The sequence below is a fragment of the Pseudotabrizicola alkalilacus genome, from assembly GCF_003443995.1.
Lineage (GTDB): Bacteria > Pseudomonadota > Alphaproteobacteria > Rhodobacterales > Rhodobacteraceae > Pseudotabrizicola > Pseudotabrizicola alkalilacus.
In genome coordinates, this window is the sequence record NZ_QWEY01000010.1 from 114,363 (window position 1) to 213,638 (window position 99,276).

Consider the following 99,276-nt stretch of genomic DNA (forward strand, 5'->3'; position numbering starts at 1 on the left):
TGCGCGACAATGCCGATCTGATCTACCGCGACCCGAACTCCTGGGCCGGTGGCAATCTGGAGGCCGATCTGACGATCGTGGAATTCGTCGATTACCGCTGCGGCTATTGCCGCAAGGCGCATGACGAGGTGGCAGAACTGGTGGAATCGGATGGCAATATCCGGTTGGTGCTCAAGGAATTCCCGATTCTGGGGGAACAATCGCTGCTGTCGTCGCAATTCGCCATCGCGGTACGCCAGCTGCACGGCGATGACGCCTACAAAGCTGCCCATGACGCGCTGATCACCCTGCGCGGCGATGCCAATGCCGAGACCTTTGTCCGTCTGGCCACCGATCTGGGCCACGACCCCGCCGCAATCACCGAACGGATGAAATCGCCCGAGGTGCAGGCGATCATCGACACCAATCACGCGCTTGGCACGATGATGGAAATCAACGGCACCCCGACCTTTGTGATCGACGAGACCATGGTGCGCGGCTACGTCCCGCTCGAAGGCATGCGCCAGATCGTCGCCGGTCAACGCGAAGGCTGACCGGCACGCGGCCCCCCCACCCCAGCCCTCCCCCACGAGGGGGGAGGGAGGATCTCTATTCTGACCCATCCGCACCTGTGACAGGCGCAGGATATGTGCCTCCCTCCCCCCTCGTGGGGGAGGGCTGGGGTGGGGGGGATCGCGCCTTAAATTACGGCTTTACGGTCCAGAAATCCCAGCACCGACTGCGCCGCCCGCAGGCCCGGCGGCAGGCCGCCCCGCCCCAGCCGCTCCATCGTCAGCCGCATTGCATCGCGCTGCGACGCGCCGCGCTCGTCCAGCAGCCGCAGCACCGCAGGCGCGATCCGCTCGGCCCGGCAGTCCGGCCCGATGAACTCCGGCACCACCCGCGTCTCTGACACAAGGTTCACCAGCGTCACCGTGTCGATCAGCGCCGCGCGCCGCATCAGCCACAGCGTCAGCGGGTTCATGTCATAGGCGATCACCATCGGGCAATCATTGGCCGCCAGCTCCAGACTGACCGTGCCCGAGGCCGCGATGGCCACATCCGCCGCCGCAAAGGCCGCGCGTTTGGTGGCCGCATCCTGAATGATCTGTGGCGGAATGGCCCAGTCAGCGGTCAGATCCTGCACCAGCCCGGCCACCCCTCGCACCGTGGGCAAGGCCACCCGCGCATCGGGATGCACCGACTTGATCCGCGCCACCACCTGCCCCAGCACCGGGGTCAGCCGCATCACCTCGCCCTTGCGCGACCCCGGCAGGGCGAGGATCAGCGGGCCATGCCCGCGCAGTGTCTCGGCCTCCAGCCCGGTGGCCAAAGGCTCTGCCACCACCGGATGCCCGACAAAATCACAGCTCATCCCGGCGGCGGTCATAAGGGGCGGCTCGAACGGCAACAGTGCCAGCACATGATCGACCACGCGGGCCATCTTTGCCGCCCGCCCCGGACGCCAGGCCCAGACCGAGGGCGCCACATAGTGGATCACCGGAACTTCAGGCCGCGCCGCTTTGACAATCGCCGCCACCCGCAGGCAAAAATCGGGGCTGTCTATCGTGACCAGCGCCTGCGCACCCGAGTCCAGCACCGCCTGCGCCGCCTGCGCAATCCGGCGTTTCAGCGCGAAATACTTTGGCAGCACCTCGACCAGCCCCATGACCGACAGCTCTTCCATCGGGAACAGGCTGTCCAGCCCTTCGGCCTGCATCAGCGGCCCGCCGATACCGCTGAACTGCACATTCGGCGACAGCGTTTTCAGCCCCGCCATCAGGGCCGCCCCTAGCCGGTCGCCCGAAGGCTCGCCCGCGATCAGGAACAGCGTCAGCGCGCCCACAGGAACAGGCCCGCATCATTGGCGGTAGCGATCATCTGATCAAGGTCCAGGCAGATCACCCCGCCCGCCTGCCAGACAATGCCGCCCAAACCCGCCTCGGCCACGCGCGCCACCGTCTCCGGGCCGAGCGTGGGCAGATCGACGCGCAGATCCTGCCCCGGTTTCGGCGCTTTGTAGAACAGCCCGCGCGTGCCCGTGGGCCGCAGAGACGTTGGCACCGCAGACAGCCCGCGCAGCATCGCATCGGTGCCCGGCAACGCCTCGACCGCGAGGCAAAGCCCCTGCGCCACCACGCAGCCCTGCCCGACATCCACCGCCCCCAGCGCCGCTACGATGGCCGCTGCACGCTGCGCATCCGCCTCATCCTGCGGGCCCACCGTGCCGCACAGCACCCCGGCCCCCGGCACCAGATCCGGCGCAATCTCGGCCGTGCCCGCGACCGTGAAGCCGAACTCCTCAAAAAGCCCGATCACCGCGCGCAAGGTGGCATCATCGCCTTGCGCCATCGCCGCCATCAGGCGCGGCACCAGCTGCGCTGTACCTGCATCAAACAGTGCCGGGTCCAGCCGGGGCCGGTGCACCGCACCGGCAAAGCTGACCCGGGTCACCCCCGCATCTTCCAGCGCGTGAAAGAACGGCACCAGCCGCTCCACCCGGAACACCAGATCCACCGCCAGCCCCTCGGGCACAAACCCGTCGAGCGCGCAGATCAAAGGTGCCTCCAGCGCCCCGGCCACAGCGGCGGGCAAGCGGCCTGCCCCGGCGATCACAGCGGTCCGGCTCATTTCGGAGTCAGGAAACTGCGGTCGCTGGCCGAGAGGATGAAATCCGTCATCTCGCGCACATGCCCGGACTCGGTCTCATCTGCCAGCCGCCGCGCGCGGTCGAGGAACGACCCCTCGCCCTGCGCCAGCATCTGATAGGCAGCGCGCAAGGCGGTGATCTCGGACCGCTCCACCCCGCGCCGTTTCAGGCCGACAAGGTTCAGCCCGTCCAGCACGCCGCGCGGACCCTGCACCAGACCATGCGGCAACACGTCATTGGTCACCATGGTCACCGCGCCGATGATCGCCCCGCGCCCGACCCGCACCCATTGGTGCACGCCCGACAGCCCGCCCACGATCACATCATCGCCGATCTGGCAATGCCCGGCAATCGCCGCCTGATTGGCCAGCACCACCCGGTTGCCCACGGTGGCATCATGGCCCACATGCGCGCCGGTCATCAACAGACAGTCATCGCCGATCCGCGTCACGCCACCACCGCCCTCGGTGCCGGTGTTCAGCGTAGCACCTTCGCGGATCTTGCAGCGCGCGCCGACGATCAGCCGGGTCCGTTCGCCCTTGAATTTCAGATCCTGCGGCACCTCGCCGACACAGGCAAAGGGGTAGATCACCGTATCCGCGCCCACCTCGGTCCAGCCCGTCACCACGGCATGGGATTTCACCACAACGCCCGCTGCCAGGCTCACCTCGGCCCCGATCACCGCAAACGGGCCCACCTCGGCCCCCGCGCCGATGGTGGCCCCGTCTTCGACCACGGCCATCGGGTGAATGCGGGCAGAGGGGTCAATGCGCATCCGTTACGCCTTTTTTGGCACGTCAAACATCGCGGTGAATTCCGCCTCGCAGGCCAGTTCGTCGCCGACCATGCCGCGCCCTTCGAACTTCCAGACCCGGCCGCCGCCGCGCAGCGCCTTCACATGCAGTTCCAGCACATCCCCCGGCACCACCTTGCGGCGGAATTTGACGCCATCGACGCCCATGAAAAACACATTCGCATTCTTGTCGACCAGATCCATCGACAGCCCGACCAGAATCCCACTGGTCTGCGCCATCGCCTCGATGATCATCACACCGGGGAAAATTGGCACGCCCGGAAAATGCCCGGTAAACTGCGGCTCGTTCATGGTCACGCATTTGATACCGACACAGCTTTTGTTGACGTGAATATCAACGACCTTATCGACCAGCAAAAACGGGTAGCGATGCGGCAGGATCCGCTGAATCAGCGCGATGTCGGCAGTCTGGCCCATATCTGTTGGTTGTTCGGTCATTCATGATCCCCGTCTGATCGTTGCGTGCTGGCTGCACGGCTGTTCTGGCTTTGCTAACAACTGAAACGCGCAGGAGCAAGGCACCCGCGCCATTCTCAGGGCTGAACGGGCACGGGCAGCGGCACATCTGCCTGCCCCGGCTCCGGTTCTGACTCTGGCGCGGGTGCCAGATCTGTGCCGTCGCCCAGTTCGGTATCCAGCCGGGCAATCGCCTGTGCGGTGATGTCGAACCGGTCAAAACTCAGCACCACGACCGAGCGGTCGATGATCGCCACCGCGCCCAGATCCTGCATCAGATCGGCCAGCACGGGGGCCGAAGCCTCCAGAAAGCGCTGCTGTTCGGTGTCGCGTTGCCGCGTCAGCGCCCGGCTTTTCGCTTCTTGCGTGACGCGCAATTCCTCGACCCGAGAGTCAAATTCCTGCGCAAGCTCACGGAACTGCGCTGTCGGCAAGGTGGCCCTGCGTTCGGTCAGCAGACGCTCTTCGGCTTCCAGCGCGGCCTCAAGCCGACGGTTCTCGGCAATCAGGTCATTCGACGCACTGTCAATCCGCGCCAGAATAGCCTGCCCCAAACGGGTTTCCTCAAACAGCCGGTTTCGGTCCAGCGTGACCACTGCCGATTGCAGACTGACCACCGGCGGCGCAGGCTCCGCCTCCTGCGCCGGAAGCGGCCCGGCCAGCACAGCTGCCAGCCCGGCCACCAGAGCGCCGCGCAAGCCTGCCCGCCGCATCAGAACTGGGTCGAGATCGTCAGGTCGAACGACCGTTCCTTGTCGTAGTCCTCTTTCTTCAGCGCCTTGGAGAAGTTGAACCGCAGCGGCCCGATCGGCGCATCCCAAAGCACCGAGACCCCGACAGCCGCCCGTGGGTTGAACCCGGTGTCAATCGGCGCGCCAAGCGCATCAACGATATTGCCCTTCAGACCCCAGACCGAACCCACATCCATGAACAGCCCGCCGCTCAGCCCGTATTCTTCGGGCAGGCCAATCGGGAAATCGGCCTCGAACCGGGCGACGGCGTAAAAGTTGCCGCCAAGCGCATCGCCGGTGACCTGATCGCGCGGGCCGATGCCGTTGCCTTCAAAACCACGGATCTTGCCATTGCCAAAGAACCGCTCGGTAACCCGCGTGCCGTAGCCGCCCAGCGGTGAAATCGTCCCGGCCTCGAAAATCGCGCGCAGAGTGACCTCTTCGCTCAGGATCTTGCGTTCGCCAAGCGCCTGAACCTCGCTGGAGATATACTTGGCATCCCCCCCCAGACCGGCGAAATCCTGACTGAAGCGGAACACCATGCCACGATCCGGGCTCAGCCCGCCGATCCGGGTGTCATAGCTGTAGGTATAGCCGATGGCCGACGTAAACTCGCCGTCGCGGGCAGATTCTGCCACCAGAGTCGGGTTGCGCTCGGTCGCGGGGTCGATCACGCCGTCCCCGTTCACATCCTTGCCCTGATAGTTCTTGATCGTGTTTTTCGACAGACCGTAGCGCAGCTCCAACCGGCTCACCTCCCCCACGGGGAAGGACAGCGCGGCGCGCGCACCGACATTGGCGGTGTCATAGATCGCGTTTTTCTGGTCGGTGATGTTGTAGAACGCGCCCAGAGACAGCGACAGGTCGCGCCCCAGAAACGCCGGCTCGGTGATCGAGAGCGAAGAACTGGTGCTGTCCGACCCGGTTGCGATGGCGACAGACAAAGCCTGCCCGCGCCCCAGAAAGTTGGATTCTGCAAAGCCGATGTTCACCCCGACACCGGCATCTGCCCCATAGCTCGCGCCAAAGGAGAGTGACCCGGTGGGTTGCTCTTCGACGTTCACATCAACGATCACCTGATCCGCCGCCGACCCCGGCCGCGCATCAACCTGTGCATCCGAGAAAAAGCCAAGGGCGCGGATGCGTTCCGCCGACTGGCGCACTTCGCGCGGGTTAAAGGGGTCGCCTTCGGCGCTGCGGAACTGACGGCGGATCACCTGATCCAGCGTCGTGGTGTTGCCTTCGATGTCGATGCGCTCAACGAACACCCGGTCGCCACGCACCAGCGCAAATTCCAGATCCAGCGTGCCGTCGCGGTCATTGCGGGTGATCCGCGGATCGACGCGGACAAAGTTCAGCCCCTTGCGCAGCGCCAGATTTTCCATTCGCGCGATGGTGTTTTCCACCACCAGCGGCGAATAGGGCACGCCCGAGCGCACCCGTGACAGCGCGCCATACTCGGCGGCATCCACGCCATTCACTTCGGATGTCGTGGTGATATTGCCGAACCGGTACTGCCGGCCTTCTCGGATGGAAAAGCTGACAAAGACCGCATCCCGCTCCCGCGCGACTTCGGCCGAGGCATCGGTCACCTGAATGTCGATATAGCCGCGCGCCAGATAGAAATCGCGCAGCATCTGCTTGTCCACCTCCAGCCGCTCGGCGACAAAGGTATCGCGCTGGATCAGGGTGCGCAGCAAACCGGCCTGCTTGGTCTGCAGCACCTGCCGCAACCGGCGGTCACTGAACGCCCGGTTGCCGACAAACGACAGCCGTTCAATCTCGGTCACGCGGCCTTCGGTGATCTCGAACGCCAGATCGACCCGGCCACCGCTGCGGCGGATCAGCTTTGGCGTCACCGTGGCGGCAATCCGGCCGCGGGCCTGATACGCCTCGGCAATGGCCGCCGCATCGGCTTCGGCCACGCTGGGCGAATAAACCCGGCGCTGCTTGGACTGGATGATTTTAGCCAGATCCTCATCTTTCAGGCGCTTGTTGCCCTCAAAATTGATGACGTTGACGATCGGGTATTCCTTGACCCGGATCACCAGCTGATTGCCCTGCGGCACAATCTCGACCGTCTCAAACAGGCCAGAGCGGACCAGCCCCTGATAGGCGTCGTTCAGCCCGCCCTGAGTCAATGTCTCTCCGCGCCTGATTCCGGCAAAGCCCAGAATGGTGGCATTGTCCACCAGCTGATTGCCCTCGATCACGACCTGATTGAACGCATATTGCTGGGCAAACGCGGGCATGAAGACCGTAGCCGAAGCCGTTGCCGTGGAAAGGAAAAGCACCGTCAGCAGACGCTTGCGAACGCTTGCCCCGTCGCGCGAGGCTTTCGCCGCGGCACCCGCTGTATCGTGCATGACAACGCCCCATTATCAACAAACTGTTGTGTCTTCACTAGCCCGAAGTGCCGGGCTTGTCAAAGCGTTGCGGGGGGATTTGTGGCCGAAATGCCGAGGCGTTGCGCTTGTGCAGCAGCGATCTTGTCAGCACTCAGAGTCCGACAATCGCCGTGCCCAGATAGGCCCCGGCCAGCAGACCCGCCACAACGGTGCCCAGCGTGAAGATCCGGTCAGCATTCAGCCAGACCAGAAACGACAATCCACGATACCCTTGCATGACCAGCTGCATGACAAAACCCTCTCAAGCACCCGTCCTGCATAGCCGTCGAATATGGCCCCTTTATGGCGTGAGGCCCAGCGGTTACGGGCAGAACAGGTCATTGGTCAGGGCAAAGACCATCAGCGACAGCAGCAGCGCCAGCCCGCCCATCATCATGACCTGCAACGCCCGGTCCGACGGCGGCTTACCGGTCACCGCCTCATAGGCGTGAAACACCAGATGGCCGCCATCCAGCACCGGAATCGGGAACAGGTTCATCAGCCCCACCGCCACCGACAGCATGGCGATGAACCAGACAAAGCTTTCCACGCCCTGACTCGCCGCCGCGCCAGAGCTTTCGGCAATGCCGATCGGCCCGCGCAGGTTGCAGCTGGAAATCGCGCCGGTGATCATGTGATACAGCCCCGACAGCGAGGTGGTCGCGATCATCCAGGTTTGCCGCGCGCCGATACCAATTGCCTCGACCGGGCCGGGGGTGCGCAGCACCGGTTCGAACCCGATGCCGCCGCTCAGCCCGATCAGCCAGCGGGTCTCGAACCCGCCCTCGGGCAGCGGCAGATCCATCCGGCGCGGCGTCAGCGTCGCGTCAAACACCTCGCCCGCGCGCCAGACCGTCAGCCGCAGATCGCGCCCACCCGACTCGCCCACCAGCGTGCGCAGTTCGGAAAACGCGGATATCGCCGCCCCGTCGACTGCCATAATCACATCACCAGCCTTCAGCCCGGCGGCAAAGGCCGCCGTCTGCGGCTGCACCCCGCCCGCCAGCGGCGGGAACGGATACGGCCCATCAAACGCCACCCGCACCCCTGCCCGCTCCACCACATAGGGCACCGAGGGGCTGGGTGGCAGCGCGTCGGCCACCGTGACCAGCGTGGCCAGATCCGGGGTCGGCTGGCCCGCCAGTTCCACAATCGTATCGCCGGGTTGCAGCGTCTGGCCCTCAAACGGCAGCGCGGGCACCTTGCCGACGGATGCCTCCTCGGTCGCAACCCCGGTCCACAGCACCATCACGGTAAAGATCAGCAGCGCGCTGACAAAGTTGAACGCAGGCCCCGCCGCCACCGTCAGCACCCGCGCCCACAGGGGGGCGCCGTGCATGGTGCGCCGCCGCTCGCGCTCAGACAGGCCAGACATGGCCGCGCCATCCTTGCCCGAGGCTGCATCGCTGTCGCCCAGAAACTTGACATAGCCGCCAAACGGCAGCGCTGCGATCTGCCAGCGGGTGCCCCGGCTGTCGATCCGCGAATAGATCACCGGCCCGAACCCAAGGCTGAACACCTCGGCATGAATCCCGGTCCAGCGGCCCACGATGTAATGGCCGTATTCGTGGATGGCGACGATGATCGACAGCGCCAGAACAAAGGCGATCACGGTCCAGACAAGACCGCCAAAGCTGGGAACAAGACCAATCAGATCCACCGGATTTCCTTTAATTCAGATGCCGCCATCGGGCTGCAATGTCAGATTCAGCGCGTTGCTGCCAGAGCCGATACCGCCTCTGCCGCCCGCACCCGCGCAAGATGGTCCGCGCCGAGGATGTCCTCAAGGGTCATCACGTCGGATTCAAGGCACATCTCCGGCATAACGCGGGCAAGCGTGCATTCAACCACCCCCGCCATATCCATGAATCCGATCTGCCCCGCCAGAAACTGGTCCAGCGCGATTTCCTTGGCGGCGTTGAACACCGCCCCCGCCAGCCCGCGCGTGGCCATCACATCGCGGCACAAGCGCAGCGCGGGGTATCGGTTCAGGTCAGGCGCGCGAAAGCTCAGCGTGGCGATCTGGGCCAGATCCAGCCGCGCGACGGGCAAGGGCGCGCGTCTGGGCCAGTTCAGCGCGTAGCCGATCGCATGGCGCATATCGGGCGCGCCCATATGCGCCATGATCGCGCCGTCCTGAAACCCGACCAGCGAATGGATCAGCGATTCCGGGTGGATGATCACCTCGATCTGATCGGGATTGATCCCGAAATATTCCCGCGTTTCAATGACTTCCAGAGCTTTGTTAAACATGGACGCCGAATCGATGGTGATCCGTTGCCCCATCGCCCAGTTCGGATGCGCCAAAGCCTCGGCCACCGTGGCCCGCGCGAGCGCCTCCATCGGCCAGTCGCGCAACGCACCCCCCGAGGCGGTCAGGATGATCCGCTCGACGCAAGCGATGTCTTCGCCGACCAGCCCCTGAAAGATCGCCGAATGCTCCGAATCTACCGGCAGAATCTGCGCCCCATGTGCCGCTGCGGTCGCCATCAGCAAGGGCCCGGCCGTCACCAGACTTTCCTTGTTGGCCAGCGCCAGAGTGCGGCCATGGCGCAGGGCGCGCAGGCCCGGCACCAGACCCGCCGCACCCACAATCGCGCTCATCACCCAATCGGCAGGCCGGTCTGCGGCCTCGGCAATCGCCGCATCCCCCGCTGCCGTCTCGATCCCGGTCCCGGCCAAAGCCGCGCGCAATGCGGGCAGGCAGGACACGTCGGAACAGACCGCCACCTCGGCCCGCAGCACGCGCGCCATCTCGGCCAGCCGCGCCACATTGCGCCCGCCGGTCAGGGCCACGGTGCGGAACGCCCCTGCCCCGCCCGCCCGGCAGATCAGGTCATAGGTGCTTTCCCCAACCGAGCCGGTTGCGCCAAAAATCGAAATGCTGCGCACCGCCCTCAGCCCCCCAACGGCGCGGGCATCGGCAAGGACGTGAACAGCCCCAGCAGCATGATCAGCACCACCGCGCCGATCAGCGCGTCAAAGCGGTCAAGAAACCCGCCATGACCGGGGATCAGCCCCGAGGAATCCTTGACCCCCGACCGCCGCTTGATCCAGCTTTCGGCAATATCGCCCAACTGCCCGGCAAAGGCGACGAACGGGGCCAACGCCACCGCCTGCCACGGCGCATAGCCGGTGGCGACAAAGATCAGCGACACCGCAAGCGCGCCAACCCAGCCCGCCACCGTACCCGACCAGGTCTTTTTCGGGCTGATCGCCGGCCAGAACTTTGGCCCGCCCATGATCCGCCCGACAAAATAGCCCATCACATCCGACACGATCACAATCGTTACCAGCCACAGAATTGCCGGCACGCCGGGGCTACGAAGCTCGATCAGGCCATAGCCTGCGACCATGATCGCGATGCCGTAAACCGTGGCAATCCGCCGGTCCCGGCGCGGTGTCAGTGCCAGTGCTAGCCCCGGCAGGATCAGCAAGGTCGATGCCAGATCATCGCGGAACAGCTCGGCCCCGGCCAGACAGGCAGCGGCCACCAGACCCATCGCGACTGGCGTATTCCGACGCCCCGGCGCGGTCATGTTGGCCAGTTCCCAGAACATCACCCCGGTCAACGCGATCACCAGCAGCGAAAACGGCGTGCCCCCCAGCCACAGCTCTCCTGCCCCGATCACCAGCATGAACAGCGCCGAAATCGCGCGCTTTCTCAGATCTCCCCAGCGGGCAATCGCCTCGGTCATCCGGCTGCGACCCCGCCAAATCTGCGCTCGCGGTTGCCAAAGCGCGACAGGATCTGCGCCAGCTCGGCCGGAGAAAAATCCGGCCACAGCGTCGGCGTGAACTCGTATTCGGCATAGGCCGTCTGCCAGATCAGATAGTTCGAGGTCCGGGTCTCGCCGCTGGTGCGGATCACCAGATCAGGGTCCGGCAGATCCGCCGTATCCAGTCGCGACCCGATCAGCGCATCGGTAACCGTATCCGGCGCCAGCCGCCCCTCGGCCACATCCGCCGCGATGCCGCGCATCGCCCGGGTCAGCTCGTCCCGCCCGCCGTAATTGATCGCCACGGTCAGGTTCAGCCGGGTAAACCCCGCCGTGCGCGCCTCTATCCCGTCCATCAGCTTGCGCAGCTTGGGGTTCAGCGGCGAGCGGTCGCCGATGAACCGCATCCGAACCCCTTCGGCGGCCAGCCGGTCGGCCTCGCGCTCGATGTAGCGGGCGAAAATCGACATCAGGCCCACCACCTCTTCGGTGGAGCGTTTCCAGTTCTCGGTGGAAAACGCATAAATCGTCAGCCAGCGGATGCCCAGATCCGGGGCGCAGCGCACGATTTCCTTGACCCGCTCTGCCCCTTTGCGATGCCCGACCAGACGTGGCCAGCCCCGGTTGGTGGCCCAGCGACCGTTGCCATCCATGATGATAGCCACGTGTTCCGCCGGGCGGACCTGCCTGTGATCTGCCGTGTCAGTGGAAGCCAAGCCCTGTCCCTTTTTCTCAAATACTCTCCGGGCAGAGCCGCCCGGAGCAGAAAAACAAATCATTCGTCACGCCGACAAAAAAACCGGTGTCCGTTACACAAGATCAGACCTGCATGATCTCGGCTTGCTTGCCCTCAAGCGTCTGGTCCACCAGCTTGATATACTTGTCCGTCATGTCCTGCACCTCTGATTCCCAGAACTTGACATCGTCTTCGGAAATCCCTTCGCTTTTGGCCTTCTTGATCTGGTCCATCCCGTCCCGGCGCAGGTTGCGCACCGCCACGCGGGCGTTTTCGGCATAAGACGCCGCCACCTTGGTCAGTTCCTTGCGGCGCTGTTCGTTCAGCTCGGGGATCGGCAGCATGATGATCGTGCCATTGGTCTGCGGGTTGATGCCAAGACCCGACTCGCGGATCGCCTTTTCCACCTTGTTGACCATGGCCTTGTCCCAGACGTTGATCGTCACCATCCGGGGTTCCGGCACGTTGACCGTACCCAGCTGGTTGACCGGCGTCATCTGGCCGTAGGCGTCAACCTGAATAGGCTCCAGCATCGAGCCCGAGGCGCGCCCGGTGCGCAGGCTCGCAAATTCGGTGCGCAGCGCGTTGATCGCGCCATCCATCCGGCGGGAAAGATCATCGGTATCCAGTTCGAAATCGTCAGCCATCGGTTCATTCCTTCGTCAGCGCCCGGCCGGTCCCTGCCCGGCGGGCGTTTTTCTCGTCTATAATCGAAGCCGGCGCATGGGTATAGCCCCGGCTCACACCGGGGCGCGCGCGCGGCAAGGATCAGTCATGCACGATTGTGTAGGTGCCACGTCCCGCCATGATCCCCTGAAACCCGCCCGGCTCGGACAGCGCAAACACCACCAGCGGCATCCGGTTGTCACGGCACAGCGCGATGGCCGAGGCGTCCATCACCTTGAGGTTGCGCTGCAGCACATCATCATAGCTGATGTCGTCATAGCGCTTGGCATCGGGGTTGATCTTGGGGTCGCTGTCGTAAATGCCATCGACGTTCTTGCCCATGAAGATCGCCTCACAGGCCATTTCCGACGCGCGCAGCGCCGCAGCGGTATCAGTGGTGAAATACGGGTTTCCGGTGCCTGCGGCAAAGATGCAGACCCGTTTTTTCTCAAGGTGGCGCACCGCGCGGCGGCGGATATAGGGCTCACACACCTGATCCATCGGGATCGCGCTGATAACGCGGGTGAAGACCCCCAACGATTCGAGAGCTGCCTGCATGGCCAGCGCGTTCATCACCGTGGCCAGCATTCCCATGTAATCGGCCGTCGTCCGCTCCATCCCCTGCGCCGAGCCTTGCAGGCCGCGAAAGATGTTGCCGCCGCCGATCACCATGCAGATCTCGACCCCAAGATCATGCACTGCCTTGATCTCGCGCGCGACACGCTCCACCGTGGGCGGATGCAGGCCGTAGCCCAGATCGCCCATCAGCGCCTCACCCGAGATTTTCAGCATCACGCGGTTGTATTTAACTGCGCCATCAAGGGTCGCTATGGTCATGGGCTTTCCCCGTGGTTCGTTTTGCAATTGGACTGCGGCGCAAACTGTCGCAAAACGACGCCGGGTTCAACCTGGGACTGCCGGTGCAGCCGGGGTTTCACACCCCGCACACCCGTGAAGTACTTTTGCCAGGATGAAAGCGCGCAGACAGATGAGCGGATTGGCTGACATATCGCGCGAAGCCCCGGTGCTGATCGCAGGCCCGACCGCCAGCGGCAAGTCTGCGCTGGCGATGGAGCTTGCTGCGCGCGATGGGCGGGTGATCGTGAATGCCGATGCCTTGCAGGTCTATGCCTGCTGGCGGCTGCTGACCGCGCGGCCCTCGGTCGCGGAAGAAGCCGCGTTGCCCCATGCGCTCTACGGCCATGTCGGGCGCGATGAGGCCTATTCGGTGGGGCACTGGCTGCGCGAGGTGCGGGCCTGTCTTGAGCAGCCGGTGGTGATCGTCGGCGGCACCGGCCTGTATTTTCTGGCGCTGACCGAAGGTCTGGCCGAGGTGCCCGAGATTCCGCCGCAGGTCCGCGCTGAGGGGGATGCGCTGCGGGTGGGCGATCTGGCGGCGATGGTGGCGGCGCTGGATGCAGACACCGCCGCCCGCATTGATCTGGCCAATCCGGCAAGGGTACAGCGCGCCTGGGAGGTGCTGCGCGCCACCGGGCGCGGCCTTGCCGCCTGGCAGGCCGACACCCCGGCCCCGCTGGTGCCGCGCGAAACGGCTGAGGCGCTGGTGCTGCGCCCCGATGTCGGCTGGCTCAACGACCGCATCGACCGGCGATTCGATCTGATGCTGGCGGCGGGCGCGCTGGAGGAGGCGCGGGCCGAGCTGCCACATTGGCAGGAAAACCGCCCGTCAGCCCGGGCCATCGGCGCGCCGGAGCTGATCGCGCATCTGCGGGGCGAGATGCCGCTTGATGCCGCGACGGCAGCGGCAAAGCTTGCCAGCCGCCAATATGCCAAGCGCCAGCGGACCTGGTTCCGCAACCGGATGCGCGACTGGACGCCGCGCCTTTTGCCCTGAACGCCCGTGCTTTGGCCGGGCCAGAGCGGTGCAAGTTATCCACAGGCAGGCATCGGATCTGTGGAGAAGGTCATAATTTTGCTTGGGTTACCCGGCAGGGACTGCTTATCTATCCCCAGCCCCAACCGAGCAGGACGCCATGAACGACCTCAGCGCCCTATCCCAACTGCGTGTGACAGCCATCCCCCGGCTCGCCTCTGGCGGGCGCTGGCGGGTGGAGGCGATGCGCGCCATCTCGGAACCGATGTTCCTGTGGTTCACCAAGGGACAGGGCCGCATCACCATCGCCGGTGCCACCCGAGGCTACACGGCACACAATGCGGTGTTCATTCCGGCAGGCGTGATGCACGGGTTCGAGGTCGGGCCGCAAGTCTTTGGCACGGCGGTGTTCTTTGGCCGCGACAGCACGGTAACCCTGCCCGAGACCGCGCAGCATCTGCGCATCCGCGAAGTGCATGCCCAGCAAGAGATCAATGTGATTCTCGATTCGCTGCAACGCGAGATGGACAGCGACATTCCCGCCCATGACCGCGCCACCCGGCACTACCTCGGGTTGCTGGGGGTCTGGCTGGAGCGTCAGGCGGTCAAGGCCGCGCCCGAGGCCCCCAAGCCCGATGCCGCCCGCCGTCTGGTCGAGCGTTACACCGCCCTGATGGAGCAGGAGTTCCGCAAGGGCACCGGAGTCGGCGAATTTGCCGCTGCCCTTGGCGTGACCCCCACCCACCTGACCCGCTGCTGCCGCATAACCTGCGGGCGCTCCGCGATCGAAGTGTTGCAGGACCGCCGTATTTTTGAGGCCCGCCGGATGCTTGCTGAAACCAGATTGCCGGTCGCCCGCATCGGCGAGGCGCTGGGATTTACCTCTCCGGCTTATTTCACACGCTCATTCCAGCACCTGACCGGACGCTCGCCCACCGCATTCCGCCGCGAAATCTGAGCCGCGCTGCGGGCCGGTTAGATCGGCCACAGTCAACCAGACCGTGTATTTAACCGTAATATCCGGTGCTTGCCCGGAGAAGTTTGACCAATCAGGTCGTTCTGTGGTCGACAACATGTCGTTTTTGCGCGACAAAAGGGCGACTTCGGGCGTTGACGCAAGGAGCAAAGTATTGCGCAATGGGGCCAATGCCCCGGCGCAATCCTGCCTGTGCCGGGTAAGAACAGACTGGTCATGTCCCTCCCCTTGGGGCTTAGCCCGGCGCAATCGTGAAAAACGAAAAGATGGCATCGCCATCAGGGAGACACAAGATGACCGACAAGACCGAGATGCTTCATCCGGCTGCAACGACGCTTGCCAGCGAAGTGCGCGCCGGCAAACTCAGCCGCCGCGAATTCCTCAGCCGTGCCACCGCTTTGGGCCTCACTGCGCCCGCCGCTTATGCCCTGCTGGGCCTTGAGGCCCCTGCACAGGCACAAGAGGCCAAGACCGGCGGCATCCTGCGTGTCGGCATGGAGGTGAAGGCGCAGAAAGACCCGCGCACCGCCGACTGGCCGCATATTGCCAACGTCTATCGCGGCTGGCTGGAATATCTGGTGCAATACAACCCCGATGGCAGCTTTGAAGGCCGCCTGCTGGAAAGCTGGGAGGCCAATGAGGACGCAACGCAATACACGCTCAAGGTTCGCCCCGGCGTGACCTGGAACAACGGCGAGGCCTTTACCGCCGATGACGTGGTGCGCATGTTCACCCGCTGGACCGATGGCTCGGTCGATGGCAATGCCATGGCCTCGCGCTTCATGGGTCTGGTCGATGAGGGCACCAAATCACTGCGCGATGGTGCTGTGGTCAAGGTTGATGACATGACCGTGCAACTGGTGATGTCGGTTTCCGACGTGGCCGTTATCGCCAACCTCGCCGACTACCCGGCTGCGGTGCTGCATTCGTCTTATGTCGATGGCTCCGACCCTTCGGCCAACCCGATCGGCACCGGCCCTTATCTGCCGCGCGAAGTGGCGGTCGGCCAGCGCGCCATTCTGGCCCGCAACGCAGACCACACCTGGTGGGGTGGCACCGTGCCGCTGGATGAAATCCACTACATCGACTTTGGCACCGATCCCGCCGCCATGGTGGCGCTTGCCGGTTCCGACGAGATCGACTGCAACTACGAAACCAATGGCGAATTCATCGACGTGCTGGATGGCCTTGGCTGGAACAAGCTGGAGGCGGTAACGGCCTCGACCATCGTGATGCGGATGAACTCGGCCAATGGCGATCTCTACAAGGACAAAGCCATCCGTCAGGCGATCCAGAAAGCCGTCGATCCGGCGGTCGTGCTGGAACTTGGCTACAACGGTCTGGGCACCACCGCCGAAAACCACCATGCCTGCCCGGTTCACCCGGAATATGCCGAAATCCCGAAACAAACCATCGACCCGGCCGGTCTGAAACCTGCGCTGGAAGCGGCCGGCATGCTTGACACCGAATTCGAGCTGATCTCGCTCGATGACGGCTGGGAAGCCGCCTCCACCGATGCCGTGGCCGCCCAGCTGCGCGACGCGGGCGCCAATATCAAGCGCACGGTGATGCCGGGGTCAACCTTCTGGAACGACTGGCAGAAATACCCGTTCTCCTCCACCACCTGGAACCACCGCCCGCTGGCGGTGCAGAACATGAGCCTTGCCTATACCTCCACCGGCTCGTGGAACGAAACCGGGATGGCCAATGCCGAGTTTGACGCGGCAATGACGCAGGCTCTGTCGCTGGCCGATGCCGATGCCCGGCGCGAAGTGATGGTGACGCTGCAAACCATCCTGCAGGACGAAGGCTACATCATCCAGCCGTTCTGGCGCTCGCTCTACCGCCACGCGCGCGACGGGGTGAACATCGACATGCACCCGTCGTTCGAACACCACCATTACAAGTGGTCGCTGGCCTGATCCCGCCCCTAAGGACTGCGGCATTCGTGCCGCAGTCCGCCTTTCCGAGCTGCTGCTCCCGCCGCCACCCTTTGCTGTCCCCTGCAAGGGAAGGATAAAGCCATGCTGCCGTTTCTGCTGCGCCGGGTCGGCGTGATGATACTGACTGCTCTGACACTCAGTTTCGTCGTGTTTTGCCTGACCAATCTTGCCCCAAATCTCGAAAAGCTCGCCCGGACCGAAGGGTCGGTCCGCATGAGTGATGATGCGGTGCTGTCCTGGATCGAAAACAACGGCCACGGCGGGTCGATGGTGATGCGCTATGGCCAATGGCTTGGCGTCGCCCCCGGCTGGGTGCGCACCGATGACAAGGGTGTCACGCGCGGCCGCTGCATTCAGGGCGCGGTAACGGCAGAATCCGCGCCCCGGTTCTGCGGCATCCTGCAAGGCGACTGGGGCACCTCCACCGTGTTCCGCGAGCCGGTGATCAAAACGGTCTCGGAAAAGCTGTCCTCCACCGCCTGGCTGATGCTTTGGGTGATGCTGGTGATGGTGCCGGTCTCACTGATCATCGGTGTCTTGTCTGGCATGCGCGAAGGCAGCCGCACCGACCGGGTGCTCTCAACCTTTGCCATCGCCACGACCGCCACGCCGGAATATGTCTCGGGCGTGATCCTCGTGGTGATCTTTGCCTCGGCCACCACTGGCATCTCGCCCATCCTTGCCGAATGGGGCTGGATCAGCGGGCGCACCTTGTTCCTTGGCACCGCCACCAGCGCAATCGACAAGATCACCTTCTGGAACTTCGCCCTGCCGGTCATGACCATCGCGCTTTATGGCATCGGCTATATCGCCCGGATGACACGGGCGAGCATGACCGAGGTGATGACCCAGCAATACATCCGCACCGCGCGGCTCAAAGGTGTGGCCTTTCATCAGGTGATCCTGAAACACGCCCTGCGCAACGCCCTGATTGCGCCCTTCACCGTCATCATGTTGCAGTTTCCCTGGCTCTTGAACGGCGTGGTGATCGTGGAAACCCTGTTCAATTACAAAGGCTTCGGCTGGACGCTGGTCCAGGCCGCCGGCAACAATGACATCCAGCTTCTGCTCGCCTGTTCCGTCGTCGCGGTCTTTGTCGTGCTGGTCACGCAGCTGATTTCCGATGTCGGCTATGTGTTCCTGAACCCCCGCATCCGGCTCAGCTGAGGAATGACAGATATGGAACCCCTCTCCTGGCCGATGATCTTTGCCAAGATGGCCGTGCAGTTCTGGCCGGTCTGGGCGGCGCTGATCGTGACGATCGTGCTGTCGCTGCAGTTCCGCCGCCGCCTTGGCCTCTATGGCAAGCTGTTTGACTCCAATGTCGGCATCACCGGCTTTGTGATCGTGATGTTCTGGGTGTTCACGGCGATTTTCGCCGACATGATCATCACCTTTAACCCGATTGCACAGCTGTCGGGGCTGAAGAACGCCCTGCCCGGCACGCCGCTGCCCGATACCGATCAATGGTATCTGCTGGGCGGCGATCATCTGGCCCGCGATGTCTTCAGCCGCGTGGTGATGGGCGCGCGCCGGGTGCTGACCATCGCCCCCGCCGCCACCGTCATCGCCTTCATGGTCGGCATCACCCTTGGCCTGCCCGCCGGATATTTTGGCGGCAAGCTCGATACCGGCCTCAGCTTCATCGCCAATCTGGTCCTCGCGTTTCCGGTCATCCTGCTGTTCTACCTGCTGGTCACGCCTGAAATCCGCTCCACCGGCGTGCCCATCGTGCTGGCGGCCGTGCTGTTCCTGTTCCCGGTGATCTTTGTCTCGGTTCTGCTGAACAGCCGCTACTTTACCACCCCCGCGCGCCGCAACCTCTATGTCGGGGTGGCGCTGGTGATTGGCCTCTGGGCCTATTCCGGGCTGGCCTTCAACATGGACCCCACCGGCATCTGGTCGATGGACCCGAACCTGCTCAATGTCTTTGTCTCGGTGGTCTTCGTCAACGCGCCCACCGTGTTCCGCATCGTGCGCGGCATCGTGATGGACCTCAAATCCCGCGATTACGTTGCCGCCGGGCAAACCCGGGGCGAAGGCCCATGGTACATCATGCTGTGGGAAATCCTGCCCAATGCGCGGGGGCCGCTGATCGTCGATTTCTGCCTGCGCATCGGCTATACCACCATCCTCTTGGGCACGCTGGGCTTCTTCGGCCTCGGCGTCAGCCCTGAATCCCCCGACTGGGGCAGCACCATCGACGACGGCCGCCGCCTGTTGTCGATCTACCCCCACCCCGCCGTGGTCCCTGCCCTCGCCCTGATGAGCCTCGTGCTGGGTCTCAACCTGCTCGCCGACGGTCTGCGTGAAGAATCGATGCGCGACTGACCCATTTTCTGTCCTCAAATATCCCGGGGGTCCGGGGGCTGGCCCCCGGTCCTGCACTCCGACGAAGGAACCGCCATATGACCGACTGGGACCCGTCCAAACCCATCCTTGAAATCGAGAACCTCTCGATCTCGTTCTTCACCCGGCTGCGCGAGATTCCGGCGGTGATGGACTTTTCCTGCACCGTGATGGCGGGCGAGGCGATGGGGCTGGTCGGCGAATCCGGCTGTGGCAAATCCACTGTTGCCCTTGCGGTAATGCGCGATCTTGGCAAGAACGGTCGCATCGTCTCGGGCTCGATCAAATTCAAGGGTCGCGATCTGACCCATATGAATGATGAAGATCTGCGCCAGATCCGCGGCTCGGAAATCGCGATGATCTATCAGGAGCCGATGGCCAGCTTGAACCCCGCCATGCGCGTCGGCGATCAGCTGGCCGAGGTGCCGATGATCCATCAGGGCATGACCCGCGCGGACGCGCTCAAACTCGCGCGCCAGATCATCGCCGATGTCCGCCTGCCCGACCCCGACCGCATCCTGCGCGCCTATCCGCACCAGTTGTCGGGCGGCCAGCAGCAGCGCATCGTGATCGCGATGGCGCTGATGGCAAAACCGGCGCTGTTGATCCTCGATGAGCCGACCACCGCGCTCGATGTGACGGTGGAGGCGGGAATCGTTGATCTGGTCAAGGATCTGGGCACCAAATACGGCACCTCGATGCTGTTCATCAGCCACAACCTCGGCCTGATCCTCGATGTCTGCGACCGTCTGTGCGTGATGTACTCCGGCGAGGCGGTCGAGACCGGCAATGTCATCGAAGTCTTTGACAAGATGCGCCACCCCTATACGCAGGCGTTGTTCCGCTCCATCCCGCTCCCCGGCGCGGACAAGAACACGCACCCGCTGATCGCCATTCCCGGCAATTTCCCCCTGCCACATGAGCGCCCCCCGGGCTGCAACTTCGGCCCGCGCTGCGACTATTTCCGCGACGGGTTGTGCAATGCGCAAGAGGTGCCGATGCTCGCGGTGCCCGGCCACGACCGTCACGCCACCCGCTGCCTGCGCTGGTCCGAAATCGACTGGGACGCGCCCGCCAAGATCGGCAAGGTTACCGAAAAGCTGCCCCCCGGCCGTTTGGTGCTGAAGATGGAGGATCTGAAGAAATACTATTCCGTCTCTGCCGGAGCCTTTGGCGGCGGCGCGGAAAAGGTGGTGAAGGCCAATGAATCGCTCAGCTTCGAGGCGCATGAGAATGAGACCCTCGCCATCGTCGGCGAATCGGGCTGCGGCAAATCCACCTTTGCCAAGGTGCTGATGGGGCTGGAAACCGCGACCTCTGGCCAGATCATGCTGTTTGACGAAAACGTGCAGGACACGCCGATCGAGGCCCGCCACACCGACACCGTGTCAAAACTGCAGATGGTGTTCCAGAACCCGTTTGACACGCTGAACCCCAGCATGACCGTCGGCCGCCAGATCATCCGCGCGCTGGAAATCTTCCAGAAGGGCAAGGATGATGCCGACCGGGTGGAGCGGATGCTGACCCTGCTCGACATGGTCAAACTGCCGCGCGCCTTTGCCGAGCGCATGCCACGCCAGCTGTCGGGCGGGCAGAAACAGCGCGTCGGCATCGCCCGCGCCTTTGCCGGAGGCGCCAAGGTGGTGGTGGCAGATGAACCCGTCTCTGCCCTCGACGTTTCGGTGCAGGCCGCCGTGACCGATCTGTTGATGGATATCCAGCGCGAGAACCACACGACGCTGTTGTTCATCAGCCATGACCTGAGCATTGTGCGCTACCTCAGCGACCGGGTGATGGTGATGTATCTGGGCCATGTGGTCGAACTCGGCACCACCGATCAGGTCTTTGCCCCACCCTATCATCCCTATACCGAGGCGCTGCTCTCGGCCGTGCCGATTGCCGACACCCGCGTGAAAAAGCGCCGCATCGTACTGGAGGGCGACATCCCGTCCGCCATGAACCCGCCCCCCGGCTGCCCGTTCCAGACCCGCTGCCGCTGGAAATCCCAGGTGCCGGGCAACCTGTGCGACACCGTGCTGCCCCCGGTGCAGGTGCTGGCGGGCGGGCATCAGATCAAGTGCCACCTGTCGGAAGAGCAATTGGCGGCGATGGAACCGGTGATCACCATTGCCGCCGAATAGGCGGGTGGCAAGGACAGGAGCCTCCGGCGGGAGTATTTTGAAAGCAGCAATCCGGCAGGGGGTCAGCCCTTGATGCTCAGCACCGGCAACAGGGCGGCGGCGATGCGGCGGCCCTCGGACAACAGGACGTTATAGGTGCGGCAGGCGGCGGGGGAGTTCATGACTTCAACCCCGATGCCCGACGCCTCCAGCAAGGTGCGAAAACCGGCGGGCGGGTGCGCGATTTCCGCCCCGGTGCCAACGAACAGCACGTCAATGCGCCCGGCCAGCGACAGCGGGGTTTCGGTATCGTCAAACCCGCCCCAGAGCCCGGCATCCCAAGGCGTGATCAGGCAGGCCCCGCGCAGAACATGGCCGCCGACCCGGAAAAAGCCGGGGCCATAACCGTCAATGGCTTTTGCGGTGCCATAGCTGATCTCGGTCAGACGCATGGCTCAGGCGTCAATGTCGGCGTATTCATCGGGCGCACCCTTTTTCGGCTTGTCGGTCCGGTCCAGCCCGATCATCAGCACCAGATTCTTGGCGATATAGACCGAGGAATAGGTGCCGATCACGATGCCGAAGGTGATGGCAAACACAAAGCCCCGGATCACGTCGCCGCCAAAGATCAGCATCGCGATCAGCGCGATCAGCGTGGTGCCGGTGGTCATCAAGGTGCGCGACAGGGTTTCGTTCGCCGACAGGTTCATCACATCGCGCAGCGGCATGGTCTTGTACTTGACCAGATTTTCGCGCAGCCGGTCAAAGATCACCACGGTGTCGTTGATCGAATAGCCCAGGATTGTCAGGAGTGCCGCCACGATGGCCAGATCGAACTTGATCTGGAACAGCGCAAACACCCCGATGGTGATGATGATGTCATGCACCAGTGCCGCTACCGCGCCGACCGCATACTGCCATTCGAACCGCAGCCAGATGTAGATCAGGATCGCCCCCGATGCGCCCACAACCGCCAGAATGGCGCTCCAGATCAGCTCGCCCGAGACCTTGGGTCCGACCGATTCCACCGAAGGAAAGGTGATCGACGGGTCGACGGTTTTCAGCGCATCCTCGACCAGCTGGATCGTCTCGGGTGTCACCGCCTCGGACCCGTCCTGCGCCGCGATACGGACCTGGGCCACGAACTGATCGGCATCAAAGGTGGGGTCAAACACCTCGGTGATGGCCACATCGCCCAGCTCCAGCCCGGTCATCGCCTGCCGGTAGGCCGCGACATCCACCGGCTGGTTGCTTTCGGTCCGGATCGTGGTGCCGCCCTGAAAGTCGATGCCGAAGTTCAGGCCCATCACGGCCCAAAGCGCAATCGAGGCCAGGATCATCACGCAGGAGGTAACGAGCATTGCCCATTGATAGGCAAAGAAGTTGATATTGGTGTGTTCGGGCGCAAGCCGCAGACGAAAAGCCATGATCTTTTCCCTTACACGATAATGGTCTTGGGGCGGCGCCAGCCGACCCAGATCTCGACCAGAACCCGCGTCACGAACAGCGCGGTAAAGACCGAAGTGATGATCCCGATGCCCAGCGTGATCGCAAAGCCGCGCACCGGACCGGAGCCGACCGCAAACAGCACGGTGGCGGTGATAAAGGTGGTGATGTTGGCGTCGATGATCGCCGACATCGCCTTTTCATAGCCAAGCTGGATCGCGCGGCCCGGGGTTCTGGCGTTGCGCAATTCCTCGCGGATCCGTTCGAACACCAGCACGTTGGCATCCACCGCCATGCCGATGGTCAGCACAATCCCGGCAATGCCCGGCAGGGTCAGGGTGCCGCCGATGGTCGACAGCGCGCCGAACAGCAGAGCCACGTTGATGCCAAGCGCGACCGTGGCAAAAACACCGAACAGGCCGTAGCAGGCGATCATGAAGAACACGACCGCCGCCATGGCGATCAGCGCCGCAGTCTGGCCTGCATCAATGCTGTCCTGCCCCAGTTCCGGGCCGACGGTGCGTTCTTCAAGGAATGTCAGCTCGGCCGGCAAGGCCCCTGCCCGCAACAGAACCGCCAGCTCGGTGCTTTCCTCGACCGAGAACGACCCGGTGATGATGCCCGATCCGCCGGGAATATGGCTCTGGATCACCGGGGCGGAAATCACCTCGGAATCGAGCACGATGGCAAAGGGCGCGCCGATATTGGCGGCGGTGTAATCGCCGAACTTGCGCGCGCCTTGCGGGTTGAAACGAAAATTGACGGCGGGGCGGTTGTTCTGGTCAAAGGCGGGCTGGGCATCGACCAGCTCTTCGCCGGTCACGACCGGGCTTTCCTCGACAATGTAATAGGTGCCGGATTCGTCCATCGACGGCAGCAACAGATTGCGCGGGCCGGGGCTGGCCCCCGCATCGGTGGTGCGCCCGATCACCGGGTTGAAGGTCAGCTTGGCCGTGGTGCCGATCAGCGCCTTGAGTTCCGCCGCCGACCCGATGCCCGGCACCTGAATCAGAATGCGGTCAGACCCCTGCCGCTGGATCGTCGGCTCGCGCGTGCCGACCTCGTCCACCCGACGGCGTACGATTTCAAGGCTTTGCTGGATGGTGCGGTCATCGGTCGCCGCCCGTTCGGCCTGTGACAGCTGGATCACAATCTCCAGCCCTTCGGCGCTGACGTCGATATCATTCTGCCCGACGCCGGTCAGGCTGACCACCGGGGTCGCCAGAGCCCGCACCGCCTCCAGCGCGGCAGCCATGCCAGCGGGTTCCGAAATCGCCACCCGCAGGGTGCCATCCGGGCTAGGCATACGGCGCACATTGCCGACCGCATTGCGCTGGTTGCGCAAGGCGTCACGCACCTCGGGCCACAGGGCATCCATCCGCGCCTTGTACACATCTTCGACCTTGACCTCGGCCAGCAGATGCGCGCCACCGCGCAGGTCAAGGCCGAGGTTCACCAGCGACGACGGCAGGAAATTCGGCCACAGGTCCAGATCGGCCTGCTGGTCCGCCGTGGCGGTGCCGCCTGCCGCTTCAACAGCGGCAAGCGCGTCATTATGACGCTCGATATTGGTGTAGTTCAGGTTGGGCGCAGCCGCGACAATACCCCATGCACAAATGACAAGGATCATCACACGCTTCCACAGCGGCATGGCGTTCATCGCAGGCTTCCCCTTCAGGCGGCGGCTGGTTCGGTCTTGTTCATGACCGAAACGATCGTCGCCTTGACGATCTTGACCTTCACGTTATCCGCGATTTCGACAACGATGGTGCCGTCTTCGTTCACATGGGTCACCTTGCCCACGATCCCGCCTTGGGTCAGCACCTGATCGCCGCGACGCAGCGCCTCGACCAACGCCTTGTGCTCTTTCAGTTTCTTCTGCTGCGGACGGATCAGCAGGAAATACATGATCCCGAAAATCAGGATCAGCGGCACAAAGCTGGTGAAAGCGGCAGCACCGCCACCGGCGGCTTGAGCAAAGGCGGGGGTTGCGAACATCGGCATCCTCATCACTGTCGGGCGGGGCAAACCCCCGGATTTCATTGCCGCGCACCCTATCTGCGGGGGATTGCGGCTGCAAGACGGGCCCGTTTGCGGCCCTTGGCCTGCCATATATGCGGGGTGTGCCCGGAATGGTAGGGCTTTTGCCCAGCTTTTCGCGCCACCTTTTCCCGCGCCCGCATTTGTTGCATAAGCCGGGACGACAACACCAAGAGGCCATCATGCACGACATCAAAGCCATCCGCGAAAACCCCGCAGCCTTCGACGCCGCACTGGCACGCCGGGGATTGTCCGCGATGTCGTCGCAAATTCTGGCGCTCGACAGCGACCGCCGGGCCAGGATCGTGGCCGCCGAAACCGCACAGGCCGAACAGAACCGCGCCTCCAAAGAGGTGGGTGCCGCCAAGGCACGCGGCGATGATGCGGAATTTGAGCGCCTCCGCGCGCTGGTGGCGCAAACCAAAGCCGACATCGCCCGCCTGACCGCCGAAGCCGGAGAGCAAGACACCGCCCTGCGCGACCTGCTGATGGGCATCGACAACCTGCCCTTGCCTGAAGTGCCCGATGGCAAGGACGAGGCGGATAACGTCGAGATCCACCGCTGGGGGACGCCCCGCACGTTCGACTTCACGCCCGTTGAGCATTTCGACATCGCAGGCGTCAAACCCGGCATGGATTTCGAGACCGCCGCCAAACTCTCCGGCAGCCGTTTTGTGGTGCTCAAGGGCGCGGTGATCCGCGTTCACCGCGCGCTGGCGCAGTTCATGCTCGACACCCATATCGACGAACACGGGCTGCAGGAAACCTGGACCCCGGTGCTGGTCAAGGACGAGGCGATGTATGGCACCAACCAGCTGCCGAAATTCGCCGAAGACAGCTACCAGACCACCAACGGCTGGTGGCTGATCCCGACGTCCGAGGTGACGCTGACCAACACCGTCGCCGGCGACATTCTGGACGAGGCGCAGCTTCCGATCCGCATGACCGCCCACACCCAGTGCTTCCGCTCCGAAGCGGGCAGCGCGGGCAAAGACACCTCCGGCATGTTGCGCCAGCACCAGTTTGAAAAGGTCGAGATGGTGACGATCTGCACCCCGGAGTCGCATCTGGAGGAACAGGAGCGCATGCGCCGTTGCGCCGAAGCCATTCTTGAAAAGCTGGAAATCCCCTACCGCACCATCATCCTGTGTACCGGCGACATGGGCTTTGGCGCGCAGCGCACCTTTGATCTGGAGGCGTGGTTGCCCGGCCAGAACCAGTTCCGCGAGATTTCCTCGGTCTCGACCTGCGGCCAGTTTCAGGCCCGCCGGATGAACGCGCGCTATCGTCCTGCCAAAACTGAAAATGGGGGGGTCAAGCCCGATTTCGTCGCCACCCTCAACGGCTCCGGCCTTGCCGTCGGCCGCTGCCTGATCGCGGTGCTGGAAAACGGGCAACAGGCCGATGGCTCGGTCGATCTGCCAGCGGTGCTGCACCCCTATCTGGGCGGCAAAACCCGGATTTCTGCCACGGGCGCGCTGGAGTGAAACCAAAGCGCGGCGGGCGCGTTTGCCCCATAACTTGTCTGCAAGGTGAACCATGACCCTCCGCGCGATTTTCCTGATCCTCGTCACGCTCACCTTTGCGGTAGCGCCCTTTGTCACGCCGCCCTTCACCGGCTATGATCCGGGCCGCTTTCCGGTGCAGATCCCGGAGCCCGCCGTGCAACCGGCGGGCTATGCGTTCTCGATCTGGTCGGTGATCTATGTCTGGCTGATCCTCCACGCCGCATACGGCTACTGGAAGCGCGCCCACAGCATGGATTGGGATGAGGTGCGGGTGCCGCTGATGGTCTCGCTGCTGATCGGCACGGTCTGGCTGGCCATCGCGGGCAGCTTCCCGCTGCTGGCCACCCTCGCCATCCTGTTCATGCTGGCCACCGCCATGGTCGCGTTCTTTCAGGCTGATGAGTTTTATGACCGCTGGATGCTCTCGGCTCCGCTGGCGATGTACGCAGGCTGGCTCTCCGCCGCCTCTGCCGTCTCCATAGGGGTGATGCTGGCAGGCTATGGTGTGCTGAGCGACAGCGAAAGCGCGATCGTGATGATGGCCATCGTGTTGGGTGTCGCTGGCATGGTGCAATGGCTGCGCCCCTATATGCCGATCTATGGTGCAACCGTGGTCTGGGCGCTGATCGGCATCATGGCCGCCAATGCCGACAGCAACCTCTTCGTTGCCCTGATCGCCGCCGCCGCCGCCGCCGCGATGGCCGCCCTGACCTTCTACACCTGGCACAAACGGCGCGTCACCGTCTGACGCCCGGTCCAAGCCCCCCCTCCCTCTCCCTCCCCCACAAAGGGGGGAGGGAAGCGATAGCCTTGCATTGGCACCAAGGCTGACAGCTGCCAGAAAAAGCGCCTCCCCTCCCCCTCGTGGGGAGGGGCTGGGGGTGGGGGGCGCACCGCCAGCCGCAAAATGCGCACCCATGCCGCGCAATCCCTCGCCGCCGCCCTCACCAGCGCTTGACCTTCCGATGGCGCTAGGGCAAGCCACGCCGCATGTTACGCATCGAAGATATCACCTATAATGTCGAAGGCCGCCCCCTGTTTGAGGGGGCCTCGGCCACCATTCCCACCGGCCACAAGGTCGGCCTTGTCGGGCGCAACGGCGCGGGCAAGACCACGCTGTTCCGGCTGATCCGGGGCGAGCTGGCGCTGGAGGGCGGCACGATCACCCTGCCGAACCGCGCCCGCATCGGCGGCGTCGCGCAAGAGGTGCCGTCGTCTTCGACCTCGCTGATCGACACCGTGTTGCAGGCCGATGAGGAACGCACCGCGCTTCTGGCCGAGGCCGATACCGCGCATGACCCGCACCGCATCGCTGAAATTCAGGCCCGTCTGGCCGACATCGACGCGTGGTCGGCCGAGGGCCGCGCTGCCAGCATCCTCAAGGGCCTTGGCTTTGACGCCGAGGCGCAAAAGCGCCCCTGTTCGGATTTCTCCGGCGGCTGGCGGATGCGCGTGGCGCTTGCAGGCGTTCTGTTCGCCCAGCCCGATTACCTGCTGCTGGATGAACCGACCAACTACCTCGATCTCGAAGGTGCCTTGTGGCTGGAAAGCTACCTGCAGAAATACCCGCATACTGTTCTGATCATCAGCCACGACCGGGGCCTTCTGAACCGCGCCGTCACTGGCATCCTGCATCTGGACCAGAAAAAACTCACCTACTGGTCCGGCCCCTATGACCAGTTCGCCCGGCAAGTGGCCGAACGCCGCGCCGTGCTGCAGGCCGAGGCGAAGAAGCAAGAGGCCCGCCGCGCCCATCTGCAATCTTTCGTGGACCGCTTCAAGGCCAAGGCCTCCAAGGCGGTGCAGGCCCAGTCCCGCGTGAAAATGCTGGAAAAGATGGAGACGATCACCGCCCCCGAGGATGCGAAAAAGGTGGTCTTCACCTTCCCCGCGCCAGAGGAGCTGTCGCCCCCCATCATCAATATGGAAAGCGCGGCCGTCGGCTATGGCGGCCCGGCGATCCTGAAAAACCTGTCTTTGCGCATTGATCAGGACGACCGCATCGCGCTTCTGGGCCGCAACGGCGAAGGCAAATCCACGCTGTCAAAACTCCTCGCGGGCAAGCTCGAGGCGATGGCAGGCAAGATCACCCGCTCGTCAAAACTGCGCATCGGCTATTTCGCCCAGCATCAGGTCGACGAGCTGTATATCGACGAGACCCCGCTGCAACACCTGCAACGCCAGCGCCCGGCCGAGGGGCAACCGCGACTGCGCGCGCGTCTGGCAGGCTTTGGCCTGATGGCCGATCAGGCCGAAACCGTGGTCGGCCGCCTGTCGGGCGGGCAAAAGGCGCGGCTGTCGCTGCTTTTGGCCACGCTCGACGCGCCGCACCTTCTGATCCTTGACGAACCGACCAACCACCTGGATATCGAATCCCGCGAAGCGCTGGTCGAGGCGCTGACCGAATACTCCGGCGCGGTGATCCTTGTCAGCCACGACATGCACCTCCTGAGCCTCGTGGCCGACCGGCTCTGGCTGGTCAAGGGCGGTGCTGTGACACCTTATACCGAAGATCTGGAAGCCTATCGCAAGATGCTTCTGGCCGGAGACGAGGTTGAAAAGCCAACCCCCAAAGCGGTGGAAAAAGTCAAGAAGGCCAGCCGCGATGAGGTTCTGGCGCTCAAGGCCGAGGTCCGCAAATGCGAGGAACGGCTGTCCAAGCTTAACGAGATGCGCGACAAGCTGGCGAAAAAGCTGGCCGACCCCGAGCTGTACGAGGCCGCCCGCATCGGCGAGCTGGAAACCTGGAACAAGAAATACGCCGAGGTGATGGGCGCGCTGGACCGGGCCGAAGCGATGTGGCTGGCGGCGCAGGAAAAGCTGGAAACGGCAGCCTAGTCCATGCCGATGCCCTGGACCTATCGCCACGCAAGCCGGGAATGGCAGGGGTTTCTGGCGGATGCGCGCGAAGAAATGGGGCTGATCAGCGACAACATGGCCTATACGGCCGTGGAGGGCGTGTTGCGCGCCTTCCGCGCCCGGCTGACCGTGCAACAGGCGCTGGATTTCGCGCAGATCCTGCCGTCGGTTCTGCGGGCGATCTTTGTGGCGCAGTGGCACATCGCCCCGCCGCTGCCGCCCGGCAGCCGGGCCGACTGGACGGCGCAGGCAAAGACGCTGCGCCCGCACCACAACCTGACGCCCGAAAACTGCGTGGCCGCCACCGCCATTGCCCTGCGCAAATGCGTGCCGCGCGCCGATCTTGACCGGGTGCTGGCCACCCTGCCCGCCTTTGCCGCCGAGTTCTGGTCCCCCCCCGGCATCGACCCCGCCACGCTCGGCCCGCGCATTCTGTGACCCCAACGATTTTTCTGCGAAAAATCACGTGCCCCGTTCCAAAGCCGGGCGCGCCGGTCTAGACTTTGCCGATGGAAACCGCCTTTCTCATCACCGCCTTTGCCACTCTGTTCGTGGTGATCGACCGACCGGGGCTGGTGCCGCTGTTCATCGCGCTGACCCGTGGGATGAGCGCCGAGCAACGCCGCGCGATGGCGCAGCGCGCCTGCCTGATCGCCACCGCGCTCCTGACGATGTTCGGGCTGGCGGGGGAGGCGATCCTTGGCTTCATCGGCATCTCGATGTCGGCCTTTCGCATCGCGGGCGGCATCCTGTTGTTTCTCACCGCGCTCGACATGCTGTTTGAACGCCGCACCACCCGGCGCGAGGGCCAGACTCCGGACGCCGATCATGACCCGTCGGTGTTTCCCCTCGCCACGCCGCTGATCGCGGGGCCCGGCGCGATTGCCTCGATCATCCTGCTGATCGGTCAGGGCGGCGGCGACTGGCCTGCCACCTTTGCTGTTCTGGGGCTGACCTGGGGGATGATCCTTGTAACGTTCCTGTTCCTGCTCGCCTCGCCGCCGCTGGAGCGGATGCTGGGCCGCACCGGCACCATTGTCATCACCCGCCTGTTGGGGATGCTGCTGGCGGCCCTGTCAGTGCAATTCGTGATCGACGGCATCCGCCAGACCGGGCTGATCTGACCGCACGCCGATTGCAGATCCGCGCCCGGCCCCCTACCTTTGCCTGAGCAAAAAGGAAGCGCGCATGGACGGCGACATGATCGCACGACTGGCCTATCTGGGCCTGCTGCTGGCGGCGGTCGGTGGCTATATCATCGTGGAATTCCGCGGCCGCATGGGTCAGGCCCTGCGCACCGCCGCCGCCTGGGGGCTGATCGTGATCGGGCTGATGGCGGGCTATGGCCTCTGGCACGACCTGCGCCCCGGCATGCTGCCCCGGCAAACGGTGGTCGAGGGCGGCGAGATCCGCCTGCCCCGCGCGCCCGACGGCCATTACCACCTGACCCTCACCATCAACGGCACACCCATCCCGTTCCTGGTCGACACCGGCGCGACCCAGATGGTGCTGAGCCTGCCCGACGCGCGGCGACTGGGCATTGACCCGGCAGCACTTGCCTTCATCGGCGAGGCGCGCACCGCCAATGGCATCGTGCGCACCGCCCGCGTGTCCCTGACGGATGTAGAGCTTGGCCCGTACCGCGATGCCAGCGTGACCGCCGTGGTCAATGAGGGCGATCTGGACACCTCGCTGCTCGGCATGTCCTATCTGGGCCGCTACAGCATCGAGATCACTGGCGGCGAGATGATCCTGCGGCGCTGACTGCCGGGTGGCGCGCAACGGAGCCGCAAGGACGCCTCCGGCGGGAGTATTTGGCAAGCAGCAATACACAGAACCGCACCTGCATTTGCTGCTTTTGAAATACTCCCGCCGGAGGCGTCCAACACCGGCCCGAAGCGCAGCAGCGGCAGGTCAGGCCTTTTCGGCCTTTTTCTCCCATTTGCCCGACTCTTCCGACCAGTATTGCGCGGGCAGGCCTGCGCTGGTCAGTTGTTTCCACTGGCTGCGGGCCTGTGACAGCCGGTCGGGGTTGTCGGCGTCGAACAGGATCCAGACCCGTTCCAGCGCTGCCGCCTCTTCTGGCTCCACTTCGGCCCCGTCGATCAGCAGCAGGCCCTTGGCGCCATTGGTCACCGGCCCGGTCCCGAGCAGCACCGGCTGGCGCGCATCATGCGGGCCGCCGGCAAGGCCATGCGGCACAAAGCTGTCCTCCGGCGTGGTCCAGAGCCGGGCATCCAGACGGTTGAGTTCAGCCGTTTCTGTCCCCCGGATCATCAGCCGCCAGCCCTGACCGCGCGCGCGAGTGATCAGCACTCGCGCGGTCTGTTCCGCCGTGGACCGGGTCAGATGGTAGAACATCACGATGCCCATCGGGCCTTATTTCCCCTCGAACCGGTCGCGGATCAGCCGGTCCAGCGCCATCACGCCCCAGCCGGTGGCCCCTTTGGGCGCAAGGGTGCTGTCGGCTTTCAGAAGCGCCGTCCCCGCGATGTCCAGATGGCACCACGGCACGTCCGGCTTTACAAACCGCGCGAGGAACTGCGCCGCCGTGATCGCGCCGCCGTCGCGCCCGCCCACGTTCATCATATCGGCGATGCGGGATTTCAGCTTGGCATCATAGGCCTCGCCCATCGGCAACCGCCAGGCGCCCTCGCCCTCGGCCTTTGCCGCCTTGAGGAAGGCGTCGCACAGCGCGTCATCATTGGAGAACACGCCGGTATTCTCATGCCCCAGCGCCACGATGATGGCCCCGGTCAGCGTGGCAAGGTCGATCATGGCCGAGGGCTTGAACCGCTCCTGCGCGTACCAGAGCACATCGGCCAGCACCAGACGGCCCTCGGCATCGGTGTTGATCACCTCGATCGTGTCGCCCTTCATGGATTTCACCACATCGCCGGGGCGCTGTGCGCGGCCATCGGGCATGTTTTCCACCAGCCCGACCAGCCCCACCACATTGGCCTTTGCCTTGCGCAGCGCCAGCGTGCGCATCACACCCGCCACCACACCGGCGCCGCCCATATCCATCGTCATGTCTTCCATGCCGCCTGCGGGCTTGATCGAGATGCCGCCGGTGTCGAACACCACGCCCTTGCCGACCAGCGCAAACGGGGCCTCCCCCTTTGGCCCGCCATTCCACTGCATCACCACGACTTTTGACGGCGTCTCCGACCCCATACCAACCCCAAGCAGAGCGCCCATGCCCAGCTTGAGAAGCTCGTCTTCCTCCAGGATCTCGACCTCCAGCCCCAGTTCCTGCATGGCGGCCAGACGGGCGGCGAAATCATAGGTGGTCAGCACATTGGCGGGCTCGTTCACCAGATCGCGGGTGAAAAACACGCCCTCGGCCACGGCTGCGCCGGCATTGGCCGCCGCCGCCACCTGCTCGGGGGCGCTGACCATCAGCGTGACCGGCCCGACGGCCTTCGGTGCTGCGGTCTTGTGCGGGGTGAAGTCATAGGCGCGCATTGCCAGACCAAAGGCGATATCGGCGGCCAGCGGATGGTTTTCCGCCAGCACCAGCGTCTCCTGCGGTGACAGCTTTGCCCCCACCGCAGCCCCGGCCTTGCGCGCCTGCGCCTGCGTCGCCTTGCGCGGCAGCCGCAGGATCTGCACCGTCTCTGCCGCCAGCCCGGCGGGAAAGCCCAGTTCCAGCCCGTCGCCCGGTTTCAACGCGGCAAAACTCTCCGATCCTGCCGCCCGCGTCACCGCGCCGCGGGTCAGCCTGTCCAGCTTGCGCGCAAGTGGCGTCAGGCTTGCCCCCGGTTCGGCCAACAGCACGATCCGCCCCGGCTGGGTGGCCAGAGCCTCGGCATCATTTTCACGAAACTGGATCGGCACAGGTTGGGTCATCATGGTCCTCGGATCATTGGTCAGGCGGTTTGATGGGGCGGGTGCGCCGCTGCGGCACGCTTTGGCGGCACAGTGCCCCGACCGGCAAAGGCTAGCCCGCGCCCCCGGCAATGACCAGATACCAGTTTCCAATCCCGCGCATTTCGCCTAGCGTGGCGGCAATTCGGGTGAGGGAGCGATCAAAGCCGTGCCAAGATTCGACAGATACCTGCTGTCGCAACTTCTTGCGCTGTTCGGGTTCTTTTCCCTATTGCTGGTGTCTGTTTACTGGGTCAACCGCGCGGTTGGCCTGTTTGACCAGTTGATCGGCGACGGGCAATCGGCGCTGGTTTTCGTTGAATTCTCGCTGTTGACCCTGCCCAATGTGATCCGGCTTGTATTGCCGGTGTCGGCCTTTGCCGCCGCCGTTTATGTCGCCAACCGGCTGATGAGCGATTCCGAACTGGTGGTGATGCAGGCGACCGGGTTTTCGTCGTTCCGGCTGGCGCGTCCGGTGATTGTCTTCGGGCTGGTGGTAATGCTGATGATGTCGGTGCTGACACATGTGCTGGTCCCGGCCAGCCGCGCCGCCCTGACCGCGCGCAGCGCCGAGATTGCCGATAATGTCACCGCGCGCTTTCTGCGCGACGGTCAGTTCATGCACCCCGGCGATGGCCTGACGCTGTACATCCGCGAGATTGCCGCCACCGGCGAATTGCGCGACGTGTTTCTGTCGGATGACCGCAATGCCAATGTGACCACCACCTATACCGCCCGCCGCGCTTTGCTGGCGCGCGGCGATCAGGGGCCGAAACTGCTGATGTTTGACGGGATGACGCAGGATCTGGACCACACCAGCCGCAGGCTTTCGGTCACCCGCTTTGCCGATGCCACCTATGATCTGGGTGGCATGCTGGGGGTTGCGGCCCCCGGCACCCGCACGCTGGATGAGGCCTCGACGCTGGAGCTGTTGCGCGCTGATGCGGCACTGGTGGCCGAGGTCGGCTCCAGCCGCGCCAATCTGCTGCAAGAGGGGCACAACCGCATCGCCCAGCCGTTTCTGGCGCTGGCGACGGCGCTGATCGGCTTCGGCGCGCTGCTGTTGGGGGCGTTCAGCCGCTTTGGGCTGTGGCGGCAGATCGGCATGGCGGTGGTTCTGCTGATCGTTGTGCAGATGATCAATACCCAAGGCACCGGCCTTGCCATCCGGTCCGAGCTGGCCTGGCCTGCCGTTTATGCCGCCCCTGTGTTCGGCATCTGCATCGGGGTGTTTCTGCTCTGGCTGTCGCAGCGTCCGCGCTGGCTCAGCCGGGAACAGCGCGCGGCAGCGGGGGCGCTGGCATGATCCTGTCCCGATATATCGCACGGCGGTTTCTCTGGGCCTATCTGCAGGTGCTGGGCACCTTCTGGGCGATCATGATGCTGATCGACATGGTCGAACAGCTGCGCCGCTTTTCCGGCCGGGGCATCGGCACCACCGGGGCTCTGCATCTGGCGGCCATGAATACCCCCGCCAACCTGTACCGTATCCTGCCGCTGATCACCATTCTGGCGGCGATCACGCTGTTTTTGTCGCTGGCGCGCTCGTCCGAGCTGGTGGTGATCCGGGCCGCCGGGCGCTCGGCGCTGCGGTTTCTGCTGGCCCCGGTGCTGATGGCGCTGATGATCGGCGGGCTGACGATTGCGGTGTTCAACCCTTTGGTCGCCGCCACGCAAAAGGAATATGACCGGCTCTGGGCCGCCGCTGCCGATGGCGCGGCAAGCACGTTGTCGCTGGCCGATTCCGGCCTCTGGCTGAGACAGGGCACCGAAGACGGGCAGACCGTGATCCATGCCTTGCGCGCAAACTCCGACGGGACCGAGCTGTTCGGGGTGACCTTCATGCTGTTCGGCCCCGATGGTCTGGCTGCCGAACGGGTCGAGGCGCAAAGCGCGCGGCTGATCCCCGGTGCATGGGCGTTGACGGGGGCCAAGCGTTGGGACATGACAAGCCAAAACCCCGAACGAGAGGCTTTGATCCTGCCTGCGGAGTCCACCCTTGCCTCAAACCTGACGCGTGAGCGGATTCGCGACAGCTTTGGCCAGCCCTCGGCGGTGCCATTCTGGGGCCTGCCCGCCTATATCTCCGGGCTGGAGCGGGCGGGCTTTTCGGCCCGCGCGCACCGGGTCTGGTATCAGATGGAACTGGCGCAACCGCTGCTGCTGGCCGCCATGGTGCTGATCGCCGCCGGGTTCACCATGCGCCACGCGCGCCTGGGCAAGACCGGGATTTATGTGCTGTTGGCCATCCTGGGCGGCTTCTTTATCTTCTTTCTCAGAAACTTCGCACAAGTTCTTGGGAATAATGGGCAAATCCCGATCCTGCTTTCCGCATGGGCCGCCCCTGTCGCTGCCATCCTGCTGGCGCTTGGCCTGCTGTTGCATCTGGAGGATGGCTGATGCGGTCCCCGATGTTACGCCGTCTGCTCACCACCCTTGCCACCGTAGCCCTGCTGACGCTGACCCCGGCGCAGACCACTTCTGCACAGGAAATGGCCGCACTTGTGGCCGATACCGTCCGCATCGACGCCGGGGGCAAGCTGATCGCCGATGGCGGGGTCGAGGTGTTTTATCAGGGCAGCACCCTGCGCGCGGCCAGCATCACCTATGACCGCGCCGCCGACCGGCTGACCATCACCGGGCCGATTGTTCTGGTCGATGGCGACAATACCATCCTTGTCGCCTCGCAGGCCGATTTGTCCGCCGACCTGACCGAAGGCGTTTTGACCAGCGCCCGGCTGGTCCTGAACCGTGAGTTGCAGCTGGCCGCGAACCAGATCCAGCGCGTCGGGGGCCGCTACACCCAGCTTGACAACGCGGTCGCCTCCTCGTGCAAAATCTGCAACGGGGCCGCGCCCTTGTGGGAAATCCGCGCCCGGCGGGTGCTGCACGACCAGCAGGAACGGCAGATCTATTTCGATCACGCCCAGTTCCGCGTCTCGGGCCTGCCGGTCGCCTATTTCCCGCGCCTGCGCATGCCCGATCCGACCCTGACCCGCACCAGCGGCTTTCTGCGGCCGCAGCTGCGCACCACCTCGGGCCTCGGCACCGGGATCAAGCTGCCGTATTTCCAGACCCTCGGGCCACACCGTGACCTGACCATCACGCCTTATCTCTCGACCAAATCCGGCCGCACGGTCGAATTGCGCTACCGTCAGGCCTTTGCCACCGGCCAGATCGAGCTGAACGGCGCCGTGTCGCGTGATGAGCTGATACCGGGCGACACCCGGTACTACATGACCGCCGTCGGCCAGTTTGCCCTGCCGCGCGATTTTGCCCTGACCTTTGACGGCATCCTCGTCAGCGACCCCGACTATCAGCAAGACTACGGCCTGCCCGGCTCTGACCGCCTGCTCAGCCGGGTCGAGATCAGCCGTACCCAGCGCAACGAGTTGATACAGGCCCGTCTGGTCGGCATCCGCTCGATCCGTCCGGGCGAGTCGAATGCCACCTTGCCGACCATTGTGACCGACATGACCTATCACCGCCGCTTTTCTGGCGGCCTGCTGGGCGGTGAGGCCGGGTTGCGGTTTCAGACCCATGGCCATTACCGCAGTTCCAGTGATCCGACCGATCCCGATGGCCGCTATGGCCCCTTGCCCGCCCTTGGCCGCGATGTCACCCGCGCCTCGTTGCGGCTGGACTGGCGGCGCAACTGGGATCTGCCCCTTGGCATCATCGCCGGCACGCTGGGCGAGGTCACCGCCGACGCCTACCGCATCACGCAAGACAACAGCTTTGGCGGCACCCCGTCACGCCTGCACGGCGGCGTGGCTGTTGAATTGCGCTGGCCCTGGGCCAAATCCGGGGCGGGTGGCACCGGCCATGTGATCGAACCTGTGGTGCAGTTCGTCTGGGCCCCCAAAGGCACCGAATCCCTGCCCAACGAAGATTCCCTTCTGGTGGAATTCGACGAAGGCAACCTTTTCTCGATGAACCGCTATCCCGGCTCTGACGCGACAGAGCGGGGCGGGCGGCTCAACGTCGGGGTGGGCTATACCCGCGTCGATCCGGCGGGGTGGACCCTGTCCACCGCCGTGGGCCGGGTGTTCCGCACCGAAGATCTGGGTCAGTTCTCTGCCGCCTCCGGCCTCGACGGGCGCAATTCCGACTGGCTTGCCGCCGCCCATCTGACCCTGCCCCAAGGCATGGGGATCAGTCAGCGGGTGCTGATCAACGACGGCTTCAAGCTGACCAAATCCGAAACCCGGCTCGATCTGGCCGGGGCGCGCTATGGCATTGCCGGGTCTTATGTGTTTCTGACCGCCGACCCCGCCGAGGAACGCCCCGCCGACATCGCCGAACTGGCGTTTGACGGCAGCTACAAGATCAACGACGTCTGGACCGCCCGCGCACAGGCCCGATATGATCTGGAGACCCGGCGTGCCAACCGCACCGGGCTGGGGATTCAGTTCCGCAACGAATGCGTGCTGGTCGATCTTTCTCTCTCGCGTCGCTACGCATCCTCGACTAGTGTGAAGCCGACAACAGATTTCGGCCTTTCGGTCGATCTGGTCGGCTTTGGTGCCGGCACCATCGCCGGGCCTGCGCGCAGTTGCAGACGCTAGGGGAACAGGGGCCGGGCAGACCAACGGGGCAGACCAATCGGGCGCAAGACGTGAAAGGCGCAAGTACAGTGACGGCAGAACGCATGACGACAGCTTTCTCTCAACTTTTCCGGGCGACCGCCCTGATGGCCACCCTCGCGGCCCCGTTCGCCACCCTGCCCCAGAGCGCTGCGGCACAGGACGGATCGCCGTTTCAGGTCGTGATGCGCATCAATGACTCCGTGATCACCCGCTACGAGATGGACCAGCGCAAGCTGTTTCTGAAATTGCTGCGCGTGCCCGGCGACCCCGAGGCAGAGGCGATGAAGGGTCTACTTCAGGACCGTCTGGCCGCAGCCCAGGCCAAACGCTTTGGCCTGCGCCTGACCAAAGAGCAACTGGCCGCAGGGATGGAGGAATTCGCCGCCCGCGCTGACCTGACCGCCGCCGAATTTGTCGAAGCGCTGGGTCAGGCCGGGGTGTCGATGGAAACCTTCCGCGATTTTGCCGGCAATGGCCTGCTGTGGCGCGAATTGGTACGCGGCCGCTACGCTGGCAGCTTTACCATCAGCGAGGCAGAGATTGACCGTGCCATCGTCGGCGGCACCGTCAACACCGGCATGCAGCTGTTGCTGTCCGAACTGATCCTGCCGGTCGAAGGCGACCCCGAAGAGCAACAGGCCCTTGCCCGCCAGCTGCGCGACGAAATCACCACCGAAGACGGCTTCGCCGCCGCCGCCCGGCGCTATTCCGCCTCGCCCTCTGCCGGGCGCGGGGGTCGGCTGGACTGGACCCCGACCTCGGAACTGCCGCCGCAGATTGTTGAACTCGTCCTCGCCCTCGGCCCCGGTCAGGTGTCAGAGCCGGTGACCCTGCCCAATGCGGTGGCCGTGTTCCAGCTGCGCGATGTGGCCGAAGACACATCCACCGCGCCCGAGGTACAGGTGGAATATGCCGAATTCCTGATGCCCAACACGCCGGACGTGCAGGCGCAGGCTGCTGCCATGCACACCCGTCTTGACAGCTGTAAGGATCTCTTTGCCGAAGCGCGCGGCCTGCCCGAAAGCCAGCTGAAGGTGGAAAACCGCACCGTGCGCGACCTGCCCGCCGATGTGGCGCTGCAGCTGGCGCAGCTGGACCCCGGCGAATACTCCACCGCCATCACCCGTGGCGGCGCCCGCGTGTTCCTGATGCTCTGCGGCCGTGGGCCAAAGATCGACGGCCCGATTGACCGCGAAGCGATCCGCGAACAGCTGATCTCGCGCCGCCTGACCCTGCTGGCCGAAGCCTATCTCGAAGAGTTGCGCTCGGAAGCCATCATCAGCACACCATGACCCGGCCGCCGCTGGTCATGACCTGTGGCGAACCGGCCGGGATCGGCCCGGAACTTGCCGTGCGGGCCCGTGCGATTCTGGGGGCCGCTGTGCCCTTTGTCTGGCTGGGCGACCCGCGCCACCTGCCGTCCGGCACGCGCTGGACCGAGGTGGCGGTGCCTGAGGCCGCACAGGGCGTGCCGCCCGATCATCTGCCGGTGCTGCCGCACCGCTTTGCCGCCCCCGTCACCCCCGGCCAGCCCGAGCCCGCCAATGCCATCGGCGTGATCGAGGTCATCGCCCGCGCGGTGGATCTGGTGCAATCGGGGGCTGCCTCGGCCATCGTCACCGCGCCGCTGCACAAGAAGGTGCTCAAGGACGGTGCGGGCTTTGCCTTTCCCGGCCATACCGAATACCTCGCGCATCTGGCGGGTGATGTGCCGGTGGTGATGATGCTGGCCTCGCCGCTGTTGCGCGTGGTGCCTGCCACCATCCACATCCCGCTGGCCGACGTGCCCGCCGCCCTGACCGCCGCCCTGCTGGAACAGGTGATCCGCCTGACCCATGCCGGGCTGATCCGTGATTTTGGAATTGCCGCACCGCGCATCGCCGTCGCTGGTCTGAACCCGCACGCCGGCGAAGGCGGTGCGATGGGTTGGGAAGACGCGGCGGTGATCGCGCCCGTCGTCGCCCGGCTGGCGGCGGAGGGCATGGCGGTGACCGGCCCCCTGCCCGCCGACACCATGTTTCACCCCCGCGCGCGCGCCCGCTATGACGCCGCCGTCTGCGCCTATCACGATCAGGCCCTGATCCCGATCAAGACGCTGGATTTCGACGGCGGGGTGAATGTGACGCTGGGCCTGCCCTTCGTGCGCACCTCGCCCGATCATGGCACCGCCTTTGACATCGCGGGCAAAGGGGTGGCCTTGCCCGATTCATTGGTTGCGGCCTGCCGGATGGCGTGGGACATGGCGGCGTCGCGCTTGCGGTAAGGTCGGACTGGGGCTCTGCCCCAGACCCCGGGATATTTTTCGACAGAAAATGAACAAGGGTGGTCAGGAATATGGCGACGATTGATGGGTTGCCGCCGCTGCGTGAGGTGATCCGGGCGCATGATCTGGTGGCGAAAAAGCAGCTGGGGCAGAACTTTCTGCTCGATCTGAACCTGACCGCCAAGATCGCGCGGATGGCGGGCGATCTGTCGGCCTGTGACGTGCTGGAGGTCGGCCCCGGTCCCGGCGGGCTGACGCGCGGGCTGTTGGCCGAGGGCGCGCGCCGGGTGCTGGTGGTGGAAAAAGACCCGCGCTGCATCCCCGCGCTGGAGGAGATTGCCGCCACCTATCCGGGGCGGCTGGAGATCGTGCAGGGCGACGCGCTGGAGCTGGATGCGGCGGCACGGCTGAACGGGCCGATCCGGGTGGTGTCGAACCTGCCCTATAATGTCGGCACCGAGCTGTTGATCCGCTGGCTCTCGCCCGCGGTCTGGCCGCCGTTCTGGACCTCGCTGACGCTGATGTTTCAGAAAGAAGTGGCCGAGCGCATCGTGGCCCGGCCGCGCACCGACCATTACGGGCGGCTGGCGCTGCTGGCGCAATGGCGGGCCGAGCCAAAGATCGTGATGCACCTGCCGCCAGAGGCCTTTACCCCCGCGCCCAAGGTGCATTCGGCGGTGGTGCATCTGACCCGGCTGGAGGCGCCGCGCTTTCCCGCCGATGCGGCAGTGCTGAGCCGCGTGACCGCCATGGCCTTCAACCAGCGCCGCAAGATGCTGCGCTCCAGTCTCAAGGGTTTGGGCGGCAATGTCGAGGCTTTGCTGGAGGGGGTGGGCATCGTGCCGACCCAGCGCGCCGAAGAGATCGGGCTGGAACAGTTCTGCGCACTGGCGCGGGCAGTGGCAGCGCGCTGAGCCGCGCTGCGGGCGGTCGTAAACTTGCGCTGCCCCGCATAAAGCAACGCCGCCCCGAAGGGCGGCGTGTCAGTCGGTTTACTCTGCGGCCTCGCGCGGGCCTTTGTCATCGGTTGGCTTGTCGCCAGCCTCTGCGCTGTCTTTCGGCTTTCTCGGCGCGCGCGGGCGGCGCACCTTTGGCTCGGCCGGTTGGTCAGCCCCTGCAGCCTCTGGCGTCACCGTCTCAGCCTTTGCAGGCTCAGTCTTTGACGGCTGCTGCGCCTTTGCACGCTCAGGCTTTGCAACGTCTGGCGTTGCCGCCTCGGGTGCTGCGGCGACGGGTTGCACTGCGGCCTCTGGCGCGGGCTGAGTCGCTGCCGGGCGATCCTCGGCGGTCCGCTCCGGGCGCGGCGGGCGCGGGCCACGGGTGTTGCGGTTTTCGTCGCGGTTGCGGTTGCGCTCGCCCTCCGGGCGGTCATTGCGGCGCGGGCGGTCTTCGCGGCGCGGGGCGTCACCTGCCGGGCGAGCCTCGGGCGTTTCAACCAGTCCGGTATCTTCGCCGCGCGGGTCGTCGATCAGGCTGGCGTCGGGCTGATCGCCCTGCCCCGGATCGACAACGCGGTCATCACGCCAGTTGCGTGTGTCACGGTTGCCATCCCGGTTGCCGTCGCGGTTGCCATACTGGCCGCCCTGCGCATGCCCTTGCTGGCCGTTGTTCTGACCACCCTGCTGGCCGCCACCGTGCTGGCCATTGTTCTGACCGCCATGCTGGCCGTTGTTTTGGCCATTCTGGCCGAACTGCTGCTGGCGCGCCTCTTGTTCGGCGGCCATTTCGCGCTGCGCTTCGCTCAGCATGCGGGTGTAATGTTCGGCGTGTTGCAGAAAATTCTCAGCCGCCACGCGATCATTCGACAGCTGGGCGTCACGCGCCAGCAGCTGATATTTCTCGATGATCTGCTGCGGCGTGCCACGCACCTTGCCCTCGGGGCCCGAGCTTTCGAACACCCGGTTGATGATATTGCCGAGCGTGCGCGGGCGGTTCTGCTTGGAACGCGAACGGGACTTGGAAGAGCGCATCTTGTCCTTTGATCCGAATGTCCGGCTTGCCCGGATATGAAGCACCGGCATGGTGCAACCCCTGTGACGGGAAATTGAGGCAAGGTCGGGTTTAAGCACAGTCTGAACGGGGGCCGAAATGCCCACCGCGCTAGGACAGCGCCTGCCTTTGAATAATCATGCAACGCAGCGTCTGACAAGTCGATTCTGCGTTATATTGCAAGGATCGGCGGTTCTGCGATGATTTTTCGCAGCTTTTGACCCGGCAACCGGCGTCAGCCCGCCTGTGCCGCCACCACCCGGTCGCGCCCGTCCATATCCGGCAGCACCCGGATCTGCCCCAGCCCCGCCTGCGCCAGCAGCTGCACCACAGCCGCCGCTTGCGTTGGGCCGATCTCCAGCAGCAACCGCCCTGTCGGGGCCAGATGTGCCGCCACCCCCGCCGCAATCGCGCGGTAGGCATCCAGCCCGTCACCGCCGGGGGTCAGCGCCAGATGCGGCTCATAGCGCTGCACCTCGGGCGACAGATCCGCCATCTCGGCTGCGGTGATATAGGGCGGGTTCGATACGATCAGATCAAACTGGCCGCTGACCGGCGCAAACCACGCGCCATGGGCAAAGCGGCAGCGACCGGTCAGCCCCAGAGCATCGGCATTGCGCTGCGCCACCTGCAGCGCAGGCCCGGACAGATCAACGCCAAGACCCTGCGCCCCCACCTGATCCGCCAGCAGCGACAGTACAATCGCGCCCGATCCGGTGCCCAGATCCAGCACCCGATCAAACGGCGTGCGCAAAGCCTCGGCCACCAGCGTTTCCGTCTCGGGGCGCGGGTCGAGCACGTCGGGCGTCACAATAAACCGCCGCCCCCAGAACAGCCGCCCGCCGGTCAGATGCGACACCGGCTCGCGCGCGGCGCGCCGAACGATCAACGTGGCAAAGCGCGCCAGCACATCCGCCGCCGCTGCATCGGGCAGATGCAGCGTCAGCCGGTCGGGTGCGATCCCCGCCGCATGGGCCAAGAGCACGCGCGCATCGCCTGCCGCATCGGGCACACCGCCCGCGCGCAAATCGCGCACCGCCTGCACCAGCGCCACAGAAAGCGTGGTCACAGCCCGGCCTCGGCCAGTTTCTGGGCCTGATCCTCGGCCTGCAGCGCGTCGATGATGCCGTCCAGATCACCCGCCATCACCTGCGCCAGCGAATAGAGCGTCAGGTTGATCCGGTGATCGGTCATCCGGCCTTGCGGGAAGTTATAGGTGCGGATCCGTTCCGACCGGTCCCCCGAGCCGACCTGCGCCTTGCGGTCGGCTGACCGCGCCTGGTCGATCCGCTCGCGTTCCAGATCGAACAGCCGGGCGCGCAGCACCTGCATCGCAATCTCGCGGTTGCGGTGCTGCGACTTTTCCGAACTGGTCACGATGATACCGGTGGGCAGGTGGGTGATCCGCACCGCCGAATCCGTGGTGTTCACATGCTGCCCGCCCGCCCCCGAGGCGCGCATGGTGTCGATGCGGATGTCGCTGGCCGGAATGTCCAGATCCACCTCTTCCGCCTCGGGCAGCACCGCCACCGTCGCGGCAGAGGTGTGGATCCGCCCCTGCGCCTCGGTCTCCGGCACACGCTGCACGCGGTGGGTGCCGGCCTCGTATTTCAGGCGGGCAAACACGCCTTCGCCCTGCACATGCGCAGTCACCGATTTGATGCCGCCAAGGTCCGACAGCTGCTGCTCCAGAATCTCGAACCGCCAGCCTTTGCCCTCGGCATGGCGCTGATACATCCGCAAAAGGTCGCCCGCGAACAGCGCCGCCTCATCGCCACCAGTGCCGGGCCGGATTTCAAGGATGGCAGGCCGCCCATCCGCCGCATCTTTCGGCAGCAGCGCCACCCGCAGCGCCTGTTCGATCTCGGGAATGCGCGCGCGCAAACGTGGCAGCTCTTCCTCGGCCAGAGCCTTCATCTCGGGGTCGGTCAGCCAGCCTTCGGCCTCGGCCATATCATCAAGGCCCCGGCGATAGGCGGCAATCTGATCGACCACCGGCTTCAGCTCGGAATATTCCCGGCTCAGGCTTGCAATCTCGCCTGGCGCCGCGCCGGCATTCATCTTCGCTTCGAGAAACTCAAAGCGCTGGGTGATCTGGGCAAGTCTGTCAAACGGAACCATCCGCGCGGTTTGGCGCGATTGCGCGGTCTGGTCAAGGCCCGCCACAAAGCCAGCAGAGATTGCCCGGAAATTCCCTGTAGCCAGTGGAACCGGAACCGCTAAGCTGCGTTTGCTTCGCTGTTGTCCCGTGTTCTGTGCCGGGATTTTGGGAAAACGGTCATCATGGCGCCTGTCACCTATACTGCGGTTCACAAATTTCCGATCGACCGCGACAGCCGTCCGAAACGGCCGCGCCCATCCTGGCCGGTTGTCGGCCTGTTCATTCTGGCCATGATCGCGGCCATCGCCTTTGCCCGCGACTTTCTGATGCCGATCACCTTTTCGATCCTGCTGTTCTTTGTCTTCGTCCCGGTCCGCCGCCGCCTGTCGCGGCTGGGCGTTGCCCCCGGTGTGACAGCGGCGGGCATCGTTTTTAGCTTGTTCTTCAGCATCATCGCGCTGATCTGGTCCGTCTCCGGCCCGGCGGGTCAGCTGATCGCCGATATGCCCGACATCCAGTCGGCTCTGACCGAAAAGCTGCAGCGTCTGCGCGGCACCTTCGAGACCATCGACACGGCCATGACCCAGATCGAGGCAGAAACCGGGGACGCGACAGCCACCGGCGAGGCAACCAATGCCGAAGCGGTAGCCAGCACCGCAGGGATAGATGTGGCCTCTGCCATCCTCAACGGTCTGGCGACCACCCCCGGAATCATGGGTCAGGTCGCGCTGACCCTGTTCCTGCTGTTCTTCCTGATTGCCTCGGGCGACATGCTCTATCTGAAAATCGTGCAAAGCTTTGATTCCCTGCGCGAAAAGCGCAACGCCTATTCCGCCCTGCGCGAGATCGAGGAAAGTCTGGGCAGCTATCTGGGGGCGATCACCCTGATCAACGCCTGTCTGGGCGTCGCCATAGGGCTTGCGATGTGGGCCTTTGGCATGCCCTCGCCGCTGTTGTTCGGCCTGCTGGCGTTTTCGCTCAACTTCATCCCCTATCTGGGCGCGATCACCGGCGTCGGCATCGCCCTGCTGGTGGGGTTGGTCACGTTTTCCGACATCTTCTGGCCGGTGATGGTCGCGGTGGTTTATCTGTCCTTCACCACGCTGGAGGGGCAGCTGATCACCCCCTACTTCGTCGCCCGCCGCCTGCAGATGAATGCGGTGGTGGTCTTCCTCACCGTCGCACTCTGGGCCTGGCTGTGGTCGGTGATCGGCATGATCATCGCCGTGCCGCTGCTGGTGGTGATCTCGGTGATCTGCGACCACGTGCCGGGGCTGGAGAAACTGGGCAACTTCCTGGCCGGAGACGACCCGGTGCCACTGGCCGAGGATGAACCTGCCCCTGCGGCGGTGCGAGAGCCGTCCGGCAGCTTACCCTGAGTACCGCCTCAGACCAGCCCCGCCGCCTGCCGGGCGACCTCTGCCACGTCGCGGCTCAGGACCACCGTCTGCTCCATCGCGTTCAGCGCCACCCATCTGGCGTCGAGCGCATCATCCGCCGCCTCCGGCTCCCCCGCCTGCCAGTGGCACAGCACCGCGACCAGCACAAAATGCTGGCGCAGCCGGCCATCCGCGCCGTGATCATAGGCATCCACCGCCGCAAAGGCGCGGTCCGCCACGGCCCTGACGCCGGTTTCTTCCCACAACTCCCGCTCCGCCGCCGCCAGCAGGCTTTCGCCGAAATCGACCTTGCCGCCGGGAAACCCCCACAGCCCCGCATCCGGCGGATTGGCGCGCTGCACCAGAAGCACCTGCCCCGCGCGCAAAACAACCGCCAGCACGGCAGGGATCGGGCGTGGCGGGGTCAATGGCAAAGGGGGCTGCATCTGGCTGCTTCCGATCTGTCACAAAGCGCGGTACCGGCGTTATTGCGGCGCCGCGCAACTCAGTTTGTAGCCGACATGCGACGCATCAAACCCAAGGCTTTCGTAAAACCGATGCGCCTCTGGCCGGGCCCGGTCTGTCGTCAGCTGCACAAGCGTACAGCCCCGGCTGCGGCACGTCGCAATCGCCCAGTCAAACATCGCCCGACCGATACCTTGATTTCTATGGCTGCGGGCCACACGGACCGCTTCTATCTGCCCGCGTTTTGCCCCCCGCCGCGACAACCCCGGAATGAACGTCAGCTGAAGCGTCCCGACGATCTGCCCGGCGCTTTCCACAACGCACAAGAGCTGATTGCCATCCGCCTCGATCTCGCGAAAGGCGCTGTAATAGTCCGAAAGATCACCCCTATCCGCTTCGCGCTGCCTCCCCAGCGCATCATCGGTCAGCATGCCGACGATTGCAGGAATGTCAGCCTCGCGGGCCTGTCGAAAACTCAGTGTCAAAGGGTCCTCGCCTGATTGCCTAACTCAAAGGGTCGCCATCTTCACAACGCCGCCAGCCAGCCCTCCAGCCGTTTGGCGTTCACGCCCATATCTTCGCGGCCAAAGCGCAGGCGGGCGTGGATATACAGCCCGTCGTCACGCGCCTCTGCCGTGGTGAAATCGGGGAATCCCCACAGGGCAGAGCGGGTGACCCACGTGATCCGCCCCTCGGCCACCGATCCTGCCAGCCGGGTGGTGCGCGGCGTGGCAAGCGCCACGCCGTCCAGCCGAACCAGCAGATCACCGGGCGCGCCCGCAGCCGCCGACAGCCGCAGCCGCGCGCCGCCGGTTTCAGACAGCACCGCATCCCACGGCGCCTTGGCCCAGCCCGTACCATCCTGCGCCACATGCCAGCGCGCCGCATCCGCAGGGGCCAGCCGCACAAAGGCCATCAGCCCCAGCACGGCCACGATCAGAACGGCAAAGATCAGCCCCATCATGCGCATGGCCTTTTCACCTGCGGAATTTTGCCCAATGGTACAGGCAAATCAGCTCATGCGCCACATGCGCCCCCGCAATCGCCGTGGCCCCGGTGGTGTCATAGGCGGGCGAGACCTCGACGATATCGCCGCCCACCATGTTGATCCCCGCCAGATCGCGCAGGCACGCCGCCGCCTGCCAGCTGTGCAAGCCCCCCCAGACCGGCGTGCCGGTCCCCGGTGCGCAGGACGGATCGAGGCAATCAATGTCAAAGGTCACATAGACCGGCCGGTCGCCGACAATCTGTTTCGCCCGCGCCACGGCATGGGCTGTGCCCTTCTCATGCACCGTACGGGCGTCGATATACTCGACCCCCAGATAATCGTCGCAGTGGGTGCGGATGCCGATCTGCACTGACGCGGAGGGATCAATCACCCCCGACTTCACCGCCTTGTAGAAAAACGTGCCATGGTCGATCCGGTCCATGTCATCATCCTGCCACAGGTCGGAATGCGCGTCGAAATGGATCACTGCCATCGGGCCATACTTTTCGGCATAGGCGCGCAGGATCGGCAGGGTGATGAAATGATCGCCCCCCAGCGTCACCGTGCCCGGCCCCGCCGCCAGTATCCCCCGGATATGATCGGTCAGCAGCCCCGGAAAGCTGGGCGTATGGGCATAGTCAAACGCGACATCGCCGTAATCCACCACGGCCATCTCTTCCAGCGGGTTGGTCGGCCAGCCATAGGGCGGGTCAAACGGCTGCAACGCGCTCGCCTCGCGGATCGCACGCGGTCCAAAGCGGGTGCCGGTGCGGTGCGTCACCGCCTGATCGAACGGAACCCCGGTGATCGCCAGATCAACTCCGGTCAGATCCTTGGTATAGGTGCGGCGCAGAAAACTGGTAGCCCCGGCAAAGGCATTTTCAAACGCCAGCCCCTTCAACCCCTTGCGGGTAAAGGCGGTATCCACCTGCGATTTCGCATCTTCCAGAGCCATGTCAAACACTCCCGTTGGCCAAACGGTCGTCATTCTGTCCCTCGGAGACGCGCCAGATCCGGTTGGCGCGAGATGACCCGAGCCACCCCGGCCTGTCAACCCTGCCCCGACCCCGCTGAGAACACCTCTTGCTTGCGTTTGGACAGCGAGAATCCGTGGCCGTTGTCATTGGCACAGCTCATACCAGTCGGTTCCGACCAGCAGGTGATGCCCTCGATGTAGATCTCTTCGCCGTATTCCAGCACCTCGGCCTCACCATCCAGCGCCGAATCCCCGGCACAGATCGCGCCCGCCCGGCCAAACTGGCCCACGGCAAAGGCATGGCCGAAATCCAGCTCGCATTCGCCGCTGTCGCGGAAACTGGGCGTGAACTCGGCCAGATCGCAGCGCGCCATCGTCTCTTCCTCGATCGTGATATAGCAGCCGATATTGCCGGTCGGCGACTGAAACGCGTAATATTCCTGCGCCATCGCCGGACCCGCGGCCAAAGCCGCCACAGCCAAAATCACTCTCATCGTTACACCCTGCTCCGGCGGCGGGCCGTGATGGCCAGACCCAAACCCGAGTGGCAGGCTAGCAGCCCCGATTTCCGTTTGATAGCGGGAACATCGGGGCGAGACCTCCACCAGCTTGGGCCCCCCGTTTCAAACCCGCGCGCGGCGCACCCGCCCGTCATAGGCCGGCCTATCACTGTCCGCCTGCGCGACCGGCAACGGCGCTTTCGGTCTTTTGTCCTGCAGATAGGTGATCGTGCCCGACGGCATCGTCCTGGTCAGTGCGGGCAGCTGCGCGCTCGGATCGGTCACGCAGCGCTGATACAGCTTTTGCGCCCAATCTTCGGTCAGAACCGTGTCAATCTCCTGCCGGTGATGCGCGCGGGCCTGTTCGGTCAACGCCGCCAGCTTGCCACCTGTCAGCTGATCCATCTGCTGCATCGCCGCCTTTAACCTTGGCGCCATTGCCGCCAGCCGGAGGTCTTCCGAACCATTCTTGTTGCGACCGCGCCAATAGCGGTGATCAATATTGCGGTTGGCCTGATGCGCGCTGCCCTTTGCGCTTTTCAGGATAAAACTCGATGCGTCCCGGACGATATAATGATTGACCTGCGCAAACCGTTGCAATCCGGGGTCCGAGCATTGAAAATTCCGGGTGATATACGCATCCGGTGACAGACCCGACCCGTTCACAACACGCAGATCATCACGCCCCGACTCCAGCGCCCGCGGATTATGCACACCCGGTCGTTCATAGGCCGTGCGCCGGAACAGCGCTTTGAAGGCCTCGACCCTCACCCCCATATCCGCCCCGGTCTCGCAGCGCGTGAATGTTTCGGTCAGCAGCCCGTCTTGCGGTGCGACATATCCCGAATTGCCGAATTTACGCCAGTTGATACAGGCGCAATCAAACTCCGGCATCGCCTTGAAAAGCGATGATAATGTGCCATCCCCGGCATGAATTACCAGAAACTCATCCAGATCCAGCGCCATGACCCAATCGGCGGCCAGATAACCGGGTTGCCGGGTCGCACGGGTATAGGCGCGGACCTGATGGCACCCGCGCGGGGCCCGGTTGTATTTGTATGTGATCAGATTATGACGCGCCATTTCAGCCAGTATCTGATGCGTCCCATCGGTCGAGTCATTCTGAAATATGATGATATTATCAAACCCGATCATCCGGTGATAGGCGACCCATTCCCACAAATAGGGGCCTTCATCCTTTACAGTCGCAACCAGCGCAAATGTGTTTTTACCGCCGGAGGGAGCCAATGCTCCACCACGCAATTCCGCCATATGACCCTCGCATCCTCAATGCAGCGCTCTGTTTTCCAATTCATGCGTGGCGCATTTCAAGGACCAGGACACCATTTTAAGAAAATGATAGGGATCGGACTCCCCCGGATCAATCAAAAAGGACCAGACCGCCCCGAAAGGCCGCCGCATTCCCCTTCGACCTGCGGCCCATAAGCCACAGATCAAAGGTTAAGAAACCCCTAACATTCACATGTTAAGGTGTTGATTTAAAAAGACATCATCAGCTGTAACACAGGGGGAAACCGCATCACCCCAGCGGCTGTGCCCGCTCTACCAGCCGGGCAAAGAAACTTGCCCCCACCGGGGCGGCCTCATCGTTGAAATCATAGGCCGCATGGTGCAGCCCCGCCCCCGGCCCGATCCCCATGAACAGATAGGCCCCCGGACGGGCCTCCAGCATATAGCTGAAATCCTCCGACCCCATCTCACGCGGCGCCCGCGCATTCACCGCCGCCTCGCCCGAAATCTCGGCGGCCACGGCGGCGGCAAAATCGGCCTCCTCGGGCGTGTTCACGGTGGCCGGATAGCCCCAGTCATACTCCACCTCAGCGCTCACATTGAACGCCGCCGCATGCCCCGCCACAATCTCCAGCACCCGCCGCTTCAGCAGATCGCGGACCTCTGGCTTGAACGACCGGATCGTGGCGCAAAACGTGGCCACCTCGGGGATGATGTTCGACGCGGTGCCCGCGTGGATCTGCGTGACCGAGATTACCGCCTCGTCCAGCGCATAGACGTTGCGCGGGATGATGGTCTGCACCGCCTGCACCATCGCCACCACCGCCACCACCGGATCGATACAGTCATGCGGCGTCGCCCCATGCCCGCCCTTGCCGGTCACCGTGACCCAGGCCGTATCGACCGAGGCCATCAGCGGCCCCGGCGTGGTCTGGAAATGCCCCAGCGGAATGTTGGGCGCATTGTGGATGCCAAAGATTCGCGCGATGTCAAAGCGGTCCATCACCCCTTCTTCCACCATCACGCCGCCACCGCCGCCCTCTTCCTCGGCGGGCTGGAACAGGATCGCCACGCGCCCCGCAAAATTCCGGGTCTCGGCCAGATACTTCGCCGCCCCCAGCGCCATGGTCACATGCCCGTCATGCCCGCAGGCGTGCATCTTGCCCGGCACGGTCGAGGCATAGTCCACCCCCGTCATCTCATGAATCGCCAGCGCATCCATATCGGCGCGCAAGCCGATGGTCGGCCCCGGACCCTGCCCGTTGATGATCGCCACCACCCCGGTTTTCGCGATCCCCTCATGAATCTCATCCACCCCCATCTCGCGCAGACGCGCGACGATAAAGGCCGCCGTGTTGTGGCAGTCGAATTCCAGCTCGGGATTCGCATGCAGGTGCCGACGCCAGCCCTTCATTTCTTCGGCAAAAGCCGCGATACGGTTCAGGACAGGCATGGGTCTTACTCCTTTGGACTTCGGCCTTTGATCAAATCGGAAAACCAAGGTGCCTGCAATGCCCCCTCAGCCCGATCCCCAAAGCTTGATCCACGACCCCGACGGCGGGTTGCCCCGCCTGCGCGCCATAATGGCCCGGCTGCGCGACCCCGAAACCGGCTGCCCCTGGGATCTGGAACAGGATTTCGCCAGCATCGCGCCCTATACGATTGAAGAGGCTTATGAGGTCGCCGATGCCATCGACCGGCAGGATTGGCGCGAGCTGCGCGGCGAGCTGGGCGATTTGCTCTTTCAGTCAGTGTTTCACGCGCAAATGGCCGAAGAAGCCGGGCATTTCGATCTGGATGACGTGATCCGCAGCATTTCCGACAAGATGATCGCCCGGCATCCGCATGTCTTTGGCACCGAGTCGCGCGACAAATCCGCGGCACAGCAGACCGCCGACTGGGAAGCGCTGAAGGCGGCGGAGCGTGGCCCGGCGCGCGTGCTCGACGGCGTGGCGCTTGGCCTGCCGGCGCTGATGCGGGCGGTCAAACTGCAAAAGCGCGCGGCGCGGGTCGGGTTCGACTGGCCCTCCACCGATCAGGTGGTGGCCAAGATCACCGAAGAAGCGGCGGAACTGGTCGAGGCCCGCGACACCCTGTCGCAAGCCGAAGTGACAGAGGAGTTCGGCGACCTTTTGTTCGTCATGGCCAACCTCGCCCGCCACCTGAACGTTGACCCCGAAGCCGCCCTGCGCGCTGCCAATGCCAAGTTCACCCGGCGGTTCCAGCGGATCGAGGATTGGCTGGCCGAGGCGGGCCGCACGCCAGCCGAATCCGATCTGACCGAAATGGATGTGCTGTGGGACCGGGCCAAGGCCGAAGAAAAAGCGTCGAGGACGCCAATAGAATAGCCAAAGTTTTTCACTCAACTATTGACCGAAGTAAATTTGTCAGGTTTATGGGCTGCATAATTTCTGACCAAAGGACTCAACCATGACCTTCCGTCTTTCCCTTGCAGCCCTTGCCCTTGGCACCGTGGCGATGCCCGCCCTTGCCGATGAGATCAACATTTATTCCCACCGTCAGCCCGAACTGATCCAGCCGATCATCGACGCTTTTACCGCCGAGACCGGCATCACGGTGAACATCGCATTCGTTGACAAGGGCATGTCCGAGCGTCTGGTGGCCGAAGGCGACCGCTCGCCCGCCGATCTGGTGCTGACCGTCGATATCGCCCGTCTGACCCAGGTGGTTGACGCTGGCGTGACCCAACCCGTCGAATCCGAGGTGCTCGCTGCCAATATCCCGGCAGAGCTGCGCGACGAGGCCAATCACTGGTTCGGGGTCACCACCCGTGCCCGCATCGTCTACGCCAGCAAAGACCGCGTGGCCGAGGGCGAAGTGACCACCTACGAAGATCTGGCCGATCCGAAGTGGAAAGACCGTATCTGCATCCGTTCGGGCACCAATGATTACAACGTCGCCCTGACCGCCGCCGTCATCGCCCACCATGGCGAAGAAGCGGCCAAAACCTGGCTGGAAGGCGTCAAGGCCAACCTCGCCCGTAAACCCGATGGCGGCGACCGCGATCAGGTCAAGGCGATTGCGGCTGGCGAATGCGACATCGCCGTTGGCAACACCTATTACATCGGTCAGATGATGGCCGACCCGGAACAGCGCCCGGCAGCCGAAGCGGTCAACATCGTGTTCCCGACGTTTACCGATGCCGGCACCCATGTGAACGTCTCGGGCGTGGCGCTGACCAAAGCCGCGCCGAACAAGGACAACGCCATCAAGTTCATGGAATGGCTGACCGGCGACGCGGCGCAAAAGATCTATGCCGAAACCAACTACGAATTCCCGGTCAAGGCTGGCGTGGAAAAGTCGGAACTGGTGGCAAGCTGGGGTGAGTTCACCGCCGACACCAAGCCGCTGACCGAAGTGGCCAAGCTGCGCCCGGCAGCGCTGAAGCTCATCGAAGAAGTGAACTTCGACGGCTAATCTGCTGATCTGAAATGACAAAGGCCCCGGATCATTCCGGGGTCTTTTGCTATTCTACCGCCACTTCGACACACAGAATGGTCGGCAGATGGCGGGCGATCTCCTGCCAGCTGTCGCCTTCATCCTCACTGGCGAACACTGAACCGGAGTTGGTGCCGAAATACACCCCTGCAGGATCGTGCCGATCTACCGCCATGCCTTGCCGCAAAACCGTAAAGAAACAATCCTTTACCGGTAGTCCCTCACGCATGTCCTGCCAGCTTTCGCCGCCATCGCGTGACCGCCACACCGCCGCCGACGCCCCCGGCGGAAACCGCCCCTCGCTGTCGCCGTTCAGCGGAAAGGTCCAAATGGTGCCGGGGTCATGCGGATGCGCGCCAACCGGAAAGCCAAAGGTGGATGGCAGACCTGCCGTCACCTCTTCCCACGACTGCGCCCCATCCCGGCTGCGATAGACGCCCTGATGGTTCTGCATATAGATCAGCCCCTTTTCGGCCCCCCACATCATGTTGTGAACACAGTGGAAAATCTCATCCTCGCGCCGGAACTCCTCACCCTCCCAATGGCGTGCCAGCGCACCTGCCGGGCCGGGGCGATTGCTGCGGCGATTGCGCGACTCCCACGTCACGCCCCCATCTGCCGAATGAAACACCCCCGCCGCCGAAATCCCGACCCAGATCCCGCCTTTGCCATCGGTCAGAATGGTGTGCAACGTCAGCCCCGCCGCCCCCGGTTGCCAGTGATCCGCGCCCGGCACCGCATTCAGGCCGGGCAGCTTCCCCCATGTCGCGCCCTCATCACGCGACTCGTACAGGGCGGCGGGTTTGGTGCCCGCCAGCAGGCGGTCGCCATCGCGCGCCAGCGACCAGACCGATTGCACGCCGCCGTCAAAGCCCTCGCCTGACAGGCTCCACCCGCCATTCCGCCGCCGCCAGACTCCTGCGGGAAACCAGCCGCCACCCCCGGCAGCCCAGATCTGCGTCCCCTCAGCCAAGGCATGATTTATCCCCATGCCGTCGCAAAAAGGCCCCTCGACACGCCAACCGTCGCGACCATACAGTAAAAACAATCCCTTGGTTGTTCCGACCAACAGAGTCGCGCGTCCCATCGCAGCCTCCCACAACCGACTGTACTGAAGCTACCATCACACAGATTTTGAGACAATTATTTTACCATCTGGACAAATCATTCGTGCTGGCATTGGTTCGCGCGCTGACAGGAGACTCGTATGACCCGCAATCCGCGCAAAATCATCATCGACACCGATCCCGGACAGGATGACGCCGTTGCCATCATGCTGGCACTGGCCAGCCCCGAAGATGTCGAGGTGCTGGGGATCGTTGCCGTCGCCGGGAATGTGCCGCTGGCGCTGACCGCCCGCAATACGCTGATCATCTGCGAACTGGCCGGCAAACCGGAAACCCGCGTCTTTGCCGGGTGCGACCGCCCGCTGCTGCGCCCGCTGGTCACCGCCGAGGCTGTGCATGGCGTGACCGGGCTGGATGGCCCGGTGCTGCCAGAGCCGACCATCGCGTTGCAGGATCAGCATGGCGTCGATTTCATCATCGACACGCTGCGCAATGAGCCGTCACAGACCGTCACGCTCTGCGCGCTTGGTCCGCTGACCAATCTGGCGACCGCGATGCAGCGCGCGCCCGACATCATCCCGCGCCTTCAGCAGATCATCCTGATGGGCGGCGCTTATTTCGAGCAGGGCAATGTAACGCCGGTGGCCGAGTTCAACATTTACGTCGATCCGCAAGCTGCTGATATTGTGTTTAAATCCGGCGTTTCTATTGTTGTGATGCCGCTTGATGTGACTCACAAGGCGCTGACCACCCCGGCGCGGATCGCGGCGTTCCGGGCGCTAAACACCGAACCGGGCCGTCTGGTGGCGGAATGGACCGATTTCTTTGAGCGCTTCGACAAGCAGAAATACGGCAGCGAAGGCGCGCCGCTTCACGACCCTTGCGTGATCGCCTGGCTGATCCGGCCCGAGCTGTTCGAGGGTCGCCACATCAACGTCGAGATCGAAACCACGTCCGAGCTGACCATGGGCATGACCGTGGCCGACTGGTGGCGGGTGACCGACAGAAAGCCTAATGCGCTGTTTGTCGGGTCGCTGGATGCCGATGGTTTCTTTACCCTGCTGGCCGAGCGGATCGGCAGGCTCTGATCACTCTGACGGCAGGATAACCGCAAATGTGCTGCCCATGCCGCGCGTACTGTCAATTTTCAGCCGCCCGCGATGACGTTGAACGATATGCTTGACGATCGCCAGCCCCAGCCCGGTGCCGCCCTTTTCGCGCGAGCGGTGACCGTCAACGCGGTAAAACCGCTCGGTCAGGCGCGGCAGGTGCTGGGCGTCAATGCCCTCGCCCTGATCAATCACCTCGATCCGCAACGCGGCCGCTTTCGGCAAGCTGTCGGGCGTCAGTCGCACCACAACCTCCCCCCCGGCACCGCCGTATTTCACCGCGTTTTCCATCAGGTTCTGAAACACCTGCACCAGCTGATCGGCATCGCCGGGCACCTGGGTTTTCAGCCCGTCCGGCAGATCCAGCCGCACGGTCACCCCCGAGGATTCGGCCAGTGGCCGCAGCGTCGCCTTGGTCGAGCGCAGGATCTCGACCAGATCAACCATGGCGGTGGGGCGGACCCGCTCTTCGGCCTCCACCCGGCTCAGATGCAAAAGGTCGCGGATCAGCCGGTTCATCCGCCCGGCCTCGCGCTCCATGATCGCCAGAAAGCGTTCGCGCGCGGCGGGATCGTCCTTGGCCGCACCTTTCAGCGTTTCGATGAACCCGGTCAGCGCAGTCAGCGGCGAGCGCAGCTCGTGGCTGACATTGGCCACAAATTCGCGCCGCATCTGGCCCATCTGTTCGACTTCGGACAGATCCTCCAGCACACAAAGCACCCCCGCCTCTTGTGGCAGCGGCGTTACCGTCACCCGGTGCACCGCATCCTGCGACGGGCCCGGCACCACCTGCCGCGCGACACCGCCCTCGCTCTGGCGCAGGGCCCGCATCAGCGCCGCCTGCACCTCGGGGTGGCGCAACGCAATCGCGTGATGCCGCCCCAGCATCGCCGCCCCGAACATGGCGACAGCGGCGGGGTTCATCACGGTAATCCGCTCATCAGGGCCGACAATCAGCGCAGGCAAGGGAACGCCACTCAACAATGCCGCTTCAATCATCTTTCACCCCGAAACGTCTTTCCCCGATGCCATACCCGTTTTATCATCCGAATGCGAGACGTTGGCTTGAACTGGGACAATTCCGGGTTATAGCTCTTCAAGTGCCCCTTCCGTTACGTCACCTTGTACCAGTTGCGCCCATCCCGAGACCACCCACCAGCCCCTTAGCGACCTTCAGGAGCGTCTCCTTGGCCATTGTGAATGCCACGCCTGACGGCAATGCACCGCTCCCAAAGGGACCGGGCGATGCCCCCGGCCCGTTTGTCGGCATTGGTCTGCCCCAGGCGCTAGCGGTTGCGCTGGCAGGCAAACGCCGGATCATGGCGCTCGACCCCGAGGCGATTGCCACCGCCGGTCTGGACCAGATCGAAGATCCGATGGTCGGCTGTCTGTTGCTGGGCGGCAAGGTAGACGCGCTGGATATCATCGCCGATCTGATTGAAGCCGGCTATCGTGGCCCGGTTACGGTGGTGGCCCCGCCACTGCCCAACCCCAAGATGGTGGAACGTGAACTGAGCCGCGCCGCCAAGCCGATGACCGTCAAGCTGGTGGTGCGCTGACCGCGCCGCTGGAGGTCAGCCGATACCCCGCAACCCGGCCCGGAACCGCGCCGCATTGGCGCGGTAACTTTCGGCAGAGCGCAGCAGCTTTGCCTGTGCCTCGGCATCCAGCATACGCACCACCTTGCCGGGGCTGCCCATCACCAGGCTGAAATCCGGGATCTCTTTGCCCTCGGTGATCAGCGCACCTGCCCCGATCAGACAGCCGCGCCCGATCTTTGCGCCGTTCAGAACCGTCGCGCCCATCCCGATCAGCGTGCCCTCGCCGATGGTGCAGCCATGCAGCATCGCCTTGTGGCCAATGGTGCAATTGGCGCCGATGGTCAGCGGATAGCCCATGTCGGTGTGCAGCACGCAGTTTTCCTGCACATTCGAGCCGGCGCCCACATGGATCACCTCATTGTCACCCCGCAGGGTCACGCCGAACCAGACCGAGCTTCCGGCCTCCAGCACGATGCGCCCGATGACATTGGCATCGGGCGCAATCCAGGCGGTCGGGTCAATGACGGGGGCGATATCGCCAAGGGCATAGATCATCTTTGCTCAAACTCCCGGTTCAGGCCGCGCACGAAGTCGGACAAGGCAGGCTGGCGGTCGCGGCGCATCCGCTCTGCTTCAAGAATGGTCAGCAAGCTATTGAAAGATATATCAAGATCGTCATTGACCAGCACATAGTCATATTCGGCCCAATGGCTGATCTCATCGCGGCTTTTCGCCATCCGACCCGCGATCACCTCATCAGAGTCCTGCGCGCGCCCGCGCAACCGCCGGTCCAGCTCGGCAATCGACGGCGGCAGCACGAACACAGACACCACATCGCGGCCCAGTGCCGAATTGCGGATCTGCTGGCCGCCCTGCCAGTCGATATCAAACAGCGTATCGCGCCCCTCACGCATCGCAGCCTCGACTGGCGCACGGGGGGAGCCGTAGAAGTTGCCGAACACCTCGGCATGTTCCAGCATCTCGCCCTCGTCTATCATCGTCTCGAATGCGGCGCGGTCACGGAAGTAATAGTGTTGGCCATCAACCTCACCGGGGCGCGGCGGCCGGGTGGTGGCCGAAACCGAAAACCGGATCGTCGGATCCCAATCCATCAGCCGCCGCGCCAAAGTCGATTTGCCCGCCCCCGAGGGCGATGACAAGATAAGCAAAAGACCCCGGCGTTGCATGCTCACTCCACGTTCTGAACCTGTTCGCGCATCTGATCTATCACGGTTTTCAGGTCAAGCCCGATGCGGGTCAGCGCCAGAGACTGAGCCTTTGAACACAGCGTATTGGCCTCGCGCATGAATTCCTGCATCAGAAAATCAAACTTACGCCCCACCGGGCCGGTTTCGGCCAAAAGCGCGCGCGCCGCCGCGATATGGGCGTTCAGGCGGTCCAGCTCTTCGGTCACATCCTGCTTGACCGCAATCAGCGCCAGTTCCTGCGCCACCCGGCCCTCATCCGCGCCCTCGGCATGGTCCAGCACCCGCGCCAGCGCCTCGCGCAATGTGGCCCCGGCCACATCACGCCGCACCTCGGCCTCGGCCTTTGCGGCACGCGTCAGCGCGTCGATCTGGTCCAGCTGCGCCGCAATCACCCCTTGCATCGCAGCCCCCTCGCTGGCCCGCATCGCGGCAAACTCTGCCAGCAGTGCCGGCAGATCGGCCAGCAGGGCCGCGCGCAGCGGTGCTGTATCCTCTTCAACCGATGCCATCTCCAGCACGCCGCGCACCGCCAGCACATCCGCCGCCGTCGCCTGCGCCAGCGTCACACCCGCGTTCATCGCCGCGCCCTCGACCTGTTGCAGCGCCGCCAGCACCGCCGTCAACACCGGCACACTCACCTGAAGCCCCGTCTCGGCCTCATTGCCCTCCCGGCTGACTTTCAGCGACAGGCTGACATTGCCGCGCGACAGGGCCTTTTGCACCTCGGTCCGCACCGCCAGTTCCAGCCCGTCTACCCAATCGGGCAGCCGCAGCCGCAGATCCAGCCCCTTGCCATTGACCGACCGGATATCCCAGGCCCAGACAAAGCCCGCGCCCTGGCCTTTGCGGGCGGCAAATCCGGTCATGGATATGGTCATCAGCGCTCCTCCGCCTGCAAGGCGTTTACCATTTGTTAAGTTTCGCAGCCCCAAAACCCATCCTTTGGTGTAGGGTTTTAGGGAGAAAGCGGACGTGAGTCGGCCCATGAACCCCCTGTCCGCCGCGTGGCGGGCACAGTTCATACCGCATATCACGGCCGGAAAGGCCGCAGCAACCACCAGGTGCCCCGGTCCAAGCCAGACCCAGACCAGATTGAGGCCAGACTGCGGCCCCGACCGATCAATATGGAGTGAACGACATGATATCCGGATGGAACGGTCGCAATTCCGGCGACCCTGATCCTCTCAATTCAGGCATGATCGCCGGGTTGCGCGCCTATTGGGAAGCACTGCGCGAGGGCGATATGCTGCCCCGCCGCGACCGCGTTGATCCGCGCGGCATCGCCGGCGCGCTGGAGCACAGCTTTCTGATCGAGCGGATTGCGCCGGGAATCGCCCGGTTCCGCATCGCAGGAATGGTCTTCAACGATCTGATGTCTATGGATATTCGCGGAATGCCAGTGTCGTGCCTGTTTTTGGGCGATGCCCGCGACCGTCTGCAACTGGATCTGGAGCGGGTGTTCCGCGCGCCCTCGATCCTGACGCTGGATCTGCTGGCCGAACGCAGCTTGGGCCGGTCACCGCTGCGCGGACGGATGCAGATCCTGCCGATGCTTAACGCCCAGGGCGAAAGCAGCCTCGCCATCGGCTGTCTGGAGCTGGACGGCCCCACCGGCAACGCCCCGCGCCGGTTTTCGATCACCAGCACAAGGTTGGACCCGTTGCAAACCGCGACCGTCAGCGCCCCTGTCCCGCCCCACCCCGGACCCGCGCTGCTACGCCCGCCGCGTGCCAAACCCGGTGTGCCCTATCTGTGGCTGGTCAAATCCTGATGCAAGAACGGCGGCGCAGACCGCACCGCCGTTTTTGAGTTTTCGCAGAAAATTCGTGCCCTTACAGCGCGATCCTCTGGCCGGTATCGCGAAACGCCAGCAGCTCTTCGGCGACCAGAAACGCCAGTTCCAGCGATTGGCTGGCATTCAGGCGCGGGTCGCAGGCGGTGTGGTAGCGGTCCGACAGATCCTCATCCGTCACCGCGCGCAAGCCCCCGGTGCATTCGGTCACGTCCTTGCCGGTCATCTCGAAATGCACGCCGCCGGGGATCGTGCCCTCGGATTTGTGCACCGCAAAGAACTCACGCACTTCCGACAGCACCGCGTTGAACGGCCGGGTCTTATAGCCCGACGGCGATTTGACCGTGTTGCCGTGCATCGGGTCGCAGGACCAGACCACCGCTGCGCCCTCTTCCTTCACCGCCTTGATCAGGCGGGGCAGATGCTCGGCCACCTTGCCCGCGCCAAAGCGCGCGATCAGGGTCAGACGGCCCGCCTCGTTCTGCGGGTTCAGCTTTGCCATCAGCACCTTAAGGTCTTCTGCCGTGGTGGTCGGCCCGCATTTCAGCCCGATCGGATTCAGCACGCCGCGGCAGAACTCCACATGTGCGCCATCCGGCTGCCGGGTGCGGTCGCCGATCCAGATCATGTGACCCGACCCTGCCACGTTCTGCCCCGAAATGCTGTCAACCCGGCACAAAGCCTCTTCATATTCCAGCAGCAGCGCTTCGTGACTGGTGTAGAAGTCCACCGTGGTCAGCATATGCGCGGTGTCAGAGTTCACCCCCGCCGCATTCATGAAATCCAGCGCATCCGAGATCCGGTTTGACAGCTCGCGGTAGCGTTCGGCCTTGTCATGTTCGGCAAAGCCCAGAGTCCAGCTGTGGACCCGGTGAATATCGGCAAAACCACCCGTGGAAAACGCGCGCAAAAGGTTCAGGCTGGCCGCCGCCTGGGTATAGGCCTGCAGCATCCGGGACGGATCGGGCTGGCGCGCTTCGGGCGTCGCGTCAAAGCCGTTGATGATATCGCCGCGGTAGCTGGGGTATTCCACGCCGCCGATCATTTCGGTGGGCGCCGAACGTGGCTTGGCAAACTGCCCCGCCATCCGGCCAACCTTGATCACCGGCACTTTCGCGCCATAGGTCAGCACGATGGCCATCTGCAGCATCACGCGAAAGGTGTCGCGAATGTTGTCGGCGCTGAATTCGGCGAAGCTTTCGGCACAATCGCCGCCCTGCAGCAAAAACGCCTTGCCTTCGGAGGCCAGAGCCAGCTGCTTTTTCAGCCGCCGCGCTTCGCCCGCAAAAACCAGCGGCGGATACTTTGCCAGCTGCGCTTCAACAGCGTTCAGCGCGGCGCTATCCATATAATCAGGCATCTGCACCCGCGGTTTCGCGCGCCAGTCCGATTTCTGCCAGCCTTTGGTCATGGCCTTCTCCCTCCCACTCCGGGGTCGTTAGCGGTATCGGCCCGGTGTATACGGTCTGGACCGCCGCTTGCAAAGGCCCAAACGCCCAAACTGCCCCCTTGCGAAAGGCCGGATTTCCTGTCTCATGCGCACATATCCGACATGAACAGGTCGCAAGATGTCCACGCCTCCCGCCCGCGCCCAGAAAACCGATGCGACCCCGACCACAAGGCGTTTTGTCTTTGTGCTGCTGGACCGCTTTACGATGATGTCATTTTCCTGCGCGATCGAGCCGTTACGGCTGGCCAATTACGTGGCGGGCAAGCCGCTTTACAGCTGGATTCTGGCGGGTGAGGGCGGGGTGCAGGCCACCTGTTCCAACGGGGCCACGTTCAAGCTCGACATCGGGCTGGAGGATGTGGACCGTGACGACACCATCCTCGTTTGCGGCGGCATCGACATTCAGCGCGCCACGACAAAGCCGGTGCTGAACTGGCTGCGGCGCGAGGCGCGGCGCGGCAATGTCATCGGCGGCATGTGTACCGGAGCCTATGCACTGGCCAAGGCGGGTCTGCTGGATGGCAAACGGGCGACGATCCACTGGGAAAATCAGGACGGATTTCTGGAGGAATTCGAACAGGTCCGCCTGACCAAATCGGTGTTCGTGATGGATGGCAACCGGCTGACCACGGCGGGCGGCATCTCGTCGATTGATCTGGTGCTCAAACTGATCGCTGCCGATCACGGGCAGGATCTGGCCAATACCGTGGCCGACCTGTTGATCTATTCGACCATCCGCACCGATCAGGACACGCAGCGCCTGTCGATCCCGACCCGGATCGGCGTGCGCCACCCCAAATTGTCTCAGGTCATCCAGATGATGGAGGGCAATATCGAAGATCCGCTGTCGCCCGCCGATCTGGCCGATCAGGTCGATATGTCAACCCGCCAGCTGGAGCGTCTGTTCCGCCGCTACCTGAACCGCAGCCCCAAGCGTTATTACATGGAGCTTCGCTTAGGCAAGGCGCGCAACCTGTTGATGCAGACCGATATGAGCGTGATCAACGTGGCACTGGCCTGCGGCTTTGCCAGCCCGTCACATTTCTCCAAATGCTATCGCAGCCATTACAACACCACCCCCTACCGTGAGCGCGGCTCGCAGGGGCCGACACCCCCGACCCGCCTGTCGATCTGACCTGTCGATCTGACAGGCTTGCCGGATCAAGGGCTAAGCAATGGAATGGTGGCACTGCCACCATCCCCTCCCGCAAAGCGCAGGATTTTCCGGTCACCGGACACTTTAGTGAATCTCAGCCTGCCTCTGCCGGGGCCAACCGGTAGATTGCCCCTTCAATCACTGACACAAACCAGATCGACCCGTCTGGAGCCTCGCGCACATCGCGCACCCGCGCCGTTTCCGCCGCCTCGATGCGTTCTTCGGCAAAGCCGGTCTCGGCGGGGGTGTCGGGGTCCAGCCGCGACAGGAAGCTGGTGTTCAGCGAGCCGGTAAAGATATCGCCGGCCCAATCCGGCACCAGAGCGCCCGAATAAATGATCATCCCCGACGGCGCGATCGACGGGTCCCAATAGTGCAGCGGCTGCTCCATGCCGTCCTGCGCCTGCCCCTCACCGATGCTGTTACCGTTGTAATTCACGCCGTAGCTGATCACCGGCCAGCCATAATTCTTACCCGCCTCCACCCGGTTGAGCTCATCACCGCCCTGCGCGCCATGCTCGACCAGCCAGAGCGCGCCATCCGTACCCAGGGCAGCGCCTTGGGCATTGCGGTGACCGATGGAGTAGACGCCCCGCCGCCAGCCTTCGATGGTCGTCGCCGTCGCCCCGTCGCGGGTCAGGTGTATCACGCTGCCCTCGACCGTTTCGGGGTCTTGCGCCTGCATCCCGTCCGGCCCGGTGCCCCGGTCGCCGGTGGTGATGAATACCGATCCATCCTCGGCCTCGACCATCCGGCTGCCAAAATGCCGGCCGCCCGAGTGGCCTTCGCCGACAAACAGCATGTCGAACCCCTCCAGCGTGGTGCCATCGTCAGACAGCCGGCCCTTGCCGACCGCCGTGGCGGCCCCGCCATCCACCGCAGCGGCATAGGTCAGCCAGACCTCGCGGCTCTGCTCGAAATCACGCGGGATCATCACATCCAGCAAACCGCCCTGCCCTTGGGCGTAAACCTCTGGCACGCCGTCGATTTCCGCAGACTCGCCCTCGCGCAGCAGCAACAGCCGCCCCGCACGTTCGGTCACGATCACCGCGCCATCCGGCAAGAATCCGACCGCCCAAGGTTCATCGAGCCCGGTCGCGATGGGGCTGATCTGCATCGGCCCGGCAGAGGTGTCCACCTTGGTCTGAGCCTGCGCCAGCCCCGTCATCAGGGCGAAGACAGCAGCAGAGGCCGCAGGAATCGGAACGCGGCGGACGGTCAGACGGAAACGGGTCATGAAATCTCCTGTATTGGCTATACGTTATCAACGTTGGGGTTTTATCTGGGGTTCCAGCGAACCCACGCAACCGTGAGATGTTGTGACCACCGGCCCGGGCATCAGCAGCCCGGTTGACGGCACGTCACCCGCGATAATTCCCCGCGACAAGGCGCTTTTCTTTTGTGAAACGGCCCTCTAACCTCTCGCACAGGATAACAGTCCGACATGGGAGACTTTTAATGAAAAAACTGCTTCTTGCCACCGCCGCCACCGCGCTGTTTGCCGGGGCCTCTTCGGCTGAAGATGTCAAGATGGGCATCATTCTGGGCTTCACCGGCCCGCTGGAATCGATCACCCCGAACATGGCCACCGGGGCCGAACTGGCGATCACCGAAGTCAACGAGTCGGGTAAATTCACCCTTGGCACCGTGGTTCCGGTCCGCGCCGACTCCACCTGTATCGACGCCGCTGCCGCCACCGCCGCCGCCGACCGCCTGATCACCGCCGAAGGCATCAAGGCCATCATGGGCGCCGATTGCTCGGGTGTGACCGGCGCGATCCTGCAAAACGCCGCGCGCACCAATGGCGTGGCGATGATCTCGCCCTCGGCCACCTCGCCGGCACTGTCGACCGCCGAGGATGACGGGCTGTTCTTCCGCACCGCCCCGTCTGATGCGCGTCAGGGCGTGGTGATGACCGAAATCCTGATGGACAAGGGCATCAAGACCGTCGCTCTGACCTATACCAACAACGACTACGGTAAGGGTCTGGCCGACAGCTTTGCCGAAGCCTTCACCGCAGCGGGCGGCACCGTGACCATCAACGCCCCGCATGAAGATGACAAAGCCGACTATTCGGCCGAAGTCGCGTCCCTGGCCTCGGCTGGTGGCGAAGTGCTGGTGGTGGCGGGCTATACCGACAAGGGCGGCAAGTCGATCATCCAGGCCTCGCTCGATTCGGGCGCGTTTTCCACCTTCGTCCTGCCCGACGGCATGGTTGGCCAAAAGCTGGTCGATGACATCGGCGAAGGCCTGACCGGCTCGTTCGGCCAATACCCCGGCACCGACAGCCAGGGCGCTGAGGTGTTCCAGAGCCTTGCCACCGCCGCTGGCTTCGACGGCACCTCGGCCTTTGCGCCGGAATCCTATGATGCCGCCGCGCTGATCATGCTGGCCATGGCCGCTGCCGGATCGACAGACTCCAAGGATTGGGCTCCCAAAGTGATGGATCTGGCCAACGCCCCCGGCGAGCCGATCCTGCCGGGTGAGCTGGGCAAAGCGCTGGAGCTGATCGCCGCAGGCACCGACATCGACTATGTCGGCGCCACCGCCGTCGAGCTGATCGGACCGGGCGAAAGCGCCGGTAACTACCGCGAGATCGAGATCAAGGACGGCAAGATCGAAACCATCCGGTTCCGCTGATCGCGGCTGAAGACCACCAAGCACGGCCCGGAGAAATCCGGGCCGTTGCCATAAGACAAAGCCTCCGCGCCCGGAAAATCCGGACCACGCGACGGAAGGTTCAGGGGAAAATGCATGATCGAGGTTAAAAACCTGTCCCGCCATTTCGGCGGCTTTCGCGCGGTTGACGGCGCGTCGCTGTCGATTGCGTCGGGCTCTGTCACCGGGCTGATCGGCCCCAATGGCGCGGGCAAGACCACGCTGTTCAATGTGGTGGCCGGGCGGTTGAAGCCCACCAGCGGCACGGTCCAGATGGCGGGCGAGGATATCACCGGCCTGCCGCCGCATGAGCTGTTTCACAAGGGCCTGTTGCGCACCTTTCAGATCGCGCATGAATTCGGCTCGATGTCCTGTGTCGAGAACCTGATGATGGTGCCCGGCGCGCAACAGGGCGAAGTGCTGTGGAACGCATGGTTCCGCCGCGGTGCCGTGCGCGCCGAAGAAGAGCGGCTGCGCGTCAAGGCGCAGGACGTGCTGAAATTCCTGACCATCGACCATCTGGCCGATCAAAAGGCCAGCCAGATTTCGGGCGGGCAGAAAAAGCTGCTGGAACTGGGGCGCACGATGATGGTCGACGCCAAGATCGTGTTTCTGGACGAGGTCGGCGCCGGGGTGAACCGCACCCTGCTGAACACCATCGGCGACGCGATTTTGCGGCTGAATGCCGAGCGCGGCTATACCTTTTGTGTGATCGAACATGACATGGATTTCATCGGGCGGCTGTGCAACCCGGTGATCTGCATGGCCGAGGGCAAGGTGCTGGCGCAGGGCACGGTGGACGAGGTCAAGAACGATGAGCGGGTGATCGAGGCCTATCTGGGCACCGGATTGAAGAACAAGATCAAGGAGGCCGCCCATGGCTGACCAGACACGCCTGATGTTCTGCGAAAATCAGGTAAATCACCAATTTTCTGCGAAAATTGCAAAAGTGAATTTTCGCAGAAAATTCGTGGGAGTCGTGCACCATGGCTGAGCCCTTTCTGATCGGCGAGGCGATGACCGGCGGCTACGGCGGCGCGGATATTCTGCACGGCTGCACCATCGCGGTAGAACCGGGCGAAATCGCCGTCATCGTCGGCCCCAATGGCGCGGGCAAATCCACCGCCATGAAGGCTGTCTTCGGCATGTTGTCCTTGCGCGCGGGCGCGGTGCGCCTCAAGGGCGAGGACATCACCGCCCTGACCCCGCAGGCGCGGGTCGCCAAGGGCATGGCCTTTGTGCCGCAGACCAGCAACATCTTTACCACGATGACCGTCGAGGAAAATCTGGAGATGGGCGCGTTCCTGCGCCGCGACGACATCCGGGGCACGATGGATCAGGTCTATACCCTGTTCCCGATCCTCAAGGAAAAGCGCAATCAGGCGGCAGGCGAATTGTCGGGCGGTCAACGCCAGCAGGTCGCGGTGGGCCGAGCCCTGATGACGCAGCCTTCGGTGCTCATGCTCGACGAGCCGACCGCAGGCGTCAGCCCGATCGTGATGGACGAGTTGTTTGACCGCATCATCGAAGTGGCGCGCTCCGGCATCTCGATCCTGATGGTGGAACAGAACGCCCGCCAGGCGCTGGAGATCGCCGACAAGGGCTATGTTCTGGTGCAGGGCGGCAACCGCTTTACCGGCACCGGACAGGCCTTGCTGGCCGACCCCGATGTGCGCAAATCATTCCTGGGGGGCTGAGCCATGGATATCCTCAACGCCCTTGTGGCATTCCTCAATTTCGTCTTCATCCCCGGTCTGGCTTACGGTGCGCAACTCGCGCTGGGTGCCTTGGGGGCCACGCTGATCTATTCCATCCTGCGGTTTTCCAACTTTGCCCATGGTGACACCATGGCCATCGGCACGGTGTTTGTGATCCTGCTGACCTGGGGCCTGCAGTCGATGGGCATCAGCTTTGGCCCGCTGCCCACCGCCCTGCTGGCGCTGCCGGTCGGCATCGCGCTGACGGCAGTGCTGCTGCTGGCCACCGACCGCGTGGTTTACCGCTATTACCGCCGGGTCAAAGCCGCGCCGGTGATCCTCGTCATGGCCTCTCTGGGCGTCATGTTCATCCTGAACGGTGTCACCCGCTTCATCATCGGCACCAGCGACATCAGCTTTACCGATGGCGAGCGCTTCATCCTGACCGCAGGCGATTTCCGCAGCTGGTCCGGTCTGGCCGAGGGGCTGGCGATCCGCACCACCCAAGGGGTCACCGTCGTCATCGCGATGATCGCCGTGGCCCTGCTGTTCTGGTTCCTGCAAAAGACCCGTACAGGCAAGTCGATGCGGGCGTTTTCAGACAATGAGGATCTGGCGCTGCTGTCAGGTATCAACCCTGACAAAGTGGTGGCTGTGACATGGATCGTCGCCGCTGCCCTCGCCACCACCGCAGGCACGCTTTACGGACTGGACAAGGGCTTCAGCCCCTTCACCTATTTCCAGCTGTTGCTACCGATCTTTGCTGCCGCCATCGTCGGCGGTCTGGGCAGCCCGATCGGGGCGATTGCCGGGGGCTTTGTCATCGCCTTTTCCGAGGTGATGGTGACCTACGCCTGGAAAAAGGTGGTCACCTATCTGGTGCCCGAGGCGATGGCCCCCAGCGGCCTCGTGCAGCTGATGTCCACCGACTATAAATTCGCTGTCAGCTTTGTGATCCTGATCATCGTGTTGCTGGTGATGCCCACCGGCCTGTTCAAAGGAAAATCGGTATGAGCGGCGCACAAGGCACATCGCAGATGACCGCACAGGCCGCCGCAGGGCCCGGTCGCGGCCTGCTCCTCGCGGCGCTGGTGGCGGCGCTGTTCTTCGCCACCGGCATGTTGCAAAGCTGGACGCTGGCGCTCTTGATCGTCAACATGGCGCTGGTCTCGTCGATCATGGCGCTGGGGGTCAATATCCAATGGGGCTATGCCGGGCTGTTCTCGGTCGGCACCATGGGCTTTGTCGCGCTTGGCGGGCTGTCGGTGGTGCTGGTCTCGTCCTCCCCGGCCCCCGGTGGCTGGGCCGCTGGCGGCCCCGGCATCGTGCTTGGCCTGCTGATGGGGGCGGCCACCATTGCCGCCGCCGTGATGGCCGCCGCAAAACTGCCAAAGGGCCGCACCCGCACCCTTGGCGTGGCCGTGATCCTGATCGTCGGCTTCTTCATCTTCCGCGCCATCTTTGACCCCGCCGTACAGGCGGTGGAGGCGAACAATCCCGCCGCCCATGGCAACCTTGGCGGGCTGGGCCTGCCGGTGCTGATGGCCTGGCCGGTGGGCGGCCTCTTGGCCGCCGCCGTCGCCTGGGCCATCGGCAAGACCGCCCTTGGCCTGCGCTCGGACTATCTGGCCATCGCCACGCTGGGCATCGCCGAGATCATCCTCGCCGTGCTGAAAAACGAAGACTGGCTTGGGCGTGGCGTCAAGAACGTGATCTCCCTGCCCCGCCCGGTGCCCTATGAGGTCGACCTGCAGCGCAGCCAGGCCTTCCTTGATTGGGCCAGCAGCTGGGGCTTCGACCCGATCACCGCCTCGTCCATCGTGGTGCGGCTGATGTACACCGGCCTGTTCGCCGCGGTACTGCTGGCGCTGATCTGGCTGTCACAGGCCGCGCTCCACAGCCCCTGGGGCCGGATGATGCGCGCCATCCGCGACAACGAGGTGTCTGCCGAAGCGATGGGCAAGGACGTGACCCGCCGCCACCTGCAGGTCTTTATCCTCGGCAGCGCCGTCATCGGCATCGCGGGCGCAATGATGACCACGCTCGATGGCCAGCTCACCCCCGGCTCCTACTCGCCGTTGCGCTTTACCTTCCTGATCTGGGTGATGGTGATCGTGGGTGGGTCGGGCAACAACTGGGGCTCGGTGCTGGGCGGCTTCCTGATCTGGTGGCTCTGGGTGATGGTGGAACCCATCGGCAACGGGTTGATGACCGTGCTGACCTCCGGCATGTCCGACGGCTGGCTGAAAGCCCACCTGATCAACTCCGCCGCCCATATGCGGCTGTTGACGATGGGGGTGATCCTGCTGCTGGTGCTGAGGTTCGCGCCGAAGGGGTTGTTGCCGGAAAGGTGACAGTTACTCTGAGGGATACAAAGGGGCAGGCGCGGTCAAACCGGCCTGCCCCTTTCACATTTAAGAACTCCAACAGACGTTCCGGCACCCGGCGAAGCCGTGGGACCGAATTATTCCGTGGCCAATGCCCCGAATTCGATATTTGATCGGATGATCCCACTCGGGTTATGCAGATAAATATCCCCCGGACGTTCGGCGCGGGCCATGTCTTCCACAGCCTCCATCCCGACAACACGGCCTGCTTCGATCTCTGCCATCATGCGGGCGAAGGACTCGGTGTATTCCGTTGTGCCGAATGTCGGTCCGGACTGCTCAAGCTCCAGTACAACAGCCTGTTGAACGCAATACATCGTATTCGGACACGGTTTGCCTTTCATACGCGTAATCCACTTGCCCGAGCCGATCAAAACGCCCGCATAGAGCACCGAAGCCCGATCCACCGGCACGCCGGATTCAACAAGTGCCTCGTAAAACATACGCTGCGTTTCAAACCAGCCCCGGACCGGGCGCCCGGATTTGGAATAATGATCGTGCAGCACCGATGCCGGCACATATTCAGGGGTAAAGGGAACTCCGACAAAGCGCTGCGCCCATCGTGGGATAGACGCGCCATCGGTCACATTGCCCTTTGCTGCCTCCCACCCGACATTGCGACTATCATAAAAGCCAAACCCCTCGCTCAATGTGCAGGTGCCGGACTTCTCGCAGCCTGTCGGCTCAAGTACAAGCTTTCCGACAAATTGCGCGGCAACAGGGCTGGCAACGAACGAAAAAAGGATGGTTACGAGTGCTTTCAAACGCATCTGTTTCCTCCACAATGTTCAGGCATCTTGACCTGAATGATTAAAATACAAATCCGCCACGTTCTTATGCCACGACAGGCTGATTGATTTTTGGCATTTGGTCAACTTTACACCCAAAACTCTCGCTGGCAGAGATGCGAAAGCGGCCTCTGTACCACCCCCTGTTCCCATCCCTCGCCCCCCGCGCTATACCCGCCCCCTTGGGCAGCACCGTGCTGCACAGCAGCACTTGCGCTGCGGAAAGGGTGATCATCATGCTGTGGGATATCAGAACGCTCATGCGGCCTGCGCTGTCGGTCATTGACCTGATCCCCAACATCCACCGCACCCCGGCGCTTGCCAGCTTGCGCCGGGCGGTGCTGGAGGGGCGGCCTGCCACCCTGCGGCTGTCGGACGAAGACCGCGAATTTGCCTTTCATGATGCCCATGTGCAGCTGACCTCGCCCATCGGGGCGCGGGTGCTGCGCATTCTGTATGACACCGGCAATCTGAAACTGAAAAAGCCGCCCGCGAAATCGCTGCCCGCGCTGGAGGCCTATATCGCGTCTGAGCCCGCCTTCCGCGCCGAAGTGGCGCGGATCATCGCCGCCGATGATGCAAAGCGCACCCGACAGGCCGCCATCATCGCCGACCCCGGCATCGCCCGGCCCGAAGACCTCAGCCCCGACCTGATCGACAAGGTGATCTCGGCCCGTCTGGGCCATACCGCCACCGGATCGCTGGAGATTGCGGGCATCCTGTGCCACCGCAGCCTTGTCACCGCCGACGAAAACGGGCGCACCCGTGCAGAGTCCACCCTTGCCTGCTGGTGGACCGACAGCACCGGCCAGCATCACGGCGACCCGGTCTAAGACCACCCATCCGCGACATTTCCTGTCGCGCCCTGACATGCCCCCCGCGCCCCGCCCCGCCACTCTGACAGGCAAAGGCAACGGAGTGCTGCAATGAAAACCCATACCCGCGTCGTCGTGATCGGCGGCGGTGTCGTCGGCTGTTCGGTTCTGTATCACCTGACCAAACTCGGCTGGTCCGATGTCACCCTGATCGAGCGGTCAGAGCTGACCTCCGGCTCCACCTGGCACGCGGCGGGCGGGTTCCACACGCTCAACGGCGACACCAACATGGCCGCGCTGCAGGGCTATACCATCCGGCTCTACAAGGAACTGGAGCAGATCACCGGCATGTCCTGCGGCTTGCACCACGTCGGCGGCATCACACTGGCCGACAACGAGGCCCGGTTCGAGCAGCTCAAAGCCGAACGCGCCAAGCACCGCTATATGGGCCTCGACACCGAAATACTGGGGCCCGAGGAAATCCACAAGCTGACCGACGGCATGGTCAATCTCGAAGGCATCCTCGGCGCGCTTTATGATCCGCTGGATGGCCACCTCGACCCCTCCGGCACCACCCACGCCTATGCCAAAGCCGCGCGCATGGGCGGCGCGGAAATCATCCTGCACAACCGCGTGCTGGAGACGAACCCCACCAAAGACGGCTGGGAGGTCGTGACCGAAAAAGGCACCATCACCTGCGAACACCTCGTCAACGCCGGTGGCCTCTGGGCGCGCGAAATCGGGGCGATGGCCGGGGTCTACCTGCCGCTGTTGCCAATGGCACACCAATACCTCGTCACCGACGACATCCCCGAAATCATGGAGATCCTGAAATCAGGCCGCGAATTCCCGCATGTGATGGACCCCGGCGGCGAATCCTATCTGCGGCAAGAGGGGCGCGGCCTCTGCATCGGGTTCTATGAGAAACCGTGTGAACCATGGGCGGTCGACGGCACCCCGTGGACCTTCGGCCACGAACTGCTGAACGAGCAATTCGACAAGATCGAGGACTCGGTCAATTTCGCCTACCGCCGCTTCCCCGTGCTCGAACGCTCCGGCGTCAAACGGGTGATCCACGGCCCCTTCACCTTTGCCCCCGACGGCAACCCGCTGATCGGCCCTGTCCAAGGCCTGCGCAACTACTGGTCCGCCTGCGCCGTCATGGCAGGCTTATCCCAAGGCGGCGGCATGGGCCTAGCCCTCGCCCAATGGATGATCGAGGGCGAGGTCGAACGCGACCCACGCGGCTTTGACGTCTCGCGCTTTGGCACCTGGACCAGCCCCGGCTACACCGTGCCAAAGGTGATCGAAAACTACCAGATGCGGTTCAACGTCTCCTACCCGAACGAGGAACGCCCTGCCGCCCGCCCCTTCCGCACCACCCCGATGTACGAAGTATTCGACAAAATGAACGCGGTCTGGGGCCAGCAATACGGGCTGGAGGTGGTCAATTACCACGCCCTGCCCGGCGAGCCCCGGCATGAAACCCCCAGCTTCAAACGCTCCAACGCGTGGGAGGCGACCCGTCAGGAGGTCATGGCCGTCCGCGACGGCGCCGGCATCAACGAGCTGCAGAACTTCGGCAAATACCGCGTCACCGGCCCCAATGCCCGCGACTGGCTTGACCGGATCATGGCCGGCCGTATCCCGCAACCGGGCCGCCTGTCGCTGACGCCGATGCTCGCCCCGTCGGGCAAGATCATCGGCGATTTCACCGTGTCCTGCATTGGCCCCGAAAACTTCCGCCTCACCGCCAGCTATGGCGCGCAAGGCTGGCACATGCGCTGGTTTGATCAGCACGCCGAACCGGGCGTCCGGGTCGAAAACGTCTCCGACCTCAAATCCGGCTTCCAGATCGCGGGGCCAAAGGCGCGCGATCTGCTCGCCCGCGTCACCCGCGCCGATGTCTCCCCCGAGGCGTTCAAATTCATGGATGTCAAACGCCTGACCATCGGCATGGCCAATTGTCTGGTGCAGCGGGTCAGCTACACCGGCGATCTGGGCTACGAGATCTTCACCGATCAGATGTCGGTCCGCCACCTCTGGGATATCCTGACCGAGCACGGGGCAGACCTCAACCTGCGCCCCTTTGGCATGCGCGCGATGATGAGCTTGCGCCTCGACAAATGGTTCGGCAGCTGGGGCCGCGAGTTCAGCCCCGACTACACCCCGGCGGAAACCGGCCTCGACCGCTTCATCGCGTGGAACAAGCCCGCCGACTGGATCGGCAAAGCTGCCGCCACGGCGGAAAAGGCAACCGGCCCGAAACGCCGCCTCACCCAGTTCATCGTCGACGCCACCGACGCCGATGTGGTGGCGTGGGAGCCGATCTGGCTGAACGGCTCTGTGCAGGGCTACTGCACCTCCGGCGGCTATAGCCACACCACCGGCCAGTCGGTCGCGATGGGCTTTCTGCCCGAGGGCAGTATCACCGATGGCCTGCCGGTCGAGATCGAAATCCTCGGCCACCGCCGCCCCGCCCGCGTGACCCTCGCGCCGCTCTGGGATGATGGCGGCCGCATGCGCGGCTGACCCGGCCTCTGAACCATACTCTTTTCAGGCAAAGGGACACCCTCCCCTTTGCCCCCAAGCCCCGTCAGGGCGCAGCGCGCAAAGCCGTGCCGGGACGCCCAGCCATACCCCTCATTTTCTGTCGAAAAATATCCTCGGGGGGTCCGGGGGGGCGAGGCCCCCCGGTCGGCATCAGCCGCCGATGCCACGCCAGTCGACCCATTGCCCGTGAAACCCGGCGCGCCCCAGCTCAAGCCGCAGATCACCGGGCCAGAGCCGCAGGGTCACCCCGGCACCCTCACCCGCCGCATCCGCCTCCATTGCCAGCCAGGCCAAGGGCGCGTCAGCCGATGCCCGCGCCCCTGCCGCCGCCATCGCCGCCTCAATCCGCGCCTGCACGCTTTGCGGGAAATATTGATGCGCGATGGTGTGACAGACCAGATGCAGCTGCCCCGGATGCGGGGTTTGCAACCGCGCCTCCAGCCAGTCTGCCGCGTCACCGGCCTCGACCACGCCCGCCTCTGCAATCGCCAGAGCCGCCTGCAGCCGCGCCAGCCGTTCGGTCTGATCAGCCCAGACAAAGGCCAGAAGCCGCGCGCCATCGCGGCCGGGATCCAGCGGGTGCAGATCGACACCGCGCCGCGCCGCGACCTGCAAGGGCACCAACGGCGGAACCGCGCCGCGCCACTCCGGGCGCAGCGTCACGGCACTGCCTGCCGCACCGATCACCCCGCCCGGCACCTCCAGCGCATAGCGGTCAAACCACAGGTTCAGCCCGGCACTCGCCCCCAGTTCCGACAGCCGCAACGGCAGGCCAAAGCGGGCCACCACCTCTGCCGCCCCGGCCAGCAGCACGGCAGAGCGCCCGACCTCATTGGTCTGCGGCGCAGTCCGGGTCCAGTCGCACAAAAACGCATCTTCATGCTGCAAAACCCCGGCCAAAGCCTGCTCCAGCATCGCCTCATCGCATAGCCCCGGCGGATAGCAGGCCGCAAGTTCCGGCACCCGCCCCGCCCGCACCAGTGCGTGCAGCCCGCCCGCGATGCGCAGCGGCACCGAGGCGGCGCGCGGGCCCAGATCGCCCGGCCACTCCGCCACCTTTTGCGCAAGGTCCGTGTGCTGCGGCCAGACCTGCCCCAGCGCCTGTAACAGCCGCGCGGTAAAGGGCGACCCAAGCGCTTCGCAGGCACCGGCCTGATCGCGCAAGGCTTTGGCAAACGGATCTGACAGGTCAGACATCACGGCCTCCTCTGGCATCCCACCGCAGGGGTTTTGCAAAAGACTGCATCGGCGCTGAATAAAGGTCAATATATTTGACCCTTTATCTGCTTGTCTTGCAAAGCACCCGCCGTCATGATCGCTGCGTAAAGGTGGCCGAAACCTTTAACAAAGGGTAAAGATGCCTTGGTCAACACTTTGATATAAAACACTCTTCATGCCTGTAACACAGGGGGAACCCGTGGACACGCCCGCCCCCCCGCTTCATATCCTGATCCTCGCCGCAGGCAGCTCGACCCGGATGCGCGGGGCTGACAAGCTGACAGAGACGGTCAAAGGCCAGCCCCTGCTGCGCCAGCTGGCCGGTCGCGCCGTGGCCACCGGCCTGCCTGTCACCGTCGCCCTGCCGCCCGACCGCCCCGCCCGCCACGCGGCGCTGGACGGGCTGACCCTGACCCGGCTGTCCGTGGCCGGGGCAAGCCAAGGCATGGCCACCACCCTGCGCGCCGGTCTGGCCAGCCTGCCGCCACAGGCGGCGGTGGTGCTGCTGCTGGCCGACCTGCCGGAACTGACCACCGCAGACCTGAGCCTGATGGCCCAAAGCTACGCCAGCACCCCCGGCCAGATCCTGCGCGCCACCAACGTCACCGGCCAGCCCGGCCATCCGGTGATCTTTCCCCCATGGGCGCGGGCGGATCTGATGCAGCTGAGCGGTGATGACGGGGCGCGGCAGGTGTTGCAGGCCCATGCCAGCCGCCTGCGCCTGATCGCCCTGCCCGACCATCACGCCACCACCGACCTCGACACGCCCGAAGACTGGGCCAGCTGGCGCTCAGGCCGCGAGTAGGACGCGCGCCTCATGCGCCTTGAGCGTGGCCCGCGCCGCCGGATAAGCTGGCCCGCCCGCGCAAAGTTCGGGGAACAGCGCCAGCACCTCTTCGCGTTGCGCCCGGTCCATCCGGCCCAGCGTGCCGGAGCCCGGCTGAAAGCTCTCGGTCCAGGCGCCTTCGGCCTGCACAATCTCGTGCTGCGGGCACATCAGATGAATATAGCTGACCCCGCGCGGCATCACCTGTGTGATACCGGGGCGACCTACCAGATGCAGGGCGGCAACCAGCACCTCACGCTCACCAAACAGCAACTCGGCCCGCGAGTCCTCGATCAGCATGCGGTGCTGTGGCGAGACCAGCATATCACGCCGCGGCAGCCCGTCGCCAAGCGCGCCCTTTGCGATGCGGACCGGGCGCAACGCCGGGTTGACGACCAGTTCCGCCAACCCCAGATCGCGCCGTCCGGCCCAGCAAACCTCCTGAAAGCCGCTGTCGCGGGTCAGAACCTGATCGCCCGGCTGCAGCTCTTCCACCCGACGCAGCCCGGTCGGGGTGGTCAGCAGCGTGCCGGGGGTAAAGCAGGGCACGATCTTTTCGATGTCGGTAAAGTAAAGCGTGCCCGCAACCGTGCCATCGGGGTTGAGAAACTCGACATAGCCATTCTCGCGGTTGCCAGCCTCGAAGTGGATGTTCGTCGCATCCCGGCCCCAGTTGCGCAGATCCAGCGTGTCAAAGTCATCGCCGCCGTCGCCGCCAAAGATCGTATCGCCGGGACCGCCAAAGAACAGATCGCGGCCACTGTCGCCATAAAGCGCATCGGCCCCGTCACCGCCATACAGCGTGTCGTTGCCGTCACCGCCGTACAGCGTGTCATTGCCAGCACCGCCGTAGATCAGATCGTCGTCGCCCTCACCCCACAGCACGTCATCGCCAGCGTCACCAAAGAGCGTGTCATTGCCGCCGCCCGACCAGATCGTATCATTGCCGTCGCCGCCGTAGATCAGGTTGTCACCCGGCAGCTGGCCGCCGTTGATGTCATCTATGACATCATTGCCAGCCCCGCCATAAACCGTGTCATTGCCCGCGCCGAAGTAGATCGTGTCATTGCCCGCGCCGCCATAGCTGACATCGTCGCCTTCGCCGCTGTCCAGCAGGTCGTTGCCATCGCCGCCAAACAGAGTGTCATTGCCGATGCCGCCGTAAAGCTGATCTGCCCCGGCCCCGCCGTCCAGCGTGTCGTTTCCGGCGTCGCCATGCAGGGTGTCGTTGCCGCTGCCGCCCTGAATGGAATCGTTGCCGTCACCGCCATAGAGCAGATCGTTGTCCGCGGTGCCGACATAAGAGCTGTCCAGCCGCTGCGCGTACAGATTGGTATCTGCCGTGTTCACCGCTGTCAGCGTGACCGAGGTGATCGGCCCGCTGGTCAGCAGCGCCGAGTCGGCGTTGATCTCATACTCCGGGGCCAGATAGACCCGGCCATCGGTCAGCTGAATCACCACAGCGGTAAAGGTGCCGGTGGTGCCATCGGCAAAGGTGACGGTGGCGTCGTAAACCTGGGTGGAGTCCAGATAGGCCGGCACACCGTCGATCAGAAAATGCTCGGTATTTCCGGTATTGTTGTTGTCATTGTCCGACAGGATGCCGTCGCCGTTCAGATCAACTGCGGTTGCCCGCACGATGCTGCCCGACAGCGGCGCAGCCGCGCTGCCATAGGTGGCCAACAGATTTGCGGCGTTCTCCGAGCCGCCGTTGCTCTCGGTCGGGTCAATATCGGCGGCGGTGCCAAAGTAGATCAGATTATAGGTCAGCGCAGGCGCGTTGGTGCCATAAATCGCGCCGCTCTCGCTGCCGCCGATGATGGTGTCATCGCCCGCACCCCCAAACACCGTGTCGTTGCCCGCGCCTGCGTCGATGACGTCAGCCCCTGCGCCGCCCTCGATCAGGTTGGCATCATTGCTGCCGGTGAGGGTGTCGTTGAACCCGGTGCCGGTGATATTTTCAATCGAGTTCAGGCTGTCGGTGCCCGATGAGACCCCGGTAGCCGAGCCGGTATTGAGGTTGACGTTGACCCCTGCGGTTTCAGAGGCATAGGTGACCGTATCCGTGCCGCCGCCACCGCTGAGACTGTCATTACCTGCGCCGCCATCAAGGATGTCGTTGCCAGCCCCGCCATCAAGCGAGTCATCGCCTGCACCGCCCAGCAAGGTATCGGTGCCATCACCACCAAACAGCTGGTCGTTGCCCGCCCCGCCGTCGAGCAGGTCATCGCCCGCCCCGCCCAGCAGAGTGTCTAGCCCGTCACCGCCAAACAGCTGATCGTTGCCGATGCCGCCATCAAGCGAGTCGTTGCCAATGCCACCAAAAAGCGTATCATTGCCTGCACCCCCGAACAGCCGGTCGGCACCGTCTTCGCCATGCAGGATGTCATTGCCATCCTGTCCGTTCAGGGTGTCATTGCCCGTGCCGCCAAAAACCGTGTCATTACCGCCGCCAGCGTTGACCACATCATTGCCGCCATTGGCATTTATGAGGTCACCCGCATCGTTGGTGCCGGTAATCGTATTGTCCTGGTTGTTGCCAGAGATCGTGGCCATGTGGGGGTATCCAAAATCTTTTAGTTAATTTTTGGATACTTTCAGATCGCGGCGCGACTTGGGCAGATGGTGGCCAAAAGGTGTCTGCAAGCGGGTTTGTTTCTGGCAGCGAAACAGTAGCGGATGAAATGCGCTCAGAACGGACAAAGGGGCTCCTTTCGGAGCCCCTTTGCCGTCGAACCGGGATGCGACCGCGGACCCGATCCGCGCTGCATAACTGTTTTCAGCGCACCAGCAGGCTGGCTTCGTGCTTTTTCAGCGTCTTGCGGGCGGCCTGGAACGCCTCGACCCCGGCAGGTGCCTTGAGTTCGGGGAACAGCTCCATCAGCTCGCTGCGCTGTGCATTGCCCAGACCCTTGAGGCTGAAGTCGCCGGGCTGGAAGCTTTCGGTCCAGGCGCCGTTCGACAGCACCACTTCGTGCTGGTCGAACATGAAGTGGAAATAGGTGGTGCCCACCGAGTCCACCTGCTGAATGCCCTGACCGCCGATCAGATGCTTGGCCGCGACCAGAACCTCATGCTCGTCAAAGTACAACGCGGTACGGTCGTTGGCCACCAGCAGGCGGTGGTTCGGCGACAGCATCATGTCCCGCTCGGGCAAGCCGTTGCCAAGGCTGCCAGCCTTTATCATCACCGGGCGCAGGTGCGGGTTGCCGGCAAAGTCATGCCAGCCCATTTCCTTGGCGCCCATCCAGCGGATTTCCTGAATGCCATTGTCGCGGGTGATAACCTTGTCACCGACGCGCAGCTGTTCCACCAGAACCTCACCCTTCGGCGTCGCGATCAGCGTGCCGGGGGTAAAGCAGATGATGTTTTCAATGTTGGTGAACTCTGACCGGCCGGTGACGTTGCCATCGGAGTCGAGGTATTCGACATAACCGTCAAAGCCGTTGCCATCGCTGTCAACATTGGTGCGCACCACATTGCGCGGGCCAGTGCCACGCAGATCAAGCGTATCCCAGTCATCGCCTTCGGAACCGCCAAACACCGAGTCGCCTGCGCCCACACCGGTAAAGGTGTCACGGTCTGCCCCGCCAAACGCCTGATCGGCATAGGCATCAGGAACACCTGTCACCGGGTCGCCAAGGTGGATCAGGTCGTCACTGAAGCCGCCGAACAGCGTGTCAGAGCCGTCACCGCCGATCAGCGTATCTTCGCCCGCATCACCGACCAAGAGATCGTTGCCGGTGCCGCCGTCCATCAGGTCATTGTCAAAGCCGCCTTCGAGCGTGTCGTCTCCGGCCCCGCCGTACAGAGTGTCATCGCCGTCGCTGCCTTGCAGCACATCATTGCCGTCGCCGCCATCCAGCAGGTCATCACCCAGACCGCCCTCCAGCAGATCATTGCCGATGCCGCCGTACATGCTGTCGTTGTCACCGCCGCCATACAGCGTGTCATCGCCATGATCGCCATAAAGCGTGTCTTCGCCGGTGCCGCCAAAGATCAGGTCATTGTCAACGCCGCCGTAGATCAGATCATTGCCTTCATCACCCATGATGGTGTCGTCATCGTCCATCCCGTAGATGGTGTCATTGCCGAAACCACCGGTTATGTAATCGGCATTGTTCTGCGGGCGCAGATCGCCTGCGTCGTTGGGGATGTTGATCTGATCGGGGAAGGACAGGTCCAGACCGCCAAAGATCAGGTCATCGCCACGGCCGCCATCAATGCTGTCACGGCCTTCGCCACCGATAATGGTGTCGTTCCCCGCCCCGCCATAAAGCGAGTCGTTGTCCACGCCACCGTCGATGTAATCGTGGCCGTCGCGGCCAAACACCCGGTCGGCATCATCGCCCGAGAAAATCGTGTCGTTGCCGTTGCCACCATAAATGGTGTCACGGTTGTTTTCCGGGTCGGTGTCTGCCGGGTAAAGGCCGGGATAGTCGATATCGGGCAGCGGCAGTGGCACGCGCGTGTCGATCACATCATCGCCGTCGCCGCCATAAATCACATTGCGGCCACCACCTCCGGTGATGGTGTCATCCCCATCGTCACCATGAATCTCGTCATCGCCAGGCCCGCCAAAGATCTGGTCGTTGCCATTGCCGCCAAACACCGTGTTGTTGCCCTCACCGGCAAAAATGGTGTCATTGCCATCGCCCGCCACGATACGGTCATCATTCGGTCCATCACCAGGAATGATCGCATCTTCGCCGTCGACCACATCGCCATCAAACGGGTCAACATATGAGCCATCAATCAGATCATCGCCCGGTGTGCCACGCACGATACCATCGCGGCCATCCATGCCCACCTCGATCACGACCAGCGCATCATCGGTGCCGCCATTCCCGTCCGAGACAGTGTAATTGACCACAGCCGCGCCGGTAAAGCCGGTGTTGGGTGTAAAGGTGATGGTGCCGTCCGGGTTCACGACAACCGTACCATCCGACGTGGTGGGCGTGCCGAGAATGGTAAGCACATCACCGTCAGCATCGGTGTCATTGGCCAGCACATCGACCACAACCGGCGTATTCAGCGCGGTCGCGGCATAATCATCATTCGCCACCGGCACATCATTGACGTTGATGATGGTCACCGCAACGGTGGACGAGGCGGTGTTACCGTCCGGGTCGGTGATTGTGTAGGTGATGGTGTCATCCGGGCCGTTGTAATCACGCTCGGGCGAATAGGTGATGGTGCCATCGGGATTGATGGTCACATCGCCATGATTGGCGGTGGCCGAGGTCACAGTCAGCGGCTGGCCATCCGGGTCAGTGTCATTGGCCAGAACGTCGATCGTGACATCGGTAAACTGCTCTGTGGTCACGCTGTCGGGGTTGGCGACGGGTGCGCCACCGGTCGGGATATTGTCGATCGAGTCAGAGATCGAGAAATACTCAACCGAACCTTTGTAATGTTCGTCGATGTTCTGCAAACTCGCAGGCGGCGAGGTGTCCTGGCTGGCCCCGATCACCCAGTTCTGGTTGATCTCGCCCATATCCATCGTCAGCGTGTTCGGCACAGTGTCGTTAAAGCTGCCGCCTGTGGTCTGGTTGCTGATCTGGACATAGCCTCCGGTACCCGTCGCATCCCAGGAATACGTGACCTTGATCTCGTCGCCCGCGTTCTGAAAGCCGGGTTCGGTTTCATAAACCGTGGTGCCATCGGCACTTTCATGGCTGATCCGGATCGCACCATTCGGCAGGGATTCGATGCGGTAGCCGCCATCGGTTTCCCCGGCGCTGTCACGCGACAGAATGGTGCGCGGTTCGGTCAGCGTGGTGCCGGGTTCCAGGTTGAACTGAATTTCCAATGTACCGCGTGCCAGCTGAAAGGCCGGATCGTTCTGAATCTTGATGAGATCATCAACGCCATCCAGCACGGCACGACCGCCGACAGATGTTGCTCCGTTAAAATAGGTTCCGTCCTGAGCCCCGTTGTCGACAGCGCTGTCAATTGCGGTCGTCGACGGGTCATTCAGATTGTAGAGCGCGATAACCGGCATTGTCCAATTCCTTATAGCATCTGGGCGGCAACACGCCCGACCCGAAAACCCATATCGACCAGAAATCAGGCCGACATATCGGCGTTTCAGCAAAGGACATATGCCCCGCGCCGCTACGCCACGAGACCTGCCGTCTGAGACAACAAAAAGCTGTACTGTCAAAGGCTTGCGCCCGACAGCTCATGTACATACGGATACTGGACCCAACGTTTCCGTCGGACCGGATTCCGGCTTTCTGTTTAGGGTGCCTGGCAGCACACTGTCACAAGACGACCGCCCCCACGGCCATTTGTCTTACCCAGCAAGACGATGTGATGATTACCTGCCATTAAGGCTTACGGAAAGTAAAAAAAGGCAGGCCCTGCGCAGAGATGGCCGCCAATTCTGCTGCGCTCCCGTTAGAAAAACACGTTATGGATGAATTAAACAATCTTAGCGTGTGCAATCAGTCAGCCCTTGTTTCCGTTCCTGCAACTGCCAAAGACGCCAGAATGCCAAAAACCCGCTATTTCCCGCAATTTGCACCGTCACCCCTGCGCGGCCCTCGCCAAGTTTGCCAATCGACGGGAAACAATGGATGAAAAACGGACGGTTGATTAACCACAGCCACATTTCCGCCCGTATTTCAGACACGGTCAGGCAGTCGGGTTGCCGTTCTGGCATCAATTGCAGAGTTTATTCAAGTTTGAAGCGAATCGACGCCCAAACGCCGATGATCCGGCGCGAATCGCGCGCTCAGAAACATCAGGTCTGAAAGGATGGTGCCCGAGGTCGGACTCGAACCGACAAGCCTTGCGGCGGCGGATTTTGAATCCGCTGCGTCTACCAATTCCACCACTCGGGCAACGTGGGTGATCGTTTACCCGCCCCTTTGAGCGGCGTCAACAGGATCAACACACTCAGAGATCATTGGTGGAAAAGGTGTCGCAGGCGGCGATCTGACCGGACTGCAGGCCGGTCACAAACCAGCGCGACCGCTGCTCGGCACTGCCATGGGTAAAGGTGTGCGGCATCGGGCGCTGACCTGCGGCGCTTTGCAACGTGTCATCGCCGATCTGGCGCGCGGCATTCACCGCCTCTTCGAAATCGCTGCGGTCGATGGTGCCAAAGGTCTGCGCGGCGGTGCGGGCCCAGACGCCGGACAGGCAATCGGCCTGCAACTCGATGCGCACCGAAATGGCGTTGCTGTCTGCCGGGCTGGATTGCTGGCGCAACTGGTTCGCCTGCCCCAGAATGCCCAGCTCGTTCTGGACATGATGGGCGATTTCATGGGCCACCACATAGGCAGCGGCAAAATCACCGCGGGCACCAAGCCGGTCTTCCAGAACGGTAAAAAACGCAGTGTCCAGATAGGCTTTGCGATCCGCCGGGCAATAGAATGGCCCCGTCGCCCCGGACGCGCCGCCACAGGGGCTTTGGGTCACATCCTTGAACAGCACCAGGGTGGCCGGGCGATACTCCCGCCCCAGCTGGCTGCGAAACAGTTGCGCCCAGACCTCTTCGGTATCGGCCAGCGTGACCGAGACGAACTCGCCCGCCTCCTGATCGGCCTGCGTCAGTTCGGCAGGCGTGCCGGAAGGTTGAGCGGTGTCCTGCAACAGCGGGGTCACGTCGATGCCAAGGAAATAGCCGATCAGCAGAACCGCAATCACCCCGACCCCGCCGATGCTGCCCGCCTTTGCGCCAGAGCTGCTGCGACGGTCTTCGATGTTGCGGCTGCCCCGCCGTCCGCGCCATTTCATACCCGTCCCCCCATCCCTGATCCCGACCAACACACTAGCGTGATGTATGGTTCCCCGAAAGCGTCCTTGACGCGGCAAAGCCGGCATGGTGCAAGCGCAGCAACGGCAATGGGGGACCAGATGATCCGCGCCTTGTATGACTGGACAATCCGGCTGGCCGAGCACCCCCGTGCGCTTTGGGCTCTGGCCTTTGTGGCCTTTGTCGAAAGCTCGGTGTTTCCGATCCCGCCCGACATTCTGATGATCCCGATGATCCTGGCGGCCCCCCGCCGCGCTTTTGTGATTGCGGGCGTGGCCACGGTGGCTTCGGTGCTGGGGGGCATGTTCGGCTATTGGATCGGCGCGGTGCTTTATGAAAGTGTCGGCCTGCCGGTGCTGGAATTCTATGGCAAGACCGGGAATTTCGAGGTCTTCCGGGAAAGATACAATGAATGGGGCGCTTGGTCGGTCCTGATCGCCGGGGTCACACCATTTCCGTACAAGGTCGTCACCATCCTGTCCGGCACCACCGGGCTGGATCTGGTGGTGTTCACCGTGGCCTCGATTGTGGCACGCGGCTTGCGGTTCTTTGTGGTGGCGGCGCTGCTGTGGAAATTCGGCGCACCCATTCGTGATTTCATCGAGCGCCGGCTTGGGCTCATGTTCACGCTGTTCATTCTGCTGCTTGTGGGCGGCTTTGCTGTGCTGAAGGTGTTGTGATGTTGACCACCCTGCCCTCGCGCGTTCTGGTTGCCCTTGCAGGGGCTGGCTCTGCCGCCCTTTTGGCCGGAGCCTTTGCCTTTCAATACCTTGGCGGGCTGGCGCCCTGTGCGCTGTGCCTGTGGCAGCGTTGGCCGCATGCGGCGGCGGTGGGGATCATGGTGCTGGCGCTGTTGGTGCCGAACCGCTGGCTGATGGTGCTGGGCGCTTTGGCAGCACTGACCACGGCCGCGATCGGCGGCTTTCACATGGGCGTCGAATATGGCTGGTGGGAGGGGCTGCAATCCTGTTCCGGCGGCTCGATTGCCGGGGTCAGCATGGATGACCTGCTGAACCCCAACGCCGCCGTTGCCGCCCCGGTGCGCTGCGATCAGGTGCCATGGGCGCTGTTTGGCATCTCGATGGCCGGGTGGAACATGATCGCCTCGCTCGGGTTGGCCGGGATCTGGCTGCTCGCCGCGCGGCGCGCCTGAGGCTCAGGTCGGAAAGTTCGGGCCAAAGTCAGGGCCGGTGTGGGTCTGGATCAGCGCGCCGCCGCACAGGCGGGCATGTTCCTGAATGGCAAACCGGTCGGTCATGCCCGCGACGTAATCTGCCACGGTGCGCGCCAGTTCGGTCTGGTCGGTGCTGGCCTGCACCGCATGTTCCCATTCCTCGGGCAACAGGGCCGGGTCGGCCATGAAGGCCGAGAACAGATCCTGCACCACCTGCGTCACCTTGGCCCGCACCTCCATCACCGAGGGGGCGCGGTACATGCGGTGGAACAGAAAGCTGCGGATCGCCTTCAGCTCTTGATACAGCGGTTTGGAAAAGCGGATGATGGTGGTGCCCATCATGCGGATATCATCGACCGACTGCGGCTGCGCCGCCTCCAGCCGCCCTTGCGCCACCGCGATCACATCCTCCACCATGCGGCCAAACACCCGGCGCAGCGCCTCATGCCGGCGGCGCATCGGGTCGAGGCCGGGATACAGCGCATCCACCTCGGCAAAGGCGGGGCCAGTGACCGGCAGCTCCATCAGATCGGCCTCGTCAAACAGGCCGGAGCGCAAGCCGTCATGCAGGTCGTGGTGGGAATAGGCCACATCGTCGGCGATGGCCGCCACCTGCGCCTCGGCGGATGCGTGGGTGTGCAGGGCCAGATCCCACTGGGCGTTCACCTCGGCCAGGGCATAGGGCAAGGGGCCTGCATGCTTGGCATCGGCGTTTTCGCCGGTGACCGGGCCGTTATGCTTGGCAATGCCTTCCAGCGATTCCCAGGTCAGGTTCAGCCCGTCGAAATCGGCGTAATGCCGTTCCAGCCGGGTCACGATGCGCAGGGCCTGCGCGTTGTGGTCAAAGCCGCCATAGGGCTGCATCAGCACGGCCAAGGCATCCTCACCCGTATGCCCAAAGGGGGTGTGGCCAAGGTCATGCGCAAGGGCGATGCATTCGGCCAGATCGGTGTTGAGCCCCAAAACCCCCGAAATCGTGCGGGCAACCTGTGCCACCTCGATCGAGTGGGTCAGGCGGGTGCGGTAATAATCGCCCTCATGCTCGACAAACACCTGAGTCTTGTGTTTCAGGCGGCGAAAGGCCGAGGAATGGATGATCCGGTCGCGGTCGCGCTGATAGGGCGAGCGGAAGGACGACATGCGTTCTTCATGCAAGCGGCCGCGGGAGGCATCGGGTTGGCAGGCAAAAGGCGCAAGCATGGAACTGCCCGTTCTTGTTGAAGTCTTGTTCAGCCCTTATATTGCACGATGAACCTCAAGGATATGTGAAAAATCATGGACCTGACCCTGCCCCCCCGTGTCACTGACCGCGCCTTTGCCCGTCTGGCTGAAATTGCCGAAATGACCGGTGAGCAGAAATCGCTGCGCGTCGCGGTGGAGGGCGGCGGCTGTTCCGGCTTTCAGTATGAGATCAAGCTGGATGATCCGGTGCCAGATGATCTGGTGCTGGAGAAAAACGGCCAGCGGGTGCTGGTCGATTCCGTCTCGCTGCCGTTTTTGCAAAACGCGGTGATCGACTTCACCGAAGAGCTGATCGGCGCGCGGTTCGTGATTGAGAACCCCAATGCAAGCAGCAGCTGCGGTTGCGGCGTGTCATTCTCGATGTAAGCGATTGAAAGCCGCGCCATGGGGCGGCTTTTCTTGCGGTTCGCTTGTCCTTATTCGGCAGGCACAGCGCCAGCGGGCTGGCCCTCAACGTGTGACAGCCTTGCCAGCCGATCCACCCGTGCCTGATCCATCAGGGCAATGCCCCCGGCGCACATCACCAGCAACGCCCCGACCACCGTGCTGGCGGCGGGGATTTCGGCAAAGAACACAAAGCCGACCGCGACCATCCACACGAACTGAATGTTCATCAGCGGCAAGGCAACCGGTGCGCGCAGGCGTTGCATCACCAGCACCATGGTCCAGCGGGCCAGAAACAGCAGCACCGAATAGAGCAGGATCCGGCCCACATCGACCAGCGCCATCGGCTGCCATAGCGCGGGCAGCATCAGCGCAGCAACGGCGGCCAGGGCCAGATTGGGATAGAACACCTGCACCAGCGTATTCGCCTCCCGCCGTGCCATCAAGCGTGACAGCACCAGCGAGACTGTGCCCGCAAACGCGCCGCAGAACCCGGCGAGGTGGCCAAGGCTCAGGTCCGACAGGCCTTCGGGAAACAGCATCAGCACCCCGATCAGACCAAGCCCGAGACCGGCCCAAGCCGTCGGATCAACGCGTTCCCCCAGCAGGTGACGCGACATCAGCGCCGACATCAGCGGCATCAGCCCGACAAAGACAAAAATCTCGGCCAGCGGGATCAGCGCGATGGCATAGAAAAACCCCAGCGAGGCCACCACAGTCGCTACGGAACGCCAGATCAGCAGGCCGGGCACCGTGGTCTTCAGGCAACTGGTGGTGAACAGGCCGATCCGCGATCCGGCCCGCGCCGCCAACAGGCTCAGGCCTGCCATGATCAGACCGGAAAGGAAGAACACCTGCGGCGCCTCCAGCCGAGCAGACAGATCCTTGACCGTGCCATCCGCCAACGTCGCCGCCAGCGTCGAGGCGAGCAGAAACCCGACGCCCAGAACCCATGGTGTGCGCAAAGCCTGCATCATCACGCCTTTCCTTGCCGAGATCCTGCACGGGAGAACCCGGCAAAGAAACCATCGAACTCAGGCAGCGATTCGACGATTGCGAGGCGCTGCCGCGCCGGTTCGGACAATTTTGGCAACAACCGCCACCGCATCCGCGACCAATCAGACTGGCGCGCGTCGCCCATGTCGAGCAGTGCCAGGGACAGCTCGTGCAGGGCGGCCCCGTTGCGACGGGGCTGGCGGATCAGACGCGCATTGCCCGGCACACCGCCGCGAAACGCCAGCCCGCCCGACAGGCCAAGCGCCCAATTGAGCACAAGATACTGGTGATAATCATCGTCAAACGGCCCGGCGGCGCTGCACGGCTCGAACGTGACCACATTTGCTGCCTGTGCCACTTCGTTCGCCCAAGGTGCAGGCACGGCCTCGCCCGACAGGCGCAGGGCCAGTGTCACCTCGGCCAGCAGATCAAGATTGCCCTCCAGCCAGGCCACGATACCGGCATGGATCAGGCTAAGCCTGCGCGCCGGATCACGGGCAATGGTCTTGCGACCATAATCGGCGGCATGAAAGACGATGTGGGTCAGGTCATAGGCCGCACGGCGGTTGGGCAGGCAGAATGCGGCGGAATGGGTGGTAAAGCGCGCCAGACGCGCCTCCAGCGCGGTATCCTGTGTATCCACTCCAGCACGGCGCAGCAGCAAAAGCGCCTCCCCCCGGTGGGTATCGGACAGCTCGATCGCAGGCAGATCCTGTGCCTGAACAAAGGCCGCCATCTCTTCGACAGGCGCTTCTGACAGGCCCAGATCGCGCAGATCGACGGCTAGTGACAGATACATACGGTAATACTGCGGGAAAAACTGCAGCTCTTTCACCAAGGCCCCGGCGCGTAGGCGCAGTGGGTCAAGATCCGCCTGCGACCCCGCCCCCAACGCGGCCAGGATCTGCAGCAGTTCGGCATTTTCCTTGAGCCAGAACGCATCATGACTGCCCCGCCTGCGCGTGGCAAACAGGTCGATCAGCGCAGGAATGGCCGGATCACCGGCCAATGATCCCTGACGCAGCAACGAGACAACATTGGTCATGATGTACCCTATGGTTTCAGGGGAGCTGAGTTCGGAGGGGGCACAGAATCGTGGCAGCGACCCTGCCCCCCCTGAGCTGCCTCAGATCTCGGCAACGCTGGTCATCAGGCAGGTCTGGGTTCCGGCAACTTTTCCAGCCAGATCAAGCGATGCCTTGTCCTGGGCAACCGAGGTCATCGCGGCAGACGCCACCGAGGTCATCATGGAGGAGGCGACGGACGTCATCATTGACGAAGCCACTGAAGTCATCATCGACGAAGCTACGCTTGTCATCATCGACGAAGCTACGCTTGTCATCATGGATGACGCAACCGAGGTCATCATCGCAGTCGCGTCGCCCGAGAACATATCAGCACGGGAACAATTTTCTTCAACAACTTCAAGGCGTAGCGCGGTATTCGAGACCATTTTAACCTCCAGGTTTCAGCGATTCGATAGGTCTACGCTAACGGCTCAAATTTGATTCGGACGAGAAAAATTCAATCATAGGTTGTGTTATCCACAGAATTTTTCAGCCTGTGGGTAAGTCCTGCACGACGACCGCATCCGGACTTGCGTTGTGCAGGCCCTTGGCCGATAGCTGTCTGCAAAACAGGAAAGGCAGGGCCATGCTGATTGCGACCTTCAACATCAATGGTATCAAGGCACGGATCGACGCCCTGCCCCGCTGGCTGACAACGGCGAAACCGGATGTGGTCTGCCTGCAGGAAATCAAGTCGGTGGATGCGAGCTTTCCACGCGAAATGTTCGAAGACATGGGCTACCGCGTCGAGACCCACGGCCAGAAAGGGTTCAACGGCGTCGCGATCCTGTCGCGTCTGCCGCTGGAGGATGTGACACGCGGCCTGCCCGGCGATGAGACCGACGAGCAGTCGCGGTGGATCGAGGCCACGGTGATGGCACCGCGCCCGGTCCGGGTCTGCGGGCTGTATCTGCCGAACGGAAACCCGGCACCGGGACCAAAATACGATTACAAGCTGGCCTGGATGGCACGGATGGAAACCCGTCTCCGCGCGTTGCTGGCGTTGGAGGAGCCATTTCTCTGCGCCGGAGATTACAATGTCATCCCACAAGCACAGGACGCGGCAAAGCCCGAAGCCTGGGAAACCGATGCGCTCTACCTGCCGCAGACCCGGCAGGCATACCGCCGCATCCTGAACCTCGGCCTGCTCGACGCCTTTCGCGCACGCGTGCAAGGACCGGGTCACTACAGCTTCTGGGATTATCAGGCCAATGCGTGGGAGCGGAACAACGGCATCCGCATCGACCACCTGCTGCTGTCGCCGCAAGCCGCCGACCGGCTGACCGGCGCAGGCATCGACCGCGAGGTGCGCGCGGGCGACAAGCCGTCAGATCACGTGCCGGTCTGGGTCACGCTGGAAGACTGACCCCGCCGCCTGCGGGCGTGCAGCATCGACATCGTGTAGATCACCAGTGCCGCCCAGATCATCGGGAACGCGATCAGCCGGACCGCGCCAAAGGGCTCGCCAAACACAAAGACCGCGATCAGAAAAATCATGGTCGGGGCGATATATTGCATCATCGCAATGGTCGACAGCCGCAGACGCTTGGCCCCGTTGGCATAGATCATCAGGGGGATGGCGGTGACGATTCCGCTGCCGATCAGCAACAGATCATCGCGGCCCACGCCCTGCAGAAAATGCGCGTTCCCCTGAACTTGCGCCCAGATCACGTAGCCAAGCGCCAGCGGGGCCAGCAGCATGACTTCCAGCGTAAAGCCCTGATTGGGACCGATCGGCAGCGACTTTTTCAGATAGGCATAAAAGCCCCAGCTCACCGTCAGACTCAGCGCCACCACCGGCAGACGCCCGGCCTCGATGGTCAGCAGGATCACGGCAGCACCGGCCAAGGCGATTGCCGCCCATTGCGCGCCGGTCAGACGCTCCTTGAGCAGAACCCGGCCCAACAGCACAGAAAACAGCGGGTTGATGTAATAGCCAAGCGCGGCCTCCAGCGCAAAACCGGCGCCGATGGCCCAGACATAGATGCCCCAGTTGACCGAGATCAGCGTCGCGGTAGCAGCACCCATCATCAGGGTGCGCGGCGTGCGAAACGCCTGCCGCAGATCCTGCGTCCGTCCCAGCCAGATGATCACCCCAAGCGCAATCGGCAGCGACCACAGCACCCGATGCGCGATCACCTCGGCCGGCGGCACATGGGCCAAAGCCTTCATATACAGCGGCAAAAAGCCCCAGAACACATAAGCGGTCAGGGCGTAGAAAAAGCCGGACAGGCTGTCTTCGTTCTTTGGGGGGGATGCATCAGTCATGCTGCCCGCATAGCGCTTTGGCCGCCCTCCCACCAATGGCATTTTGTGACGGGCACAATCACGGGAAGCGATCCCGACGCCCTCAGCGCGGCAGATCAAACTCCGGCGCGGCCAGCACAAAACCGGCAAAATCAAATCCGGGGCTGACGGTGCAGGACACAAGACTGAAATCGCCGGTCGAACGTGCGGCCTGCCAGTGCCCGGTGGGCACCACGACCTGCGGCATTTGCCCGGCCAGCACCTCCGGCCCCAAGAGATGATCCACCGCCCGCGCCACGCCGACCGACAGCACCACCGGCGCGCCGGCATGCCAGAGCCAGATTTCATCAGCATCGACATGGTGCCAGTGACTGCGCTCGCCCGCTTTCAGCAAAAACAGGATCGCCGTGCCGCTGGCCCGACCCTCAATGACCGGCCCCACCCATGTCTGACGATACCAGCCGCCTTCGGGATGCGGGGCAAGGTTCAGCCGGGCAATGATCTCATCCGCCTGTTCCATATGCCCCGCCTTTGCATTGCTGCTTTCCAAATACTCCCGCCGGAGGCTCCCGGACGTGCCACAAGAGCCTCCGCCGAAAGTCTGTCTCACCCCTTCAGGATCGACCGTCCGGCATATTCCGCCGTCTCGCCCAGCATTTCCTCGATGCGGATCAGCTGGTTGTATTTTGCCAACCGGTCAGAGCGTGACAGAGAGCCGGTCTTGATCTGGCCGCAGTTGGTGGCGACCGACAGATCGGCAATGGTGCTGTCTTCGGTTTCGCCCGAACGGTGGCTCATCACATTGGTGTAGCGCGCGCGATGCGCCATATCGACGGCTTGCAGCGTCTCAGTCAGGGTGCCGATCTGGTTGACCTTGACCAGCATGGAGTTGGCAACGCCCTTCTTGATGCCTTCGGCCAGACGCTTGGGGTTGGTCACGAACAGATCGTCGCCCACCAGCTGGATCTTGTCGCCGATGGTGTCGGTCAGCAGTTTCCAACCTTCCCAATCGTCCTCCGAACAGCCGTCTTCGATGCTGATGATCGGATAGTCGGCAGCCAGTGAGGCCAGGAACGCGACATTTTCAGCGATGGTCAGCGATTTGCCTTCGCCCTTCATCTCATACTTGCCGCCCTTGAAGTATTCGGTCGCGGCGCAATCAAGGGCCAGATACATATCCACGCCCGGCTTGAACCCGGCCTTTTCGATGGATTTCAGAATGAAATCAAGCGCGTCGCGGGCGGAGTTCAGGTTGGGCGCAAAGCCGCCCTCGTCGCCGACATTGGTGTTATGGCCAGCCTGTTGCAGCTCTTTCTTGAGCGTGTGGAACACTTCCGACCCCATGCGGATCGCGTCACGGATGTTGTCCGCGCCGACCGGCATGATCATGAATTCCTGAATATCAATCGGATTATCCGCATGTTCGCCGCCGTTGATGATGTTCATCATCGGCACAGGCAGAACGCGGGCCGAGGTGCCGCCGATGTAGCGGAACAGCGGCTGCGCGGTGAATTCGGCGGCGGCTTTGGCGACGGCCAGCGACACGCCCAGAATGGCATTGGCCCCCAGACGGGATTTGTTCGGGGTGCCGTCCATCTCGATCATGGTGCGGTCGATGCCGACCTGTTCGGTCGCGTCATAGCCCACCAGCTCTTCGGCCAGCTCGCCGTTGACGGCTGCAACCGCCTCCAGCACGCCCTTGCCCTTGTAGCGGTTCTTGTCGCCGTCGCGCTTTTCATTGGCCTCATGCGCGCCGGTCGAGGCACCCGAGGGCACGGCGGCGCGTCCCATGGCGCCGCTTTCCAGCGTCACGTCCACTTCAACAGTGGGATTGCCGCGGCTGTCGAGGATTTCGCGGGCGTGGATGTCGATGATCGTGCTCATGGGGGCTCCGTTCTGCGGATGATGCTCTCGGCCCCGTCTTTACCTTGGGTCGGCCTTCATGGAAAGGGCGCGCTTGACCCTGGCTTCGCGGGCAAAGGTGTACAGCCCCGATCCGATGACCAGTGCGGCCCCGGTCAGCATCCAGACATCGGGGCGTTCGCCAAGGAAGATCATCGCCAGAATCATCGCAAACACCAGCCGCGCATAGCGGAACGGGGCCACGACCGAGACTTCGCCAAGGCGCATCGCGGCGGTGACGGCGTAATAGGCGAACAGCCCGGTGATCAGTGCGCCGGTCAGATCGACCCATTGCGACGGGTCAATGGCTTGCAGGGATTGGCCCTGCATCGCCATCAGGATCAGCCCCGCAGGCACCAGCCCCAGATAGGCCCATGTGGTCAACTGGAACGTGCCGATGCTGACATGCATCACCCGTGTTGACAGATCCCGCGACGCCATAAGGAACACACAGGCCACCGTCAGCAGGCCTGCCAGACGAAAGCCCTCGGTTCCCGGTTGCAGGATGATCAGAACGCCAAGGAAGCCGACCGCGATGGCGGTCCACCGCCGCCAGCCGACTTTTTCCCCCAGAAACAGGGCCGCCCCCATGGTCACAACCAGCGGCGAGGCTTGCAGCAGCGCCGAATTGACCGACAACGGGATCAGCGCCAGTGCGGTGATATAAAGCATGGCAGCCAGCGCCTCAGACAGTGTGCGCAGCGCCGCCGCCCCGGTCAGGGCACGGCGGGTCAGGATCGGCTGGCGCAGACGGGCGGCAAACAGCCAGAACACCACTGCGCCCCCCGCCCCCATCATCGCAATCACCTGTCCCGGCGGCATCGCAGTGGCGGCGCGTTTCAGGAACAGGTCTTCCAGCGCAAAGCCCGCCATGCTGGCCACCATCAACCCAGCGGCACGCGGATTATCGGCGCTGCTCACGGTTTTTGTGATTTGGCGACAGGGACACCCAGCAATTCCAGCCGATGGCCGATCAAACGATACCCCAGACGGGCGGCGATACGCTCTTGCAGCTCTTCGATTTCAGGATCGACAAATTCGATCACCTCGCCGGAATTCACGTCGATCAGGTGGTCATGGTGATCGCGCTCTGCATCTTCATAGCGGGCCCGGCCATCGCCGAATTCCAGCTTTTCCAGAATGCCCGCCTCTTCGAACAGTTTCACCGTACGGTAGACGGTTGCCAGCGAGATGCGCGGGTCGATCCGCGCGGCGCGGGCATACAGCTCTTCGACATCGGGATGGTCCTCAGACTCGCCCACCACGCGGGCGACGATGCGGCGCTGTTCGGTCATTCGGAGGCCTTTGGCCTCACAACGGGCGATGATGTCGGTCATTGGCGTGCTTTGCAGGCAAGGTGTCGTTCCGCTTTAGCCCAGAGGTGCCACGCGCGCCACCCCTTTGGTCGCGTGGTATCGGCAAAGAGGCCGCGAGCGGCGAACCATATCTTGCGGTTCGCTCCGCTGGCTGCACATCCCGTCGCGGCTAAACTGTGTCGCGGGGCGAAGGAAGGCCGGCCGGATGCCTCTTGTGATTCTTCTGGCGAGCCTGCCTATGGCCCCCCGGTCACAGTGACGCAGACCGGGGGGACCAATGCAGGGCCCTGCGGGAATCACCTTGTCAGTCAGGCGCACATAATCATCCCCAGGCCAGCCGATATTCAGACCGGATCTTAGCCCCTTGCGACAAACCTGCGGGTTCGCAGGGGAATTCTGTGATCCGGGCCGCGGCCTTGTCAAACTGTCCAGAGGTTTATCCGCAGATATGTCCACAAGCGCTGCGCCGGTATCCTGAGTTATGCAGCGGGATGCACAAAAAGGCGCAGGTCAGGGTCAAGCATTATTTCGCCCCGGCTTTGTAAAAAAGTGGTTGCCGAGACCTGATCCTTACGACAGTTTGACAAACGAACCCGGCGACACACTAAATATAGTGGTCCGCGGGACGGGGCAAAGACCCATCGAGCAGGTCCTCGCTGTGTGGCGAAACCGTCTTGTCTGCACAGCGCAGGCAAGACCCGACGCTGTTTGCCCCCTCTCTGCCGCCGGGTGATTTGGGGATCAACAGGCCGCGACCGGGCATCAACCGGGGCCATGCAACGAGGACGGGGCAGATGAAAATCGAGCGGAAGTTTACGACCGAGGCAACGGGCGCGTATGGGGCGATGGGGTTCACCACCACCCTTTCTGAAATCCGCAATCCCGATGGCAAGATCGTCTTTCGCAATGAGGCCGTCGAAGTTCCCGAAGGCTGGAGTCAGGTCGCCTCGGATGTGCTGGCCCAGAAGTATTTCCGCAAGGCGGGCGTGCCGGCGCGCCTGAAACGCGTCAAGGAAAAGGGTGTTCCCACGTTCCTCTGGCGCTCGGTTGCGGATGAGGCGGCGCTTGCCGATCTGCCGCAAGACCAGCGCATCGTGGGGGAGACCAGCGCCAAGCAGGTGTTTGACCGTCTGGCCGGGGCCTGGACCTATTGGGGCTGGAAAGGCGGCTATTTCACCACCGAAGCCGACGCACAGGCCTATTATGACGAGATGCGCTTCATGCTGGCGCGCCAGATGGCAGCTCCGAACAGCCCGCAATGGTTCAATACCGGCTTGCACTGGGCCTACGGCATCGACGGCCCGTCGCAGGGGCATTTCTATGTCGATCACCAGACCGGCAAGCTGACCCGATCCACCTCTGCCTATGAACATCCGCAGCCGCATGCCTGCTTTATCCAGTCGGTCAAGGATGATCTGGTCGGCGACGGCGGCATCATGGACCTGTGGGTGCGCGAGGCGCGGCTCTTCAAATACGGCTCGGGCACCGGCACCAACTTTTCCTCGCTGCGCGGCGAGGGCGAAAAGCTGTCGGGCGGCGGCAAATCGTCGGGGCTGATGGGATTTCTGAAGATCGGCGACCGGGCGGCGGGAGCGATCAAATCAGGCGGCACGACGCGGCGTGCGGCCAAGATGGTGATCTGCGATATGGATCACCCCGATATCGAGGCGTTCATCAACTGGAAGGTCATCGAAGAACAGAAAGTCGCCTCGCTGGTCGCCGGATCAAAGCTGCATGAGGTGCGGCTGAACGAAATCTTTACCGCGATCCGGCAGTGGGATGGCTCTGCCGAGGATTCGGTTGATCCGGCCAAGAACGCGGCGCTGAAGGCGGCGATCAGGTCGGCGAAAAAGTCGATGATCCCCGACACTTATACCAACCGCATTCTGCAATACGCGAAGCAGGGCTACACCAGCATCGAATTCCCCACCTATGACGTGGACTGGGATTCCGAGGCCTATGTCACCGTGTCGGGCCAGAATTCCAATAATTCGGTCCGCGTAACCGATGCCTTTTTGCAGGCCGTGAAAGCCGATGCCGACTGGGCCCTGATCCGCCGCACCGATGGCAAAGAGGCCAAGACCATCAAGGCGCGCGATCTGTGGGATCAGGTCGGCCATGCCGCATGGGCCTGCGCCGACCCCGGCATCCAGTTCCACGACACGGTTAACGCCTGGCACACCTGCCCCGAAGACGGCGCGATCCGTGGGTCGAACCCGTGCTCGGAATACATGTTCCTGGATGACACCGCCTGCAATCTGGCGTCGATGAACCTGCTGACGTTCTTTGGCAACGGAAAATTCGATGCCGAGGCCTATATCCATGCCTCGCGGCTGTGGACCATCACCTTGGAAATCTCGGTGATGATGGCGCAATTCCCGTCACCGGAAATTGCGCAGAAGTCGTATGATTTCCGCACGCTGGGGCTTGGTTATGCCAATATCGGCGGCTTGCTGATGAACATGGGCCTTGGCTATGACAGCAAGGAAGGCCGCGCCCTGTGCGGCGCGCTGACCGCGCTGATGACCGGCGTGGCCTATGCCACCAGTGCCGAGATGGCGGCCGAACTGGGCGCTTTCCCCGGCTACGCCCGCAACCGCGCGCATATGCTGCGGGTGATCCGCAACCACCGCGCTGCCGCCCATGCGACGGGAAAATATGAGGCGGTAAACGTCAACCCGGTGGCGCTGGATCACATCAACTGCCCCGACCAAGCGCTTGTTGCACTTGCAAAATCCGCCTGGGACGAGGCATTGGCTCTGGGCGAGGCGCATGGCTATCGCAATGCGCAAACCACGGTGATCGCCCCGACCGGGACCATCGGTCTGGTGATGGATTGCGACACCACCGGCATTGAGCCCGATTTCGCCCTGGTCAAATTCAAGAAACTGGCGGGCGGTGGCTATTTCAAGATCATCAACCAGTCGGTCCCTGCGGGGCTGGAGGCCTTGGGCTATCCCAGCCACCAGATTGCCGAGATCGTGGCCTATGCCGTCGGCCATGGCTCCATCGCACAGGCCCCGGCGATCAACCACACCTCACTTTTGGGTCACGGTTTTGGCCCGCGCGAGATCGAGAAGATCGAAAGCTCCCTGCCATCGGCCTTCGACATCCGCTTTGTGTTCAATCAATGGACGCTGGGGGAAGAGTTCTGCAAAGGCACGCTGGGCATTCCGGCCGAAAAACTGGCCGACCCGACCTTTGACCTGTTGCGCCACCTTGGGTTCACCAAGGCCCAGATCGACGCCTGCAACAACCATGTTTGCGGCACCATGACACTGGAAGGCGCGCCGTTCCTGAAAGAAAAGCACTATTCGGTCTTCGATTGTGCCAATGCCTGCGGCAAGACAGGCAAGCGCTATCTGTCGGTTGACAGCCATATCTACATGATGGCTGCCGCACAGTCGTTCATCTCGGGTGCAATTTCCAAGACCATCAACATGCCGAACGCGGCGTCGATCGAGGAAACGCTGGCGGCCTATGAGTTGTCGCATTCATTGGGGATCAAAGCCAATGCCCTGTACCGAGACGGATCGAAACTGAGCCAGCCGCTGGCATCGGCACTGATTGAGGATGATGAAGAGGCTGAGGAAGTCCTTGCCACCGGATCACTTCATGAAAAAGCGGCCGTGATTGCCGAAAAGATCGTTGAAAAGGTGATCGTAAAGGAAATTGTCCGAAGCCACCGCGAAAAACTGCCCGAACGGCGCAAGGGCTATACTCAAAAGGCCATCGTCGGCGGCCACAAGGTATATCTGCGCACCGGCGAGTATCAGGACGGCAGCTTGGGCGAAATCTTCATCGACATGCACAAAGAAGGTGCCGGCTTCCGCGCCATGATGAACAACTTCGCCATCGCAGTGTCGGTCGGCCTGCAATACGGGGTGCCGCTGGAAGAGTTTGTGGAGGCCTTCACCTTCACCCGCTTTGAACCGGCAGGCATGGTGCAGGGCAACGACAGTATCAAGAATGCGACGTCAATCCTCGACTATATATTCCGTGAACTGGCGATCTCCTACCTCGACCGTACCGATCTGGCGCATGTCAAACCTACTGGCGCGTCATTTGACGATCTTGGCCGCGGCGATGATGAAGGCAAGCCGAATCTGGCGCCGATGAATGACGCCGCTGCCTCGCGCGGCCTGGAAGTGCTGCGCCAGATCTCCTCGACAGGGTATCTCCGCAAGCGTTTGCCGCAGGAACTCGTGGTGCTGCAAGGTGGTATGGGGGCAACCGCGCTGGCCAATGGCACTGATCCGGTGTCTGTGCTCAACACGCTGATGCCTCAGGCGCGCACAACAGGATTATCGGAAAGCAGCTCAACATTTGCAATCGGCACAGCCACGTCCATGGACGCCCGTACTAAAGCCAAAATGCAAGGTTATGAGGGCGATCCCTGTGGGGAATGCGGAAACTATACGCTGGTTCGGAACGGAACCTGTATGAAGTGCAATACCTGTGGCGGTACGTCCGGATGTAGCTGAGCGCCTTTCGCGGCATTTGTCGTTTTGCACGTAACTCGCAACTTCGGGCGGATGTTAAAGGCTAAACTGTTGAAATGATTGCCACCGTCAAAACTAGCGGCGGCAGTTTCCATTTAGGCCCAACCATCGACATTCTGCCGAAGCGGGAAATTCAAAGCCTTTCCCCGCGTGACTCGACATTTTCAGAGGCCGACGGCATCGTTGGAAGCGTGGTTGCGAGGGCCGAATGAACACCGGATTGGACCCAAAAGACGAATGGCGACATCTGCCAAAGAGGCGTTTGGAGATCTTTCCACTCGAGAGCGCCACGTCCGTTGCGTCTCATCTTGCCCGGCAGAAAGGTGCCCCTTCGCTCGCAAGCTGGTGCACCGATGTCGGGATTGCCCTGTCTGATCTAACAGCGGGCCAGAGAGTCGCACTTGCGCGGTTGGCACAGCTCGGAGAAGTCGACATCGGCGTTTTGTCTCATCACGCGGTCATTGATAAAGGCCGCCACGGGGTGCTGCTGCTTGGGCATGACATGCGGGGTTGCGCACTCTCATGAGGGCGGGTCCGAGTATGCCCGGCCTGTTTGCGGGAAGACCTTCGGAAGAACCCGCAGCGGCCTCTTCAGATGTTTGGTCGCGCAATATGGCAGATGACAAAGGTGGCTGCGGAAATCTGAACAGCTGGGATGAGTGGATTTTCCGAGCAATGGCGGCATGATGCTGCAAGCGAGGAGAGGGCCATGGCAAGACGACCACGCCGGCACCACAGCCCGGCATTCAAGGCGAACGTGGCGGTAGCTGCGATCAAGGGCGAGAAGACGTTGATCGAGCTGGCGCAGGATTTCGACGTTCACCCGAATCAGATCAAGCAGTGGCGAGATCAGCTGCATGAGAGCGCGACAGGGGTGTTCGGGGCAGCCCCAACTGCCGAGCCTGAGCCGACCATCGATGTGAAGACCCTGCATGCGAAGATCGGAGGGCTGACGCTGGAGAACGGTTTTTTGTCCGGCGCCTTCGGCAAGGCGGGTCTGTTGCCGAGCGCAAGAAAATGATCGATCCCACCGCCAGGCTGAGCGTCAGTCGACAAGCCATCGTTCCCATCCGCTCTGAAAAAAGAGTGACGGAAATGCAGACCGGAGCCAACAAAATGATGGCGCGCGTCGATTGGGCAAAAGAGATCGTCGCAAAGTTGAAAAACAAGTTCTTTCCCAACAGCACCTATGACACGTTTGAACTACGAGCTTTCTAGGGTCAGGACTTCGGTAACGGGGTCGTCGCAGTCAAGCGTTTTTGCGCATGCGGGATTCACCGCCGGACCGCGGTTTTGTCCTTTGAACACTTGATCTGCTTCCCTTCTCGGCAGCCTTCGCCTGAGGTCGACCCGGGTGCATGCTTCGGTCCGTG

General features: G+C 63.4%; 89 protein-coding genes, 1 tRNA gene and 1 pseudogene (1 of these 91 cut by a window edge). 40 read left to right on the plus strand and 51 right to left on the minus strand.

Features of this window, described 5'->3' with window-relative positions; all coding sequences use genetic code 11:
- On the plus strand, positions 1 to 533 hold the 3' portion of the coding sequence (locus tag D1012_RS16720; protein ID WP_118154934.1) for a DsbA family protein. Its footprint begins 205 nt before the window's first position; the window shows 533 of its 738 coding nt (coding positions 206-738); its start codon lies off the left edge, out of view; its stop codon occupies positions 531 to 533.
- Between the two features lie 146 nt (positions 534 to 679).
- Here D1012_RS16720 and lpxB read toward each other — a convergent pair whose 3' ends face one another.
- From lpxB to pyrH, 13 genes are all read right to left on the minus strand, one after another.
- Positions 680 to 1,816: a lipid-A-disaccharide synthase gene (gene lpxB, locus D1012_RS16725; RefSeq protein WP_118155192.1), complete on the minus strand. Its 1,137-nt coding sequence runs from the start codon at positions 1,814 to 1,816 to the stop codon at positions 680 to 682.
- Positions 1,813 to 2,610 carry an LpxI family protein gene (locus D1012_RS16730; RefSeq protein WP_118154937.1) on the minus strand — a complete coding sequence of 266 codons (798 nt, stop codon included), beginning with the start codon at positions 2,608 to 2,610 and terminating at the stop codon, positions 1,813 to 1,815. Before D1012_RS16730 ends, lpxB begins: the two co-directional genes overlap by 4 nt.
- Positions 2,607 to 3,404, minus strand: a complete 798-nt coding sequence (gene lpxA / locus D1012_RS16735) for an acyl-ACP--UDP-N-acetylglucosamine O-acyltransferase (protein WP_118154940.1) — start codon at positions 3,402 to 3,404, stop codon at positions 2,607 to 2,609. The genes D1012_RS16730 and lpxA overlap by 4 nt, the downstream gene beginning before the upstream one ends.
- 3 nt (positions 3,405 to 3,407) lie before the next feature.
- Entirely contained in the window at positions 3,408 to 3,881 is a 474-nt protein-coding gene (fabZ, locus tag D1012_RS16740) for a 3-hydroxyacyl-ACP dehydratase FabZ (RefSeq protein ID WP_118154943.1), read from the minus strand.
- Positions 3,882 to 3,976: 95 nt separating this feature from the next.
- Entirely contained in the window at positions 3,977 to 4,597 is a 621-nt protein-coding gene (locus D1012_RS16745) for an OmpH/Skp family outer membrane protein (RefSeq protein ID WP_158569379.1), read from the minus strand.
- A gap of 14 nt (positions 4,598 to 4,611) precedes the next feature.
- Positions 4,612 to 6,996: an outer membrane protein assembly factor BamA gene (bamA, locus tag D1012_RS16750; protein WP_118154951.1), complete on the minus strand. Its 2,385-nt coding sequence runs from the start codon at positions 6,994 to 6,996 to the stop codon at positions 4,612 to 4,614.
- 133 nt (positions 6,997 to 7,129) lie between these two features.
- Positions 7,130 to 7,267 (minus strand): hypothetical protein, encoded by a 138-nt coding sequence (locus D1012_RS22870; RefSeq protein WP_199489542.1) that lies wholly within the window; start codon positions 7,265 to 7,267, stop codon positions 7,130 to 7,132.
- A 72-nt stretch (positions 7,268 to 7,339) separates the two neighbouring features.
- Positions 7,340 to 8,677: an RIP metalloprotease RseP gene (gene rseP, locus D1012_RS16755; protein ID WP_118154954.1), complete on the minus strand. Its 1,338-nt coding sequence runs from the start codon at positions 8,675 to 8,677 to the stop codon at positions 7,340 to 7,342.
- 47 nt (positions 8,678 to 8,724) lie between these two features.
- Positions 8,725 to 9,909 carry a 1-deoxy-D-xylulose-5-phosphate reductoisomerase gene (dxr, locus tag D1012_RS16760; protein WP_118154957.1) on the minus strand — a complete coding sequence of 395 codons (1,185 nt, stop codon included), beginning with the start codon at positions 9,907 to 9,909 and terminating at the stop codon, positions 8,725 to 8,727.
- A 5-nt stretch (positions 9,910 to 9,914) separates the two neighbouring features.
- Positions 9,915 to 10,715, minus strand: coding sequence for a phosphatidate cytidylyltransferase (locus D1012_RS16765; protein ID WP_118154960.1), 801 nt, complete (start codon positions 10,713 to 10,715; stop codon positions 9,915 to 9,917).
- Complete coding sequence (gene uppS / locus D1012_RS16770; RefSeq protein ID WP_435530935.1) at positions 10,712 to 11,452, minus strand: polyprenyl diphosphate synthase; 741 nt, start codon at positions 11,450 to 11,452, stop codon at positions 10,712 to 10,714. Before uppS ends, D1012_RS16765 begins: the two co-directional genes overlap by 4 nt.
- A gap of 103 nt (positions 11,453 to 11,555) precedes the next feature.
- Positions 11,556 to 12,119, minus strand: coding sequence for a ribosome recycling factor (frr, locus tag D1012_RS16775; RefSeq protein WP_118154966.1), 564 nt, complete (start codon positions 12,117 to 12,119; stop codon positions 11,556 to 11,558).
- A 121-nt stretch (positions 12,120 to 12,240) separates the two neighbouring features.
- Positions 12,241 to 12,975 carry a UMP kinase gene (gene pyrH / locus D1012_RS16780; RefSeq protein WP_118154970.1) on the minus strand — a complete coding sequence of 245 codons (735 nt, stop codon included), beginning with the start codon at positions 12,973 to 12,975 and terminating at the stop codon, positions 12,241 to 12,243.
- A 151-nt stretch (positions 12,976 to 13,126) separates the two neighbouring features.
- On the opposite strand from pyrH, the gene miaA reads away from it, so the two are divergent.
- From miaA to D1012_RS16810, 6 genes are all read left to right on the plus strand, one after another.
- Positions 13,127 to 13,993: a tRNA (adenosine(37)-N6)-dimethylallyltransferase MiaA gene (gene miaA, locus D1012_RS16785; protein WP_118154973.1), complete on the plus strand. Its 867-nt coding sequence runs from the start codon at positions 13,127 to 13,129 to the stop codon at positions 13,991 to 13,993.
- 139 nt (positions 13,994 to 14,132) lie between these two features.
- Positions 14,133 to 14,930 (plus strand): helix-turn-helix domain-containing protein, encoded by a 798-nt coding sequence (locus tag D1012_RS16790; protein WP_118154976.1) that lies wholly within the window; start codon positions 14,133 to 14,135, stop codon positions 14,928 to 14,930.
- Positions 14,931 to 15,241: 311 nt separating this feature from the next.
- Positions 15,242 to 16,870: an ABC transporter substrate-binding protein gene (locus D1012_RS16795; RefSeq protein ID WP_118154979.1), complete on the plus strand. Its 1,629-nt coding sequence runs from the start codon at positions 15,242 to 15,244 to the stop codon at positions 16,868 to 16,870.
- A 102-nt stretch (positions 16,871 to 16,972) separates the two neighbouring features.
- A complete protein-coding gene (locus D1012_RS16800) occupies positions 16,973 to 18,058 on the plus strand; it encodes an ABC transporter permease (protein ID WP_118154982.1) in 1,086 nt (361 codons plus the stop codon).
- A 12-nt stretch (positions 18,059 to 18,070) separates the two neighbouring features.
- Positions 18,071 to 19,222, plus strand: coding sequence for an ABC transporter permease (locus tag D1012_RS16805; protein ID WP_118155195.1), 1,152 nt, complete (start codon positions 18,071 to 18,073; stop codon positions 19,220 to 19,222).
- A gap of 77 nt (positions 19,223 to 19,299) precedes the next feature.
- Positions 19,300 to 21,381 carry a dipeptide ABC transporter ATP-binding protein gene (locus tag D1012_RS16810; RefSeq protein ID WP_118154985.1) on the plus strand — a complete coding sequence of 694 codons (2,082 nt, stop codon included), beginning with the start codon at positions 19,300 to 19,302 and terminating at the stop codon, positions 21,379 to 21,381.
- A gap of 62 nt (positions 21,382 to 21,443) precedes the next feature.
- Here D1012_RS16810 and D1012_RS16815 read toward each other — a convergent pair whose 3' ends face one another.
- The 4 genes from D1012_RS16815 to yajC are packed head-to-tail and all read right to left on the minus strand — an operon-like array spanning position 21,444 to position 24,804.
- Complete coding sequence (locus D1012_RS16815; protein WP_118154988.1) at positions 21,444 to 21,812, minus strand: Mth938-like domain-containing protein; 369 nt, start codon at positions 21,810 to 21,812, stop codon at positions 21,444 to 21,446.
- 3 nt (positions 21,813 to 21,815) lie between these two features.
- Positions 21,816 to 22,787 carry a protein translocase subunit SecF gene (secF, locus tag D1012_RS16820; protein ID WP_118154991.1) on the minus strand — a complete coding sequence of 324 codons (972 nt, stop codon included), beginning with the start codon at positions 22,785 to 22,787 and terminating at the stop codon, positions 21,816 to 21,818.
- A gap of 11 nt (positions 22,788 to 22,798) precedes the next feature.
- Positions 22,799 to 24,466: a protein translocase subunit SecD gene (gene secD, locus D1012_RS16825; RefSeq protein ID WP_118154994.1), complete on the minus strand. Its 1,668-nt coding sequence runs from the start codon at positions 24,464 to 24,466 to the stop codon at positions 22,799 to 22,801.
- A 14-nt stretch (positions 24,467 to 24,480) separates the two neighbouring features.
- Positions 24,481 to 24,804, minus strand: a complete 324-nt coding sequence (gene yajC, locus D1012_RS16830) for a preprotein translocase subunit YajC (protein ID WP_118155198.1) — start codon at positions 24,802 to 24,804, stop codon at positions 24,481 to 24,483.
- A 224-nt stretch (positions 24,805 to 25,028) separates the two neighbouring features.
- Between yajC and serS the strand changes: the two genes are divergently transcribed.
- The 6 genes from serS to D1012_RS16860 all read left to right on the plus strand — a co-directional run bounded on the left by serS (position 25,029) and on the right by D1012_RS16860 (position 30,977).
- A complete protein-coding gene (gene serS / locus D1012_RS16835) occupies positions 25,029 to 26,333 on the plus strand; it encodes a serine--tRNA ligase (protein ID WP_118154997.1) in 1,305 nt (434 codons plus the stop codon).
- Between the two features lie 52 nt (positions 26,334 to 26,385).
- Positions 26,386 to 27,102 carry a TspO-related membrane protein gene (locus tag D1012_RS16840; RefSeq protein WP_199489543.1) on the plus strand — a complete coding sequence of 239 codons (717 nt, stop codon included), beginning with the start codon at positions 26,386 to 26,388 and terminating at the stop codon, positions 27,100 to 27,102.
- Positions 27,103 to 27,344: 242 nt separating this feature from the next.
- Positions 27,345 to 29,192: an ABC-F family ATP-binding cassette domain-containing protein gene (locus D1012_RS16845; protein WP_118155000.1), complete on the plus strand. Its 1,848-nt coding sequence runs from the start codon at positions 27,345 to 27,347 to the stop codon at positions 29,190 to 29,192.
- Between the two features lie 3 nt (positions 29,193 to 29,195).
- Positions 29,196 to 29,651: a DUF2267 domain-containing protein gene (locus D1012_RS16850; RefSeq protein ID WP_118155003.1), complete on the plus strand. Its 456-nt coding sequence runs from the start codon at positions 29,196 to 29,198 to the stop codon at positions 29,649 to 29,651.
- 71 nt (positions 29,652 to 29,722) lie between these two features.
- Positions 29,723 to 30,337 carry a MarC family protein gene (locus D1012_RS16855; protein WP_118155005.1) on the plus strand — a complete coding sequence of 205 codons (615 nt, stop codon included), beginning with the start codon at positions 29,723 to 29,725 and terminating at the stop codon, positions 30,335 to 30,337.
- A 64-nt stretch (positions 30,338 to 30,401) separates the two neighbouring features.
- Positions 30,402 to 30,977, plus strand: coding sequence for a retropepsin-like aspartic protease family protein (locus tag D1012_RS16860; RefSeq protein ID WP_118155008.1), 576 nt, complete (start codon positions 30,402 to 30,404; stop codon positions 30,975 to 30,977).
- Between the two features lie 150 nt (positions 30,978 to 31,127).
- On the opposite strand, the gene D1012_RS16865 is transcribed toward D1012_RS16860, so the two are convergent.
- Both D1012_RS16865 and D1012_RS16870 read right to left on the minus strand, forming a co-directional pair.
- Positions 31,128 to 31,586 carry a DNA polymerase III subunit chi gene (locus tag D1012_RS16865; protein ID WP_118155011.1) on the minus strand — a complete coding sequence of 153 codons (459 nt, stop codon included), beginning with the start codon at positions 31,584 to 31,586 and terminating at the stop codon, positions 31,128 to 31,130.
- Positions 31,587 to 31,592: 6 nt separating this feature from the next.
- Positions 31,593 to 33,065, minus strand: coding sequence for a leucyl aminopeptidase (locus D1012_RS16870; protein ID WP_118155201.1), 1,473 nt, complete (start codon positions 33,063 to 33,065; stop codon positions 31,593 to 31,595).
- Between the two features lie 187 nt (positions 33,066 to 33,252).
- Between D1012_RS16870 and lptF the strand changes: the two genes are divergently transcribed.
- The 6 genes from lptF to rsmA all read left to right on the plus strand — a co-directional run bounded on the left by lptF (position 33,253) and on the right by rsmA (position 40,849).
- Positions 33,253 to 34,389, plus strand: coding sequence for an LPS export ABC transporter permease LptF (lptF, locus tag D1012_RS16875; protein WP_118155014.1), 1,137 nt, complete (start codon positions 33,253 to 33,255; stop codon positions 34,387 to 34,389).
- A complete protein-coding gene (gene lptG, locus D1012_RS16880) occupies positions 34,386 to 35,483 on the plus strand; it encodes an LPS export ABC transporter permease LptG (protein ID WP_118155017.1) in 1,098 nt (365 codons plus the stop codon). Before lptF ends, lptG begins: the two co-directional genes overlap by 4 nt.
- Entirely contained in the window at positions 35,483 to 37,651 is a 2,169-nt protein-coding gene (locus D1012_RS16885; RefSeq protein ID WP_118155020.1) for an LPS-assembly protein LptD, read from the plus strand. Before lptG ends, D1012_RS16885 begins: the two co-directional genes overlap by 1 nt.
- 83 nt (positions 37,652 to 37,734) lie before the next feature.
- A complete protein-coding gene (locus D1012_RS16890) occupies positions 37,735 to 38,964 on the plus strand; it encodes a peptidylprolyl isomerase (protein ID WP_118155023.1) in 1,230 nt (409 codons plus the stop codon).
- Positions 38,961 to 39,935: a 4-hydroxythreonine-4-phosphate dehydrogenase PdxA gene (gene pdxA, locus D1012_RS16895; RefSeq protein WP_118155026.1), complete on the plus strand. Its 975-nt coding sequence runs from the start codon at positions 38,961 to 38,963 to the stop codon at positions 39,933 to 39,935. The genes D1012_RS16890 and pdxA overlap by 4 nt, the downstream gene beginning before the upstream one ends.
- A gap of 71 nt (positions 39,936 to 40,006) precedes the next feature.
- Complete coding sequence (rsmA, locus tag D1012_RS16900) at positions 40,007 to 40,849, plus strand: 16S rRNA (adenine(1518)-N(6)/adenine(1519)-N(6))-dimethyltransferase RsmA (RefSeq protein ID WP_118155029.1); 843 nt, start codon at positions 40,007 to 40,009, stop codon at positions 40,847 to 40,849.
- Between the two features lie 78 nt (positions 40,850 to 40,927).
- On the opposite strand, the gene D1012_RS16905 is transcribed toward rsmA, so the two are convergent.
- The 3 genes from D1012_RS16905 to prfA all read right to left on the minus strand — a co-directional run bounded on the left by D1012_RS16905 (position 40,928) and on the right by prfA (position 44,045).
- Positions 40,928 to 41,956, minus strand: coding sequence for a DUF4167 domain-containing protein (locus tag D1012_RS16905; protein WP_233517158.1), 1,029 nt, complete (start codon positions 41,954 to 41,956; stop codon positions 40,928 to 40,930).
- 203 nt (positions 41,957 to 42,159) lie between these two features.
- Positions 42,160 to 42,993, minus strand: coding sequence for a peptide chain release factor N(5)-glutamine methyltransferase (gene prmC / locus D1012_RS16910; protein WP_118155032.1), 834 nt, complete (start codon positions 42,991 to 42,993; stop codon positions 42,160 to 42,162).
- A complete protein-coding gene (gene prfA, locus D1012_RS16915) occupies positions 42,990 to 44,045 on the minus strand; it encodes a peptide chain release factor 1 (RefSeq protein WP_118155207.1) in 1,056 nt (351 codons plus the stop codon). Before prfA ends, prmC begins: the two co-directional genes overlap by 4 nt.
- A 162-nt stretch (positions 44,046 to 44,207) precedes the next feature.
- On the opposite strand from prfA, the gene D1012_RS16920 reads away from it, so the two are divergent.
- Positions 44,208 to 45,404: an AI-2E family transporter gene (locus tag D1012_RS16920; protein WP_118155035.1), complete on the plus strand. Its 1,197-nt coding sequence runs from the start codon at positions 44,208 to 44,210 to the stop codon at positions 45,402 to 45,404.
- Between the two features lie 8 nt (positions 45,405 to 45,412).
- Here D1012_RS16920 and D1012_RS16925 read toward each other — a convergent pair whose 3' ends face one another.
- The 7 genes from D1012_RS16925 to D1012_RS16955 all read right to left on the minus strand — a co-directional run bounded on the left by D1012_RS16925 (position 45,413) and on the right by D1012_RS16955 (position 51,037).
- Positions 45,413 to 45,850, minus strand: coding sequence for an NUDIX hydrolase (locus D1012_RS16925; protein ID WP_118155038.1), 438 nt, complete (start codon positions 45,848 to 45,850; stop codon positions 45,413 to 45,415).
- Positions 45,851 to 45,889: 39 nt separating this feature from the next.
- The gene (locus D1012_RS16930) at positions 45,890 to 46,354 is read right to left on the minus strand and encodes a GNAT family N-acetyltransferase (protein ID WP_199489544.1); all 465 of its coding nucleotides are present in this window, start codon (positions 46,352 to 46,354) and stop codon (positions 45,890 to 45,892) included.
- Positions 46,355 to 46,395: 41 nt separating this feature from the next.
- Positions 46,396 to 46,839 (minus strand): DUF1499 domain-containing protein, encoded by a 444-nt coding sequence (locus tag D1012_RS16935; protein ID WP_354002047.1) that lies wholly within the window; start codon positions 46,837 to 46,839, stop codon positions 46,396 to 46,398.
- 7 nt (positions 46,840 to 46,846) lie between these two features.
- Entirely contained in the window at positions 46,847 to 47,812 is a 966-nt protein-coding gene (gene speB / locus D1012_RS16940) for an agmatinase (RefSeq protein WP_118155044.1), read from the minus strand.
- Positions 47,813 to 47,907: 95 nt separating this feature from the next.
- Complete coding sequence (locus tag D1012_RS16945) at positions 47,908 to 48,327, minus strand: DUF6636 domain-containing protein (RefSeq protein WP_147335724.1); 420 nt, start codon at positions 48,325 to 48,327, stop codon at positions 47,908 to 47,910.
- A 129-nt stretch (positions 48,328 to 48,456) separates the two neighbouring features.
- Positions 48,457 to 49,605 (minus strand): glycosyltransferase family 2 protein, encoded by a 1,149-nt coding sequence (locus D1012_RS16950; protein WP_118155050.1) that lies wholly within the window; start codon positions 49,603 to 49,605, stop codon positions 48,457 to 48,459.
- Positions 49,606 to 49,873: 268 nt separating this feature from the next.
- Positions 49,874 to 51,037, minus strand: coding sequence for an amidohydrolase (locus tag D1012_RS16955; protein WP_118155053.1), 1,164 nt, complete (start codon positions 51,035 to 51,037; stop codon positions 49,874 to 49,876).
- 58 nt (positions 51,038 to 51,095) lie between these two features.
- Here D1012_RS16955 and mazG point away from each other — a divergent pair, with 58 nt between their 5' ends.
- Positions 51,096 to 51,932 carry a nucleoside triphosphate pyrophosphohydrolase gene (gene mazG / locus D1012_RS16960; RefSeq protein ID WP_118155056.1) on the plus strand — a complete coding sequence of 279 codons (837 nt, stop codon included), beginning with the start codon at positions 51,096 to 51,098 and terminating at the stop codon, positions 51,930 to 51,932.
- Between the two features lie 82 nt (positions 51,933 to 52,014).
- Positions 52,015 to 53,022 carry a Fe(3+) ABC transporter substrate-binding protein gene (locus D1012_RS16965; protein WP_118155059.1) on the plus strand — a complete coding sequence of 336 codons (1,008 nt, stop codon included), beginning with the start codon at positions 52,015 to 52,017 and terminating at the stop codon, positions 53,020 to 53,022.
- A gap of 49 nt (positions 53,023 to 53,071) precedes the next feature.
- Here D1012_RS16965 and D1012_RS16970 read toward each other — a convergent pair whose 3' ends face one another.
- A complete protein-coding gene (locus D1012_RS16970) occupies positions 53,072 to 54,130 on the minus strand; it encodes a WD40/YVTN/BNR-like repeat-containing protein (protein ID WP_118155062.1) in 1,059 nt (352 codons plus the stop codon).
- A 120-nt stretch (positions 54,131 to 54,250) separates the two neighbouring features.
- On the opposite strand from D1012_RS16970, the gene D1012_RS16975 reads away from it, so the two are divergent.
- Positions 54,251 to 55,198: a nucleoside hydrolase gene (locus tag D1012_RS16975; protein ID WP_118155065.1), complete on the plus strand. Its 948-nt coding sequence runs from the start codon at positions 54,251 to 54,253 to the stop codon at positions 55,196 to 55,198.
- Here the strand turns inward: D1012_RS16975 and D1012_RS16980 are convergent, their stop codons facing one another.
- Positions 55,199 to 56,218: an ATP-binding protein gene (locus D1012_RS16980; protein WP_118155068.1), complete on the minus strand. Its 1,020-nt coding sequence runs from the start codon at positions 56,216 to 56,218 to the stop codon at positions 55,199 to 55,201.
- Positions 56,219 to 56,406: 188 nt separating this feature from the next.
- On the opposite strand from D1012_RS16980, the gene D1012_RS16985 reads away from it, so the two are divergent.
- Positions 56,407 to 56,778: a hypothetical protein gene (locus D1012_RS16985; RefSeq protein ID WP_118155071.1), complete on the plus strand. Its 372-nt coding sequence runs from the start codon at positions 56,407 to 56,409 to the stop codon at positions 56,776 to 56,778.
- Between the two features lie 15 nt (positions 56,779 to 56,793).
- On the opposite strand, the gene D1012_RS16990 is transcribed toward D1012_RS16985, so the two are convergent.
- Genes D1012_RS16990 through D1012_RS17000 form a run of 3 tightly spaced genes read right to left on the minus strand, consistent with a single transcriptional unit; the run spans position 56,794 to position 58,846 of the window.
- Positions 56,794 to 57,315, minus strand: coding sequence for a gamma carbonic anhydrase family protein (locus D1012_RS16990; RefSeq protein ID WP_118155074.1), 522 nt, complete (start codon positions 57,313 to 57,315; stop codon positions 56,794 to 56,796).
- Entirely contained in the window at positions 57,312 to 57,947 is a 636-nt protein-coding gene (gene gmk, locus D1012_RS16995; protein WP_118155077.1) for a guanylate kinase, read from the minus strand. The genes D1012_RS16990 and gmk overlap by 4 nt, the downstream gene beginning before the upstream one ends.
- Positions 57,948 to 57,949: 2 nt before the next feature.
- Positions 57,950 to 58,846: a YicC/YloC family endoribonuclease gene (locus D1012_RS17000; protein WP_118155080.1), complete on the minus strand. Its 897-nt coding sequence runs from the start codon at positions 58,844 to 58,846 to the stop codon at positions 57,950 to 57,952.
- Between the two features lie 260 nt (positions 58,847 to 59,106).
- On the opposite strand from D1012_RS17000, the gene D1012_RS17005 reads away from it, so the two are divergent.
- Positions 59,107 to 59,739: a PAS domain-containing protein gene (locus D1012_RS17005; RefSeq protein WP_147335725.1), complete on the plus strand. Its 633-nt coding sequence runs from the start codon at positions 59,107 to 59,109 to the stop codon at positions 59,737 to 59,739.
- 61 nt (positions 59,740 to 59,800) lie between these two features.
- Here D1012_RS17005 and D1012_RS17010 read toward each other — a convergent pair whose 3' ends face one another.
- Entirely contained in the window at positions 59,801 to 61,171 is a 1,371-nt protein-coding gene (locus D1012_RS17010) for a class II 3-deoxy-7-phosphoheptulonate synthase (RefSeq protein ID WP_118155086.1), read from the minus strand.
- 157 nt (positions 61,172 to 61,328) lie between these two features.
- On the opposite strand from D1012_RS17010, the gene D1012_RS17015 reads away from it, so the two are divergent.
- Positions 61,329 to 62,345, plus strand: coding sequence for a GlxA family transcriptional regulator (locus D1012_RS17015; RefSeq protein ID WP_118155089.1), 1,017 nt, complete (start codon positions 61,329 to 61,331; stop codon positions 62,343 to 62,345).
- 115 nt (positions 62,346 to 62,460) lie between these two features.
- Here D1012_RS17015 and D1012_RS17020 read toward each other — a convergent pair whose 3' ends face one another.
- Entirely contained in the window at positions 62,461 to 63,603 is a 1,143-nt protein-coding gene (locus tag D1012_RS17020) for a PQQ-dependent sugar dehydrogenase (protein WP_233517159.1), read from the minus strand.
- 221 nt (positions 63,604 to 63,824) lie between these two features.
- Between D1012_RS17020 and D1012_RS17025 the strand changes: the two genes are divergently transcribed.
- From D1012_RS17025 to D1012_RS17045, 5 genes are all read left to right on the plus strand, one after another.
- Positions 63,825 to 65,006 carry an ABC transporter substrate-binding protein gene (locus D1012_RS17025; RefSeq protein WP_118155092.1) on the plus strand — a complete coding sequence of 394 codons (1,182 nt, stop codon included), beginning with the start codon at positions 63,825 to 63,827 and terminating at the stop codon, positions 65,004 to 65,006.
- A gap of 114 nt (positions 65,007 to 65,120) precedes the next feature.
- Complete coding sequence (locus tag D1012_RS17030) at positions 65,121 to 65,909, plus strand: ABC transporter ATP-binding protein (protein WP_118155095.1); 789 nt, start codon at positions 65,121 to 65,123, stop codon at positions 65,907 to 65,909.
- A gap of 101 nt (positions 65,910 to 66,010) precedes the next feature.
- Positions 66,011 to 66,721, plus strand: a complete 711-nt coding sequence (locus D1012_RS17035; RefSeq protein ID WP_118155098.1) for an ABC transporter ATP-binding protein — start codon at positions 66,011 to 66,013, stop codon at positions 66,719 to 66,721.
- 3 nt (positions 66,722 to 66,724) lie between these two features.
- Positions 66,725 to 67,735 (plus strand): branched-chain amino acid ABC transporter permease, encoded by a 1,011-nt coding sequence (locus D1012_RS17040; RefSeq protein WP_118155101.1) that lies wholly within the window; start codon positions 66,725 to 66,727, stop codon positions 67,733 to 67,735.
- Between the two features lie 23 nt (positions 67,736 to 67,758).
- Entirely contained in the window at positions 67,759 to 69,075 is a 1,317-nt protein-coding gene (locus D1012_RS17045) for a branched-chain amino acid ABC transporter permease (protein WP_118155216.1), read from the plus strand.
- 110 nt (positions 69,076 to 69,185) lie between these two features.
- On the opposite strand, the gene D1012_RS17050 is transcribed toward D1012_RS17045, so the two are convergent.
- Positions 69,186 to 69,878, minus strand: a complete 693-nt coding sequence (locus D1012_RS17050; RefSeq protein ID WP_118155104.1) for a DUF1353 domain-containing protein — start codon at positions 69,876 to 69,878, stop codon at positions 69,186 to 69,188.
- Positions 69,879 to 70,132: 254 nt separating this feature from the next.
- On the opposite strand from D1012_RS17050, the gene D1012_RS17055 reads away from it, so the two are divergent.
- Both D1012_RS17055 and D1012_RS17060 read left to right on the plus strand, forming a co-directional pair.
- Positions 70,133 to 70,729 carry a hypothetical protein gene (locus D1012_RS17055; protein ID WP_147335726.1) on the plus strand — a complete coding sequence of 199 codons (597 nt, stop codon included), beginning with the start codon at positions 70,133 to 70,135 and terminating at the stop codon, positions 70,727 to 70,729.
- A gap of 93 nt (positions 70,730 to 70,822) precedes the next feature.
- Positions 70,823 to 73,243 (plus strand): GcvT family protein, encoded by a 2,421-nt coding sequence (locus D1012_RS17060; protein WP_118155110.1) that lies wholly within the window; start codon positions 70,823 to 70,825, stop codon positions 73,241 to 73,243.
- A 171-nt stretch (positions 73,244 to 73,414) separates the two neighbouring features.
- Here D1012_RS17060 and D1012_RS17065 read toward each other — a convergent pair whose 3' ends face one another.
- Positions 73,415 to 74,461, minus strand: coding sequence for a DUF2332 domain-containing protein (locus D1012_RS17065; RefSeq protein WP_118155219.1), 1,047 nt, complete (start codon positions 74,459 to 74,461; stop codon positions 73,415 to 73,417).
- Positions 74,462 to 74,681: 220 nt separating this feature from the next.
- On the opposite strand from D1012_RS17065, the gene D1012_RS17070 reads away from it, so the two are divergent.
- Complete coding sequence (locus D1012_RS17070) at positions 74,682 to 75,287, plus strand: nucleotidyltransferase family protein (protein ID WP_267897835.1); 606 nt, start codon at positions 74,682 to 74,684, stop codon at positions 75,285 to 75,287.
- Here the strand turns inward: D1012_RS17070 and D1012_RS17075 are convergent.
- The 4 genes from D1012_RS17075 to ypfJ form a co-directional block, all read right to left on the minus strand.
- Positions 75,273 to 77,864, minus strand: coding sequence for a Hint domain-containing protein (locus tag D1012_RS17075; RefSeq protein WP_118155117.1), 2,592 nt, complete (start codon positions 77,862 to 77,864; stop codon positions 75,273 to 75,275). The genes D1012_RS17070 and D1012_RS17075 overlap by 15 nt on opposite strands.
- 223 nt (positions 77,865 to 78,087) lie before the next feature.
- A complete protein-coding gene (locus tag D1012_RS17080; protein ID WP_158569380.1) occupies positions 78,088 to 81,312 on the minus strand; it encodes a Hint domain-containing protein in 3,225 nt (1,074 codons plus the stop codon).
- A 759-nt stretch (positions 81,313 to 82,071) separates the two neighbouring features.
- Positions 82,072 to 82,156 (minus strand) — tRNA-Leu (locus D1012_RS17090).
- A 55-nt stretch (positions 82,157 to 82,211) separates the two neighbouring features.
- Positions 82,212 to 83,054 (minus strand): KPN_02809 family neutral zinc metallopeptidase, encoded by an 843-nt coding sequence (ypfJ, locus tag D1012_RS17095; RefSeq protein WP_118155123.1) that lies wholly within the window; start codon positions 83,052 to 83,054, stop codon positions 82,212 to 82,214.
- Positions 83,055 to 83,174: 120 nt separating this feature from the next.
- On the opposite strand from ypfJ, the gene D1012_RS17100 reads away from it, so the two are divergent.
- A complete protein-coding gene (locus tag D1012_RS17100) occupies positions 83,175 to 83,753 on the plus strand; it encodes a YqaA family protein (protein WP_118155225.1) in 579 nt (192 codons plus the stop codon).
- Positions 83,753 to 84,226 carry a disulfide bond formation protein B gene (locus tag D1012_RS17105; protein ID WP_118155126.1) on the plus strand — a complete coding sequence of 158 codons (474 nt, stop codon included), beginning with the start codon at positions 83,753 to 83,755 and terminating at the stop codon, positions 84,224 to 84,226. The genes D1012_RS17100 and D1012_RS17105 overlap by 1 nt, the downstream gene beginning before the upstream one ends.
- 3 nt (positions 84,227 to 84,229) lie before the next feature.
- Here D1012_RS17105 and D1012_RS17110 read toward each other — a convergent pair whose 3' ends face one another.
- Positions 84,230 to 85,447, minus strand: coding sequence for a deoxyguanosinetriphosphate triphosphohydrolase (locus tag D1012_RS17110; protein WP_118155129.1), 1,218 nt, complete (start codon positions 85,445 to 85,447; stop codon positions 84,230 to 84,232).
- Between the two features lie 81 nt (positions 85,448 to 85,528).
- Here D1012_RS17110 and D1012_RS17115 point away from each other — a divergent pair, with 81 nt between their 5' ends.
- Positions 85,529 to 85,855 carry a HesB/IscA family protein gene (locus D1012_RS17115; RefSeq protein WP_118155228.1) on the plus strand — a complete coding sequence of 109 codons (327 nt, stop codon included), beginning with the start codon at positions 85,529 to 85,531 and terminating at the stop codon, positions 85,853 to 85,855.
- Between the two features lie 50 nt (positions 85,856 to 85,905).
- On the opposite strand, the gene D1012_RS17120 is transcribed toward D1012_RS17115, so the two are convergent.
- The 3 genes from D1012_RS17120 to D1012_RS22510 all read right to left on the minus strand — a co-directional run bounded on the left by D1012_RS17120 (position 85,906) and on the right by D1012_RS22510 (position 88,322).
- Complete coding sequence (locus D1012_RS17120) at positions 85,906 to 86,850, minus strand: DMT family transporter (RefSeq protein ID WP_118155132.1); 945 nt, start codon at positions 86,848 to 86,850, stop codon at positions 85,906 to 85,908.
- A complete protein-coding gene (locus D1012_RS17125; protein WP_118155135.1) occupies positions 86,850 to 87,914 on the minus strand; it encodes a DUF6902 family protein in 1,065 nt (354 codons plus the stop codon). The genes D1012_RS17120 and D1012_RS17125 overlap by 1 nt, the downstream gene beginning before the upstream one ends.
- An 81-nt stretch (positions 87,915 to 87,995) precedes the next feature.
- Positions 87,996 to 88,322, minus strand: a complete 327-nt coding sequence (locus tag D1012_RS22510; protein WP_147335727.1) for a hypothetical protein — start codon at positions 88,320 to 88,322, stop codon at positions 87,996 to 87,998.
- 200 nt (positions 88,323 to 88,522) lie between these two features.
- On the opposite strand from D1012_RS22510, the gene xth reads away from it, so the two are divergent.
- Positions 88,523 to 89,302: an exodeoxyribonuclease III gene (gene xth, locus D1012_RS17135; RefSeq protein ID WP_118155141.1), complete on the plus strand. Its 780-nt coding sequence runs from the start codon at positions 88,523 to 88,525 to the stop codon at positions 89,300 to 89,302.
- Here xth and rarD read toward each other — a convergent pair.
- The 5 genes from rarD to D1012_RS17160 all read right to left on the minus strand — a co-directional run bounded on the left by rarD (position 89,269) and on the right by D1012_RS17160 (position 93,422).
- Positions 89,269 to 90,204 carry an EamA family transporter RarD gene (gene rarD, locus D1012_RS17140; protein WP_118155231.1) on the minus strand — a complete coding sequence of 312 codons (936 nt, stop codon included), beginning with the start codon at positions 90,202 to 90,204 and terminating at the stop codon, positions 89,269 to 89,271. The genes xth and rarD overlap by 34 nt on opposite strands.
- A gap of 82 nt (positions 90,205 to 90,286) precedes the next feature.
- The gene (locus D1012_RS17145) at positions 90,287 to 90,703 is read right to left on the minus strand and encodes a cupin domain-containing protein (RefSeq protein WP_118155234.1); all 417 of its coding nucleotides are present in this window, start codon (positions 90,701 to 90,703) and stop codon (positions 90,287 to 90,289) included.
- Positions 90,704 to 90,789: 86 nt separating this feature from the next.
- A complete protein-coding gene (gene eno, locus D1012_RS17150) occupies positions 90,790 to 92,067 on the minus strand; it encodes a phosphopyruvate hydratase (RefSeq protein WP_118155144.1) in 1,278 nt (425 codons plus the stop codon).
- A 39-nt stretch (positions 92,068 to 92,106) separates the two neighbouring features.
- Positions 92,107 to 93,006, minus strand: a complete 900-nt coding sequence (locus D1012_RS17155; protein WP_233517160.1) for a DMT family transporter — start codon at positions 93,004 to 93,006, stop codon at positions 92,107 to 92,109.
- Positions 93,003 to 93,422 carry a Fur family transcriptional regulator gene (locus tag D1012_RS17160; RefSeq protein ID WP_118155146.1) on the minus strand — a complete coding sequence of 140 codons (420 nt, stop codon included), beginning with the start codon at positions 93,420 to 93,422 and terminating at the stop codon, positions 93,003 to 93,005. Before D1012_RS17160 ends, D1012_RS17155 begins: the two co-directional genes overlap by 4 nt.
- 773 nt (positions 93,423 to 94,195) lie before the next feature.
- Between D1012_RS17160 and D1012_RS17165 the strand changes: the two genes are divergently transcribed.
- Both D1012_RS17165 and D1012_RS17170 read left to right on the plus strand, forming a co-directional pair.
- Positions 94,196 to 97,885: a vitamin B12-dependent ribonucleotide reductase gene (locus D1012_RS17165; protein WP_118155149.1), complete on the plus strand. Its 3,690-nt coding sequence runs from the start codon at positions 94,196 to 94,198 to the stop codon at positions 97,883 to 97,885.
- Positions 97,886 to 98,612: 727 nt separating this feature from the next.
- Positions 98,613 to 98,968, plus strand: a pseudogene (locus D1012_RS17170) (transposase); the annotation flags it as partial.
- Positions 98,969 to 99,276: the final 308 nt, after the last annotated feature.

What these genes read in the sequence shown, in the direction of transcription:
- D1012_RS16970 (WP_118155062.1), bottom strand. Translation starts at nt 54,130, where the DNA reads ATGGGACGCGCGACTCTGTTGGTCGGAACAACCAAGGGATTGTTTTTA.
- D1012_RS16840 (WP_199489543.1), top strand. Translation starts at nt 26,386, where the DNA reads ATGACCCTCCGCGCGATTTTCCTGATCCTCGTCACGCTCACCTTTGCG.
- D1012_RS16935 (WP_354002047.1), bottom strand. Translation starts at nt 46,839, where the DNA reads ATGCGCATGATGGGGCTGATCTTTGCCGTTCTGATCGTGGCCGTGCTG.
- pdxA (WP_118155026.1), top strand. Translation starts at nt 38,961, where the DNA reads ATGACCCGGCCGCCGCTGGTCATGACCTGTGGCGAACCGGCCGGGATC.
- D1012_RS16955 (WP_118155053.1), bottom strand. Translation starts at nt 51,037, where the DNA reads ATGCCTGTCCTGAACCGTATCGCGGCTTTTGCCGAAGAAATGAAGGGC.
- D1012_RS17120 (WP_118155132.1), bottom strand. Translation starts at nt 86,850, where the DNA reads ATGATGCAGGCTTTGCGCACACCATGGGTTCTGGGCGTCGGGTTTCTG.
- gmk (WP_118155077.1), bottom strand. Translation starts at nt 57,947, where the DNA reads ATGCAACGCCGGGGTCTTTTGCTTATCTTGTCATCGCCCTCGGGGGCG.
- D1012_RS16810 (WP_118154985.1), top strand. Translation starts at nt 19,300, where the DNA reads ATGACCGACTGGGACCCGTCCAAACCCATCCTTGAAATCGAGAACCTC.
- D1012_RS17160 (WP_118155146.1), bottom strand. Translation starts at nt 93,422, where the DNA reads ATGACCGACATCATCGCCCGTTGTGAGGCCAAAGGCCTCCGAATGACC.
- D1012_RS16815 (WP_118154988.1), bottom strand. Translation starts at nt 21,812, where the DNA reads ATGCGTCTGACCGAGATCAGCTATGGCACCGCAAAAGCCATTGACGGT.
- D1012_RS16980 (WP_118155068.1), bottom strand. Translation starts at nt 56,218, where the DNA reads ATGATTGAAGCGGCATTGTTGAGTGGCGTTCCCTTGCCTGCGCTGATT.
- eno (WP_118155144.1), bottom strand. Translation starts at nt 92,067, where the DNA reads ATGAGCACGATCATCGACATCCACGCCCGCGAAATCCTCGACAGCCGC.
- D1012_RS16965 (WP_118155059.1), top strand. Translation starts at nt 52,015, where the DNA reads ATGACCTTCCGTCTTTCCCTTGCAGCCCTTGCCCTTGGCACCGTGGCG.
- D1012_RS16795 (WP_118154979.1), top strand. Translation starts at nt 15,242, where the DNA reads ATGACCGACAAGACCGAGATGCTTCATCCGGCTGCAACGACGCTTGCC.
- D1012_RS17125 (WP_118155135.1), bottom strand. Translation starts at nt 87,914, where the DNA reads ATGACCAATGTTGTCTCGTTGCTGCGTCAGGGATCATTGGCCGGTGAT.
- D1012_RS16920 (WP_118155035.1), top strand. Translation starts at nt 44,208, where the DNA reads ATGGCGCCTGTCACCTATACTGCGGTTCACAAATTTCCGATCGACCGC.
- mazG (WP_118155056.1), top strand. Translation starts at nt 51,096, where the DNA reads ATGCCCCCTCAGCCCGATCCCCAAAGCTTGATCCACGACCCCGACGGC.
- D1012_RS16885 (WP_118155020.1), top strand. Translation starts at nt 35,483, where the DNA reads ATGCGGTCCCCGATGTTACGCCGTCTGCTCACCACCCTTGCCACCGTA.
- D1012_RS22870 (WP_199489542.1), bottom strand. Translation starts at nt 7,267, where the DNA reads ATGCAGCTGGTCATGCAAGGGTATCGTGGATTGTCGTTTCTGGTCTGG.
- xth (WP_118155141.1), top strand. Translation starts at nt 88,523, where the DNA reads ATGCTGATTGCGACCTTCAACATCAATGGTATCAAGGCACGGATCGAC.
- D1012_RS16845 (WP_118155000.1), top strand. Translation starts at nt 27,345, where the DNA reads ATGTTACGCATCGAAGATATCACCTATAATGTCGAAGGCCGCCCCCTG.
- D1012_RS16905 (WP_233517158.1), bottom strand. Translation starts at nt 41,956, where the DNA reads ATGCCGGTGCTTCATATCCGGGCAAGCCGGACATTCGGATCAAAGGAC.
- lpxA (WP_118154940.1), bottom strand. Translation starts at nt 3,404, where the DNA reads ATGCGCATTGACCCCTCTGCCCGCATTCACCCGATGGCCGTGGTCGAA.
- D1012_RS16870 (WP_118155201.1), bottom strand. Translation starts at nt 33,065, where the DNA reads ATGACCCAACCTGTGCCGATCCAGTTTCGTGAAAATGATGCCGAGGCT.
- yajC (WP_118155198.1), bottom strand. Translation starts at nt 24,804, where the DNA reads ATGTTCGCAACCCCCGCCTTTGCTCAAGCCGCCGGTGGCGGTGCTGCC.
- D1012_RS16790 (WP_118154976.1), top strand. Translation starts at nt 14,133, where the DNA reads ATGAACGACCTCAGCGCCCTATCCCAACTGCGTGTGACAGCCATCCCC.
- D1012_RS17030 (WP_118155095.1), top strand. Translation starts at nt 65,121, where the DNA reads ATGATCGAGGTTAAAAACCTGTCCCGCCATTTCGGCGGCTTTCGCGCG.
- D1012_RS16860 (WP_118155008.1), top strand. Translation starts at nt 30,402, where the DNA reads ATGGACGGCGACATGATCGCACGACTGGCCTATCTGGGCCTGCTGCTG.
- D1012_RS17075 (WP_118155117.1), bottom strand. Translation starts at nt 77,864, where the DNA reads ATGGCCACGATCTCTGGCAACAACCAGGACAATACGATTACCGGCACC.
- D1012_RS17040 (WP_118155101.1), top strand. Translation starts at nt 66,725, where the DNA reads ATGGATATCCTCAACGCCCTTGTGGCATTCCTCAATTTCGTCTTCATC.
- D1012_RS16850 (WP_118155003.1), top strand. Translation starts at nt 29,196, where the DNA reads ATGCCGATGCCCTGGACCTATCGCCACGCAAGCCGGGAATGGCAGGGG.
- D1012_RS17165 (WP_118155149.1), top strand. Translation starts at nt 94,196, where the DNA reads ATGAAAATCGAGCGGAAGTTTACGACCGAGGCAACGGGCGCGTATGGG.
- D1012_RS16765 (WP_118154960.1), bottom strand. Translation starts at nt 10,715, where the DNA reads ATGACCGAGGCGATTGCCCGCTGGGGAGATCTGAGAAAGCGCGCGATT.
- D1012_RS16950 (WP_118155050.1), bottom strand. Translation starts at nt 49,605, where the DNA reads ATGGCGGAATTGCGTGGTGGAGCATTGGCTCCCTCCGGCGGTAAAAAC.
- speB (WP_118155044.1), bottom strand. Translation starts at nt 47,812, where the DNA reads ATGGCTCTGGAAGATGCGAAATCGCAGGTGGATACCGCCTTTACCCGC.
- D1012_RS16805 (WP_118155195.1), top strand. Translation starts at nt 18,071, where the DNA reads ATGGAACCCCTCTCCTGGCCGATGATCTTTGCCAAGATGGCCGTGCAG.
- secF (WP_118154991.1), bottom strand. Translation starts at nt 22,787, where the DNA reads ATGGCTTTTCGTCTGCGGCTTGCGCCCGAACACACCAATATCAACTTC.
- D1012_RS17010 (WP_118155086.1), bottom strand. Translation starts at nt 61,171, where the DNA reads ATGACCAAAGGCTGGCAGAAATCGGACTGGCGCGCGAAACCGCGGGTG.
- D1012_RS17065 (WP_118155219.1), bottom strand. Translation starts at nt 74,461, where the DNA reads ATGTCTGACCTGTCAGATCCGTTTGCCAAAGCCTTGCGCGATCAGGCC.
- D1012_RS17055 (WP_147335726.1), top strand. Translation starts at nt 70,133, where the DNA reads ATGCTGTGGGATATCAGAACGCTCATGCGGCCTGCGCTGTCGGTCATT.
- frr (WP_118154966.1), bottom strand. Translation starts at nt 12,119, where the DNA reads ATGGCTGACGATTTCGAACTGGATACCGATGATCTTTCCCGCCGGATG.
- D1012_RS16890 (WP_118155023.1), top strand. Translation starts at nt 37,735, where the DNA reads ATGACGACAGCTTTCTCTCAACTTTTCCGGGCGACCGCCCTGATGGCC.
- fabZ (WP_118154943.1), bottom strand. Translation starts at nt 3,881, where the DNA reads ATGACCGAACAACCAACAGATATGGGCCAGACTGCCGACATCGCGCTG.
- D1012_RS17100 (WP_118155225.1), top strand. Translation starts at nt 83,175, where the DNA reads ATGATCCGCGCCTTGTATGACTGGACAATCCGGCTGGCCGAGCACCCC.
- D1012_RS16975 (WP_118155065.1), top strand. Translation starts at nt 54,251, where the DNA reads ATGACCCGCAATCCGCGCAAAATCATCATCGACACCGATCCCGGACAG.
- D1012_RS16990 (WP_118155074.1), bottom strand. Translation starts at nt 57,315, where the DNA reads ATGATCTATGCCCTTGGCGATATCGCCCCCGTCATTGACCCGACCGCC.
- rarD (WP_118155231.1), bottom strand. Translation starts at nt 90,204, where the DNA reads ATGACTGATGCATCCCCCCCAAAGAACGAAGACAGCCTGTCCGGCTTT.
- pyrH (WP_118154970.1), bottom strand. Translation starts at nt 12,975, where the DNA reads ATGACCATAGCGACCCTTGATGGCGCAGTTAAATACAACCGCGTGATG.
- bamA (WP_118154951.1), bottom strand. Translation starts at nt 6,996, where the DNA reads ATGCACGATACAGCGGGTGCCGCGGCGAAAGCCTCGCGCGACGGGGCA.
- D1012_RS17020 (WP_233517159.1), bottom strand. Translation starts at nt 63,603, where the DNA reads ATGACCCGTTTCCGTCTGACCGTCCGCCGCGTTCCGATTCCTGCGGCC.
- D1012_RS17035 (WP_118155098.1), top strand. Translation starts at nt 66,011, where the DNA reads ATGGCTGAGCCCTTTCTGATCGGCGAGGCGATGACCGGCGGCTACGGC.
- D1012_RS16865 (WP_118155011.1), bottom strand. Translation starts at nt 31,586, where the DNA reads ATGGGCATCGTGATGTTCTACCATCTGACCCGGTCCACGGCGGAACAG.
- D1012_RS17000 (WP_118155080.1), bottom strand. Translation starts at nt 58,846, where the DNA reads ATGACCATATCCATGACCGGATTTGCCGCCCGCAAAGGCCAGGGCGCG.
- ypfJ (WP_118155123.1), bottom strand. Translation starts at nt 83,054, where the DNA reads ATGAAATGGCGCGGACGGCGGGGCAGCCGCAACATCGAAGACCGTCGC.
- D1012_RS17045 (WP_118155216.1), top strand. Translation starts at nt 67,759, where the DNA reads ATGACCGCACAGGCCGCCGCAGGGCCCGGTCGCGGCCTGCTCCTCGCG.
- serS (WP_118154997.1), top strand. Translation starts at nt 25,029, where the DNA reads ATGCACGACATCAAAGCCATCCGCGAAAACCCCGCAGCCTTCGACGCC.
- D1012_RS16945 (WP_147335724.1), bottom strand. Translation starts at nt 48,327, where the DNA reads ATGAGAGTGATTTTGGCTGTGGCGGCTTTGGCCGCGGGTCCGGCGATG.
- prfA (WP_118155207.1), bottom strand. Translation starts at nt 44,045, where the DNA reads ATGGTTCCGTTTGACAGACTTGCCCAGATCACCCAGCGCTTTGAGTTT.
- D1012_RS16925 (WP_118155038.1), bottom strand. Translation starts at nt 45,850, where the DNA reads ATGCAGCCCCCTTTGCCATTGACCCCGCCACGCCCGATCCCTGCCGTG.
- D1012_RS16855 (WP_118155005.1), top strand. Translation starts at nt 29,723, where the DNA reads ATGGAAACCGCCTTTCTCATCACCGCCTTTGCCACTCTGTTCGTGGTG.
- D1012_RS17015 (WP_118155089.1), top strand. Translation starts at nt 61,329, where the DNA reads ATGTCCACGCCTCCCGCCCGCGCCCAGAAAACCGATGCGACCCCGACC.
- D1012_RS17110 (WP_118155129.1), bottom strand. Translation starts at nt 85,447, where the DNA reads ATGCTTGCGCCTTTTGCCTGCCAACCCGATGCCTCCCGCGGCCGCTTG.
- D1012_RS17145 (WP_118155234.1), bottom strand. Translation starts at nt 90,703, where the DNA reads ATGGAACAGGCGGATGAGATCATTGCCCGGCTGAACCTTGCCCCGCAT.
- rsmA (WP_118155029.1), top strand. Translation starts at nt 40,007, where the DNA reads ATGGCGACGATTGATGGGTTGCCGCCGCTGCGTGAGGTGATCCGGGCG.
- D1012_RS17005 (WP_147335725.1), top strand. Translation starts at nt 59,107, where the DNA reads ATGATATCCGGATGGAACGGTCGCAATTCCGGCGACCCTGATCCTCTC.
- D1012_RS17025 (WP_118155092.1), top strand. Translation starts at nt 63,825, where the DNA reads ATGAAAAAACTGCTTCTTGCCACCGCCGCCACCGCGCTGTTTGCCGGG.
- D1012_RS17105 (WP_118155126.1), top strand. Translation starts at nt 83,753, where the DNA reads ATGTTGACCACCCTGCCCTCGCGCGTTCTGGTTGCCCTTGCAGGGGCT.
- D1012_RS17080 (WP_158569380.1), bottom strand. Translation starts at nt 81,312, where the DNA reads ATGCCGGTTATCGCGCTCTACAATCTGAATGACCCGTCGACGACCGCA.
- D1012_RS16730 (WP_118154937.1), bottom strand. Translation starts at nt 2,610, where the DNA reads ATGAGCCGGACCGCTGTGATCGCCGGGGCAGGCCGCTTGCCCGCCGCT.
- lptG (WP_118155017.1), top strand. Translation starts at nt 34,386, where the DNA reads ATGATCCTGTCCCGATATATCGCACGGCGGTTTCTCTGGGCCTATCTG.
- D1012_RS16800 (WP_118154982.1), top strand. Translation starts at nt 16,973, where the DNA reads ATGCTGCCGTTTCTGCTGCGCCGGGTCGGCGTGATGATACTGACTGCT.
- miaA (WP_118154973.1), top strand. Translation starts at nt 13,127, where the DNA reads ATGAGCGGATTGGCTGACATATCGCGCGAAGCCCCGGTGCTGATCGCA.
- D1012_RS17050 (WP_118155104.1), bottom strand. Translation starts at nt 69,878, where the DNA reads ATGCGTTTGAAAGCACTCGTAACCATCCTTTTTTCGTTCGTTGCCAGC.
- D1012_RS22510 (WP_147335727.1), bottom strand. Translation starts at nt 88,322, where the DNA reads ATGGTCTCGAATACCGCGCTACGCCTTGAAGTTGTTGAAGAAAATTGT.
- secD (WP_118154994.1), bottom strand. Translation starts at nt 24,466, where the DNA reads ATGAACGCCATGCCGCTGTGGAAGCGTGTGATGATCCTTGTCATTTGT.
- D1012_RS17060 (WP_118155110.1), top strand. Translation starts at nt 70,823, where the DNA reads ATGAAAACCCATACCCGCGTCGTCGTGATCGGCGGCGGTGTCGTCGGC.